Source organism: Dyadobacter crusticola DSM 16708 (assembly GCF_000701505.1).
Lineage (GTDB): Bacteria > Bacteroidota > Bacteroidia > Cytophagales > Spirosomataceae > Dyadobacter > Dyadobacter crusticola.
Genome location: NZ_KL370788.1, coordinates 1 through 86,238, shown reverse-complemented (window position 1 = coordinate 86,238; position 86,238 = coordinate 1). Strand labels below are relative to the sequence as shown.

Below are 86,238 nucleotides of genomic sequence, written 5' to 3'. Positions count from 1 at the left end.
GAACGGCACCGGCCGCCCGGCCCAAACCTCCTGATCCGTAGTCATTCTGTTAGTAAATAAAAAAGCACCTGATTTCTCAGATGCTTTTGACCTTCAAGTGGTCTCGTAGGGATTCGAACCCCAAACCTCCTGATCCGTAGTCAGGTGCTCTATCCAATTGAGCTACGAAACCCTTCCGTAATCGGACTGCAAAGATAGGTATGACGTGTTATTATACAAGCATATTTATAAATAAAATCTTGCATTAAAATCTGTAAGAGGCTATTTGCCCTGAAAATCAGGCTTTCTTTTCTGCAAGAAAGCTGTAATTCCTTCGCGGCAATCTGCACTTTGGAATAAGATCTCCTGGTTAACTCTTTCAAGTTCCTGCATGCGCGCCAGATCCGAATGGGAAGATTCGTTTAAGACTTTCTTCATTGTGCCGATCGCGAGGGTAGGAGCTGTGGCGTAAAAGAGGGCCAGCTTGTCTACTTCTTCATCAAGCGCAACAGCTGGTACCGCCTTATTGATCAAGCCGAGTGCAACTGCTTCCTTCGCCGGCACTTTCCTGCCAGTTGACGCCAGTTCAAAGGTTCTCGCCATTCCGATTAGTCTTGGTAAGAAGAATGTGAGGCCTGCGTCGGGCATTAAGCCGATTTGTACAAATGCGAGGCTCAGGTAGGCTTCTTCATTGGCTATCACGATGTCACAAGCCAACGCCAAAGAGCAACCCGCGCCCACAGCAAGCCCATTTAACCTGCATATTACAGGCTTGGGAAGTTCGCGTACCGCATTGATCATTGGTTCGTAATGGTCTTTCAGCAGCTGTTCTGCCGTGTTACCGGCTTCCAGGGTTTCTTTCAGATCTGCGCCCGAGCAAAATGCCTTGTCGCCTTCCGCGGTAATGATTAATACGCGGATCCGGTCGTCTGATGCTACTTTGGTGATAGCCGCTGCTATTTCCTGCATGAGCCGCGGGTTCAGGGCGTGGTATACCTCAGGCCGGTTAAGGCTCAGTCGCGCAATGCCATTTTCTTCGGTAAAGAGGATGTTTTCGTACATGGGACCAAGACTTTTGGATCAGAAGTAAAAATAGACAGTCAGGCTGCTCACCAGTACGCCGCATAGAAATCCCGCGAAAACCTGTCCGGGACTGTGTGCATTCAGTTGCAAACGGGCACTTAGCAGTAGGCCTGCGAGCAAGATCGCGATAAGCAATGGATTGAGCAAAGCCGCCTCGTCGAAGCGGATCATTAATCCCGCCAGCAGGGCGATCATACCGCCAATTCCTGTTGCATGCGCACTGATTTTCCAGAAGTAGCTTACACAGGTAACGATCACCAGCGACAAGGTTACGCTGGCAAGTATCACGGATATCTGGGGCGCCATTTCTCCAACCGGCTGCAATTGCCAGCCAAACAGGTAAGTGGCCAGTCCATAAATGATAACCGTCGCCAGATAAGGCAACCGCCGCTCATTCACGTCGTCGACATACAAATTTGTAATCACCCCCATTTTCATAAAGTAGTAGGTAACTACCGCTGGTGCAACGAAGGTGTTCAAGAACAAAAGTGTCAGTAAGCTGACCAGCGCAGGAAATTCAAATGCGCTGACGCCAACGAGGTCCGGGGAAAGCAGGAATAATAAAGCAAACAGGTAAGTAGTGAGGATCAGTGGGTGAAACAGCACCGATAATACGATAGCGAGTCGGTTATTCAAGTGGAAGAGCTTTAATCTGAATTTTAGTAAACAAAATTAACCTGAAAACCACACTGTACAAAAACTGTCCCAGGCACGCGGCATGGGAATTTAACGTGAGCTTTTCAAACCTGAGAACATGGCCGGGAAAAAGAAACATAATACAAAAAAGAACAAGCTCGGAGTGAAAAACTCGCTTGTTAACAACATCAATGCACGAAAAAAGAAAGGTATAGCGCGGTCAAAAAGCAAAAAGACGGTTAGCAAAAAATCCTATTCGGCCATGAAAAACAAGTGGGGGAAAAAGAAGAAGAAGTCCGGCAAATCGAAAAAGGCAAGGAAGACCAAAAAGAAGTAGCTCAGGAAACTACATTCTTTGATTCACCGCTCTGAAAGCCCCGTAAATTCTCCGCAGTTAACTGCATCAACCTTTGCCGCGCCTCGAACGTAGCCCAGGCCACATGCGGTGTGATCACACAATTTGACGCCGATAACAATGGATTAGTGCTTTTGGGCGGCTCTTCCGAAAGCACATCGAGACCGGCTCCGGCGATAATCCCGTTTGTCAACGCTTCGGCCAGGTCAGATTCATTGATCAGCGGGCCGCGGCCGGTATTGAGGATCAGCGCGCTGTTTTTCATCAATGCCAAACTGTTTTTGTTGACAATCTCTCTGGTCTCCTCAGTCAGGGGGCAATGCAGGCTTACTACATCGCTACTTTCAAAAAGCGTTTCCAGTGAAACCATTTCAATTCCTTCTACCGGCTGTGGGTGCTTTCTGTAAGCGATAACCCGCATACCCAAAGCAAGTGCGATTCTGGCCACATTCGAACCAATATCTCCTAAGCCGATCAGTCCCATTGTTTTACCAGCCAGTTCAATAAGCGGCGATTTGGAGTAGCTGAAATCCTGTGACGACGCCCATTCTCCTGCAAAAACGCTTTGGCTGTGCGTTTCAACCCGGTTGACGAGCGCGAGTAGCAATGCAAAAGTTTGCTGGGCAACCGACGCGGAACTGTATGCTTTTACATTGGTGACAACAATACCCTGCTTTTTAGCCGCCTCCATATCGATATTATTATACCCGGTGGCAGTAACGCCAATGTACTTCAACCTGGGTAATTGGGATAGCGTGGCAGCTGATAATACTACCTTATTTACCAGAATCGCATCTGCATCGCTGGCCCGCTCCACAATCTCTTCCTGCCTGGAACGGTCGTATATTTCAACATTGCCCAACTCCAAAATAGGCGCCCAATCCAGATCGCCTGGGTTCAATGTATATCCGTCAAGTATTACGATGTTCATGGTTTCGGTTTCAGTTAAATGTTGCGCCAGCCCAGCACGGAATAGTCTGTTCTTTTCTGATCTTGATCTCCGCCGTAGATAAGCGTTTTAGTACCCGCAAGGCCGTTACTTACCTCATTGAAGAAATTCATTCCTTTGAAATGTTCGGTCAGTAACATCCCTTTCTACGTAGGTTTGGTTAGAAGACATCAATTTATATTTACTTGAATGTCAGTCCCTAATCTAATCAAACTTTGAAATTACATAACTTCTATTTTGAAATTACATAGATCAAACTTTGAAATTACATAGAATGAATTTTGAAATTGCATAAAAAAAGTCCGCTCTGGCGAAGTGGCCGGAACGGACTTTTATGTGGATAAAAAACTAAGCTTACTTCTTCGGATCCGTGCTGACTTTTCCGGCTCCGACACCTTCCATTTGCATCGGGTTAGGTGTTTTTCTGCTCTGCTGTTTGTAGATCTGGAAGCGGGTTGGCTTGGAAACGCGCGGGAATGAGTTGTTCTCGGTATCGATATCCGCAATCTGCTGGTAAGGATCGAGCGTCCATTGAACCACCTTCTTTTTGGTAGAGATTACCTTGTTGATCTGCTGGTCGTTGAAACGCCAGATTTCCGCTGGGAATACTGCAACCGAGTCAGTGCCATCTTCAAAGCCCATTTTAACAATTACAGGCATCGGTAACCCACCTTTGTTTTTTACCGAAAGTGTATAAAAATTGGTATTCTGCTGGATCAATGCTCGCTCACTTTCCGAAAGCGAAGCCAGGTACTGCTCATATCTTTGCTTGTCAGCCGCCGTTACCTTGAATGGATCGTAACGGTTATAGAAATCTGCCATGCTTGAATCCTGGGCTACCACAGTTTCGCCTTTGGCTTTTGCATCCTGGATTTTGCTTATTGTATTTTGCTTGCGCGCAAATTCCTGGCGGGCGAGTTCTTTTTCGATATCCGGATTTTGAGTATCAATGCTGAACCAATCCACACTCACCAAATCCTGGTCAACAGCCTCGGTTCCATAAAACCAGCCTTTCCAGAACCAGTCGAGGTCAACTCCCGATGCGTCTTCCATGGTGCGGAAAAAGTCAGCCGGTGTAGGGCTTTTGAAGCGCCAGCGGTTGGCGTATTCCTTGAATGCGTGATCGAAAAGCTCGCGGCCCATTACCGTTTCACGCAGGATATTCAATGCAGTTGCAGGTTTTCCGTAAGCATTCGGTCCCAGTCCGATCACATTCTCCGCAGAAGCCATAATCGGGGTTAGTACCGATTTGTCCGACGACATATAATCTGTAATCTGATTAGGCTCGCCGCGGCGGGTCGGGAAGTTGTAATCCCATTCTTTTTCAGCCAGGTATTGGCAGAAGGTATTCAAACCTTCGTCCATCCACGCCCATTGACGCTCGTCGGAATTGACGATCATAGGGAAAAAGTTGTGGCCCACTTCGTGAATGATCACGCCGATCATCCCATACTTCACCGCTTCGCTGTAAGTCCCGTCTTCTTCGGGCCGACCACCATTAAAGCTAATCATCGGATATTCCATTCCACCGCCTGCCACTGAGTGACACGAGATCGCAACAGGGTAGGGGTATTCAAATGTGCGTGCTCCATAAGATTTCAAAGTGTGCTCCACTGCCCGCGTAGAATACTGTTCCCAAAGCGGATTTCCTTCTTTCGGGTAAATGGACATACACCAGATCTTGCGGCCGCTTTTATACACGTCGCTTTGCATTGCATCCCAGATAAACTTCCGGCTGCTTGCGAAGGCGAAATCGCGCACATTATCAGCTTTGTAAATCCAGGTTTTCTTGCCCGGATTTTTGTTTTCCCGCTTTTCCGCCTTTTCTGCTTCGGCCTGGGTTACGATCAAAACCGGGGTCTTCGATGTTTCGGCTTTTTTAAGACGCTGCTTTTGTGTCGCTGTCAATACCTGAGCATAGTTCTGGCATTCGCCGCTAGCTGCTACTACGTGGTCGGCGGGTACTGTAATGGCGACTTTATAGTTACCGAAGATCAATGCAAATTCTCCCTGGCCGAGGAACTGTTTGTGGTTCCAGCCATTTACATCGTCATAGGGAGCAAGGCGCGGAAACCAATGCGCGATGAAGTAGTTGGCATTTCCGTCTTTTGGGAAAAACTCATATCCGCTGCGACCGTAGTACTCAGTAATGTTGTAATTCCAATCTACCCCAAAAACGAAGTTGGTACCCGGCTTCATTACCGCCGGAAGGTCAATGCGCATCATAGTGCCATTGATTTTGTACGGAAGCGCCTTACCTGCTTTGTCTTTCACAGCAGTAATGTTGTAGCCATACTCAACTTCCGGATCCAGCGAAGAGCCTCTTCCATTGTTAAGATTGGCCAGCTGGCCGGTTGTCATTCCCTTCTCATTGATCGCACCTGTGCGTGACATTGCTGCAATACCGTCTTTTTTGAAAAGGTTCTGGTCCAGTTGCAGCCAGATATATTTCAGGTCGTCGGGAGAATTGTTGTAAAAGGTAATTGTTTCCGAACCGATAATGCGGCGTTTGTCGTCGTCGAGTTCAGCCTTGATATCGTAGTCGGCGCGTTGTTGCCAGTACTCGCGGCCCGGCGCACCGGAAGCTGCACGCGTCGAGTTCGGAGTCGGCAGCATTGGTCCGAGCTGTTCGAAGCGGTCGTTGTACTGGTAGTTGGCGGAACTTGGCAGCTGCTGACTATAGGAGGTCACAGAAACCAGCAGGAAAAGTAACGGGAGCAGGAGTTTTCTCATAATTGGTTATTCAGATGTAATAAATTCTCATTATTCGGTGCCGCTGCCTGTGAGGCTGACAAAGAGCTCATTGTTCAGAATAAGCGAAAAGGCCATTCCCACAATAATCCCTGAAAGAATGTGGATCCAGCTCAGCCGCTGCGCACGCAAAATTTCAATGACCACGAAAGCAATGGAGAGGATCACAAAAACGATGATCAGCTGACCCAGTTCAAGTCCGACATTGAACCCAAGCAGCGGGCTAAAAATGGAGGCTTCCTTGCCGAGCAATGCACGGAGGTAGTTTGAAAAACCCAACCCGTGAATTAGACCGAAAAACAGTGCAAGTCCGTACCTCGCCGTGGAGTTCTCTTCCTTTTTGCCGAAAGAGCCCTTTGGGATTTTGTAAAAGAAATTCAGGACGCCGGTGATCACAATAGTAACGGGGATCAGGAGCTCTATCCAGGCGGGATCAATGTTGACAAGCCCCAGCGTAGCCAGAGCCAGCGTCACGGAATGTCCGATCGTGAAAGCAGTGACGAGGATAATTACCTTTTTCCAGTCAATTAAGGTGTAGATAGTGCAAAGCGCCATGATGAACAAAATGTGATCGTAGCCGTTGGCATCTGTAATGTGTTCAAAACCTAATTGCAGGTAAGCTTGGAATTCGGACATTCAGTAGGATTAAGATTAGTAAATCATGACATTTAATTGTCAAGACAAAGTAAATCATTTCGAATGATATTGTATTCGTAACATGAAACCAATTTATCTTCCCAAAAGAACTACGCTAATGTTATTATTTAAACTTGTTTTCAAGTAACTACCAAATATTGTTTTCATTATCATATAGTTGCGAATTTTTACTGTTAACAATTACATAACATTGGAGAAATCTGGGAGTAATGTAGCCGGGGTAGTTTTGTGCTGGAAAAATATTCTGACACAACATGACATCAAAATTTTTATCGTTTCTCCTCCTTCTTCTCTCGGCCTCTGCGGCCTTCGCACAGACAGGTTCCATTAAAGGAACAATCGTTGACGCACAATCCAAAGAACCGGTTATCGGTGCAAGTGTAGTTTTGAAAGGCAGTACCCCGCCAGTCGGTGCTTCGTCTGACATGGACGGCAAGTTTGATCTGCCAAATATTCCTACTGGAAAGCAGACAGTGGTTTTGACCTACGTTTCTTACAAAGCAAAAGAAATTGAGGTTACAGTTTATCCAAACCAGACGGTTTTAATCAACACTACACTAGAAGAAGATGTTGCTAACCTGACGGAAGTAAAGATCGTAGGACAGCGTCAGACTTTCACAGACGTTTCGGTGATCACCGAGATCAAACAAGCAGAACAGATCGCGGTTGGTATTTCTGCTCAACAGATCCAGCGGTCGCAGGACAGGGACGCTTCACAGGTAATCCGTCGTGTGCCTGGTGTTTCTATTCAGGACGATAGGTTTGTAATCATCCGCGGTTTGAACGAGCGTTATAATACAGTAATGCTCAATGACGCGATCACGCCTTCAACAGAAGTTGACGTAAAGTCTTTCTCATTTGATCTGATCCCAAGTGCCGCTATCGACAGAATGCTGATCTTTAAATCAGGCGCGCCCGAGCTTCCAGGCGAGTTTGCGGGTGGGGTTATCAAGATTTATACCAAAACAATCCCTGACGCAAATGGCTTTACAGTAGCAATCTCTCCTGGTTTCAGGGTAGGAACTACTTTTCGTAATGTTTTGGATCACAGAGGATCGTCGCTGGACTGGATCGGTTTTGGCGCAGGTGACCGCAGATTGCCTTCGGTATTTCCGACTGCAAGATCCACCAATGCTACTCAGCCCACAGAGGCAACATTCAATGCATTCCGCAATCTGCCAACATTTGTAGATACGTATACCAAAAGCGTAGCGCCTGATTTGCGTGTGTCGCTGGGTTATAACAACAGCATGGATCTGGGAAGGCTCCGCCTGACGACATTTAATAACGTCAGCTACACGAGTGCAAACCAGTCGACGCCAATGAGTCAGTACCGCTACCTTGCATTCAACACGAACACGCAGGATTCGCAGATCGAGACGAGCTATAACGATCAATATTATGCGCAAAATGTGCGTTTGGGTGTAATGTCAAACTGGGGCCTGATATTCAACCCGCAGCATAAGATTGAGTTCAGGAATTTGTTCAACCAGTTGAGTAGTAAAGAAACGACGTTCCGTCAGGGCTTTAGTCGCGATAATGAGCGGGATGTGCAGAATTACGCGTTCCGGTATGAATCTAAAAGCATTTATACAGGCCAGCTGAGCGGAACCCACGAATTGTCTGAAGCAAATACATTGAAATGGACCGGCGCTTTTGGTTATACTAACCGCGACGAACCTGATTTCAGACGTTTTGTAACAAGCCGCAACATCGGAACCAATGATCCATTTACAGTGGAGGTGGTACCCGGCAGCAATGCGAGCTTGACACGTGGTGCACGTTTTTATTCCTCATTAAAAGAACTTGCATCTTCTTTCCGGGTCGACGGCGAGCACCGCATTGAGCGTAGCAGATACGAAGGCGAGGAAAACATGCAGATCAAGCTTCGCGCCGGAATTTTTGGAGAATATAAAGACAGATCTTTTGATGCGCGCTGGTTTAATGTCAATAATCCGGGTGGCATTCCTGCTGAGATCATGAGATTGCCGGCAGCGCAGTTGTTCAGCCCGGAAAACATTCGGGCGGACAGGCTTCATTATGGGGAAAGAACGAATACGGATGACAGATATAACGCACAGAATACGCTTCTAGCTGGTTATATCGGATCTTACTTCCCTTTTACACCGAAATTTAACGGTTCATTCGGATTGCGTGCCGAACATAACCGCCAGCAACTGCAAAGCCAGCTCAGAGGAAATGGAGCGCGTGTGGATGTAAATAATCCGATCCTTCGCTTTTTGCCTTCGGCGAACTTTGCTTACAATTTTACCGAGAAATCGTTGCTGCGTGTAGCTTACACCATGTCACTCAACAGACCTGAATTCCGCGAGCTGGCTCCGTTTACCTACTATGACTTTGCATTTGACGTGTCCCGCGTAGGTAACCCCAACCTGAAAACGCCAACGATCCAGAACGCAGATCTTCGCTACGAGTTCTATCCAAGTGAAGGAGAAGTGATTTCGGTAGCCGGGTTTTACAAGCATTTTAAGGATCCTATTGAGTCAAGGATCCGCTATTCAGGCTCAGGCGTAACATTCTCCGTTGATAATGCGGAAGAAGCTTATGCAGTAGGAGGGGAAATAGAAGTAAGAAAATCACTGAAAAACCTGACTACTTCTTCGCTTGTAGACAATATTACATTGGTTCTCAATGCTTCTGTAATCAAAAGTGATGTATTAACAGGCTTCGCAGGTCAGGAAGAAAACCGCCAGCTGCAGGGGCAGTCGCCTTACCTTATCAACACAGGGCTTTATTATAATGATGTGAACCGCGGATGGCAGGTGAACCTGCTTTACAATGTGGTGGGAAGAAGGATATTCCTGGTAGGTGATAATGAAGTGCAGCCCACGGTTTATGAACAGCCACGCAACGTGCTCGACTTTAACATCATCAAGGCACTAGGTCCTCACCTCGAATTTAAAGCGGGAATTCAGGACATTCTGAATCAAAGGTTCAGACTTACCCAGGATAGCAACCTCGACGGAAAAATAACAGACATCGATGATCCTTACCAGTCTTTCCGTCGCGGATCTTATACTACCGTCGGCATTTCTTACAAATTCTAGTCACCATAGCAACCAATTAAGTCAATCAAATCAATTCATTTTATGAAAAAGTTAGGTAAATTATTGAATATCCTCATGATAGGATTATTAGTCACTGGGTTCTCAGCCTGTAACGACGATGATCCGGATCCGATAATAGAAGTTCCTGGTGCAACTGAAATGGTTACAGTTAAAGGAAGTATCACAGCAAATACCAATTGGACTTCTGACAAGCAATATCTGATCACAGGATTTGTATATGTAGAAGACGGCGCAACGCTTAATATTCAGCCTGGAACAATCATTAAAGGTGATAAAGAATCAAAAGGAGCACTTTTTATAAAAAGAGGCGCAAAGATCGTAGCGGTTGGAACTGCAACGCAGCCTATCGTTTTCACATCCAATGAAGCAGCTGGTTCAAGAAGAGCTGGTGACTGGGGTGGATTGGTAATCCTTGGAAAAGCACCGGTAAACAAAACTCCGGCTGTGGTTGAAGGAGAAGAACTTACTGAGTTTGGAGGCACCGAGGTTGCGGATAATTCTGGTGAGCTGAAATATGTTCGTATCGAATTCGCTGGTATTGCTTATGCTTCCAACAAGGAGATCAACAGCCTTACAATGGGTGGTGTTGGTTCAGGAACAAAGATCGAATATGTACAATGCTCATTCGGTGGCGATGATTCATTCGAGTGGTTCGGTGGCAGTGTGAATGCAAAGCACCTGATCTCTTACCGTGGTCTTGACGATGATTTTGATACTGACAATGGTTTCAGCGGAATGGTACAATACGGTCTGATCATCCGTGACCCGGCTATTGCTGACCAGGCTGGTGATTCAAACGCATTTGAATCAGATAACGATGCAAATGGAACAAATGCTACACCTCAGACTACCGGCAAATTTGCAAACGTTACAGTAGCAATGGCACCTGGTGCAGTTGACGGTAAATTCGCTTCTGGTGCTAGGATTCGTCGTAACTCTGCAATCTCTATTTACAACAGTGTATTCACTGGCGAATGGCCTCGTTCAGGTGTTCGCGTTGAAGCTCCTTCTTTGCCAAACTTTACAGGCGGTCTGTTGAAACTGGAAGGTGTACATGTGGCTTTGAGCGGTACACAATCAAATGGCGCGGTGGAAGGACTTACTTCGGCTGAATTCAATTCAGGTGCTAAGAACAGCGTTTCAACTGTTGCAAGCTTATTGTTGCCAGCGGGTTTCAATTCGATTTCGGCGAAACCAGCTGTATTGCCACAGGCAGGTTCTCCTCTTCTGACTGGCGGAACTACATTGCCTGCTGGATTCGAAGCGACTACTTACGCAGGTGCATTCAGTACAACTGACTGGACTGAGGGATGGGCAAACTTCGATCCTCAGAATACTGATTACTCTTTGAAGAAATAATAGTCTTATATAATTGGTGTCAGAATTTAAAAAGGCCGGAAACGTATGTCTCCGGTCTTTTTTGTTATAAATCAGTGTGTCATTCCACAATTCCCTGTCCCTTCTCTACACCGAAATTGTCAAGATCATGAACAAACCCATTGATTACGGCGTACCTTACTTTACCGCCTTTTTTGAGTATGAAAGTCGCAGTATTTCCAAGGCCGGGCGTTCCTGAAGGTATAGGCTGACCGCTGCGGAGAATATGTAGCGGGGTTGTGGTGAAATAGAGGCCAGCTGCGCGCGTGGTCGCATCCGGGGCGAGTCGCACATACGTATATCCTTCGCGAAGCAGGTTTAATGCATTCAGCTTGCTGATCTCGCTCACGTTTTTGTAGGCAGTAGGGTATACTTTGCCTTTTTCAATTGTATATCCTTTCGCATCCAGTTCCTGACTGCCGTATTGCGGATGCAGGTCGCCGAAATCTTCTATTTTACTGTAATAAAAAAACTTGGTCGCATTCGAGTAGCTTACCTCATTGCGGTTAATCCCTAAATCGGCTGTGAAAGATTTCCCGGACTGGCGCACTGTCGCATTTCTCACCACGAGATCATACACCCAGCGACCGTTTTCAGGTATTTTGTAATAATCTTCCCGGTTCTCTTTGGTGAGTGAGTTGTCAGCGATTTTTCCCAATGCAGACAATATCGCCATGAAGTTCAGCTTCCGGATAAACTGTTTCTCAGGATCGCCCACATAACCTCCCGACTCGATAAGCACGAGCGTAGTTCCCCATTTTTGTACATTATCACCAAACCCGCGCGGTTCGTGATCATCAGAGTACCGTGCTACCTGGCCCGGAATGTACTTCTGTAAGATCTTATTCATTCCAACAATCAGCTGCATGGAACGCTGGCGCACGTCGTTGATAGATAGTTCGTAGTCGTAAGATGTCGCCAGAAATGAAATCGTAGCCACTTTCGGACTTCTGCCTGCCGAGTAGCGCGGGCTCTGGTCGTGGAGATTGAAACCATAATCGGGTTTCAGCTTATCTACCAAACCTTTCAATATTGCAGCTTCGGGAGTTTGTCGGGCGGCAGCGTCGCGGTTCATATCAATGCCCTGGACAGTGCGGCGCTGGTATCTCTCGGCGCCATCGGGGTTTAGCATTGGTACGAAGTACAAAGTGGTTTTTTCGAGGAGTTCTTTCCGGAAGCTGTCAAACCCGTCGTTTTTGCCTTCGAGAAAGTTAAATATATCAAAACTCGCCATCGTGGCAGTAGGCTCGTCTCCGTGCATTTGCGTCCAGAGCAGTACCTTTTTTTTGCCGGTACCTACTTTGATCATCTGGATCGTGCGGCCTTCGAAGGATTCTCCGACCTTTTCAATCACGTACATATTATTACCCTGCCGCTTTGAAATCAAAGGAAGGATATCTTTTTGTTTAAACCTTCGTTGTGTCAGCGCTGCTTCGCGGTAGGTAGGGTGTGCTTTGAAAAGCTTACCGGCCAGATCGTCAGACTGTGCCATGGCGTGTGAAGTGGTCAATGTAAACAGAATGAAAAAGAGACGTGAAATGAATAGTTTCATGATGGTAAAATGCCATTTTCGATCGCAAGGTACGAAGAATTCTCTAAGCAAATTTTAATGCAATTTTTACGTAGAGCGGCAACATCAATAACATTTTTCCTTACATTTGTGACATGATAATCGCTGAAACATATCATCATTTTCATCATAGCCATCTGGCTTTCGGTCGTCTTGGGTGATATGTTTTTGCAAGTAGTGTTGTAATAAGGTTGAATACATAGTATCCCCGGAAGCCCGATTTTCTAATCGGGCTTTTTTTATTCTTTTCCAACAGTATAACCGGATGAAAACCGTAATTATTAAATACAATGCAGGAAATGTGCAGTCGGTGATGTACGCACTCGACCGGCTCGGTGCAGATTACATTTACACCGATGAGGTTGACGAAATCACCACAGCGGACAAGGTTATTTTCCCGGGCGTAGGGGAGGCGAGCACCACCATGAACTATCTCCGGCAGACCGGTCTGGACAAGCTTATTCCTACATTGAAGCAGCCAGTTTTCGGTACCTGTGTAGGAATGCAGCTGATGTGCCGGCATTCGGAAGAAAACGACACTACCTGTATGGGGATTTTTGATGTGGATGTAAAAAGGTTTCCAACTACTGCCGGTATGAAAGTGCCGCACATGGGCTGGAACAATATATCTGATTACAAAACCCCGCTGACCAACGCCATTCCCGACAATGCATTTATGTACTTTGTGCACAGCTACGCAGCGCCGGTTTGCGAGTATACGGTAGCCACCTGCGATTATGCTTTTCCATTCAGCGCAATGCTGCACAAGGATAACTTTTTCGCTGCGCAGTTCCATTGCGAGATCAGCGGCAATGCAGGTCAGCAGATCATCGAAAACTTCCTGAAACTCTAATCATAACCACTCCGAGCATGATTGAAATTATACCCGCCATTGATCTGATAGAAGGTAAATGCGTGCGCCTCACGCAGGGTGATTACGGGCAAAAGAAAATCTACAACGAGAATCCACTCGAAGTTGCATTGCAGTTTGAGGATGCGGGATTAAAGCGGCTGCATTTGGTGGATCTCGACGGTGCAAAAGCTAAAAAAGTCGTCAATTGGAAAGTACTTGAAACCATAGCATCCAAAACCAGTCTGCACATCGACTTTGGTGGCGGTGTACAATCCGATGCTGATCTTCGGGTTGTTTTCGAAAGCGGGGCAAAGCAGGTAACAGGCGGCAGTATCGCAGTGAAGAAACCTGAGGTCTTTGAAGATTGGTTAAAAACTTATGGCGGTGATAAGATCATCTTGGGAGCTGATGCAAAGAATGAAAAAGTTGCTGTAAGCGGCTGGGAAGAAGGTACTGCGATCTGGGTTTACGATTTCGTAGAAGAGTATGTTGAAAAAGGAGTGAAGTATACGATCAGTACCGATGTGGCGAAAGATGGTTTGCTGCAAGGACCTTCGTTTGACCTTTATAAAAATCTTCAGGATAAATGTCCCGGTCTTCACATCATCGCGAGCGGAGGGATCAGCGGCATTGAAGATGTTGAAAAATTAGCTGAAATGAACATTTACGGCGTAATTATCGGAAAGGCGATCTATGAAAACAGGATCAGTCTCGCCGAACTAATGCGCTTCTCCGCCTGATACGATATGTTAACTAAACGGATTATCCCCTGCCTGGATGTAAAAGACGGCAGAACTGTAAAAGGAGTCAATTTTGTAAATCTGCGTGATGCGGGCGATGCAGTCGAACTCGGTGCATTGTATGCAGCTCAGGGTGCCGATGAACTGGTTTACCTGGATATCACTGCCACGATTGATGGGCGCTCCACATTCATTGAGCTGGTGAAACGCGTTGCGCAAACCATTAATATACCTTTTACAGTTGGAGGCGGAATTTCGTCGATTGCAGATGTATCCGCATTGCTGCACGCAGGAGCTGATAAGGTTTCAATCAATTCCGCAGCAGTACGTAATCCGGACCTGATCAATGAACTTTCGCTTGAATTTGGCAGTCAATGCATTGTAGTAGCGATTGATACACGTTATATAGACACTGAAAACGGCAAGGAACACATTGTCCACACACACGGAGGCCGCAAGCCGACCGAGCTGAGGACAATTCCCTGGGCGAAAGAAGTGGAAGACCGGGGAGCTGGCGAGCTTCTGCTGACCTCTATGGATACCGATGGTACCAAGAATGGTTTTGCACTTAAACTAACTGCTACGATTTCAGGTAACGCGAACATTCCGGTGATCGCCTCCGGCGGAGCAGGAGATATGGCGCATTTCTACGATGTATTTACCACAGGCAAGGCCGACGCCGGGCTCGCGGCAAGTATTTTTCATTTCAGGGAAATTGATATTCCCGATCTGAAAGCCTATTTGAGCGATAGGCAACTTCCTATTAGATTGACAAGATAAACCAGACGAAATGAACGATAACTTTTCTACCATCGACTTTGATAAGTCACCCGACGGGCTGGTACCCGTGATCATCCAGGATGTTCATACAGACAAGGTGCTGATGCTTGGCTACATGAACAAGGAAGCGCTTGAAAAAACAAAAGCGGAAGGTACCGTCACGTTCTTCAGTCGCAGCAAGCAGCGTTTATGGACGAAGGGTGAAACGTCTGGAAATTTCCTTTTTATCAACGAGATCATAGCGGATTGTGATGGCGATACATTGCTGATTAAAGCCACTCCGGCAGGTCCAACATGCCACACAGGCGCAGATACCTGTTTTGGGGAAAAAAATAGTCAGGATGCCCGAATAGGGGAGGCGTTTTTTCTCAACTACCTTCAAAAGAAAGTAATCAGGGAGCGAAAAAATAATCCCTCTGAAGAGTCTTACACCAGCAGCCTTTTTAAGCGTGGGATCAACAAGATCGCACAGAAAGTAGGCGAAGAAGCAGTCGAAGTTGTGATCGAAGCCAAAGACGATGATGTGGATCTTTTCAAAAATGAAGTGTCCGATTTGCTCTTTCACCTGCTGGTTCTTCTGGAGGAAAAAAACATTGACTTAGATGAGGTAATTGACGTACTTCGTAGCCGTCACCAATAATAGCATACCGAATGAAATTACTCCTACGACTTGTAATCAGTACTTTGGCAGTGCTCGTCGGTGCCAATTTAATTCCCGGGGTTTTGGTTGAAAGTTTTACAACTGCTGTTATCGTAGCGATCGTCCTTGGAATCCTTAATACATTCCTGAGGCCAATCCTGCAGATACTCGCGCTCCCCATTACCATTCTTACCCTGGGACTGTTCTATTTTGTCGTTAACGTGTTCATTATTTATCTCGCCAGCGTTCTGGTAGACGGATTTGTCGTGAGCGGCTTCATCTCTGCTCTTTTCTTTGGGCTGGTAGTTTCACTGGTTTCCTCGATTCTTGGTATGTTTTTGGATTAGTGTATGAACGACCTGCAAATCAGGTCGTAAATGGATACACATGATTTGAAAACTACTGATTATGCTAAGTCAACTAGAGGAGATTAAAGACACGCTTTTTAAGTATTTCGAGACACGTATCGATTTATTTAAAATTGAAACCAGGGATAAGATCGAGCGGGCCGCTGTAATGGCGGTATATGGTGCGCTGATTCTTTGCATTGCATTGACGATCCTGATACTAATCGTTATTTTGCTGGGTACCTTCCTGAACAGGTGGTTGGACAGTGATTACCTGGGATACCTGATTTTGCTTGGCGTATTTGTTATCAAACTGATTATCTGGATTGTATGGAGAGAAAAGTTTGTTCAAATGATCCGCTCGGTTCTCGTTCGTTTCATGGGCGACAAAGAGTGACCAAGCTTTTAGCCACATATTAGCTGATAAATAATCTTGAATTGCTATTTTTGGATTCCTTTTGAATCCCTGAGCACCATTAAACAGTAATGAGATGAGTACTCCAATAGATTCTTCGGTAAAAGTCAAACCTTTTTCGTCAGACACTGACAAAACCAAGCATGATCTTCTGCTTGACGCAGAGATCTACCGTGATAAGCTGGAAAGCCAGTGGAGCGATCTTAAAACAGATGCTACTGCATACGGCAAACAGGCGCTGGTAATTGGTGGAGTACTGGCTACTACATTCGTCGTGATGAATGCTTTTTTGCCAAAAACCAAAAAAGACAAAGAAAGGGAGCTCGAAAAAGCCAGGCAAAAGGAAAGAGACAACGAACTGCTCCTGATCAGCCATAAGAAGCTGAAAAAGGAAACCAAACAGTCGCAGGTTGTACAAGCCGTTCAAAGTTTGGCCTGGACACTGGCGATTGGTTGGGCCCGGCATAAGCTGAAGCATTTAATTGAAGACGAACGAAGAACTGAATGAAAACAGCGAAGCATCAAATCGCAGACCTCCTTTCGACACGTAAAGCAGAAAAAAGGAAATCGTTTGCTGTTCTCTTAGACCCAGATAAAGTTAATCTTTCTACATTTCCGAAATTCCTTGAATATGCGGCTGGTCATGGTGTTGACTTCTTTTTCGTGGGAGGCAGCCTGATCACCAATTACGCCATTGATAAGCTGATCTCAGCAATTCACGAATACACCGATATTCCGGCTATTCTCTTTCCGGGAAGCAGCCTGCACATTGATCCGTCTGCCGACGCGATACTTTTACTTTCCCTTATTTCGGGCCGCAATGCAGATTTGCTCATCGGGCAACATGTTATCGCGGCGCCGCTGTTAAAACGCAGCAACATTGAAGTGCTTCCGACGGGCTATATGCTTGTGGAAAGCGGCAGGCTCACAACTGTTTCTTATATCAGCGGAACTACACCGCTACCCCGCGACAAGCCGGGCATCGTTGCCTGTACAGCAATGGCGGGAGAGTACCTCGGACTCAAAAACATATTTCTTGATGCAGGAAGCGGCGCTCAATTCCCCGTTCCCGGTGAAATCATTGCTGCAGTCCGCGAGGCAGTAGATACACCCATTATAGTTGGAGGCGGAATTAATTCTTACGAGAAAGCAGATATCGCATTAGGTTCGGGTGCTGATGTCATTGTAGTTGGAAACGGAATTGAACAAAACCCAGAACTACTTCCCGAAATAGCTGCCTGCGTGCATGCCTATAACACCAAGCCCGAGCAGGTTTAATAATTACCCAGGAAAATATTGGACTTACTAAAGAGATTGAAGTTTTTTCTAAGGAATTTTTAAGTTCTTGGAAAAATACAATCTCAAAATTTAGGAATATTCAATGCATTCCTGTTACCTTTGCATCGAACCTTAATTACACCCAAGAAATGAAAAAATTCTTTGCATTTGCGTTTGTTGCCGGGATGGTAGCTTTCGCTTCTTGTACTAGCAAGCCAGCTGACGAGTCTGCTGACACTACTGCTGTAACTGTTGAAACTCCTGCTATGGATACAACTGCTGTTGATACAATGGCTACTGATTCAACTGCTGCTGACTCAGTTAGGTAATTAGACGTACAAGTCGAAATTTTGGAAAAGCCCTATGAAAATAGGGCTTTTCTTTTTTTATTTAAGGATGAAAAATATATCGTTTGGCCTGCATGTTCCCCCGGCCGCCAGCGGCTATTGTGCCGAACTATTTCATAACCACAAGTTTGCTTTTTCACTATCAAGGCCACGTCGTACAAGGCTGGGTGATTTTACAGTCAAGCCCGGATTAATCCCAAAAATAACTGTTAATGCCAACCTGAATCCGTATAGTTTCCTGGTTACTTACCTGCACGAGGTTGCGCATTGCGTAGTTCATTATAAATATAAAACGAAGTTCAGGAAGCGGGTTGCGCCGCACGGCCCTGAATGGAAGTACGAATTCGGCGTGTTGCTTCAACCTGTACTAACCGAAAATATCTTCCCCGAAGACATTCTGGTGCATCTGGTACGTTATGCTAAAAACCCTGCTGCTTCTACCGGTGGAGACCAGCTGCTTTTTAATGCACTCCGGAGTTATGATGAGCAGGCAGCAGATACCGGCAGGATAGCACTTGCGCAACTTCACGAGGGTACCAGCTTCGTTTTTCAGAACAGGACTTTTACGCGGGGTACGATGAGGAGAACACGGGTACTTTGCACTGATAAAGCTTCACAGCGTCTATATACAATACCGGCCCATGCATTGGTGGAAGCGTGCTGATCATTTGAAATTCTTACTGTTCACGGTTTCTATTTACCTGGGCATTTCGCCTGGTATGTCGCTCTTTGCGCAATCTGTGCTGGCGAGCGGCGAATGGTACAAGCTTGCTGTTACGCAAACAGGTATTCACAAGATTGATTTCACAATGTTGCGTCAAATGGGCATTGAGCCAGCAACGATAATCCCTTCGCAGATCCGGGTTTTCGGCACAAGCGGCGAGATGCTATCCCAATCAAACGAAACCCCAATATCCGGACTCACCGAAAGTGCGATCCTTGTTCAGGGAGAGGAAGACGGCAGGTTCGACAATGGCGATGTAGTTTACTTCTACGCAGAAGGGCCGCACCTTATTTCCTACGATTCTGTAAGAGCGGAGTTGCGGCATCAGCTGAATTACTATTCAGATACTACTTTCTATTTTCTGAATATTGGACAAAAGGCGGGGTTGCGAATCAGAAATGCAAATCTGGTAGCAGCTTCTGGAAAGGTGATCAACTTTTTTGATGATTACTGGTACCACGAACAGGAGACGAACAATCTATTGAAATCGGGAAGAGAGTGGTGGGGCGAATACCTGAGCAGTGCGCCGGTAAGTTTGGAGGCTGATATACCCGGCGTAGTTCCTGCATCTGAAATCAAGTTCAGGGGCTCTGCAATCGCAGCTGCGCAGGTAAATACCCGTTTTGCCTGGCAGTTGAATGGTGAAACTATTGGAGAAACAGCTGTGGGAACTGTGGGCGCAGGAACTTACGACGTAAAAGCACTGCGGTCCGACTTTGTGGGTACATTGTCTGCATCTTCGAACCCGACCAGCCCTTTTCGTCTGACAGTAACCCATAATAAGAATGGGCAGGCTGCTGCACAAGGTTACCTCAATTACTTCGCATTGCAGGTGAAAAGGCAGCTTCGCTTTTACGATAAACAACAGATCTACCACTTTTTACCCCAATCCACAGACACGGCTACCTACCAGTTCGCTGACCCGGCAACCGGATGGACTCTTTGGGAAATCAGCAACGCAGCCCGTCCGGCTTCTGTTTTGAATCAAAACGCGTCGGGTCCATTTACATTTAACAGAAACAACAGCCGTAAACCTGCCCACTACATTGGCTTCAGGGGAGATCAGGCTTTTTTCCCCGTATCCTGGCAGCGTGTTTCAAATCAGGATATTGTATCTGCTGACACACCCGAGTTGCTGATCATTACACCGGCAGCCTGGGAGGGAGAAGCCAAAAGACTGGCCGCTTTTCGCAGCAGCCGCAACAGTCTTGAAACGCTGGTGGTAACAACCCGGCAAGTGTACCACGAAATTTCAGGCGGCAAGCCTGATGTGACTGCAATTAGAAATTACGTGCGGCATTTGTACTCGAAATCGCCGGGTAAGCTCAGGTACCTGCTTCTTTTCGGTGACGCCAGTTTTGATTATAAGAATTTAACAAAAGGTCAGACCGCTGCTCAAACTGCCAATTTGATCCCTGTTTATGAAAGCAGAGAGTCGCTGAACCCGGTTTATACATATTCTTCCGACGATTATTTCGGGTTTATGGAGCCAAATGAGGGAGAATGGATCGAGCATGCGTCTGGTGACCACACATTAGAAATAGGCGTAGGCAGGCTGCCCGTGAAGTCGGTCGCAGAGGCGAAGGTCATAGTAGACAAATTGATCCGTTACGAAACGATCGGTTCGGAGGGGAGTTGGAAGAATGTGGTTCGCTTCATCGCTGACGATGGTGACGGGAACATTCACCAGCGCCACGCTGACCAGCTCGCAGGCATGATTGAAAATGATTTTTTTTCAAAACGTATTTTCATTGATCAATACCCACAAATCACCACGCCCGAGGGCCAGAAAGCTCCCGAGGTAAACAGGCAGATCAGAAATGCAATTGACGATGGAACACTGATTATCAACTACACAGGCCACGGGGGAGTGGGCGGCTGGGCCGAAGAGCAGGTGTTGACCTTGTCTGATATGCTGAGTGCCAGGGGATTGAACAATTTGCCGCTGCTGTTTACAGCCACTTGCGACTTCGGCAGGTATGATGATCCGGGAACAGTCTCCGGCGCCGAGACAATGGTGCTAAGTCCGAAAGGTGCTGCGATAGGCGCAATCAGTACTACCCGACCCGTTTTTTCAAGTACAAACTTTACCCTGAGTAAAGCTTTTTACGAAGCGCTTATCAAGAAAGGCGAAGGCAGGTTAATGGGAGATTTTGTCCGGGAAACCAAAAACAAAGCCCTCGTAGGCAGTCTTAACAGGAACTTTACACTTCTCGGCGATCCTTCAATGCGGCTGGGAAGCGGGCAGAAGGGAATCCGCTGGACGCAGGTACCTGACACTTTACGTGCATTGCAGAAGGTGAGGCTGAACGGGGAGATCTTCGATAAGACTAGTAGTCAGCGTGATACGCAGTTCAACGGGAAAGCACGTGTAATTATCTATGACAAACAGATTCAGTTTGGAACCCTGGGAAATGAGGGAAATCCTGAAAGTTATTCTGAGTTTCGCAGCAGGTTGTTTGATGGCACTGTGACAGTGAAAAACGGTGTATTTACCTGTGAATTTATAATGCCGAAAAATATTGATTACAAGGCTGGACCTGGTAGGGCCAATGTGTACGCAGTCCGGGCAGACAGTACTGTCGATGCGGCGGCCCAGCTCACATTGATGATAGGCGGCAGTGCTGCGTTGCTTGTTGATAACACGCCGCCAGTTATATCAGCCTACATAGATAAATCATCGTTCCGGAGCGGGGATAGGGTTGGTACTTCGCCCGTGTTGATCGCGCGTGTCACTGATGAAAATGGCGTGAGCCTTTCTGTAAGCGGAATTGGCCATGATATTACATTGACTGTAAACGACACATTAACTATTATACTAAACGAATACTTCACAGCAGATCTGAATAGTTATCAATCGGGGACGATCCGGTATCCATTTGATAATTTGCCAGCCGGTGAATATAATGTCCGGCTAAAAGTGTGGGATACGTATACTAACTCTTCTGAAATAGCGTTCGGATTTCAGGTGGCGAAGCCAGGGGGTATTCAGCTCAATACGGCGAAGTTTTTCCCTAATCCCTTTATCAACGATCTGACATTTGAGTTAACCCATGATCGTGCGAACGAAGATGTCGAATTAATTTTGAATATATTGCTTGTCAGCGGGCAGCGTCTGGGTACTTTCAAGTGGTCATATTATAACAGCGAAGCTACTCTATCAGAAACGGTGGGCGTTCAGCAACTTGGCAGCTGGGTTCCATTTAATGTTCCATTGGTTTACCAGTTGTTGATACGATCATTAAAAGATAGTACCTTCGACCAAAAATCAGGGAAGTTGATACGCTCTCAATAATGTAATAAAACTTAGCAAATCTTTAGTAATAACTATCTTTCATTGTATTTTTGACCTTTTAAAAGAAGCTGATACAAAGGACTTCCTATCGCAAATCCATTCTATATGAAAATTTTTTTTGGCGCATTTTCTTCACTTTTTATCCTCACTTTGGGCACTGTTTCTGCTCAGGACACACTAAGAATCCCCGCTTCACCGCTTACGTTTTTAACATTTGCTCCTGACGCAAGAAGCGCAGCAATGGGGGAAGCAGGCGTTGCTTCTAGCCCGGATGCAAATGCAACTTACTGGAATGCGGCAAAGCTTCCATACAACACTAAGGATTTCGGTATTTCAGCTTCTTACACACCCTGGTTAAGAAGTTTCGTTGACGATATGTGGCTTGGGTATTTGTCAGCTTATAAAAAACTGGGCGACAATCAGGCAGTTGCATTATCGGTTAACTACTTTAATAATGGTGAACTGGATTTACGCGACGCGATAGGAACGCAGTTAGGCACCTTCAACTCGCGCGAAGTAGCAATCAATGGTACTTACTCCCGTCAGCTTGGAAGAAACTTTTCAATGGGTTTAACATTGAAATACATCTCGTCTAACCTTGCAGGTGACGCCGTGATCAAGGGTGTTTCATTGAGCCCGGCGCGTGTTGCAGCAGGTGATATCAGCGCATATTATAGAAAGCAGATTAGAAACGAAGATACCGGCAGCGAACTGACCTGGTCTTTGGGTGCTGTACTTTCCAACCTGGGAGGTAAAATCAACTACGGCGCAGGTACAGATACTGAAAACTTTATCCCAACCAACCTGAGACTTGGCGCCGGACTTTCATTTACTGGCGACGGACGGAACAAGTTCAATTTCGTTGTGGATGCTTTCAAGCTGATGGTACCAACGCCAGACGGTACAGATTACAATGCAAAACCTGTGCTGAAAGGTGTGTTTGGCTCATTTTCTGACGCGCCAGACGGTTTCAAAGAAGAAATGCAGGAAGTGGCAATTTCAGCGGGTGTAGAATACTGGTATAACAATATTTTTGCACTAAGAGGTGGTTACCACGGAGAAAACAAATATAAGTCAGGTAATAAATTCTTCACTGCTGGTGCCGGAATCCATTTTATGGACAGGTATTCAGTAGACTTTGCCTACCTTTTTCCTGTTTCTCAGGGAAGTCCACTTGCCAATACACTCCGTATCACACTTTCACTTGGCTTGAATAAGGCGGAGAAACTGGATGTGAGCGACACGGATAACTAAGAATCGTATATTTTAATTTTTTCGAAACGAATGGCGTTATTGCAATGTCATTCGTTTTTTTATTTGATCCTCATTATAATGCTACTCGACCGCACCATCGCTCCTGACTTTAAATTAATCAACTCCATTCATTTGCCTGCGGCACAAACCCACACACTGGACAATGGTGTGCCGCTGCATGTGATCAACATTGGTGAGCAGCCGGTGATTCGGATTGAATGTATTTTTGAGGCAGGTAACTGGTATGAAAAAGAAATCGGGGCTTCCTATTTTGCAATCAAGATGCTTCCGGAAGGTACTGCTAGATTGAGCTCAGGAGAGATCAGCGAAGCATTCGACCGGCTAGGTGCATTCACCGAGCTGACGCACACATCGGATCGTATAGGAGTGGTCGTCTATTGTGTTTCTCGCTTTTTACCCGAGGTGCTTCCATTGATCAGTCAATTGATCCACGAAGCGAGTTTCCCCGAGCACGAGTTACAGGAACTCAGAAACATTACGCTGCAAAACCTGAAAGTGAACAAAGAAAAGAATGCATACCTGGCAACAACGGAATTCCGGGCGCGGCTGTTTGGTACCGATCATCCCTATGGGCAGAGCCAGGAAGAAACCAACATTGAGCGACTGACGCACGAGGCCATTCTTGACCACTATAATCATTTTATTAAAAACGGGAAATTCACAGTTGTTCTGGCTGGCCAGGTGAGTGAAAGCCATGTAGAGCTGGTTAACCAAACTTTGGGAAAAGATCCAGTTGAAGCTGGTCAGGCTAAGCCGGCATTTTTGATTTCAACAGCTTATCAAGGCGAAGAAAAGGTAATAGAAAAAGCAGATAGCGTACAATCTTCCATTCGAATGGGGCGCGAGCTTTTTAACAGGCACCATGAGGATTATTTCAGAATGCTTGTTACCAATGAGCTGCTGGGCGGCTACTTCGGATCCAGGCTGATGAAAAACATACGGGAAGAAAAAGGGCTTACTTATGGGATTTCCTCTCACGTGGTTACCCTTCGTAATGCAGGCTATTTCATGATTGGAACTGATGTTAAAAAAGAATTCACGCAACTTACTATTGATGAAATTAAAAAGGAAATCAATCGCTTGCAGACAGAACCTGTGGGTCCGGAAGAACTCGCAACTGTCAAGAATTTCATGGCAGGTGAATTTGCCGGATCCCTCAACACCGCCTTCGAAGTAGCAGATCGCCAGAAAATTCTGTTGCTGGACGGACTGCCGGGCCACTTTTTTAATCACTATATCGATAAGATCCAGGCGGTAACGAGCGAGGATGTTATTTCTATGGCGAATGCATATCTCCGGCCGGAAGATATGATTGTGGTCATTGCCGGCGGTAAATAACTACCTCGCATTGCCAAGCGCCTTTTTGTAAGCTTCGAGGCATCTTTCCCGGGCCATTTTGTGGTCGACCATTGGCTCGGGATACGCTGCTGTTCCTATTTCAGGTACCCACTTTTTGATATATTCTCCTTTTGGATCAAAGCGTTGGGCCTGTGCAGCCGGATTGAAAATGCGGAAGTAAGGCGCCGCGTCAGTGCCTGATCCTGCTGCCCATTGCCAGCCCCCATTATTGGCCGCCAGATCATAATCAAGCAGTTTTTCGGCGAAGTAAGCTTCTCCCAACCGCCAGTCAATTAATAAATGTTTGGATAAAAAGCTGGCAGTTACCATTCTGACGCGGTTATGCATGAAGCCGATCGCATTCAGTTGCCGCATTCCTGCGTCCACCAGCGGGTAGCCCGTTTTTCCCTCACACCATTTCTTAAAATCATCTTTATCATAGCGCCAGTTTATTTGATCGTACGCGCTTCTGAATGCCTTTCCTTTACCTACTTCGGGGAAATTAGATAGTATTTGCTGATAGAAATCCCGCCAGATCAGTTCACTCAGATAAACAGCGCTGTGCTCATTTGCTTTTCGCGCCAGCTTTCGGATACTTACTGTGCCAAAACGAAGGTGTATACCAATCCGGCTGGTTGCCTGCTCCGCGGGGAAATCGCGCTTCTCTGCATAATCCTGCAAAAGCGTTTCACTTACTTCTTCGTCCGGGAAATCATAATCAGAGACTTCAAAGCCCATTTCCTGTACGGTAGGAGTTTCGGAGCCACTCCACCTTTGAAGATTTTTCAGGTACTTCTTGGTGGGGTAGGATGAAAGGTAGAAGTCATTCAGTTTCTCTTTCCACGCGCGACTATAAGGTGTGAATACAGTGTAAGGCGTATTCTGGCCAGACAGGATCTCTCGCTTTTCGAAGATTACCTGGTCCTTCACCGTTTTAAAAACCGTCTTCTTTTCCCTCAAAATATTGAAAACCTCCCGGTCCCTTTCGAGCGCGTAAGGTTCATAATCTGTATTGGTGTATACTTCGGCAATATCGAACTCTTCACTAAGCCGCTTCCATACTTTCAATGGATAGTCGTAATAGACCAGCATATCTGAACCGTACTGTTTCAGCTCTTTCCTTATCTTTTCGATTGCGTCGTAAATAAATGTAATGCGGGGGTCTTTTTTGTCGACATCATCAAGAATGTTCCTGTCGAAGATAAATAGCGGTATAACGGGATATTGCGACTTCAACGCATAATAGAGGCCGGCATTATCATCCAGACGTAAGTCGCGGCGAAACCAGAATAGTGTGATCTTCTCTTTTTTTGTCAGGCTCATGAAATCTTCTAACGTAATGAATTTGGCAGGAGACGAATAAAAACGAAGTAACTATATTTACCCGGCAATGCGGTGAAATGTTTAGTTTATATGCATAAAAACCTGGCCAAAACTCTTAAAACTATTTACCAGATGAAAGTACAATTAACCATGCTTTTCAGCCTGATCTGGCTGAGTGTATCTGCGCAAAAGAATGCCGACAAGCAGGAATGGAAGCAGCTTTTTAATGGAAAGAACCTCGACGGGTGGGATATCAAAATCCGTGGGTATGAGTTAAACGACAATTACAACAACACTTTCAGGGTTGAGGATGGGAAAATGGTAGTGCGGTATGACAAGTATGATGATTTCAAACAAAAATACGGTCATATCTTTTACAAAGGGGATTTTTCGTATTACCGCATTTCAGTAGAGTACCGCTTTGTAGGCGAGCAAGCGCCAAAAGGCGAAGGCTGGGCGTGGCGAAACAGTGGAATCATGGTACACGGGCAGCCCGCAGCAACAATGGGCAAAGACCAGGATTTTCCTGCCTCCATTGAGGTGCAGCTGCTGGGCGGCAACGATAAGGTACGTACTACCTGCAACCTTTGTACGCCGGGAACCAACGTGGTAATGGACGGAAAGCTGATCACCCAACATTGCATTAATTCTAAATCGAAGACTTACAATGGGGATCAATGGGTAAAAGCGGAGGTGCTTGTACTCGGCGATTCACTCATTCAGCACTTTGCAAATGGCGAAATGGTACTGGAATACAACAAGCCACAGCTTGGCGGAGGAAACGTAAGCGGAAATGATCCTTCCCTGATGATCGCGGGTAAATTACTCGATCACGGTTCAATCTCCCTGCAAAGCGAAAGCCACCCTGTAGAGTTCAGGAAAGTAGAAATCCTGGATCTGAAAGGCTGCATGGATCCGAAAGCGAGTAATTACAAGACTTATTTCGTGAAGGCGGATAATAGTAAGTGTAGTTATAAGAGGAAGTAGCTTCTTAACTTAGACGGCGAACAGAAGTTTTGTATTATGCATTCAGCTAGAAAGCCGTAAAACATAGCATTAAAAATTAGTCCTGGGAAAAATAGGATTTCAGAAAGATGGCTCACCCATTCTTCATTGAAAAAAGACAAGATGTATCCTAGAAGTGGATGTGAAGGGAACCGAAGTATAAGATAAGTTTTAGAAATAAAATCGGTAACCCAGGAATTATCTTGATCTCTCTGAGCCTCTGTCCATATTTTGTAAAGTGCAAACAGAGTTACTAAAAAGACAAAGATCGTAATTGCTGCAAATCTTTTTAGGTTAATTTTCTTGGGAGCCATTTATGTACCTAGAAGAGAGATATTGTTAGAGCTGACAATTACGAAGTACTAATTTCGTTCGTAAATACGCTTACTTTTTACGAATTACTCGGGAAAGTAATATTTCAATTATTACGGTATAAACAGCAACATTGACGACAAGTCCTAATAGGAAGGCACCTCCATCCTGACTTTCAAGGCGATCTAATAAGAGCGTGTGTACTGGAAAACGAAAGATTGAAAAAGAGTCAGCAAAGAAATTTGAAAGTGTGCTGTTATCAGAAGTACCTTCCTCTCTCTTCCAAGCACTTATAAAAGTGAATGCAGAGGCAGATGTTAGCAAAGAAAAAATTATCACAAATCTGGTACGACGAAAATCTTTTGCCATAGAGAACTATAAAACAATAGCAATAAACAAGAGATCCTTCAACGGACAACCTTGTTTATTGCTATAATTCTCTAACGGTATTGTGCCACTTATCGATCGGAACGATATAAACGCAGACTGCGCTTAAACTGTCAGGGCTAACAGCTAATGGCCAACAGCTAAAAGCTTACAATCTCACAATCTCCGCACCGATCGCATTCAACCTTGTATCGATGTTCTGGTAGCCGCGGTCGATTTGTTCGATGTTGTCGATGATACTCACCCCTTTTGCAGACATTGCTGCGATCAGCAATGCAACTCCGGCGCGGATATCAGGGGAGGTCATGCGGATTCCTCTTAGCTGTGTCTCGCGGTTGTGCCCTATTACCGTAGCACGGTGAGGATCGCAAAGAATGATCTGCGCACCCATTTCGATCAGCTTATCTACAAAGAACAACCGGCTTTCAAACATTTTCTGGTGAACCAGCACGGTGCCTTGGGCCTGGGTAGCTGTTACCAGGATAATACTCAGCAAGTCGGGCGTAAAGCCAGGCCAGGGCGCGTCAGCGACAGACAATGTCGATCCGTCCAGGTAATTCTCAATGCGGTAATGTTCCTGCGCAGGAATGAAAATGTCATCTCCGCGAAATTCCATTTTGATACCTAATCTTTGAAAAACATCAGGTATAATGCCCAGCTGAGGAATTTGGCAATTTTTTATCGTTATTTCTGACTGCGTCATGGCAGCAAGACCAATAAAGCTGCCAATCTCGATCATATCGGGCAACATCGTATGTTCAGTGCCTTTCAGTTCACTTACACCTTCCACTACAAGCAAGTTGGAAGCGATACCTGAGATTTTTGCGCCCATTCTGTTCAGCATTTTACAAAGCTGCTGCAGGTAAGGCTCGCAGGCTGCATTGTAGATGGTCGTAGTTCCTTCCGCCATTACTGCCGCCATTAACACATTCGCTGTTCCGGTCACCGAGGCTTCGTCCAGCAGCATATACGTTCCTTTCAGGTTCGCTGCATCGACTTTGTAGAAACCCCCGTCCTCTTCGTCGTAACTGAATTCTGCTCCTAATTTTTCGAAGCCTAGAAAGTGGGTGTCCAGCCGGCGGCGACCAATTTTATCTCCTCCCGGCCGTGGAATTCTTCCTTTCCGGAAGCGGGCCAGCATCGGGCCAAGAAGCATAACGGAGCCTCTTAATGCGGCCGCTTTCTGGCGAAACGAGTCAGATTCGAGGTAATCGAGATTAATCTCACTCGCTTCAAACCGGATCGAGCTGTCACTCAGCCTGGTGCGGCGCACGCCGAGATCGCCGAGCAGGTTGATCAGCTGATTGACGTCCCGGATATCGGGAATGTTATGGATTGTTACTGGTTCTTCGGTCAGGAGTACGGCGCAGATAATTTGAAGCGCTTCGTTTTTTGCTCCCTGCGGTACGATTTCACCCTTGAGACGTCTATCCCCGGTTATTTTAAATGAAGCCATGATTGGTTTGGGCAGTTGAAGAAATACAATGCACCGGAATTTACATTCCGGATTTTTTGCGGTTATTACGGTTGTTGTTACCGTTGCGGCCGGCAAATTTGTTCGGCCTGTTTCTGTTGGGATTACCCTGGGTATTTCCACCCTGGCGTTCCGAATTGTGATTGGCCTGCGCTTTGAAGCCTCCGCCGGCGTGGTTACCGCGGTTTCTTTCCTGTCCCCCGCCATTATTGTTGCGGTCTTTTGGAGCAGCATCAACTGGCCCATTTTGACGAATGTACTCGATTTCTTCTGTCAAAGCGCCTTTACTCAGTTGTTCAAGTTGGCCCAGTAACACGCTATCCTCGGGATTGTCTTTGTTCCAGGCATTAAAAAACGAGCGCATCAACCGGAATATGTAGGAAACAAAAGCAAGTCTGTCCTCTTTGTTTTCAGTTTGGATTGCCTTTTCTAGCAGTAGCTCGATATTTTTGCCGTAGTGACGATAAGTCAGGTTTTGCTGATTGTAGCCTACTTTAAGAGGCTTTTTACCAAGTGCCTCCGGTGAAGGCGGCGGGAATGGGCTGTCGACGTCGAGCTCAAAGCCGGAAATAATGTACAGGTCATCCCACAATTTATTAGTGTAATCCTGATTATCCCTCATGTTGGGATGGATCTGCCGCATTAATTCGATCAGGATGTGTGCGTAAAGATTGCGTTTTGCCTTATCCTCCATTTTAACAATGTGGTCGGCAAGCTTTTGTACGTTACTACCGTATTCTTTCAAAACTTTGGATTATTTATGTAATGGACAAAAATAAGAAGTTTTTGCCGAAAGAAATCTTTAAGGAAACCATAATAATCTGCCGCTCACCTTGCTTTCCGCCGCCGGTGAAAATGTAGGTAGACGCTCGCTGAAAGAGATGATGTAGATATATACACCCGCTGCAAGGTTCTTGGGCTCCCAAAACCACTCATTTCGTCCGATATGCGGACTCAGTTGCATGGTCGATATTGTTCGTCCGGAAAGGTCAGTAATCATCAATGCTGCCTTGTCTGGCGCTTTCGGACCAGAGATTGTCACTTTGAATGTAAACGCTTTTGTAGCCGGGTTAGGTGTAAGTTCAATGCGGCTGATCGCAGGTTTTTCAGAAATATTAAAGATAATCTGGTAATCGGGAGCAAAATTACCATCCAAATCCCTCGCGCGGACTGTCAAAAGGTATCTTCCGGGAGCGAGGTTAGCTGGTAGTTTTGTAGTTAAATAAAAATGCGCGGGGTCTGCGTTCCGCCAGGTAGCGCCATTTAAATACAATCTGTACTCCTCGCAGCTGTCGCATAAAGGTTTGATCCACATCACAATGCCGGCAGTATCTTCTCTGGCTGCGATGGCATGGAGATCTGTTAAGGAGAGTTCGATTTCAGCTTCCCTGGAAATCAGGTCTTCATTTTCAATAAACCTTCCATCAAGCTTCACGAGTAGCACCGGCGGGCTTTTGTCGGGTTGGGTAGCACTGTTTTTCAGCTCAACAATGCGGACAGCATACCGGTTATTTCCCTCATTCTCTTCGACCAGCAACCGGCCTTCGTCAACCTCGAATTCCAGCAAATCGGTATCATTTAACCGCAAGTGATTAGGAACAGAAATTTGCAGCGTATCTGATACTGGTGCAGCCTCTCGCTCGAATTTATATTCAGCAAGAACGGCGGAGTCACGGAGCAGGCGGAAGGAGAAACTATATCGCTCTTGTCGGTACCTTCCGTTGTTTTGAACAGCCAGTTGAACAAACATACTGTCACTTTCTGCATTGAAATCCCCGCCAGCACCATCTGAAATGAACAGAGAAGTGGAGTCGATGCTATAATCCGGAAGCTGAGCGGGAAAGATGCGGATTGCGGGATCACCGTGGAGGTTCATTTGCTGGGTGGTGATCGTATCGTAAATATTTGCGTCGCTTGCCAGGTTTCTCCTGATTGCCTCTTGCTGGATTATTCCAAATGGAAGACTGACGAACGAAGCATCGGCCAGGACTTCATAGAAAAGATCAGTGTAGCGTTTTAATGCAGTAGAAACACCATTGAAAGTATGCGCCAAAAAGAGAACTGCTCCATTGTCAGGTGAAAATATCCAGTCGCTACTGAGGGTTTTGGGTGAAAAAAAGATGCTGCCGGAAGCACAGCCATTTACAATAATCGCTGGGAAAAATGGCTTGTTGTGATACTGCTGAGCCGGGTCGCTTGCAAAACCGATATCAATATCCGTGACGTCCGGTCCGGAATGTCCGAAAACAGTAAGCAATGCGGCTCCTTTATTCAGCTTAGTGTGAAATGGTACTTTTTCAACAGGATCGTCGGTTTCCTTCGAAAGGGTTTGTACAGCCGCGCCAAGCGATGAGCCCAAAATTTTTTGCTCAAAACCTTTTACATAATCTTTAAAAACAGATAACTCCTGCCGCGACCTGCCGCCGCTCAAATGCAGCATCTTCTTTCGCCACGAAGCCGCTGCCGGCTCTGCTTCCATTGCCTTTACTTTTTGCAAATAATCCCAAACCTGTTGTGAAGTTGACGCATTGATCCGCCCCACGGGAACCAAAGGAACAGGAGACTGTTCACCAACAGCAAGCAAAAGGTCTGAACCCGGCCAGCCCGCATTGGGCACCATGTCCACCTCCCTCGCATTTGCGATTTTTCGTACTTTTTGCGGGTCCACAGACCTACCGATCAGCAGCACGAACTTTAAGCCAGGCGCCAGTTTGGCAATCAGGTTTTTCAACCCGACTGGTCCGGGTAACCCGTAGTTGAACCGGTCAAAGATCTCGCTTGTGTGAATAATGAGCGGCTTGTAATTACCGCCCGCCGGCGATGCCCGGTATTTCGCATAGGCTGCTACGGGATCTTCACCCTGCACCGGAATGCGCATGGACGGATGTGTGATGATCAAATAGTCAGCTTTCCCAGCGTTCATTTTGTGGAAATGCATCTGGGTAAGTCCGGTAAGTTGCTCGTAAACAATTTTATCGCCCCAGTTAGGCTTCTGCGGGTAAATGAGCTTAAAATACGAAACCGAAAGGTGGCCGCCTGCGCCAGCGGGGACCAGAGCAGCATGGAACATACCAGCCGTATCCAGATCTGCCGGGCCGATGGTCAATCGGATTAGGTGCGTATTGTAGTCTTCAAACTGAACATCAGCCAGTTTCCTTGACAAGCTACCTCCCTTTTTTGACCAAAACTTAAACAAATGCGTCCCGGCCGACCAACCGGCAAGAAGCATTTCAAATGCAATAGAATCTGGCCTGTCGAAATCCGCGTTTTCAGTAGGAATTTTTACCCTGAAATGTTCATCTTCCTTCAGTTTAGGTCCCGTCCAGCCTTCGCCGGTGTCATAGCCGGAAAGGACAGAGCCGGTTTCAAATCCGCTGCCTTTCGGGTAAAATGTGCCGGGCAGGTAATGTGAATTGTATAGTTGCAGTATTTCTTTGAATTTCTGTGAAACTGAGTCGCTGACTGCCAATTTGGTTCTTTTTCCGGTTGTACCGTTCATTTTCCAGGTCAAATAGTAGAATGCGGTATCCGAATACAGACTGTAATATGAATGCGGCATCAATGCGGGAGGAATGTAGAGCGAAGTATCGTTTGCGCCGTCATTTCCTTTTCCTTGAAAGCGAATGTAGCCGTTATCTGAAAGCGGCTCGTCGTTATTTTGTGAAAGTTCAATGGGGATTTCTCTCCCGCCTGTAAAAATCTGAAATGCTTTGGATGGAATAGCAGAGACAGGTATTCCTGCATTCACAAGCTGTAAAGTGCTAAGCTCGTAAAAACCTGTTTTTGTGATCGGGACCTTATAATAATTCTGTTGATCGTTGATCCATTCGTCGCCGGCAGCTTGCTGGGCGAATGTTGGAGCGCTCAGGACCAGGAACAGAAGGATAGTGTGTAAAAGCTTTTTGCGCATTTGTTTGAGAAAATCCGGCAGGTCAGTCCGCCGTTTTTCTCACATATAAATTCATCGAAAACGAATAGGAATGCGCTTCATCTGCTCCGTGGTACTCGGAATTAGTCAGCTCCCACTCATTCGGATTGATTACCGGGAAAAACGCGTCGCCTTCCAGCTGGGCGTGAACAATGGTCAGATATAGTCTGTCGGCAAGCGGCAGCATCTGTGTGAATACATGCCCGCCTCCTAATACAAATACTTCCGTTTCGCCGGAAAGTAACGCAAGTGCCTGCGGAATATCTTTCGCGTACACAGTTCCCGGAGTTTGCGGCTGATCAGTTTTGGAAGACAGGATTACATTCAGCCGGGAAGAATGCAATGCGTCAGGCGCCTCAAAGCTGGTGCGTCCCATGATAAATGCCTTATCGGCGGTCACTTCCTTGAAATGTTTCCATTCGTCGGGCAGGTGCCAGGGCAGGTGATTTTCTTTCCCGATTACTCTGTTTTCACTCATGGCTGCGATGATGTAAAGTGCCGGGCGGGGTAGTTCCTGGTTGGTTTCAGAAGGTTGTTCAGTCATGATCATTGTTTTTTACCGGTCATCAAACAAAAATACCATTCCTCACAAGCACTCAATCTTTTTCACATGGTACCTTGCATCACAAAGTACCTGTGTATACCTTTGTAGTGTTAGAATGAATTTCTATCTATTAGCCATGAACTTATTCATTTAATTAACACATGAAACCACATGAATATTGAAAATGCCCAAGTGCAGATGCGGAAGGGAATTTTGGAATTCTGCATTCTGCACATCATATCCCGGGGCGAGGTTTACGCCTCGGATATGTTGGATGAACTTACATCTGCTCACATCATGGTGGTGGAAGGCACGTTGTACCCCCTCTTGACAAGGTTGAAAAATTCGGGCTGGCTCGACTACAAATGGGTGGAATCCTCTTCGGGGCCACCACGGAAATATTATGTTTTGACGGAAGAGGGGAAGGTATTTCTGGATGCAATGCAGGCGACCTGGTTTGAACTCGCAGAATCGGTTACAACTGTTATTCGGCGTACAGAGGAATTGAGCAAAACAGCTCCTGGCAATCTTCCTGACCCTAACTGATCATACAAGACATTCGATTATTCCAACCATGAAAAAGACAATCAGTATAAATATCGGCGGTATTATCTTCCATATCGAGGAAGATGGATACGAGAAATTAAAAGGCTACCTTAATTCGATACAGCGATACTTTTCTTCATTTGCAGACAGCAAGGAGATCGTTTCGGACATCGAAGGCCGCGTCGCAGAACGGTTTATCAACAAGCAGAAAGCAGAAGCCAAACAGGTAATCTCACTCTCGGATGTGGACGAGCTGATCGCTGCAATGGGTACGGTAGCCGATTTTGAAGCCATTGAACAAGCGGAAGATATCCTTGCAGATCCGCTGGAAACAGCCGGCAGAACTGCTGTGCCGGTGCAGGAAACAACTTCTTCTTCGTACTCATCCAATGCGGGTCCTTCGTTTGAAGGGAATTCTTCTTCCTACATTCCGCCGGTTACGGAACCCGCAAAGCCAGCTGGTCCGCGCAAGCTGTACCGTGACTTGCGCCGTAAGTTGATAGGTGGCGTAGCGGCAGGTCTGGCGCATCATTTTACCATTGATCCCATCTGGGTAAGACTTGCATTCCTGTTTGCTGTGATTGGCTTGCCTGCCGGCTCAGGTATGATGAACCTGGACATGGAAGATGAATTTGGCCCCTTCGCCGGATTCATGGTGCTGGTGTACATCGCAATGTGGGTGGCATTCCCTGGTTCTTCCACTTTGGAAGAGGATACCCGGATCAAAAAGTTCTATCGTGATCCGGATAGAAAAGTAGTCGGTGGCGTAGCAGCGGGTGTCGCTTCTTACTTCGGGGTTGATTTAGGTGTTGTGCGTTTTTTGTGGGTGTTGTCCATTCTTCTTTTCGGTACCGGTGTCATCATATATATCGTATTATGGGTAATCGCACCAGTAGCGAATACCCTTACCGAGAAAATGGAAATGCAGGGAGAGCCGATCACGCTTTCCAACATTGAATCCAATATCAAACAAAGTCTTAACCTGGAAGAAAAAGGCGGTGAGGAGCAAGGCTTGACCAAATTTCTCCTTTTCCCTTTTCGTGCGATCGCATTGATTATTGCTGCGCTTGGAAAGTTGCTTAAAGGCTTGGGACCCATTCTCAGAGTTGCTATCGGCGCATTCCTGATCGCCATGTCGGTACTTGGTTTGTTTTGTTTGATCGTAGGCTTAGGAGTAGCTTTCGGGCTGACCAACGAGGTTGTTTTTGATGATCTGCCGGTCCCATTCCGCATTTTCCAGGAGCTTCCTGGTACGCTTGTTCTGTCGGGAATGCTGGTAGCGGCTATTCCGCTGGCGACCTTTCTGATCCTCGGTCTTACACTTTTGTCAAATAAAAGAATTGTAGGCGGTACCGTCTGGCTGACTATGCTGGGGCTTTGGATCGTAGGTATCATCGGGTCTACAATCGGCGGGATTTCGTTTCAGAGAAATTTTGCAAAACGCGGAGAGGTTGTTCAATCGGTATTTTATCCTGTACCTAATGGTACTTTGACACTCAACTATAATCCAAATTATGACGAGGAGAATGTAGACATAAATCTCAGGCTGGCCGGATTCAATGCCACAGACAGCATTGAACTCGTAAAGACACTTCATGCCCGGGGCCGCACGAGAGAAGATGCGCAGAACAATGCGGAGATGCTCGAATACAATGTGGATGTGAAAGATTCTGTCTTCGTGTTTAGTGACGGCCCTGCATTATCCAATCGCCTTTTCCGCGACCAGCGCATTGATCTCACCCTTAATGTGCCTTATAACAAACCTTTCATTATGTCGCGTGATTTTTACTATTCGATTAATGAATGGGAATCAGGCACGCGGAAAATGGACCGGTATAATCTGGACGATGAGGAGGTAAAATGGGATAACCTGATCTGGGTTGTAAAGCGTGATTCGGGACTGATCTGTACTAATATACCTGCCCGTTTTCTGAGAAGTGACGAGGAAAATGAGAACTCAAACTATTCTTTCGAGCAAGATTACAACAGTGATCTCGATCTGGGAGAAAGAGGTAATTATATCAAACAGTTTCCGGTGAGCAATTTTACCAAGATCGATATCGGAGGCGCATACTCGATCGTAATCCGTCAGGGAAGTGAGTTCAACGTAACCGCCGACTCGGAGGGACAAGAAGAGATTGACGACCTGAAAGTAACTGTTGAGGACGGTACGTTGCGCGTCAAACGCTCTGCCGAGTTCAGCCTTTTCGGAAACGATTGGAAAAGAATCGGTTTGGTAATTACAATGCCGACGGTTGAATCCGTGAATTTGTCAGGAGCAAACAAAACGCTGGTATCGGGCTTCAAAGGATTACCTAAGTTGAACGTTGAAGTTTCCGGCGCTTCCAAATCGGAGTTCAATGTAGAGGCCGACCAGCTGACACTGAGCTTATCGGGCGCTTCAAAAGCCACATTGAGGGGATCTGCTAAGTCTGCGTCGTTTGATGTACACGGAGCTTGTAAGCTGACAGCCAATGAAATGAATATTCAGAATGCGGATGTAGACGCTTCGGGTGCCTCTAAAGTAGAACTGGGCAGGATCCCGAACCTGGACCGACATGCCAGCGGGGCGAGCAAAATTAATATCCAGGAGTAAATGCATTCGTGCAACTTTCAGTCAAACGAAATCATCTTTCGAAAAAACTAACAGAACAATACCATGAAAAAGGCACTTGTATTTCAAATTTCCCTGCTCGCGTTCATCGTAGTCTCACTGAGCTCAATGGCGCAGACAACCAGAAAATTCAACGTTTCGAACTTCAACAGACTGGCAATGGGCAGTGCATTTAAAATTGATGTGAAACAAGGCAGCAATTACAGTGTAACCGCAACAGGCCGGGAAGAAGATCTCGAAGATATCGAAGCCAATATTTCTGGCGGAGAACTGAAACTGGGCTACAAGGGAAATGGCTGGAACAAAAACCGCAAAACGGTCAACGTGAGTATTACAATGCCGAATTTGCAGGGTGTTGATTTCTCCGGTGCCAGCAATGCGCAGGTAGCCAGATTTTCGGGAGTCAAAAACATGGAAATTGAAGTAAGTGGCGCTTCCAAGGTAAATATGGACCTGGCCGCAACAAAAGTAACAATGGAATTGTCAGGCGCTTCGTCGCTTACATTGAATGGAAATTGTGATGTTCTGGACGGAGAAGTTTCAGGAGCCTCTTCATTCCGCGGAAGCAATTTTCAAACCAAAGAAGTTAACATAGATGCCTCAGGCGCAAGCAGTGCGGCAGTATTTGCCAGCAATGCAGTACGTGCGGAAGCATCCGGCGCCAGCAGTGTCCGCTACTCCGGAGGCGCAAAAGATATTCATTCCAGTACTTCCGGAGCAAGCTCCGTGAAGAGAGGGGAATGATCATTTGAATTCACCATGGATAAGAAGGCCGGCTTAGTCCGGCTTTTTTGTTTTCTGTCAAAAACCAAAAAGCAACATATTAATGCAAGAGTAATATATTTACGCACTTTAACCCTCCCTCTATTCCTGAAACTATTAGTAATTACAAACTATTCGGATAAGCCTTTATTCCAATAAGTATTTAAATTTTTGAGGGATGAGAATCAAGTCTACCCAAACGTTCCGGCTGGTTGCGGCAATCACTTTGATCCTGATTTTTGGAGCATTTTTAAACAGTAGTGCACAAGGCAGATCGAAGTTTGGAGGACGGTATGTAAATCCGTTTGGGGATCTGAGCTTAACGGCGGGTGCGGGTGTCGCATATTACATGGGCGACTTGCGTGACGGTGTCAGCATGAAGCATTTGGGACTGGGGCCCGCGATTTCAATTGGCGCATTGTACCGGCTTACAGAGCATCTCAGCGCACGAGGAGAGCTCCGGTTTTATGGCGTTGCAGCAGATCAGCAATACTCGAAGAATTTTCAGAATAACCTTTCATTCAAAACATTCAATCCCGATCTCAACATCGGCATCAAGGCGGATCTGTTTTCTTTTAACCGGCAGGCGCGGGTTAACCCGTATCTTCTGGGCGGCATTGGTTTCACATTGCTGAACCCGAAAGCAGAGATCGACGGTACGTGGCAAAAGCTGGCGCCACTTAGGACGGAAGGTGTGAAGTACACCAGGCTCCCGCTCGTTTTTACGGCGGGTATCGGCGTATCTTTCAGAGTAGCCGAGCGGTTTGACCTGGGCTTGGAAATTTGCAATAATTTCGTCAATTCTGATTACCTCGATGATGTAAGTACCGTTTATCCCAATCCCGACCTACTTCCCAGCGACCTCGCGCGCCGACTTTCCGACCGGGCACCCGAGATCGGTCAGCCCGCCCGGCAGCCGGGATTCAACCGTGGAAATCCGGACAGCAAAGACAGCTATTTATTCCTGCAGGCAAAAGCAGCTTACCGGATCGGGAATCGGATGCAGGCAAAGGAAAGAAAGAAAACCCGCTGCCCTAAATTTTAGTTAATCCAAAAACAATATGCTGAAACCAAAGCACCCGCACCAGTCGGAAGTAACAATGACCGAAATGGTACTTCCGAACGATACCAATACATTGAACAATCTGATGGGTGGGCGGCTGCTGCATTGGATGGATATTTGCGCTGCTATTTCAGCGCAAAAGCACTCCAACCGCATTGTGGTGACAGCCTCTGTTGACAATGTGTCCTTTTCTGAACCTATCCGTCTTGGTAATATCGTAACCATGCGCGCCAAGGTTACGCGTGCATTCAATTCTTCCATGGAAGTGTTTCTGGAAGTTTGGGCGGAGGATATCCCGGCAGGCGAGCGTGTGAGTACCAATCGCGCATTTTATACTTTCGTGGCCGTGGACCAAAATGGCCGGCCCATTGAAGTGCCACCGCTGGAACCTGAAACTGCGGACGAACACGAGCTGTATCTCAGCGCACTCAGAAGGCGCCAGCTGCGCCTGGTACTCGCCAACAGAATGAGCCCCGGAGATGCTACTGAACTGAAAGCGCTTTTTCAGGCAGGCTAACGCCATCTGCATCCATTATTTGGTAATTTTACGGTTCAACTCTTTATTACTTATGCCAAAGGAAATTATATTCTCAGATAAGGCGCCGGCGCCTATTGGCCCTTACAGCCAGGCTGTGAAAGTGAATGGAATCCTCTATGTTTCCGGCCAAATTGCTGCCGAAGCTGCCACGTCAGGTGATATCAAAGCGGAAGCCGGTTTGGTAATGCAGAACATCGGTCACATTCTGGGTGCTGCAAAGCTTGGATTCCAGCACGTGGTGAAAGCCAGTATATTTTTGAAGGATATGAACGATTTTGCTGCTGTTAATGAAATCTACGGCAGCTTTTTCACCCAGGAGCCTCCCGCGCGTGAAACAGTACAGGTAGCTAAACTGCCAAAGGATGTGAATGTGGAAATATCAGTTGTGGCGGTGGAATAAAGGGGTTGCCTTTGGCCATTTATTGTCATTAGTTGTCAGTTATAGTAATTTGTAGTTTTTGTCAAGAGCAATGACAATCAATGACCACCAATGGCCATTAATGACAATTCCGACAACCAATGACAATTGCTGACCACCAATAACAACTAATGACTATTAATAACAGTAAAAGATAAATGAATAATCAACCCGTTCGAGTAAGATTTGCGCCTAGCCCTACGGGGCCGCTGCATGCCGGTGGAGTTCGTACCGCCTTGTATAACTACCTTTTTGCGCGGCAGCAAGGTGGGCAAATGTTGCTCCGTATTGAAGATACCGATCAGAACCGGTTCGTTCCCGGCGCTGAGAACTATATATTAGAAGCACTTGCCTGGCTTGGAATTGAAATTGATGAAGGTCCCCGGCAGGGTGGCCCGCATGCACCTTACAAGCAATCGGAACGAAAAGAGATTTACCGCGAATATGCAGAGCGACTGGTTTCGGAGGGAAAAGCTTACTATGCTTTTGATACTCCCGAGCAACTCGACGAAATGCGGAAGCGACTGGAAGCAGCCAAAGTAGCAGCCGCGCAGTACAATGCGATCACACGCATGGAAATGACCAATTCACTTACGTTATCTGTCGGTGAAACCAAGGCGCGGATCGAAAGCGGAGATCCTTATGTAATCCGCATGAAGATCAGTCCAAAGGAAGAAGTCCGGTTCAATGACCTGGTACGCGGCTGGGTAGTGGTGCATTCGTCGCAAATCGATGATAAGGTGCTGCTGAAATCCGACGGGATGCCGACTTACCATTTGGCCAATATCGTGGACGACCACTTAATGGGAATTACCCACGTGATCCGCGGGGAAGAGTGGCTTCCATCGGCTCCGCTGCACGTTTTGTTATACAGATACCTGGGTTGGGAAAGTACGATGCCGCAGTTTGCACACTTGCCGCTTTTGCTTAAACCAGACGGCAATGGAAAGCTCTCCAAACGTGATGCAGACCTGGGCGGTTTCCCGATTTTTCCGCTGGAATGGACCGATCCTAATACTGGTGATAAAGCAAAAGGATTCCGTGAAGAAGGTTACCTGCCCGAAGCTACCGCAAACTTCCTTGCACTGCTCGGCTGGAATGCGGGTACCGAGCAGGAAATGTTCAGTATGGAAGAACTGATCCAATCTTTTAGTCTCGAAAGAGTGCATAAAGCAGGTGCAAGATTTGATATCCAGAAAGCCAACTGGTTCAATCAGCAATATCTGAAACAGCTGAGCGACGAAGTTGTAATAGATCAACTTAAACCGCTTTACGCTTCCCAGGGAATAGAAGTTACCAGCGGCCAGCTTACCCAAATCGTGCATTTGCTGAAAGAGCGGGTCCATTTTGTTAAAGACATCGTAAGCGAGTCGCTTTTCCTTTTCAGCGCACCTGAGGCTTACGATCCGGAAGTAGCATTGAAAAAATGGAATGAAGAGGCAGTTACTGCAATTGGCGGCCTGAAAGATGCTTTGGCAGCATACAACGGGGATTTTACAGCCCATGAGATCAAGGAGGTGATTTCGTTAACAATGGAAAAGCTGGGGATCAAAATGGGAAAAGTAATGCAGGCACTTCGCCTGGCAGTGACCGGAGCCGGAGCCGGCCCCGACCTGATGATCATCATGGAAATCCTAGGAAAGCAGGAAGTGGTGCAACGGCTTGAAAATGCATTAAACCGTTTGTCACAGCAAATACGACTGGCATAGCATTTATATAACCGAACAATCAATTTCTGTTGGTTGCAGGTAGACAATATCTATTTTCGTAAACATTGAAACCCAGGTTACGCGAGTAATTCTGTTGCTTTTTAAACAAAATGGCTAAAAAGAAACAAACCGATTCTTCCAAACCGGCTTCGGAGAAACCGAGGGTGCACAAAGACCTGGACGGTTTTGACATTCAGATCAATTCATTCGGAGAAATTACGACCAGCTTCGATATGGATAAGATCAACGAATTCCTGAACAAGAATGTGGATGACAAAAAGCTGCGCGACCGCGAGGATATTCCGGGAAGAAAAACGCGTAAGTCCAAGAAGAAAACATCCGAAGAAGAAGAGGAGGAGGAGTAAAGGGATGAAGGGGAGGAAGGAGGGGTTAATTCAATGTAGTGATTGATATTTTACTTATAACCTTTACGAAAATGATCTCACACGAAATTGATTACAAGATTATCGGCGACGATATTCAGGTTGTAGAAATCGAGCTTGACCCTAATGAAACCGTTATTGCAGAGGCTGGGGCAATGCTTTTTATGGAAGACGGAATTCAGTTTGAAACCAAAATGGGCGACGGATCCGAGGCGAACCAAAGCATTATGGGCAAGATATTCCAGGCAGGTACCCGCTTACTGACCGGAGAATCGCTCTTTATGACGCATTTTACCAACCGCGGAATAGGCAAGAAAAAAGTTGCATTTGCAGCACCTTACCCGGGAACTGTAATGCCGATCGACCTGTCGAAAATATATGGAAGTGAGCTGATCGTTCAAAAAGACGGTTTTTTGTGTGCCGCGATGGGTACCAGCATGAAAATCCATTTCAACCAGCGTTTTGGTTCAGGGTTGTTTGGCGGAGAGGGTTTTATCCTTCAAAAGCTAAGAGGTGATGGAATGGCATTTGTGCACGCCGGTGGGGTAGTAATGGAGAAGCAGCTCAACAATGAAACGCTGCGGGTCGATACAGGCTGCGTGGTGGCATTTGAGCAATCACTGAGCTTTGACATTCAACGTTCTGGTGGGTTGAAATCGATGGTATTTGGCGGGGAAGGGATGTTCCTGGCTACATTGAGAGGTACAGGTCGCTGCTGGATCCAGTCGATGCCGATATCCAAGTTGATACAGCGCCTTTCTGTTGGCGGCCCCAACGCGAGAAAAGAAGGCGGCTCGGTGATCGGCGGATTAGGAAGCCTCTTTGAAGATTAATTGATTTTCAAATAGATATTGTGAGGCAGGGAGTCACTTCTCTGCCTCTTTTCATTTTATCAACACCCGTCGCGAAACAACTGCATTCTCAGTTGTGATTTTCAAAATGTAAATGCCTGTCGGAAGCATTTCAACGGGCCGCACTGTAATTACGCCGATTGTCTCACGATCTGAAAAAGAAATGCTGTGCTTTCGGCCAGCTGCGTCAAACAGCTCACATATCAGGAACTTTTCATCAGAGGTAATCAGGTAAAACATGCCGCGGTCGACAGGGTTAGGGAATACCGTAAAGTCTGGCGGGCCGCCGTTGCGGAAGAATGTGACAACTCTTGAAAATGATTCCTCGCCGCTGCTAGTATGCATTTTCAACCTGTAAAAAATCGCATTCGATTCTGCATCAGCATCACGGTAGCCAAATACCTGTGATTGCGTCTGTGACGAATTGAAAGTTTGAAGGTCGGAGTAATCAACCCCGTCAGTTGTTTTCTGCAAGGTGATTTCGGGCAGCTGGGGATCGGCGGCCAGCAGCCAGGAGATGTATATTGCGGCTCCAACCGGCCTCACCGAAATCCTGTTTACAGCATCAATCTTGGAATAGCTCCGGTCCACATAAAACAAATCGGAGATACTGCCGGGAAGCGTAGGATTGGTACCCACCAGTCTGATCCGGTAAGTTCCGTTGGCCAGGTCAGCCGGTAGCCGGATCTGTATCGGGTTTGTTGTTCCGACGCTTAATGTATCCAGGAAATTACCTTCCTGATTAAGCAGCTCCGCCTGAACTATCACGCTTTCTGCATTCCCATTCAGGGTATAAGGAAGAGAGAAGGCAGCGCCTGGGAAGAGCAATGCGGGTACGACACCCGTGTGAATGGAGTACGCAGGCTGTACCGGCGGAAGATTATTCATAAGCGAATCGCTCAGCGTGCGATTCCAGGCAGTTGCCGCCAAGGTAAGTCCCGGCACTCCGCCGGGCAGACTTTCGAAATGGCCGGAAGCTGGGCGCGGGATCTGGATCGTGTCGAGGTAAGGTCCTTTAAATACATTAAAACCCGGCAATTCTGTTAATCTGTTTTGCGCTTCCAAGACGGGGAGATAGGGATTGGGCAGCAGCTGGCTTGCTGAATTCCGCGCGATTAACCAGGGAATAGTGTAGCCAGCATCCCGCCGGCTGTTTTCTATCAGTGTCCGTATCGAATTGAAATAATCGTTTCCCGTAAACCCCAGCTGGGCATCATTTTCGCCGTGTGAGAAAAGGACAGCCCGCACACCCGACGACGCAGTCAGGTATTTGATTGTATTGATGATATTGCTATAAGGCTGGCGGTTTGGCCAATATTTACCTACATACAGATTGTAAGCATCTTTGCCGCTCGCTGCATCCCGGTAATTTTCTGAGTTAGCCGCCGCCCAGGCAGCATTGAAAAACAGAACGGGACATTTCCATCGCTCCGAAAGCATTCCGCCCAATTCGCCCCAGTACCAGGCAGTTTCGCCAGTTGGGAACACATAATTGTCTTTCTTTAATATCTCAAAAGCGGGTGCCGGCATGGGCGCATTCGGCGCTACTGTGATATTTTCGTTATTGAGGATCTTGTTGGTTTTGTTAAAAGAAATCACATGATCCGAAGCATCCTTCGCACCAAGCCCGGGCAGGCCCATTGCATTGGAGTTGCCGGTGATCAGAAATACTTCCCCCACGCCGACTCTCGGTATAGTAACCGAATCAATGGTACCGTAGTCAGTCTGGCCGACAATTTTGAGCTGGTACCAGCCACTTTCTGCAATGAAATCAAAGCTGAGAAATCCCTGGCTGATCTGCTCGGCTGGGATCGTGAATTCTTTCGCGTTATTGGGATTGCCTTCAACCGGAATGAGCGACGCTTTGATGGCGGAATAGGGGAAGTAAGCGTACGCCGTGACCGGAACACGCGCCCGTCCACTACTATCCCGCTGCATTACCTGGTTATTGACCGGGGAAAAGACGGCTATCTGCGCATTTGAAGTTTGAAATGCAAGGATAAATAAGAGCCATAAAGTACACTTCCAGATTTTCATACGATGATCTTCTTGCCGTAATCTATATAACGCTTTTACACGTTCAAGATTGATCCTGCCAATATAGCTTAAAACAAAAAAAGCCGGTCCCAAATGGAACCGGCTCCTGCAAAACTTTCTGAACTATCCGTCGTAACCTGGGTTCTGAGTCAGCTTCGGGCTGTTTCTGATTTCCGGAATTGGAATAGGGAACAACAGGTGTCTTTCCAGCAATGGAGCGCCACCACTCACATTCAGGTTGCGGTGACCTACAAAGTTGTCAAAACCTTTGGTGGTTTCGTTGAACACCTTGCGAAGACGTACCATATCAAACCAGGTAATTCCTTCGTAAGCGAATTCCCACCAGCGCTCACGCCAGATAGCTTCCTGGAACGATGCTTTGGTGAAGGTGCCAAGCGCAGGTGTTTTCAGCTGTGCACGATCGCGGATACGCTTGTAGGCTTCGTATGCTTCTGCATTCGGGCCACCTACTTCGTTCTGAGCTTCCGCGTAGATCAACAATACTTCTGCATAGCGGATCAGGTTTACGTTTAGGTTGTTAAGCCTTGTTGGTGTAATACCCGGACCGCCCAGCGCAGCAACGTTGAAATATTTGAATACATAAGGTGCGCCCAGTTCAAATTTAGCACCTGTACCATTTTCATAGTAAGAGGTATAGAACCAGCCCTCCTGATCTTTGGTGCGAAGGTCGCCCGTTTCATAAGAATTATAGAATGAACGCGTAGGCACTGTGCTTCCTGTTCCGCTTGGACCAGCAAAGGTTACCGCTTTGAAGTTCGGGAAGAAGTCGTTCAACGGGAAAGGAGCAACAACAGTGTTGTACTGAATCTGGAAGATATGCTCTACCCTGTTTTTCAGGTTTTCCTGGCGCAGTTCCTTGTAGGTAGGAAACAAATTCAAAACAGAAGGATTTGCCTTTGAGAAGTTGATTACTTCCAGAGCTTTGTCCGCAGCCAGCTTGTAATGGGATGCTCCTTTGCTCAAAGGAAATCCTGCCATTGTCAGATACACTTTTGCCATTAATGACTTTACTGCCATTTTAGAAGCACGTCCATTTGTATTGAAATCAGCAAGCCCGGCAGCTTCCGCGGCAGCAAGATCTTCCACGATCAGATTATAAATTTCTTCCTGAGGTGCTCTCGTAGGAAAGAAATCTTCTGAACTGGCAGTCTGAGGTTTTGTGATCAAAGGTGCATCACCCCAAAGTCTCACCACATAGAAATACGCCCATGCACGCAAGAATCTTGCTTCGCCGATCAAACGTGTTTTCTGTGCTTCGTTTGCAGCCGGGAATGGAATACCAGGGATTTTATCAATTGCAAGGTTTGCATTCGCAATAACGCGGTACAGACCATTCCAGAAATTCGCAATGTGACCTGTATTACCATCGTAGATCAATGCATACAAGTTGTTCAGATCGGAGTTCTGTCCCGTTTCGGTCGTCGCTGTTCCTGTTACAGCTTCCAGCATTTGCCAGTTGGCAGAGAAAATACCGGCACCATCTCCGTAGAAGCGCATATCAGCGTAAGTGGCTGCAACAGCGGCCTCCGCGTGATCAGGAATTGTATAGAATGTATCCGGTTGAAGGTTCGACGGGTCTTGCTCGTCCAGGAACTCGGAGCAGCTTGTCGGGCCCAGGAGGATCGCTCCGCAAAGCAGTAGCTTGGAAATGTTTTTATTATATAGTTTCATACTGAATGTCATTTTTGATAATCCCAATAATCTGGTGGTTAAAACGATACCTGTATACCTCCCATATAAGTGGTTGGTCTTGGATAGCTGTGCCAGATCATCCCTTGCGAGAATACGTTGTCTGCATCTCCACCACGGATCGGTGTTTGTTCTGGGTCGCCGTGTGGGTATTTGCTAAGCAGGAAGAAGTTCTGAGCTGATACGTAAAGTCTTAGTCTGCTCATTTTCATTTTGCTTGCAATTTCCGACGGGAAGTTATAACCGAACAACAAGTTACGGCCACGGATAAATGAACCGTCGAAGATCCAGCGCGTATCCACGTTAGTTACATAACCCGCTTTTGTATCACGGATCTGAGCTACCATCGTGTTTTGATTTTCAGGTGTCCATGCATCCAGTACAGTTGCGTAGCTGTTGGCAAGAGCCTGACGATCTTCACTCGCGTGGAGGTTCATGTCCATCAAGTCGTTTCCGTAAGAGAATTGCAGGTCAAGTGTCATATCAAAGTTTCCGAAACGCACAGAGTTCGAAAGTGTTCCCCAGCCTTTTGGACTACCGTTTCCGATAATTGAACGGTCAGCATCAGTGATTTTGTAGTCTCCGTTCAGATCTTTGTATTTCACGTCACCTGGCAGCATTTGAAGGTTACCACGGTAGCTGGTGAATTTCGCAGCTTCGTCTGCCTCAGCTTCGCTCCATGTACCAAGACGGGTAAGTCCCCAGAATGCACCAACTGGCTCTCCAACACGCAGGATGCTTGTTTGGTTAGTGATTGACGGACCACCCACTCCGAAGATATCAGCCGGTGTAGCCAGCGACAACACTTTGTTTCTATTGAACGAGATATTGAAGTTCGTATTCCACGAGAAATTAGCTCTCTCGAAGTTTACCGTGTTCAAAGCAAACTCGAAACCTTTGTTTTCCATAGAACCGATGTTCTTTCTGATCACAGCGTAACCGCTTGTACGTGGAACAGGTGCATCGAGAAGCATGTCGGTTGTTTTGCGGTAGTAGTAGTCAGCTTCTAATGAGATTCTTCCTTTCAGGAAGCTGATTTCCAAACCTCCGTCAGTCTGTGCTGTTTTTTCCCATCTCAAATCGCTGTTCGCCAACCTGTTGATACCAGTTCCACCGATACGTGTGTCACCATAAATCGCTGCATAGTTAGATCTCAGCAAAGGAAGTGACGAGTAAGGAGGAATCTCCGAGTTACCTGTCAAACCGTAGCTGGTGCGGAGTTTCAAGCTTGAAATCAACGTATTGCCTTTCAGGAATTCTTCATCAGATACTTTCCATGCAAATGCAGCAGAAGGGAAGAACGCAAATTTGTTGTCATCTCCGAATTTAGAAGAACCATCTGCACGGCCCGTTACTGTGAAAAGGTATTTTTCAAGTAAGGTATAGTTTGCACGACCGAAGTAAGAGTTGAATGCAAAACGTGAAGCCCCAGAAACATAAGGGTTAGAAGATGGCAAAACTGCACCAGCGCCAATGTTATTGAAGCCGAAGTAATCAGTTGAGAAGTTCTGCGAGCCTATGCCGGTTGTTGCGATATTGGTTTCCTGCCATGAAATACCTCCAAGTAGGTTAATAGAGTGAATTCCGAAGGTTTTGTTGTAGGTCAACAAGTTTTCCCACGACCAGAAAGTCTCTTTTCTGGTTTCTTTTCTAGCAGTACCCAGTTCGTTAGGAGTCAAAGTACGGGTCTGTGACTGGTTCACTTCCTGGTTGATGATGTTAATACCAAGAACGGAGCGGAATTCAAGGCCAGGGGCCAGGGTAACGTTTCCGTAAAGGCTACCCAATGTAGTCTGGGTATTCAGATTGTATCTGCGACCGTTCAAACGGTGTACTGAGCTGAAAGCACCTTCTGCACCCGGGTAATCACGGTTGTTTGCAAATGTTCCGTCAGGATATCTTACCGGAAGGAAAGGGAAATCTTCCACCATCTGACGAGGTACAGCATCGTTGATGTCGACCAGGTTCTCAGCTTGATTGTTGTAGCTCAATGTACCTCCAATGCGAAGCCATTTTTTCACCTGGTCATCAATGCTGAAACGGGTTGCATAACGTTTCAGGTAAGATGTTTTGATCAGACCCTGATCGTCGCGGTAGTTAAGTGACAGCGAGTAGGTGGTTTTGTTGTTACCTCCGCTGAAACCCAATTGATGGTTTTGAGAAACACGGTGCTGGGTAGACTCGTCGAACCAGTTGGTGTCGTAGTTAGGAGCATATTTTTTTGTACCGTCAGGGTTCGTGGTTACTGTAAAAACGTCAGGATGGTCTGCTGCCAGCTTTGCACGGCGAACCTGCGGATTATGCGTTAAATACTTGCCAGCGTCCCAACCAGCCTTGTCAAACTTTTCCATGTTCCTGTAAGCAAGATCTTCAACGTCCAAATACTGCTGGGCATTCAGAACTTTCGCTCTTTTAGGGCCGGCAGTAGGTACGCTCAGGTCAAGACCGTATGTGATAACGCCTTCGCCGGCTTTACCTCTTCTGGTCGTGATCATGATCACACCATTAGCACCTCTTGCACCATAAATGGCTGTGGAAGATGCATCTTTCAAAACCTCAACAGATACGATATCATTCGGGTTGATATAATCGATCGCCTGGCTTTGCTGGTTTTGGTTACCCTGCGGCAGCATTACTCCATCCACCACATACAATGGGTTGTTGGAAGAGTTGATCGAGCTGAAACCACGGATACGCACGTTGGAACGACCACCCGGGCGTCCGGAGTTTACGTTCACCTGCACACCTGAGATTTTACCCTGCAATGCCTGGTTCAATGAAGGAGCTGGTCTTTCTTTCAGCTGCTCTTCTTTTACAGATCCCACAGAACCTGTCAAATCTGATTTTTTAGCAGTACCATAACCAATTACAACAACTTCGCTAAGCGCCTTGGCATCAGATTCCATCGCAAGGTCAATTGTAGTGCGATTGCCTATTTCAGCTTCCTGGCCAACATAACCTACAAAACTGAATACAAGTGTTCCGCCGTTATCGGGTACCGACAGTGTATAATTTCCTGTACCGTCAGTTGTAGTTCCGGTGCTGGTACCTTTCAGTACTACGTTCACGCCGGGCAGCCCCTCGCCATTTTCTTTATCTGTTACTTTTCCTTTGATCGTTTTATCAATTCGGATCACGGTTGACGCCCCTGCGTCAGCTGCTACTCCTGCAAAAGCAGCTACGGAACACGAAAGTGCCGGCAGGAGTACTAATGAATTCCGGATGCCCCGCATGCGGAGCAACCATTGTTTGGTATCGGTATTTTTCATTTAAAGGTTAGTTAAACGTTTCTCATAAATTAGGTTTTGTAGCTTGGGTCATTTTTTAGTCATAGAAGGATGGTTGGTTAAATTGAGTACAGGACGATGAGAGTTATATTAAATGTGATTTTATTCCTATTCAAATTTGGCCAGAATAATCCGCTTGGTTGTATTCAGGATTTTCAAATTATTCCGTCAAGTTCTTTCAATTAATCACGGGGTACGGGTGATGATACGCCTTTTCTGACCATGGGTGCGAGGTTTAGCAGATTACTAACAGCCCCTAAGTGTTCTCAAAATTGATGGTGTCAGCTTGTAATTATTATAAACTATTAAAAAGGAGTTACAATATTATAACATAGTTTCATTATTACGATAGGGAAAACACAAATAATTGTGCAAACGTTTGCATAATTTTAACCTAATATCGCGAGTAAGTTTTTGGCATTCAGCTTGTTACTTCCCTGTTTCACCAGAAAAGCCACTTCGCAATATGTTGCGAAGTGGCTTTTCCATTTACTTTCTGGGTTAGCTGAAAATTAGCTCAGCTTGCCTCTTGTGGTAATCAAACAAGATCCACAGTCCGTCCTGTTCTTACCGACTCATCACACGCAAATGCGATCTGCAAGCTTCTTACTGCATCTTCCAAATGCTCTGACATGTCTAGATCCTCTGTAATCGCTTTCAGGAAATACAGCTGCTCGCGGTTGCAGAGCTCCTGGTGATCGGGTTCGTCTTCCAGGTTAATCCAGGTATCTTCCTGTGTAAATTCGTCTTTGTCGTTCAGGTCTGCATGGTGAATACGGATCGACTCGGTTTTGGTATGTGCTTCCACGGAGGAAGATTTACCCGCACCGCCTGCATCTTTGGCAACAATGGAAGCAGAGCCTTTTGGTCCGATCACGTCCTTGACAAAAAACGCCGTTTCGCTGATCATCGGGCCCCAGCCAGCTTCGTACCAACCCACGGATCCATCTTCAAACCAGATCTGCAACTGACCGTAGTTGTAATTGCCGGCAGGTATATCTTCTGTCAGCCTCGCACCGATCGCATTCACGCGAAGTGGCGTGGAGCGGGTCATTTGGCACATGACATCAATATAGTGTACGCCGCAGTCTACGATAGGGCTCAGGCTTTTCATAAGGTTCCGGTGCACACCCCACATATATCCGTGGCTTTGCTGATTGAGGTTCATACGCATTACCAGCGGCTTGCCGAGATTCTGTGCTTCTGTTACAAACCGTGCCCACGACGGATGTACCCGCAGAATGTAGCCTACCACCACCTTCTTGCCAGCTTCAATAGCAGCAGATACGACACGCTTGGCTCCTTCAACACTATCAGCCAGAGGCTTTTCGATAAACACGTGTGCACCCGCTTTCAATGCTTTGATCGCGAAATCCTCGTGCGTGTCCGGGTAAGTGGAAATACAAACTGCATCAGGCTTTGTTTCCTGCAATGCAGTTTCGTAATCGCTGTAAAGGCTGTAACCGCCGCCAAGCTTTTCATTTAAAACCTCTTTGCTTTTGCCGGTAGAAACGATCCCGCAGATTTCGAAACCATCCAACAGCTGATAGGCAAATGCATGCGAAGCGCCCATGTTACCGCAACCTACAACCAGTACACGGATTGCGCCTTTGTTTTCAAAAGATGACATAGTAAATGATAATGTTAAGTCTTCGGGTTAGAAGGAATATAGAAACAGTAAATTACAGGGATAACAGGATTTACCTGCTTTGAGTGTCAAAAATAGGGATAAAATCTGTTTTTGCCGGACCTCGATCCCGAATGCAGAAAAATCCGTAGTAGGTGTTGGTTTACATCGTTCATGGTAACTTAAAAGCGCTGATTTGAGCAGTTGTAAATAAACCCTATTTTCAAGATTCGAGTATGGGCCTTAAGTGAACGCAATTTCTTTGATCAATTAACCCCATTTTCCTGTAGTTGATGGGTTTGCATAATCTAAAATGAGCATATATCACGATCTATCACTTGTCTCGGTCGAGTTTTCAGCAGACAGACGAGAACTAATAATGCAAGGAAATGGGCTTCAAACAAAAGCTAGCCTCATCTTTCGAAACGTGGCAACATGGGCTCTTTCTCCCTTTGAAACTCAAAATGTAATTTTCGATGTAGTTAGATATGATGCAGCAACTGGTTCGAAGGAATTATTTGAAGATTATGATGTTCCTGACTATCATAGAGAGATGGTCCTACGAGAGCAATTCTTCCTATTTGAATTGCAAGCTTCCGTTGGTATGGGGGGCTATATTATTGCCAAAGAATTAATTGTACAACAACATACTTAATCTTGCTGATGATCCAAATTCATCGATGATCTAATCACAGCGGTATTTAAATAGACGGGTGTTCCACGAAAACTGGTAATCACGTAGGTAAAATCCGGATTAGAGGATACTAAGAGGCTCATGTAGACATCTGAAAAAGTTCAGTCATCAATATTGAAGGCTGACTTAATATCCAGGTTAAAATCGGTAAATAATTGATTAAAACATGAGAAAGAGGCGTGGTTACATTCGTTTACCTTTGAAATAAATTCATCACTCGAATTTTCAACATCACTTATTGATATGAACAAAGAATCCTGGTATGGCATTTTTCCTGCGTTGTTAACTCCATTCAAAGCAGATGACACAATTGATTTTGATCTTTTTGGTAAAAATCTTGAAGCTCAGATAGAGGCTGGTATCAACGGTGCTATCGTGGCGGGATCGCTGGGAGAAGCCAGTACGCTAACCAGAGCTGAGAAAATGGAGCTGGTAAAATATGCCAAGAATGTGGTTCCTGAAAACATGCCGATCGTGCTGTGTATCGCTGAACAAGCGACAGCCGAGGCAGTAAGCATTGCCAGGGAAGCTGAGACAATCGGTGCGGATGGTTTGATGGTGCTGCCCCCAATGCGCTACAAAGCCGATGATGAGGAAACAGTAACCTACTTCAAAACCATTGCGCAGAGCACGCGATTGCCTTTGATGATCTACAACAATCCGGTTGATTACAAGATCGAGGTGACGCTTGAAATGTTTGAGGAGCTTGCAAAAGAGCCGAATGTGGTTGCGATTAAAGAATCTACCCGCGACGTAAGCAATGTAACCCGCCTGTTCAACCGTTTCGGCGATCGTTTCCGTATTTTCTGCGGCGTAGATACGCTGATTATGGAAGAAGTGATGTTGGGCGCTGACGGTGTTGTAGGTGGTTTGGTAGACGCATTCCCGAAAGAAACTGTCGCGATTTTTAATCTGGTAAAAGCAGGTTATTACAAAGAAGCATTGGCGGTATACCGCTGGTATCTGCCGCTTCTCGAACTTGATATTCACCCAAAACTCGTTCAGAATATTAAACTGGCTGCCGAGAGAGCAGGTATCGGTTCAGAGTACGTACGTGCTCCCCGCATGGTGCTGAAAGGTGCAGAAAGAGAAAGTGTATTGGCAATCATTGATAAGGCAATAGAAACACAGCCAGCACTGCCCGACTATCTGAACCTGACAGCTGATACTGCGCTGGCTTAATAAAATATTATGATGAAGGCTCCTACGGGGCCTTTTCTTAGTTTCGGCATCGCATTGCCGGTGAAGGTCGGTTCCGTACTTTACGGGAATTGTACCAGGTCTTACTGCAAAAATGATTTAATTTGATTGCGACTCCGGTGGAGTCACCTGATCCTTATAGTATGACTACATCCACAAACAACCTGGAAAAGATACTGGCAAATACCCAGGCTGCATTTGTCACAATCAACAATTATCCAATCTCAAAGCGCGTAGCATTAATGCGTACGATCGCTGACGAAATTGAGGCACTTGGCCCTGAGCTGATTCAAACTGCCCGCGAAGAGTCGAATTTACCCGATGCAAGGCTGACAGGCGAGAAAGCCAGGACCATTTTCCAATGGAGAAGCTACGCCGAAGCGCTCGAAAAAGGGTACAGCCTCGACGCGAGCATTGATACTGCCAATCCCGACAGAACCCCGCCCAAACCTGATATTAGGAAAACCAATGTGGCGCTCGGCCCGGTAGCTGTTTTCGGAGCGAGCAATTTCCCGTTTGCATTCTCAACTGCTGGCGGGGATACTGCCAGCGCAATCGCTGCCGGTTGCCCGGTTGTTGTAAAAGCACATCCCGGTCACCCGAGAACATCGCAGATGATGGCAGACGCTATCTCGCGCGCCGTTGAAAAAAGCGGATTTCCCGTGGGTACCTTTTCACATATTTTCTGCGAAACCAATGAGGAGGCGCAGGCGCTGGTTACCCACCCGGTGATTAAAGCAGTTGGTTTTACAGGTTCTAACCGCGGAGGTCTGGCATTGGTGGAAGCGGCGAGCAAACGTGCGGAGCCGATTCCCGTTTTTGCCGAAATGGGAAGTATCAATCCTGTTTTTCTGTTTTCAGGGAAATTGCAAACAGCCGCTGCAGAGCTTGCAAAACAATATGCAGGTTCACTAACGCTCGGTGTTGGTCAGTTTTGTACCAATCCCGGACTGGTTATCGCGGAGCAAGGCGCGGATTTGGATCAGTTTGTGGAGAGTTTGAATGAAGAAATATTAAAAGCTTTACCCGCTCCGATGCTCAATGCCAGCATTGCCAAGGGGTATACTACCAATCGCGAAAAAGTGATCGGGCTGAATGGCGTGCAGATACTTTCAGCTGCTACCGCCGAAGCCGAAGAAGGTTACGGCGCCGCGACTGTCGCTACCGTTTCCGGTGTTGACTTCTTGATCAATGAAGATTTACAAACCGAAGTTTTTGGTCCGTTCGCATTGATCGTCCAATGCAAAGACGCAGGCGAAGTACTGGCAGTAGCCGAAAAGCTGCACGGTCAGCTGACTGCAACCTTACTGGCAACGAATGAAGATCTCGCACAAAACCCGGAACTGATCCGTGTGATCCGGAATAAATGCGGAAGGATCATATTTAATAATTTTCCAACGGGTGTGGAAGTATGCAAATCCATGCACCACGGCGGCCCGTTCCCTTCTTCCAGCAACAGTCAATTCACTTCCGTAGGGCCGGACGCTATCAAGCGTTTTACAAAACCATTGAGCTACCAAAACTGGCCGGACGAATTGCTGCCGGAAGAATTACAGAATGCCAATCCCCTGGGCATTTGGCGGACAGTGAATAATGAGGTGACGAGGGAGGCGGTTGGCTTTTAGCTTTTAGCCCTTAGCCTTTGGAGGATGGAGGAAGGACGAAAGGAGGAAGTAAAAAGCCCATTGAAGCAAAAATCTATGACTCTGGATATCAATCCAAGGTTCGAGTAAAAAATCTAAAACAGCTAACCGTTATTAGCCAACAGCTAAAAGCTAATAGCCAAGCCAAAAACAATGCGCAAAACCTTTTTTTGTATTGATGCCCATACTTGTGGCAATCCGGTTCGGGTGGTAGCAGGTGGTGGTCCATTGTTGAATGGAAATAGTATGATGGAGCGCAGGCTTCATTTTTTGAAAGAATTTGACTGGATCCGCAAAGGCTTAATGTTCGAGCCGCGTGGCCATGATATGATGAGCGGGAGCATTCTGTATCCGCCGGTTGATCCTGCGAACGACATCGGTGTGCTTTATATCGAAACCAGCGGCTGCCTGCCTATGTGCGGTCACGGTACGATTGGGACAGTTACCATTGCCATTCAGGAAGGGTTGGTAACGCCCAAAATACCAGGCAAGCTGCGCCTCGAAACACCTGCCGGATTGGTTTTGGTGGAATATAAGCAAGAGGGGAAAAGAGTAACTTCCGTCAAACTGGTTAATATCAAATCGTTCCTCGCAGCCGAAAACCTGACAGTGGAATGCCCCGACCTGGGTACATTGAAAATGGATGTTTCTTACGGAGGTAACTTCTACGGAATTATCGATCCGCAAGAGAATTTCGCTGGTTTAGAAAATTACACAGCTGATCAATTGATCAGTTGGAGCAGGGTACTGCGCAAGCGGATGAATGAACAATACACTTTCGTGCACCCCGAGAACGAGCACATCAACGGACTCAGCCACATTCTCTGGGCAGGCGCGGTTATTGATCCAACTTCAACGGCCAGGAATGCGGTGTTCTACGGCGACAAAGCAATTGACCGCTCACCTTGCGGCACAGGTACCTCCGCGAGAATGGCCCAATGGCACGCCAAAGGCAAGCTGAAAAAAGGCGACCAGTTCATTCACGAAAGTATCATCGGTTCCAAATTCACCGGAACAGTAGAAGACGAAGTAACAATAGGCAACAAACCCGCCATCATCCCCGGAATCGAAGGCTGGGCAGTAGTAACAGGCTACAACAATATCTTCATCGACGACGAAGAAGATCCGTATGCGTATGGTTTTCAGGTTATATGATGACTGTCAAGCCTTTACTTCGGCTGTCGGCTTTCGGTAGCCGGCTTTTTGATTTAGTATAATAATATGGATAGCATGTCAACTTCCTCAACACAAACTATAATACCGGCAAGCACCAACGAAAGGCCGACGGCTGATAGCCGACAGCCGACAGCCAAAAAAGGAACCACCACCATCATTGGTGGGGGAATTATGGGGCTGGCTTCGGCTTATTATTTGCTGAAAAGCGGCTGGAATGTGACTTTGCTGGATAAAGGCGATCTGAGCGATAATTGCTCGCATGGAAATGCGGGTATGATCGTGCCTAGCCACTTTATTCCGCTGGCTGCACCCGGAATGGTCGCCAAGGGGATCAAATGGATGTTTGATAGCCGCAGTCCTTTTTACGTAAAACCTTCCCTCGATTTTTCATTGATTTCTTGGGGGTTGAAGTTTATGAAAAGCGCAACTCCTGCTAACGTGGAGCGGGCTGCGCCTTACCTGCGCGATTACCATTTGCTCAGCAAGAAATTGTATGAAGAGCTGGCGCAGGAAGAAGGGTTTGATTTCGGTCTTGAGGAAAAAGGCATCTTAATGCTTTACAAAACTGAAAAGGCAGGCGAAGAGGAAATCCACGTTGGCAAAGATGCGCAGAAGCTCGGGCTCGATGTGGAAATGCTATCCAAAGAGCAGGTGCAAGCCATTGAGCCAGGCTTAACGCTAGATGTTGCAGGTGCAGTGCATTACCACTGCGATGCGCATTTGTACCCGACTGCATTGTTCAACCAGCTTCTGAAATTCATCAAAGCAAAAGGCGCTAAGGTGGTTTCCAATGCAGAGGTAACCGGATACTCCATTCAAAATGGCGAAGTAAAAGCCGTTGAAACTACGCGGGGTAAATACGAAAGTGATCTTGTGATCATGACGGGAGGTACCTGGCTGCCGCAGCTCGCCAAACTGGCCGGACTTTCCATTCCGGTAATGCCCGGCAAGGGATATTCGTTTATGCAGCCCAATGCAGCACACCCGATCGTACATCCCGCTTTATTGATCGAAGCCCGTGTAGCAGTAACCCCGATGAACGGACAAGTTCGCTTCGGCGGCACCATGGAGCTCGCAGCTGTGAACGACAAGATCAATATGAACCGGGTAGAAGGTATCGTGAATGCAATTCCGAAATACTATCCCGAACTCAATGCGGCTGTCCCTGCCAGAGAAAAAATCTGGTACGGTTTCCGCCCATGCTCGCCAGACGGACTTCCTTATCTGGGATATAGTAAAAAACTGAAAAACCTGATCGTAGCAGGCGGCCATGGCATGATGGGGATCAGTCTCGGCCCGGCAACAGGCAAGATAGTGGCGGAACTGGCCGATCGGAGTACTACTTCGGTAAGTACCGTCCTATACGATCCGGAGCGGTATAACTGAGCGTTGTCGCCTGCCCTTCGACTCCGCTCAGGGTGACAAAGCATGTGTAAGAGCTTGGTACTTGGCAAACACCTTGTCATGCTGAGCGGAGTCGAAGCAAATGCACAAATGCGACTCGTACGCAGAACACCAGTCGAAGCAAAGGCATCACTTCACTGCGCAATACCCATAATTCCTAACCTTTAAACATACTCCACCTTTGAAAAAGCACTGCTACTCCCTGCTTTTTAGTCTTGCGTTTGCCTGCATTGCCGCCAGCAGTTCTTTCGCTCAAAACCCCAAATTCAACCTCTACGAACAAACGAGTGAAACAGCCGGGCTGGTGATGCAGTATGATGCGGATATTCAGGCGGTGCGGTCGTTTTATTCTCCGATGCTCACTCGCGGGCGTGGATTTGCGGCGCCTTCGTACGTACTGAACTCGCCCGAGCAGCGAAAAAGGCTGACCGAGGTAGACAAGGATTATCTCGCCAGGTTGTCGAAAGTGGATTTTGATGCAATGAGCATTTACGGGAAAGTGGATTATATTCTATTAAAAAGAAATATCGACGACCATCTGTTAAGCCTTGCGCAGGAAGAAAAGGAATACAACCTCATTACGAAGTACATTCCATTTGCGGACAAAATTTATGCATTGGAAAAACAACGCAGGCGCGGAGATACCATTGATGGTCAGAAAGTAGCGGGCGGACTTAATGGTATTTTGAAAGAAGTAAATGCCGCTTCCGAATCCCTGAAAAAGGTCGACAACATAGATATGCCGCTCGCTACCCGCGCAGAAGACGCGATCAAGGGAATGGGGGAGCGGTTGAAAGGCGTTTACGATTTTTACAATGGCTACGATCCGATGTTTACCTGGTGGGTACCCAAACCTTATCAGGCTTTGGACAGTGCATTAACTGTTTATGCCAGATCCATCAAGAGCAAAGGCAAGCTCAACACCACTCAAAAAGAAGATAAGAGCGGCATCAAAGGAGTACCGATCGGTCGCGACGAGCTGATCCGACAGTTGGGGGTGGAAATGATCAGCTACACGCCGGAAGAACTGATTGAGTTGGCTAACAGGGAATTCGCGTGGTGCGACAAGGAATTGCTGAAAGCTTCGCAGGAAATGGGCTTCGGAAACGAGTGGCAAAAGGCGCAGGAAAAAGTCAAAAATAGCTTTGTACCCGAAGGTCAGCAGCCTGCATTGATCATGAAGCTCTACAACGATGCCAAGGATTTTATAACCAAAAACAACCTGTACCAATACCCGGAAATCGCAGACGAAACCTGGGGAATGCAGATGATGACGCCGGAGCGCCAGCTGATCAATCCTTTTTTTCTCGGCGGCCGCGACATTATCATTTCCTATCCGACGAATACTATGAACCATGAGGATAAGCTCATGAGTATGCGTGGTAACAATCCTTATTTTTCACGCTCCACGGTTCACCACGAGCTGGTACCCGGTCACCATTTGCAATATTATATGCGGAGCAGGTATAAGTCCTACCGCCAGGAATTCGGGACTCCATTCTGGACCGAAGGCTGGGCTTTGTACTGGGAGCTGCTGCTGTACGACAAAGGTTTTGCCAAAACACCCGAAGAGCGGATCGGGATGCTGTTCTGGCGCATGCACCGTTGCGCGCGCATTATCTTTTCGCTGAATTATCATTTGGGTAAATGGACACCGCAGGAATGCATTGACTTTCTGGTGGACAGGGTAGGGCACGAGCGGGCAAATGCGGAAGGTGAAGTGCGTCGCTCTTTTCAGGGAAATTACAGTCCATTGTACCAGATCGCCTATCTCATCGGCGGATTGCAAATATTCAGCCTCAAAAAGGAATTGGTCGACAGTGGTAAAATGACCTACCAGCAATTTCACGACGCCGTGATGAAGGAGAATAATATGCCGATAGAAATGCTCCGGGCGACGCTGACCAACCAGGCATTGAAGCGCGACTTCAAAACGCAATGGAAGTTTTATAGTTTCAAATAATATTGTAGCTTACAATTTGTAACAAACCGCCCTTTAAAATCTTTTTCCTATATGTTGCCGGAAACTCCTGCTGAAGAAAAAACCTCGTTTAAACCGTCGCTGGGACTCATGGACGCCACCATGCTGGTGGCCGGCAGCATGATCGGATCAGGGATATTCATTGTAAGTGCGGATATTACCCGGAATACGGGCAGCGTGGGCTGGCTGATGTTTGTGTGGCTGATTACCGGGTTTATGACGCTTACTGCCGCATTGAGTTACGGGGAGTTGAGCGCGATGTTCCCGAAAGCAGGCGGGCAATATGTTTATCTGAAAGAAGCATATAATTCACTGATCGGGTTTTTGTACGGTTGGAGCTTTTTTACGGTGATTCAAACCGCCACTATTGCGGCGGTAGCGGTTGCATTTGCGAAGTTTACGGCGTATTTGCTTCCGATGTTCAGTGAAGATCTGGTCGCATTTGACCTTGGTTTTATCAAGATTTCACCCGCGCAGCTACTCTCGCTGGTGCTCATTGTGTTGCTGACGTTTATTAATACACGTGGTGTAAATGGCGGGAAAATCATCCAGACTACATTCACATTGACCAAGCTGCTGAGCTTGCTCGGACTGATCGTTTTCGGGCTGCTTTTCATGAAACCTGAGATCTGGGCAGCCAACTGGGAGTCGGCGACGATGTGGGATTTACACAAGCTAAATATCGACGGCAGCATTGAATCCTACACAACCATAGCCGCTTTCGGCGCAATAGCAGCCTCAATGGTAGGCTCAATTTTCAGCAGTGATTCGTGGAATAATGTAACATTTATAGCTGGCGAGATCAAGAACCCGCAGCGTAATATCGGACTGAGTCTCGCATTGGGTACTATCATCGTCACTGTTATTTATGTAATGACAAACGTGATGTACACCGGCGTTTTGTCCTTGCAGGAAATTGCATCTTCCGATAAAGACAGGGTTGCGGTAACTGCCTCTCACGTAATTTTCGGCAACGCGGGAACGATCATTATCGCGGTTATGATCATGATTTCGACTTTCGGGTGCAATAATGGACTGATTATGTCCGGAGCCCGGGTATATTATTCGATGGCGAAAGATGGAATGTTTTTCAAAAAAGTGGGGACTTTGAACAAGAACTCGGTGCCTGAATTCGGCCTTTGGATCCAATGCCTGATCGCCTGCCTGTGGAGCCTGAGCGGCAAATATGGTAACCTGCTCGATATGATTTCATTCGTGGTGGTGGTGTTCTATATGCTTACCATTATCGGAATATTTATATTAAGAAAGAAAATGCCGGATGTGCCTCGTCCGTACAAAGCATTTGGTTACCCCTTCCTGCCTATCATTTACATTTTGATGGGCGTGGCGTTTTGCGTACTTCTCATTATTTACAAACCTGAATATACCTGGCCGGGGCTGATCATTGTTTTGCTGGGTATTCCGGTCTACTATTTTATCGGTAAAAAAGATCTTATGAATACAGATATTGCATGATGCACATGAAATCCACTTTTTATTCACTTCTGCTGTTCTTCCCAGGGCTTGCAATCGCTCAGGAAATGGACCAGGCAGCTATTGCCAAGATCCGTAAAGAAGGTCTTGAAAACTCAAAGGTCGCGGAGATAGCCCACCAGCTTACAGACGTTTCAGGTCCGAGACTCACGAATTCTCCCGGTTTCCAACGCGCAGCAGACTGGTCGGTAAGCGAGTTGAAAAAATGGGGATTACAGAATGCGAGACTCGAAGAATGGGGTGAATTTGGAAAAGGCTGGCAGGTTGAAAAAAGCTACCTGGCGATGACCAAACCTTATTATATGCCTTTCATAGCAATTCCAAAAGCATGGACTTCAGGTACTTCCGGACTGATCAGCGGCGAGGTGGTTGTGGTAGATATCCAGAATGAAGAGGACCTGAAAAAGTATGCCGACGGGAAGCTCGACGGCAAAATCGTGTTGACAAAAGGAAATGCCAGCACAGATCCGAGTTTTACTCCCGATGCCAAGCGCTATACAGCCGAGGAACTCGACAAAATGACTAATTCTGTTCCATTTGGACAGAGCAATTTTACACCTGAGCAGGTAGAGCGAATGCAGGCAATGCGCTCTTTCAGAAGCCGGGTGGACAGTACATTAAAGTCACAAAAGGTGAAGCTGGAACTTGCTGGCCGCATGGGCAAGCATGGTACGTTTTTCACAAGCAATGGAGCTTCTTTCAGGGGCAATGCGCCTTTGGCCGGACCGGCATTTGAGCTTGCACCGGAGCATGCGGGGCTTGTTGCGCGGCTGGTGGAAGATGGTATCCCCGTAACCCTGGAAGCAGAATCGGCAACTGCCTTTTTTGACAAAAAATTAACAACAGGTAATGTGATCGCCGAAATACCGGGTACTGATCCCAAGCTGAAAGACGAAATCGTCATGCTCGGCGGCCACCTCGATTCCTGGCATAGTGCAACCGGGGCGACGGATAATGCGGCAGGTTGTACAGTGATGATGGAGGCTGTCAGGATATTGCAGACTGCCGGTTTGAAGCCACGCAGAACGATCAGAATTGCACTTTGGTCTGGCGAAGAGCAGGGTTTGTACGGATCGCGTTTTTATGTGAAAAATACATTCGGCGATATGGAAACCATGAAGCTGCTACCGGCGCACGAGAAGTTATCTGCTTACTACAACATCGATAACGGTACCGGCCGCATCCGGGGAATTTACCTGCAGGGCAATGAAGGCGTGCGCCCGATCTTTGAAAAATGGCTGAATGGGTTTTCTGACATCATTGACCACCCGACTGTTACTTCACGAATCACCGGCGGGACCGATCACCTGGCATTTGATGCGCTGGGGCTGCCTGGCTTCCAGTTTATCCAGGATGGAATTGAATATGGTACCCGCACGCACCACACCAATGCAGATACTTACGAGCGCCTGGTAATGGACGATTTGAAACAAATGGCGGTGGTAGTCGCTGCATTTGTGTACAACACCGCCCAAATGGACCAGAAGCTGCCAAGAAAGCCCATGCCCGCGCCGCGGCCGCAGCCTGGAAGCAAGCGATAATGCACAACTTTACTTGTGAAGGAGCTACCGGAAGCAATGGACTAGGCGGCAATCAATCGTTGAAAACGCTTTTACAATAATACCAATGGAGAATCTTCGGCGCGGTAAAAGACGATTTTGCAGGGTGGAGTAGGGTAGAGGGAAAGGAGAAGGGTAAATGATAATGTTATAGATCAGCAGAATCTGTAATAGTTTGCTCGAAGTTAAATTTCAACTCCGCAAGTGTTATCTCTGATATGTAGCAATGCTCCTCGGCTAAGTCATCGAACTTAGCTTGCAGATTGAACTTGCCCTTTATATAGTAGATGGCAATGTTCGTATCGATGAGAAATTCCTTCAAAATGATGCAATTTCCCGATTCGAAACTCTGCTCCCCCTGATTTCATCAATAATCTCATCAGCAGTTTTCTCTGAATCAAATGCGCCAAAAGCTACTCGGAATGCACTTTTCTTGTCCACGACATTCTGTTTTGCAGAGGCGCTCAACCTAGATATCAGGTCAAGTTTTTCTTCCAGGCTCAGGCTATCTAAACGCCCGATGTAGCCATTTACCAGCTTTGCTGTTCATGTTCTGTATCTTATCTACAATCAAATTTAACCAAATGTATTGGATTTTAGTCTTTTAAGGAGTAAGCTGCTATCACCGCAATGCCTCCACTTCCGCCACTTCTTTCGGCAAATGCTTTCCTAAAATCCGGTTCCCCTTTTCGGTGATCAGAATATTATCTTCAATGCGGATTCCTGTAAAATCACGCAGGGTTTCGAGCTTGTTGTAATCCACAAAATCGGCCAGCTTGTTCTCGGCTTTCCAGCGGTCGATTAAGGTTGGGATCAGGTAAAGTCCGGGTTCGACTGTTACTACAAAGCCGGGTTCGAGCGCGCGGCCCAGGCGCAGCGATTTCCAGCCGAATGCGGTTCCTTTTACCAGGTCATCTGTATAACCCACATACTGCTCGCCCAGGTTTTCCATATCATGCACGTCGAGCCCCATCATGTGGCCCAGCCCGCATTGGAAAAACAAGGTATGCACATCATTTGCAATTGCTTCTTCCACGTCGCCTTTTACTACGCCAAGTAATTTCAGTCCTTCCAGCAGCTTTGTCGCGGCGAGTTTGTGTACATCTTTAAATAAAATACCTGGCTTGCAAGCGTCAATAGCAGATTTCTGTGCATTCAATACAATCTGGTACATCTCCTTTTGGAGGGATGTGAATTGCTTGCCCATCGGAATGGTACGCGTCAGGTCGCCGCAGTAGCGCATGGCCGTTTCGGCACCGGCGTCGCACAAGCCCATTTGTCCTTCCTGCATTACCAGGTCGCGGGTGTGGGTGTGGAGGATTTCGCCATTTACGGTCAATATAATTGGGTAGGAGATGTCGCCACCTGCGCCTATCGCAATGCTTTGCAGCTTGCCCGCCACTTCTTTTTCCGTCATGCCCGGACGTGTGCTGCGCATAAATTCAAGATGCATATCCACCGATGTATTCACCGCTTTTTCCAGCTCGGCTACTTCCTCATCTGTTTTGTAAGACCGCATTGCAACGACCGCCTTGATCAACGTCACAGAAGCTTTTTGCGCAGCCTCGGCAGGCGATATATGCAACCAATCCTGCAACTGCAGGTAGTGATCGCCCCGGTACGGCGGGAGGAAATGAATGACCTGCTTTCTTTCTGCAGCACTTTTCAGGTAACCAGCAATCGCAGAAAGTGGCTTTACCTGTGCAATGCCGGCTTTTGCTGCTTTTTCGGTAAGTGGCTCTTTTGGGCCGGTCCAGACGATATCGTCGATCGTGAGCTCGTTTCCGAAAAGAATTTCCTGATCATTGTCAATATCAATAACCGCATGAATGGAGGCGAAATCCAGTCCGAAATAGTATAGAAAAGTGCTGTCCTGGCGAAACGGATAAACATTGTCGCGGTAGTTCATCCCAGATTCTTCATTGCCAAGTAAAAGGATCAGCCCGCTTCCTACTTTCGATTTAAGCTGTTGGCGTCGTTGTATGTAGGTTTCTTTTGAGAACATGGTTTTTTGAGCACTAAAAATTCACTGTAAATATCGGGTTGTCAGATTAGGATAAAATCGCTTAGTTTGGCTTCAATTTAACACACTATAATTTTAACATCATGAAAACAGTACAAGTGCCTCTGCTTAGTCAACATCGTTTTCTTGATGAGGCTGGTGATGCCGCTTTTTACGGTAAAGGTAACACTCCAATTGTCGGGAACGCTGGCGTTTCAAAATGCTTCATCCTCGGAATGTTAAAGATCAACGAACCGCTCAATATAATTAGGAAAAAAATCATTGATTTACAGATTCAAGTGGGCAATGACTCTTACTTTACATGCATTCCTAGCATTCAGAAAAGAATCAACACAAAGAATTTTTATTTTCACGCGAAAGACGACATCCCAGAAGTTAGAAAACTAGCATTTGATTTTATAAAGAGTGTAGATTGCAGTTTTGAAGCAGTTGTGGCCAGGAAGATATATAGTGTTTATCAAAACAAACACAATGGTAAGGAAGCAGAATTCTATGCCGACTTATTGTCTCATTTACTTAAAAACAAACTGAACAAGTACCAAAATCTCGTCCTTAATATTGCACACCGATCACAATGCACTACGCATGTCAATTTGCAGAAAGGACTAGATAAATCAATTGAACGATCAAAAACAAAATTTCCTGACAAATTAAGTGATTGCCGAGTTGTTTTCAATGTGCAGCATCCTACAACTGAACCGCTACTCAACATTGCGGATTATTTCTGCTGGGCTGTTCAGCGTGTTTTCGAAAAAGGCGAGACACGCTATTACGACTACATTAGCGACCAAATTGGCATGGTGATAGACTTATATGATTTTGCAAAATACCGGCTTGAAGACGGCAAAGCAGGCAATTACTATGGTCGGAAAAATAAGCTCACGAAACTGAATTTTATCTCATAAAAAAAGCCCGTAAGTGCACTAAGAAGGATACCCCTCAACGGCGTGGAGCCGACCTTCATGCATAACAGGCTGATACAAAGGTGTAAAATATAAGCAGAGAATACAAAAAAATCTTGCTCTTAAACATGAACTGTTTTCGAGCAAGATTAAAACTACTAACCTAATCAGAATGTATTATCAGTAGCCCGGATTTTGTTTCAGATTCGGGTTTTTGTCTATTTCGTTCTGCGGGATCGGGAACAATGCCCGCTGCTGGGCCTGTGGACGGTGGTTAAACCATTTTTTAGTTTCATAAATCCCGAAACGGATCAGGTCCTGGCGGCGGTGCGCTTCTGCTGCAAACTCCCAGCCCAGCTCATCCAAAAAGCGGCCGAATTTCACATCATCACCACCCTGGCGTTCTGTAATGGTGCCGTCGGGAGCCTGGTAGCCGTAGTTGTATTTACTGCCTTTCATCAGGTCCGCGCCGGTAACCGTGGCTTTCGCAGGGTTCGCTTTGAATGCGCGTGCCCGCACCTGGCTCACCAATGCAGCCGCTTCGTCCGCTTTTCCAGTACGCAACAATGCTTCCGCTTTGATCATCAGCACATCCGCGTAGCGCAGGAATGGAAAATCGTTGTCGAGACTGCCCGTTGCATTGGGTTTGATCTTGTACTTGCCAATGCGGTATCCGTCGCTTGAAGCCGTTTTGTCCATTCCTGGAACGGATTTGGAATAGGTGATCACCACCGCTCCGGTAGTCGCATTCTTCTGCGGACCCATGATCCAGGTATCGGCGAGACGTGCGTCTTCGGCGTCGTAAGTGTCAATAAATTGAGGTACCGCGCAGTTGCCGCCCCACGGACCGGCATTCATCGGGTACACCGAGCGGCTCAGCGGGTCAAGCGTTTTCATGTGGATCTGGTTGCCGGTTCCATAAATCTCATCGTAAGGGATTGCGAAAATGATCTCTTTTGAATTGAAGTTGGTCCAGGTGAAAACGTCCGAATAGTTTGCATCCAGCACGTATTTTCCACTTTTAATCACCTCGTCAGCCTGCTCAATCGCCTTCGCCCATTCCGCCGTGCCGGTGTATACCTGTGCATTGAGGTATATTTTGGCTAAAAGCGTTTTCGCGCCCCAGCGGTTCATCTGACCGTACGTGGTAGTCGCATTGTCGCTCAGGTTCGGCATTACTTCCGTTAATTCTTTTACAACAAAATCATAAACCTCCTTGCGCGTGCTCTGTTTCGGCAGGTTAATGTCTTTGAAATCAGTCACGATCGGTACATTACCGTGGTTGTCGAGCAGCAGATAGTATGCAAATGCGCGCACAGCCCGCAGCTCAGCCTGAATTTGTTCTTTACCCGTTGTCAATGGAATTTCGCCGTCTTCAATCTGCGACAAAACCCTGTTGGCAGTGGTAATGCTGCGGAATGAGCTCTGCCACGCGTTTTCAGGCTGCCATTGCAGCGAAGTCCACGTGTGCTGGTGCATCCGGCGGTAGGTACCTCCATCGTCCCAGCCATTTGGACGTACCGGCGTAATGATCGCGTCAGCTGCTTCTTCCTGCAAGTCAAAGTAACCCTGCCAGCCCAGCATCAGGCCGCGTAAAGACGAGTAAACAGGCGCCACAATCGCAGGCAGGTCTTTTTCAGTAGGCTGGTAAGTGCTTGCCAAAACTTCCGAATACACTTCCTCATTCAAATCGGTACACGAAAGCGTAGCCGCACCGAGCATGGAAGCTAAAATGATATATCTGGTGGATTTATTTTTCATTGTTTTCAAGATTTTTGGGATCAGAAGTTTACGCTAAGTCCAGCTGTGAAAGTGCGCGTCGTAGGATACTTGTCGCGCTGGTCGCTGCCAGGGAAGAAGCCCGTCATCGACACACCTTCCGGGTCGATTCCCGAGTATTTGGTTATGGTAGCCAGGTTAAGTCCGGATACGAATACGCGGGCGTTTTTCATTCCTTTGACCAGGTTCACTGGTAAAGTATAGCCCAGTGTCACGTTGTCAATTTTCCAGTAATCACCTTTTTCAATGTAATTTGAAACATAAACAAGGTCACTGTTCAGCACTTTTCCGTCGATCGGATCGTAGGCAGTTTTGAGCATATTGTAAGCTTTGTTTCTTGGGTTATTATAAAACATGCTCTGGAAGTTCAGGATGTCATAGCCGAATGCGCCACGCATATTCACAGCCAGGTCAAAGCTCTTGAAACGTACCGAGTTGTTCCAGCCCACAATGTGTTTTGGAATTCCATTTCCGTAATACTGACGGTCTTCGGGAGTTGCATTTGCGATCGGGATAATCTCCCCGTCCTTGTTCTCGATCAGCCACGCGCCTTTATCGTCCACACCTACCGATTTCCACACAAAGAACCTTCCGATCGGCTCGCCTACTTTCACCCGGTGCGTACTCACCTGGATTGGCTCGCCCGTATAACCCGCGTCGAAAAAGTCGTTTGCAGCTTCAAACTGGTCGTTTGAAAGACTTACCAGCTTGCTCCTGTTCGTTGAATAAGTGAAGCCCGTGTTCCATTGCAGGTTTGCAGTTTGCACCGGTACCAGGTTCAGCAGGATCTCCATTCCATCGTTTTTCATTGTACCTGCATTGATCAGCATCGAGCTGGTCAGATAAGGCGGAACAGGCACTGGGAAGTTATAAAGCAGATCTTTCACCTTGCGGCTGTAAAAATCCACCGAACCATTGATCCTGTTTTTCATAAAACCAAAATCAATACCCGCGTTCACCTCTTCTTTCTTCTCCCAGCGCAGGTCCGGGTTGAAGTTACGCGCAGGGACAAATCCCGGTACCCATTTTCCGCCGATGTAAGCACCTTGGTTCCGGTCAAAATTATAGCTGATCTGCGACAGGTAAGGCGCACTTGCGATCGTTCCCGTCACCCCGATACCAGCACGCAGCTTAATTTCATTCACACCCGAAAGTCCGGCCATGAAACGCTCCTTACTGATCCGCCAGCCCACAGAGGCCGCCGGGAATGTACCCCATTGATTATTGATTCCGAAGCGGGAAGATCCCTCGCGGCGCACACTCGCCATAAACAGGTATTTTTCATCCAGACTGTAAGTCAAGCGGCCGAAGAAACCTGCTAGCTGCCATTTGTTTTTGGTACTTCCCATTCCAGCCTGACCTTTCTGCAATGCGCCACCTGCGCCGAGGTTGTTCCAGTCGTAAGCGTCCGTTGGGAAATCCCAGTTGCTCGCATTGAAAGCTTCGTAGGTCGCATCCTGCCAGCTATAACCTCCCAGCAATGTAAAACGGTGTTTGCCGAACGATTTGGCATAGTTACCGGTCAACTCGAGCAGGTTTTCGTTGTTCGCGTAAGTGCTGCGGTATGCTGTTCCATTCTGGTTGCTCAATCGCGTTGCGGTGTGGTTGAATGTCGTCGAGCCGCCTTCCAGGTTGCTGTTTTGTACATTGGAAACCAATAATTTGAAATTCAGATCTGCAACAGGCGCATAGTCCAGACTGCCGCTCATTCGCATTTCTTTGAATTTGGCACCGTAGTTTGATTCGTTAATAAGGGAAACGGGGTTTTCATAAAAGTAACCGTCACGCTCCTGCCACCCGCCTGCTTCCGTTCTCACACGGTCGGTTGGATTACGGATAATCGCCTGCCGGTAAATGTATCCGTACGCCGCTTCATTGTCGGCCGGACTCACCGCGCCGCTCGTGTTGGTAATGCGATTGATGATCTGAATATTGGTTTTCAGTTTATTGTCAAACATCGCGTGGTTGAGGTCTGCGCGGCCGGTAAACCGGTTTTGTCCCGATCTCAAAAAGATACCTTCCCAGTTCCGGTAGTTGACAGAACCTGTAAAGTTGGTGGTACTGTTTCCGCCGAAGAATGTCAGGTTATGGTTGTGGCTGACGGGTTTTTGCATGATCTCGTCAAGCCAGTCGGTATTGCCGCCGTAATCGGTATAAGCAATGCCTTCGCTGATTTTCTGACGGTAATCGTCGCCCGTCAGCAGCTCAGGCCGGCGCGCGATCGTCTGGATATTCACATAATTGGAATACTCCACGGTAGCACGTGAATTTGCCCGATTTTTGCGTGTTGTAATCAGGATCACGCCGCCGGTAGCGCGCGTTCCATAAATCGCAGCCGCCGATCCGTCTTTCAAAACGTCCACAGACTCAATATCCTCAGGCGCAACCGTATTCAGTCCGCCCGGAATACCGTCGATCAAAACCAATGGATCTGAATTCCCATTGATCGAGTTGATACCTCTTAAATTGATCTGCGTGTTGGAAGAGGGTGAGCCGCTGGGCGTGGTAATGCGTAATCCGGCCACTTTTCCCTGCACCAGCTGCGCCGCGTCGCGCACAGTACCCTGGATAAAATCTTCACGTTTGATACTCGCAACGGAGCTGGTCACATCGCCTTTTTTCTGCGTTCCGTAACCAATCACGACCACTTCCGAAAGCTGCTTCTGATCAGGCGCCATTTCAATGCTCAGCTCGCTCTGGCTGCCTACTACCACTTCCTGGCTTACGTAACCAATGTAGCTGAGGATCAAAGTTGCCTCATCAGGAATGGTAAGTTTGAATTTTCCTTCGGTGTCAGTGGCTGTTCCAATGGTATTGTTTCCTTTCACAATAATAGTCACACCCGGTAAAGGGTTTTTATCCTCGGCGGATACGATCTTGCCCGAAATCTCACGTTCGGCAGCCAGCAGCTGGCCGGATAATAGGCATACCAATGCGAGACTGCAAAGCAGCCGGCGCGGTATTTCCTGGATCAAGTTGGATAATAGTCTAGACATGTTCTTTGAGTTGGATGGTGGTAGAATTTTCAGAGATGGTCTTCTTTTTCATAGGCTCATAGTTTTGGGTTGTTCGCGACTACTTTCATCGTCCCGTTCATGATCCGCCAATGTCCCGGAACGGTGCAGAGGTAGGGGTAATCACCCGGCTTCTCGGGTGCGATGAATACGAGAGTTGCATTGCCTTCCGGGCTCACCAGCTCGGTTGAATGCAAAATCTCAGGCATTTTCGGTACGTAATGCATGGCGATCGCATTGGATTCTCGCGCGAGCAGGTCAGCTGCCGCGCCTACTTTTTCCAGGCTGCCCGGACTTGCTACCAGCAGGTTATGCTGCATAAAATCAGGGTTAGTGAACTGGATTGTCACTTTCTGGCCTGCTTTTACGGTGAAATTCTTTTTGTCAAATTTCATTTCATGCTCAATGGTTTTCAGCCTGATCGTCGTCGGCTCACCAATTCCTTTTCCTATTTCTTTCGGCTTTTGCTCCGTCAACGCAGCGACCTTTTTCTCTCCTTTATCCTTGACAACCTGGTTCAGCTGCAAAGTGCTTTTGATATCCAGCCAGCCTCTCAGCCTGAAATTTTCGCTATATCCTCCTACGCGATTTTCATCCCTCAAATCACGTCCGAGACGGATTTCGTCAGGTGTAAATGGTTTGGTAAAAAGCCCGCCCGCCTTTCCTTTCACCGGCGTCTCGTCTTCGATCGCCAATGTCATTTCTCCGTTTTCTGAAAGCGTTGCAAATGCATTGAAACGTTCGTCGGGCAGTTTTTTAGTGGATGTGATCTGGTAAGGCTTGCCATTTTGTTTTACCAAAAAATGAAGCTTTCCATTTTCCATGAACAGGCTGTACCCATTCTCTTTATTTCCCTGCGAAACCACCACACCCGCCAGTTCTTCCTGTGCTTTGGTAATGATTGCTTTAATCTGCAATTCCTTATTGGCCACATCCGGCGGGAAAATAGGCGGCGCCCAGAAGTTGAGCACATAAGTTTCCTGCACCAGCCCACGCTCGATCCGCGCAGTTAACGTGGAATCTTTGAGCTTTGCGGCCGCATCTTTGAAACCAGCTTCATGTTTGATCACGCCTGAAAAAATCGCCTGAGCGAGGTATTCGTCGGCTGCATTTTGAGAATCCTGACCAGCCAGGTAAAGCATTTTGCCGATCTCCTCGGAGGCTGGTAAGTCGGTTAATGCGTGGATAGTTGCGAGGCGAACTTTTAAGTCCGGATCTTCCAGAGATCGCGTCCATTTCAATGCAGAAAGCGTCTTCTCATTTCTTGGCAAAAGCTTTACTGCATTCTTGCGAACACCAGCCGCAGGGTGGCGAACTGCTCGTACCAATGCGTGATAGGCAGGGGAATCGGGCGTGAATGCATTCAGTCCATCCAAAGTCCACAATGCATGTACGGCGGGACTGTTCAGGCCAATTTCATCCACAGACTGATCATTCACGATCTTCAACAGCTCGGGAATCAATGTAGTATGCTTGCCTTCCACAATCAGCCGCTGGGCAGTTGTGCGCCAGAACATGTTGTCATTTTTCAATGCAGCAACGAGACTGGCAGGATCATTCTTATCCAGTTTTACCGGTAAATAAGGTTTTGCTTTCTTATAAACGACCCTATATATACGTCCATGCTTGTTGTCGCGCAGCGGATTGATGTACGCATTCCCTTTCCCATTCTCAAACCCGCGGGGGGTAGGATTGTGCTGGATGATAAAGCTGTACCAATCAGCCACCCAAACTGCACCGTCGGGCCCTACCTCAGCGTGAACCGGCGAAAACCATTCGTCTGAGCTGGCGAGCAGATTGAATCCATTTTTTTCTTTGTAGCTAGCGCCTTTCGGGTTCAGCTTTGCCTGGTATAATAGTCGGCCGGTCGGTTCGCAGACGAATGCAGTATTGTTCCAATACGATTTCGGAAAATTGCGTGCGGTGTATAAATTGTGGCCGGCCGCAGCTGTGAATCCGCCGTGAAAATCCACCTGGCGTAATGCAGGCGTGAGGTAATTCATATCATAATGCGAATCCAGCTTGTAAACCGTATTGCCGGATCCGTCGGCCACGGAGCGCTTTACGTATTCAAGCGGCATCGCGAAATGCCCGCTGTAATTACCATTTGCGGTGGAGATAAAAACCTCGAAATCCTCTGAAAAGCCAAGTCCCCAGGTATTGTTAGAAGTGCGGCCAATGTATTCCAGATTTTTTCCATTAATGTCAAAACGATAAATACCCTGACTGAAATTAGTCGCTTTTCCATTCACATCGCCTCTGTAACCCGCATACCCTAAAACGCCCCAGATCTTATTATCAAGGCCATACTTCAAGTTTGACGGACCTGCGTGCGTATCGCTTTTGCCCCAGCCGCTGATGATATTTTCGCGGACATCGGCCTTGTCGTCACCATTGGTATCTTTAAAAAAGATGAAGTGCGGCGCCTGTGCAACGATCACGCCTCCATTTGCGAAAGTCAGACTGGTAGGGATATTCAGCCCGTCCGCGAAAACGGTAAACTTGTCTGCCTTTCCGTCGCCGTCGGTATCCTCACAAATTTTGATACGGTCTTTGCCGGTACCTTCTTCATTGCGGATTTCGTTAGGATAATCTTCGGTTTCAATGATCCATAACCTGCCTTTCTCATCCCACGCCATCGCGATAGGCTTAATAATATCGGGCTCAGCAGCAAATAGTTGTAAATCAAAATCAACGGGTACCTGGATCAGTTTTTGGGATTCGGCAGGTGAAAGCGGCAGCTGGAATTTTGGAGCAGGATCACGTTTCTCATAGTTGGGAACATCGGCATCTTTGAACTGTAACGCCGGCAATTTCAGCTGCGCCAGCTTTTCTTTCGCCTGGTCATTTACCGCCCATAAAACACCATTCGCTACCAAATCGTGAAAGCCTTTCTGCTTCCAGGTACGCTCATCGTGACCGTAGGCGGTGTAAAAAACGCGCCCATTTCCCTGCGTGCGCACCCAGGTCCACGGTTCGTGATGCTCGCCTTCAACGCGCTCCTGCAACACCTGAATGTCCGGGTTGATCTTGTGATGAACATAAGTCTCATCCCACGTTTCAAACGGCTTCAGCCCAGTCATCACCGGATGCTCCGGCTTAGTGATCGGCGCAGTGAACGTTCCATACTTATGTGTATTAAACTGCGCACCGACAGCTTTGATATACCAATCCGAATTCTGAAAACAGAAAGAAGCCGCATGCAAAGGGATCAACGCCTTGCCACCTTCTACAAAATCCTTCATAGCAGCTTCCTGCGCATTTGTAATCGTATTATGATTGGCATAAATCATCAAACCATCGTACTGGCTCAACGTTTCAGGATTCAGGTCATTGAGGTCGGAAGTGTAAGTGAGATTAATGCCTTTCTGAAAAAGCGGCAACGAAAGCATCGGAAAGAACTTCTCCGAGAAATGGTGACGGCTGTCGTGACCAAGGAATAGGACTTCGATCCGGCGACCTTCCATTGCCGAGGTTACAGGCATATTACCAGACCCCGACTTCTTGGCACAGCCGTCGAGGATCAGGAAGCAAATGAGAATGAGTAAGAGGTTTTTCATCTGTAGTGATTTTAGTATTAATGAGGGTGTACCGCTCCTTGTCACCCGATTGCCCCTTTCTGTCACCCTGAGCGCACCGGGGCCGCCGGGCAGTCGAAGGGACGTGTAGGAAGCTAACATCAAGCGTACTTTGTAGCGCGGTCGCCTTTTGCTTCGACTGCGCTCAGCATGACAAGGCTGGTGAGCGCAGTTTTGTCACCCTGAGCCACCGGGCCGCCGGGCGGTCGAAGGGCAGGCACAATGCTAACTTCAAGGGCTTACTGCGTCACCGCAACTCTGTTCCGCCCTGGCGGATCCACTTCTAATAGTTTTTTCACAAAAAAGTCCCGCTTCTTTCTTCTTCCATAAGTACCGCCGTCGCTGTGGCCCATTCCCGGGATTGTCAACAATTCGAAATCTTTGTTGGCTTTGATCAATGCATCTGCAACGCGGTAAGTCGATTCTGGGGGTACGTTGGTGTCGGCCTCGCCTACGATCAGGAGCAGGTCTCCCTGCAATTTGGCTGCGTTGGTTACATTGGATTGTTCGTCGTAGTGCTTGCCTACCGGGTAGCCCATCCATTGTTCGTTCCACCATTGCTTGTCCACGCGGTTGTCGTGGCAGCCGCAGGCTGAAACTGCGGCGTCGTAAAATCCGGGGTGGAAGAGTAATGCGCCGAGTGAATTCTGGCCCCCCGCCGAGGTGCCGTAAACGCCCACTTTCGTGGAGTCAATGTAGGGATACTTGACGGCCAGCGCCTTCATCCAGGCAATGCGATCGGGGAAACCGGCGTCGGCCAGGTTTTTCCAGCATACGTCGTGAAATGCCTTTGATCGGTTTGCAGTGCCCATTCCGTCCATTTGAACTACGATGAAACCCAGCTCGGCCATACTCTGCATTTCACCGTAATGTCTGAACGCTTTGGGAACAAACGAATCATGCGGACCGGCATAAATGTTTTCGATGATCGGATATTTTTTCTTGGGATCAAATGTGCTTGGCCTGTATACAATTCCCCAGATATCCGTTTTTCCGTCGCGCCCTTTTGCACTGAAAATCTCGGGTAACTCAAAGCCGAGCGAGAGATATTGCGAAATATCAGCCTGTTCCAGTTTCATTACCAGCGACGCGTCGGAAGTTCTGTGCAGCTCCATGACGGGCGGGCTCGTCATGGTAGAGTAAGTGTCAATGTAATAGCTGCGATCCGGCGAGAAGGTAAGCTGGTGGTGGGCTTTTGCCTGATTTGTAAGCTTCACCAAACCTGTTCCGTCGAACTTAACGCGGTAATAGTGCATGTGATAAGGATCTTCATCCGCGTTCATCCCATTGGCCCTGAACCACACTTCGCGCTTTTGCGTGTCGATGCTGTCAATATCTCGCACCACCCAGTCACCTTTTGTAATCTGGTTTTTGATCTTGCCTGTTTTTTCGTCAACCAGATATAAATGCCGCCAGCCGTCTTTTTCGGAAGACCAGATGATCTCGTGTTCTTTGGGCAGGTAATGCGTATAGATAAGGTTTTGGTAAATGAAGGTATCGGTCTTTTCGTCGATAATATTCCTGGTATCGCCATTCGCCGCATTCACTTCGATCACCCGGAAACGCTGGTGCCCACGGTCTACTTTTTCGTATGTAAAATGCTGCGGATCGCCCTCCCGCCAGCGGATCACCGGTGCATTGAAGAAATCAATCTTTTCCGATTTTACCTTCACCAGCTCCCTGCTTTTCGCATTGATCACGAACATTTCATAACTCGTGAATTCATCGCCCGGCTGCGCGTATCCTCTTGTCCTTACTTCGCCGCGGGTGGTGTTAGGAAGCGAAGAGAGCACGTAGCTTAATTTTCTTTCCTCTTGTTCATCAATGCGATAGCAAACGATGTACTGTCCGTCGGGCGACCAGCTTAACTCACCAAACGGCCTCAGCGGGTTACCTTCGAAAGTAAGCTGCTTTAAATCTTTTCCGCTGGTGGTACCCAGGTAAATGTTGCCATTCCGGATAAATGCTTTTTGTTTTTTGTCAGGAGAAGTACTGTCTGCGCGGAAAGGCCGCCACCGGCTCGATTGTCTTGTCCACCCGATCTCAGTTGGCTTGTCTATACCAGGTTTGTCTACTTTCCTGGCTGTGTTTTGTTTGGTGTCAAATGCATACCATTTGTCTTTTGCCTGTATGAAAATGGTGTTTTTTGTCAGATCAAAGCGAAGGTCCCGTAACATCAGTTTTGGCGCGGCGAAGACTGTATCTGCCGCCTTCGACAAAGCTTTTGCCACTACCTCATTATCGAAAGCCCTGGTCTTTTTCGCTGTAATCGGATTGACATATATGTACTCGGTCAGGCTGTCTTTGAGGATATTTCTGTACCAAAATGATTTCCCATCGGCTTGCCAGCCGGGCTGAATACTTGCTTTCAGTACTGAACCTTTTGTGAGAGAATCCATCAATTCCATGCGCTTATAAGCCTCCGAAATCTCCGCTCTGGAAGGTTGGTAAGCAGGCAGCTGGGCGGCAACGATATTGGAGAGCAGGGAAAGCGCAGCCCAGCACTTTAATGCATTTTTATTAAGCGAAAACAGGTTCATTGTCAAGGTTTAGTGGGGTTTTCTCAATAGTTGGGGCAATGGAAAGCCTGTCTGCTTTTTCGTGCAGAAATTGGCTATTCACAACTTAAAATATTATTATCCCTCTATTAACTATTTGTAAAATTAGCCGTAACCCAAGTCATAAACTTGGTAGAAATTAGCGGCTTTTTGACCAATATTAACTTAAATCAAGCAGGGCTTTGGTTTTAGAAGCAATTTGAAAGATTATATTTGGTGATTTTCCAGGGTTGGAGAATTAAAGAGGGGGAGCCTCATTCAAGTTGCAAAGGCTGGTTTATTGCAACTTGCAATTTCCGATAGTTCTTTTCTTTATTGAAATTCTCGCATTCTTTGGGATAGGATAACTAATCTTTTCAATTCCCAGGTTGGTTATTTCTATGGTGTCACTTGTTAACTGGCCATAAACTAAATTGTCACACTGAGCGCAGTCGAAGTGCATATGCACTTCGACTGCGCTCAGTGTGACAAAAACATCGAAAAAACTGCGACTTAATAAACCTTCGCCAGCAAATGCGGGCGCTCTTTTTCCAGCTTCAACATCAGCTCCCCGAACAACGTATTCACCCAGGCAAACCAGCTTCTCGTGAATTTCGCCGCGTCATCTTTGTCGAAAGATTCGTGCATGAAACCGGTGTGGTTATGCGTTGTTTTCAGGAGTTTCAGCTGCGCTTCGATTTCTTTTTCGTCGGTGGAAGTGATCGCGCGGGCGATGATGCCCATGGGCCAGATCTGGTTCACCAGCGTATGCGGACTGCCTAGCCCTTCGCCGGCTTTTCCTTTGAAGAAATAGGGATTAGAGTCGCTCAGGACAAATTTCCTGGTATTAATGTAAATCGGATCTTTCACGGACATGGCGCCCAGATAGGGCATACTGATCAGTCCGGGAATGCCGGCATCGTCCATTAACAGGTAGTTACCAAATCCATCAACTTCGAATGCATATATTTTTCCAAATTCCGGGTGTGGGTATACTGCAAACTTCCTCAATGCAGTTTCTACTTCGCTTGCCAGTGCCTTGAAATCAGCAGCTAGCCTGGCATTGCCGCCGCCCAGCTTTTCCAGTATCTCAGCGATCTCTCTGAAAGAAACGACAGCAAAGAAATTGGAAGGGACAAGAAACGGATAAATCGTTGCATCGTCCGACGGACGAAATGTATTTGCGATCAGTCCATTTGGCTTGATTGGGTTACCGTAACCATTTCCGGGAACAGTGTCGGTAGACCATGCAGTTGTCCGGCCGAATTTATAAGGTCCCGGTCCGTCTTTGCGCTGCTGCTCTTTGCAGGTTTTCAGGATTAAACCTGCCGCTTTTACCCAATCCGCATCAAATGGCGTGGTATCACCTGTGATTTTCCAATAGTTGTAAGCCAGGCGAATCGTGTAGCAAAGCGAATCCAGCTCCCACTTGCGCTCGTGCAGCATCGGCTTCATTTCAGTATGGTCTTTCGTCCACTCGCTTTCCTTCGGCCGGTCGTAAAATGCATTCGCATAAGGATCGATGATAATGCATTTGGTCTGACGGTTGATCAGCCCGGCTACCATATCTTTCAACTTTTGGTCTTCCTTCAACAGCGGCAAATACGGCCAAACCTGCGCTGTACTGTCACGGAGCCACATGGCGTCGATATCCCCCGTGATCACAAAAGTATCCGGCTTGCCTTTTTCCATTTTGAAATGTACTGTGGTATCAATCGTATTCGGAAAGCAGTTTTCGAACATCCACGCCAGCTCGGGGTCTTTGATCACTTTTTTCATGCGTGTGATCGTCGCTTCCACCGCCGGACTGGTAAAACTGCGCTTCTCAACAGGTATTCTGACCACCGGGAAGTCAGCAGCATTCTTCGCGAATGACCATTTCGGGAGTGAAGCGCCTGCCACAGCCAATGCGCCGGCTTTGATAAATGTTCTCCGTTGCAACATTATATAGGTATAGGTTGGAGTTTTTAAAATATTTTAAAGAAGCAATTTAGGTAAAAAACTGTGGGCGTGAGTGGATGTGAGTTGTTGTTTTTGGCAACTGGGTCAGTTATGGTCATTCTTTGTCATTGGTTGTTGGTCAAGAACCATGTGATGGTATCGGTGGCCCATGAAACCTTTTTCACCTATAACTCTAAAACCCAGGTTTTCATACAATCGCTTCGCGGCCGGGTTGACCTGATCTACGATGAGACCAACCCGCTGGTGACCTAGTAAAGCGGCTTTTTCACAAAAGGCTTTGATCAGTTTTTTACCAATTCCCTTTCCCTGATGGTCGGGATGCACGTTTACGCAATCCATATAGAACTCGCCTGCTTCGGTTTCGTCGGAGGGATTGAAATCGGGCTGGGCTTCTCGCAAAAGATCCAGGACAGGTTTTCGAAGCTGGTGCAATTGAGCTCCGTCGTAGCCCGTGATTGATCCGATGACGCCATTCTCATCTTCAAAAACGAGTGTATTATCATAACCATATTGATTATGTCCGGCTTCAAAAAAGCGCTCGAAGAACGGGATAGCGTCTGCATAGTTATCTGATCCCGCAAAAATCCCGGCTATGTGGTCCATTGCAAGTATCAGTAACGGAGCTACTGCCCGGGCATCCTGCGGAGTGGCTGGTCTTATCATTCGTAGTTAAAAAAGGGGGATTAACTTTTGATTGTGTGTCGGTTTTTTGCTTAAAATTTATTTTTTAACCAAATGGTGGTCAAAATAGAGTCAGTACTAATCAAAAGACGTAAAGTTTTTAGCATTATTTTGGTTTAAAATTGTATTGTCAATCACCTTCATTTTTCATTTAATATCACACACTTATCTGTCTCATTCCCAGGTAAGCTTGCTATTACGTCGACTCTCTTTGAAGTATCGATAAAACACTGAACAATTAACCAATTTTTGAACCAGTATGTCTCAGAAAATTAACGTTGCAATCGTCGGACTAGGTTTTGGAGCCGAATTTATCCCCATTTATCAGAAACACCCGAATGCAAATATGTACGCGATCTGCCAGCGTACCGAATCTAAGTTGAATGAAATTGGCGACCAGTACGGAATCGATGTTCGTTACACAAGCTATGATGAGCTGCTGGCTGATCCGAATGTCGACGCAGTGCACATTAACTCTCCGATCCCCAACCACGCAGAGCAGACTTTAAAAGCATTGCGAGCGGGAAAACACGTGGCTTGCACCGTTCCGATGGCTACCAGCGTAGAAGATTGCATCGAGATCGTAAAGGCGACGAAAGAATCGGGCAAGAAATACATGATGATGGAAACCGTGGTTTATGCACGTGAATTCCTGTTTGTGAAAGAGCTTTATGAAAAGGGCGAGCTTGGAAAAGTACAGTTTCTGAAAGCCAGTCACCAGCAGGATATGGAAGGCTGGCCTGACTACTGGCCTGGCTTGCCTCCCATGCATTATGCGACGCACTGCGTAGGACCTGTGGCAGGTTTGCTGAAACTGGAAGCGGAATATGTTTCCTGCTTCGGATCGGGTACGATCAGCGAAGATCTGGCGAAAATCCACAACTCTCCTTTCGCAGTGGAATCGGCGCATATTAAATTTAAGGACAGCGATTTATCAGCTTATGTATATCGTTCGTTGTTTGACGTGGCGCGTCAGTACCGCGAGAGTTTTGAGGTTTACGGAAGCAAAAAATCATTCGAATGGCCGCTGATCGAAGGCGAAGATCCTGTGATCCATACTGCGAAAAAGCCCGAGCACGAGATCGCTGAAAGGGTGAAAACGCCTGATTACGCACATTACCTGCCTGAGGAAATCCGCTCGTTTACCGGTCACGGCGTGTACAACCTCGACGATAATGCACATTTATCCTTTGTACAGGGCGGCGGCCACGGTGGTTCGCACCCGCATTTGGCGCACGAGTTTATCAGCGCATTGATCGAAGACCGTGAACCGTTCCCGAATGCATGGCAGTCGGCGAACTGGACCAGCGTAGGGATTTTGGCCCACGAATCAGCATTACAAGGCGGCGCGTTGATCCAGTTGCCTGATTTTAAGGAGCTGGCGTAATCGCACGTCCCTTCGACTGCGCTCAGGGTGACAAGCGCTTTTTTCGTCACCCTGAGCGCAGTCGAAGGGCAACCACAGTCAAAAAGCTACTTGACAAAAAAAAGGTGCAGCGCACCAAAACATTGGTAAAAGGTGCAGAGCACCACAACATCGGTATGAAAACTAAAGCGTTATCCTTTATCCTTGGTATAGTCCTGCTGGGCTGTGCCTCTCAGCCTTCCTCTCAGAACGCGTCGGTTAAAAGCGCGTCTTCGAAAGGAGAGGCTTCCAAGGCGCGACGGCTGGAAATTCTGTTTCTGGGCGACAACGGGCACCATAAGCCTGCCGAGCGCGTGCCGCAAATCATGGCGGCATTGGGACCGAAAGGTTTCAATTTTACTTACACCGACGACCTGAACGATCTGAATCCGGAGACGCTCAACAAGTATGACGCGCTCATGCTGTATGCGAACCACGATTCGATTGCGCCGCAGCAGGCGAAAGCATTGCTTGACTATGTCGCGAGCGGAAAAGGTTTTATCCCTATTCACTGCGCGTCGTATTGTTTCCGCAATAATCCGGAAGTTGTAAAACTGATCGGCGGACAGTTCTGGCGTCACACTTTTGACACCATTCAGCCCGTTTGGACGCAGCCTGACCACCCGGCGATTGCAGGCGTGAAACCCTTTAAAACGATCGATGAGACTTACCTGCACAATCAATTGCAGCCAGACAACATCGTTTTGACGGAGCGTACAATTCAGCAAGACCAGGCAAAAGACAAACCAGGTGTTCAGAAAGAGCCTTATACCTGGGTGAGAACGCACGGAAAAGGCCGCATTTTCTACACGGCATACGGACACGACGAGCGTACCTGGGCAGTTCCTGGATTTCAGGATCTGATCGAAAAAGGTATCCTGTGGGCTGTTAACGATGATGCAAGAAATGCATTGACTGCATTGGCACCAAAGCCATTTGAATACCGCGAAGCACAATTGCCGAACTATGAGCAACGCCCTGGTCCGCAGTTGCAGCAGCTACCGCTTTCGCCGGAAGAATCTGTAAAGCACATTCAAATTCCAGTTGATTTCACATTGGATGTTTTCGCGCACGAACCCGACGTGATGCACCCGATCGCGATGACCTGGGATGAGCGCGGCAGGTTGTTTGTTTTGATCACCAAAGATTATCCTAATGAAAGAAAAGATACGGGCGGAAGTGACTATATCCTCATCTGCGAAGACACAAACAAAGATGGTAAGGCTGACAAATTCACGAAGTTTTCAGACGATTTAAGTATCCCTACCGGACTTGTATTTGCAAATGGCGGTCTGATCGTTTCGCAGGCGCCGCATATGCTGTTTTTACAGGATACTAACGGCGACGATAAAGCGGACGTGAAGAAAATCCTTTTCTCAGGTTTTGGAACAGGAGATACCCACGCGGGACCTTCGAATTTGCATTACGGTTTTGATAACTGGGTTTATGGATCAGTAGGTTATTCAGGATTTAAAGGTAAAGTGGGACAAAGCGATTCACTGAACTTCGGACAAGCGCTTTTCCGCTTTAAGCCCGATGGTTCTGATATGGAAATTGTGACCAAAACCTCAAATAATACGTGGGGATTAGGTTTCAATGAGAGCGGCGACCTGTTCGGTTCCACTGCCAACAACTCTCACGGCTGGTACTCAGCAATCCCGAACCGTTATTTTGGAGAGAGCAAAGTAGATAATGGCGGACGGAGCACGGATACGCATAAAGATATGCAGCCGATCACCCCGAAAGTGCGTCAGGTGGACGTTTTTGGAGGATTTACAGCAGCAGCGGGACATAATTTTTACACTGCCCGCGCCTATCCCAAGAAGTATTGGAACAAAGTTGCATTCGTTTCTGAACCGACGGGGCACATTCTGCACCAGAATTTCATGGACAAAAAAGGTACCGATTTCGAGGACAAGCTAGGTTTTAACCTGCTGGCTGGTGCGGATGAATGGGTAGCACCTGTATTTGCAGAAGTTGGTCCGGATGGAGCAGTTTGGGTAGCTGACTGGTATAGCTACATTATCCAGCACAATCCAACTCCGAAAGGATCTGAAAACGGTAAAGGAAATGCATACGAAACGCCTCTGCGTGATTATACGCACGGTCGTTTGTATAGAATCGCCTGGAAAAATGCACCGAAATATACGCCCATCACATTGAGCAAAGACCGTCCTGACGAGCTCGTTGCTACATTGAAAAACACGAATATGTTATGGCGCCGGCATGCGCAGCGCCTGTTGGTGGAGCGTGGTAACAAGGATGTTGTTTCGAAACTGGTTGCATTGGTAAAAGACAAATCAGTAGATGAAATCGGATTGAATGTAGCTGCTATTCACGCTTTGTGGACTTTGCATGGTTTGAATGCGATTGAAGATCCGCAGGTTTTGGCAGCAGTAAATGAAGCATTGAAACACCCTGCTGCGGATGTTCGCAAAACGGCTGTTCAAGTTCTGCCTTCGACGCCAGCTACTGCGCAAACGCTACTCGCAGCCGACGCTTTGCATGATAAGGATGCATTGGTTGCTATGAATTCGCTGCTTCGCTTTGCGGATATTCCTTTGACACCCGAAGTGGAAACTGCGGTATTGACATTGCTTGACACTTACGCGCAAGCCGACGATCGCTGGATGCCCGATGCATTTGCGGCAGTATTAAACTCGCACGACGGTGCATTGCGTAAAAAGTACCTGGCACAGCGTGCAGGAAAAGCAGGCTCTGCGACTGCAACTGCTCAAAAAGCAGAAGCTGCCAAGCCAATGGACCACTCAACAATGAACCACGATAACCACGGCGCAAGCAAAGTAACTACACAAGGTTCGGCTGAACTGGCGATTACGAATATCACGATTGAGCCAACAACACCTTACGTTCGGGAATATGCCAGAGTGGTGATTGAAATTACAAACCAGGGCAGCGTAGCAGTTCCGAAAGAATTGGTGCCAGTAGTGAATGTGGGTGTAAGAAGCCGCTCGCTGAACAGTAATTATGTGAGCCGCCAGCTTAATAATGGTATCGCTCCGGGCGAAACTGTGAAACTCACCGAAGGAAATAACGGTCCGTGGCGCTCAGGTTTTGGCTTTACTTCTGACGAAGCGGGTAAGGTGACGATCACTGCTACTGTGGACGTGGACAATGTAGTTCCTGAAAAAGACGAGAACAAGAACAATACCATGAGCAAAACCTTCGAGGTACGCAGATTGGATCGTTTGTCTGACTTCGCATTGGAACGCGCAGCGCGTGGCTATGTTTCTTATGCAAGCGGAAATGAGGTTCTGGATCTGCTCAAAACAGCGCAGACACTCGATCAGCAGGGCCGCAATGCAGTTTTCAAAGGGGTGTTAGGTTCATGGAACCCGAAACGCAAAGAGACTGCAAATGACGAAGGCAAGAAATTGCTGGCAGCTCTGAAAACCGGAGTTACCGACGACCTGAGCAGCAAATTGACCCCGTTCCTGGAATCTTACGGAATCAAGGAAGAGACTACTACTGATCCGAATGTGCAGGTTGTACAGATCAAGGCGATCCGCGAGGAGATGAAATTTACATTGACCGAATTCACTGCCATGGCTGGTAAAACGGTTGAGCTGGTCTTTGAAAATCCTGATGCCATGCAGCATAACGTCGTGATCGGAAAGCCAAAATCATTGGAAATCATCGGAACCGCTGCTGATAAAATGATCACGGCGAAAGATGGTGCTGAGAAGAACTATGTTCCGAACATCCCGCAGGTACTAGCTGCTACACCGCTCGTGAACCCAGGACAGACTTTCCGCCTGAAGTTCCAGGTGCCAAACGAAACTGGTGACTATCCGTTCGTTTGTACGTTTCCTGGTCACTGGAGACTGATGAAGGGAGTCATGAAAGTGGTTAAAGAGCAGGCCGTGTTAAGTAAATAATCCAATCAATGAAGCACATCGCTTTTCTGATACTAATCCTGGGCGCTAAAATATCGTGCGCCCAGGATTCTTTGTTTAAGAACATCCCCGCGCACGATCCTGTGATGATCCGGCAGGATGGAACTTACTATGCTTTCACCACCGGACGTGGAATAACGGTCTGGTCGTCAAAGGATATGGAGCATTGGAAGAAAGAGAAGCCCGTCTTCGAATCCCCACCCGAATGGGCCGTAAAAGCGGTACCGGGATTTAAAGGACATATTTGGGCACCTGACATTTCGTTTCACAATGGCCTGTATTATCTCTATTATTCCATTTCTACTTTTGGCAAAAACCGCTCCTGCATTGGATTAGCCACGAATAAAACCCTGGATCCAAAAAGCCCGGATTATCACTGGACCGATCACCAGCAAGTTGTGGAGTCCGTGAGCGGAAGAGATGAATGGAATGCAATCGATCCAAATCTAATACTGGACGAAAGTAAGCAGCCCTGGCTGTCGTTCGGGTCATTCTGGAATGGCATTAAGCTTGTCAAACTTACTCCGGATGCCAAAGCGATTGCAACTGATCCACAGGAATGGTATACCCTGGCGAGTGTTCCAAAAACCGCTTCCAAATCGGAAGCCGGTAATGGAGCCATTGAAGCCCCTTTTATTTTCAGGAAAGGAGATTTCTATTACCTGTTTGCCTCTTACGATTATTGCTGCCGCGGAGAAAAAAGCACTTACAAAATGCGTGTGGGCCGCTCAGAAAAGCTGACGGGACCTTACATAGATAAGGCCGGAACACCCATGAGAGACGGCGGCGGAACATTGCTGCTGGAGGGCGACCAAGACTGGCACGGCGTAGGCCATAATGCAGTTTACAATTTCGACGGCACCGACTACCTGATATTTCACGGTTACGATGCCAAAGATAAAGGCCGCTCGAAGCTGCGGATTGAGAAGTTGCGTTGGGAAGATGGCTGGCCGTTGCTTTAAACGTATTTAAACTTCAATGAAAGTCGTCCAGTTCACCATACCGGTTCCAAAGGAAAGTACCATTGTGGTGCAGGAAAGCATTTTACCGCATTACTACAACCACCTGCACCGGCACCGCGAAGTACAGATCGAGTGGGTAGTGGAAGGTTCGGGGATTTTGATTGCGGGAAATTATATGCAGCGGTTTGAGGCGGGCGAAGTGTACATCATTGGTGCCAATCAATCGCATATTTTCAAGAGCGACGAGTCGTATTTCAATGCAGCCGAGCCGAAGCAGGTGCATTCCGTTTCCATTTTTTTTGACCCGATCCACCTTTCACAAAACATATTAAGCCTGCCCGAAATGACAGGAATCCGCAAGTTTGTAAGCGGCTTGCACAATGGATTTCAGATCCCGATCTCGGACAATGCGCATATTAAAGACACGATCAAAGAAGTAATGCAGCAAAAGGAAAGTCAGCGGGTGGCTGCATTCATTTCGCTGCTTCACCACTTTTCTACAACAAAGGAATTAAAGCCGCTGGCCACAAGTAACAGTGAGCATCGTATTTCAGAAGTGGAAGGGATCCGGATGGACCGGATATTCCAGTACCTCGTTGGCCACTACAAAAGTCACATTTCCCTGGCCGAGATTTCAGAAGTTGCCAACCTTACCCCACAGGCTTTTTGCAGGTATTTCAAGAAACATACCGACAAAACTTTCGTCAGCTTCCTCAACGAAGTCCGCATCAACGAAGCCTGCAAAATCATAGTTTCTGGCAAATTCGACGGATTTTCTGACGTCAGCTATCAAACCGGCTTCGACAATGTGACGAATTTCAACAGGGTTTTTAAGAAAACAATCGGTCTGTCCCCGAGGGAGTATCAGAGGGGTTTTTTGGAGAGGGTTGGTTAAACTGCAACCGGCTTCATTCCTATTTCGATACCGTACTGCATAACTTCAAATGCTACTGGATTTGACACGTTAAAATCTTCCCGAAGAAACGGATGTGGTTCAATGCGAAGATCTATCGAACGTCGCAGTTTCATCATTGAGATCTGAGCATCAAGTATGTCATCGGAACGGTCCAAAATCAATGCGATATCAATGTCACTGTCCTCGTGATTTCTGCCTTTTGCAAATGAGCCAAAAAGAAAAGCCCTACTCACCGGGAAAAATTCTCCAACAAGCCTGACATATTCTTGTGCAATCATGAGTGCTGCTTCTTTATCCATTCACGCAACTTTTTGATTTTGTTGAAATACTCCCGTTTCACTGGACAGCCAGCGGTTACAATTAAGTTTAATTAGGATGCTCTGGCGTTGGTTTCAAAAAATAGATCATTTGGAAT

At 47.1% G+C, this 86,238-nt stretch carries 64 protein-coding genes and 1 tRNA gene; 39 read left to right on the top strand and 26 right to left on the bottom strand.

Annotation, left to right across the window (positions count from 1 at the left end; all coding sequences use genetic code 11):
* Positions 1-98: 98 nt before the first annotated feature.
* From Q369_RS0127085 to Q369_RS0127075, 3 genes are all read right to left on the bottom strand, one after another.
* Positions 99-172: transfer RNA gene (locus Q369_RS0127085), tRNA-Arg, on the bottom strand.
* Positions 173-261: 89 nt separating this feature from the next.
* Positions 262-1,041, bottom strand: coding sequence for an enoyl-CoA hydratase/isomerase family protein (locus Q369_RS0127080; protein ID WP_031530841.1), 780 nt, complete (start codon positions 1,039-1,041; stop codon positions 262-264).
* A gap of 18 nt (positions 1,042-1,059) precedes the next feature.
* On the bottom strand, positions 1,060-1,698 hold the full coding sequence (locus Q369_RS0127075) for a hypothetical protein (protein WP_031530840.1): 639 nt from the start codon (positions 1,696-1,698) through the stop codon (positions 1,060-1,062).
* Positions 1,699-1,816: 118 nt separating this feature from the next.
* Here Q369_RS0127075 and Q369_RS28140 point away from each other — a divergent pair, with 118 nt between their 5' ends.
* A complete protein-coding gene (locus Q369_RS28140) occupies positions 1,817-2,035 on the top strand; it encodes a hypothetical protein (protein WP_035333855.1) in 219 nt (72 codons plus the stop codon).
* Between the two features lies 1 nt (position 2,036).
* On the opposite strand, the gene Q369_RS0127065 is transcribed toward Q369_RS28140, so the two are convergent.
* From Q369_RS0127065 to Q369_RS0127050, 4 genes are all read right to left on the bottom strand, one after another.
* Positions 2,037-2,984, bottom strand: a complete 948-nt coding sequence (locus Q369_RS0127065; RefSeq protein ID WP_031530839.1) for a D-2-hydroxyacid dehydrogenase — start codon at positions 2,982-2,984, stop codon at positions 2,037-2,039.
* A 14-nt stretch (positions 2,985-2,998) separates the two neighbouring features.
* Positions 2,999-3,142, bottom strand: coding sequence for a hypothetical protein (locus Q369_RS29220; protein ID WP_157488333.1), 144 nt, complete (start codon positions 3,140-3,142; stop codon positions 2,999-3,001).
* A gap of 214 nt (positions 3,143-3,356) precedes the next feature.
* Complete coding sequence (locus Q369_RS0127055) at positions 3,357-5,735, bottom strand: M1 family metallopeptidase (RefSeq protein ID WP_031530838.1); 2,379 nt, start codon at positions 5,733-5,735, stop codon at positions 3,357-3,359.
* A gap of 30 nt (positions 5,736-5,765) precedes the next feature.
* Complete coding sequence (locus Q369_RS0127050) at positions 5,766-6,389, bottom strand: HupE/UreJ family protein (protein ID WP_031530837.1); 624 nt, start codon at positions 6,387-6,389, stop codon at positions 5,766-5,768.
* A gap of 275 nt (positions 6,390-6,664) precedes the next feature.
* Between Q369_RS0127050 and Q369_RS0127045 the strand changes: the two genes are divergently transcribed.
* Positions 6,665-9,478, top strand: coding sequence for a TonB-dependent receptor (locus Q369_RS0127045; RefSeq protein WP_031530836.1), 2,814 nt, complete (start codon positions 6,665-6,667; stop codon positions 9,476-9,478).
* A gap of 42 nt (positions 9,479-9,520) precedes the next feature.
* The gene (locus tag Q369_RS0127040) at positions 9,521-10,858 is read left to right on the top strand and encodes a beta-helix domain-containing protein (protein ID WP_031530835.1); all 1,338 of its coding nucleotides are present in this window, start codon (positions 9,521-9,523) and stop codon (positions 10,856-10,858) included.
* Between the two features lie 79 nt (positions 10,859-10,937).
* On the opposite strand, the gene Q369_RS0127035 is transcribed toward Q369_RS0127040, so the two are convergent.
* A complete protein-coding gene (locus Q369_RS0127035; RefSeq protein ID WP_031530834.1) occupies positions 10,938-12,428 on the bottom strand; it encodes a M14 family zinc carboxypeptidase in 1,491 nt (496 codons plus the stop codon).
* 283 nt (positions 12,429-12,711) lie between these two features.
* Between Q369_RS0127035 and hisH the strand changes: the two genes are divergently transcribed.
* The 13 genes from hisH to Q369_RS0126970 all read left to right on the top strand — a co-directional run bounded on the left by hisH (position 12,712) and on the right by Q369_RS0126970 (position 24,478).
* Complete coding sequence (gene hisH / locus Q369_RS0127030; RefSeq protein ID WP_031530833.1) at positions 12,712-13,299, top strand: imidazole glycerol phosphate synthase subunit HisH; 588 nt, start codon at positions 12,712-12,714, stop codon at positions 13,297-13,299.
* Positions 13,300-13,316: 17 nt separating this feature from the next.
* Positions 13,317-14,039 (top strand): 1-(5-phosphoribosyl)-5-[(5-phosphoribosylamino)methylideneamino]imidazole-4-carboxamide isomerase, encoded by a 723-nt coding sequence (gene hisA, locus Q369_RS0127025; protein ID WP_031530832.1) that lies wholly within the window; start codon positions 13,317-13,319, stop codon positions 14,037-14,039.
* A gap of 6 nt (positions 14,040-14,045) precedes the next feature.
* Positions 14,046-14,819 carry an imidazole glycerol phosphate synthase subunit HisF gene (gene hisF, locus Q369_RS0127020; RefSeq protein WP_031530831.1) on the top strand — a complete coding sequence of 258 codons (774 nt, stop codon included), beginning with the start codon at positions 14,046-14,048 and terminating at the stop codon, positions 14,817-14,819.
* A 10-nt stretch (positions 14,820-14,829) separates the two neighbouring features.
* Positions 14,830-15,459 (top strand): bifunctional phosphoribosyl-AMP cyclohydrolase/phosphoribosyl-ATP diphosphatase HisIE, encoded by a 630-nt coding sequence (gene hisIE / locus Q369_RS0127015; RefSeq protein ID WP_031530830.1) that lies wholly within the window; start codon positions 14,830-14,832, stop codon positions 15,457-15,459.
* Between the two features lie 11 nt (positions 15,460-15,470).
* Positions 15,471-15,806, top strand: a complete 336-nt coding sequence (locus Q369_RS0127010) for a phage holin family protein (RefSeq protein WP_031530829.1) — start codon at positions 15,471-15,473, stop codon at positions 15,804-15,806.
* A 61-nt stretch (positions 15,807-15,867) separates the two neighbouring features.
* Complete coding sequence (locus Q369_RS0127005) at positions 15,868-16,203, top strand: phage holin family protein (RefSeq protein ID WP_031530828.1); 336 nt, start codon at positions 15,868-15,870, stop codon at positions 16,201-16,203.
* Positions 16,204-16,297: 94 nt separating this feature from the next.
* Positions 16,298-16,729 carry a hypothetical protein gene (locus Q369_RS0127000; RefSeq protein ID WP_031530827.1) on the top strand — a complete coding sequence of 144 codons (432 nt, stop codon included), beginning with the start codon at positions 16,298-16,300 and terminating at the stop codon, positions 16,727-16,729.
* Positions 16,726-17,499 carry a phosphoglycerol geranylgeranyltransferase gene (locus tag Q369_RS0126995; protein WP_031530826.1) on the top strand — a complete coding sequence of 258 codons (774 nt, stop codon included), beginning with the start codon at positions 16,726-16,728 and terminating at the stop codon, positions 17,497-17,499. Before Q369_RS0127000 ends, Q369_RS0126995 begins: the two co-directional genes overlap by 4 nt.
* Positions 17,500-17,648: 149 nt before the next feature.
* On the top strand, positions 17,649-17,828 hold the full coding sequence (locus Q369_RS0126990; protein WP_031530825.1) for a hypothetical protein: 180 nt from the start codon (positions 17,649-17,651) through the stop codon (positions 17,826-17,828).
* Positions 17,829-17,895: 67 nt separating this feature from the next.
* Complete coding sequence (locus Q369_RS0126985; protein ID WP_031530824.1) at positions 17,896-18,510, top strand: SprT family zinc-dependent metalloprotease; 615 nt, start codon at positions 17,896-17,898, stop codon at positions 18,508-18,510.
* On the top strand, positions 18,488-21,865 hold the full coding sequence (gene porU, locus Q369_RS0126980) for a type IX secretion system sortase PorU (protein WP_031530823.1): 3,378 nt from the start codon (positions 18,488-18,490) through the stop codon (positions 21,863-21,865). The genes Q369_RS0126985 and porU overlap by 23 nt, the downstream gene beginning before the upstream one ends.
* Before the next feature lie 105 nt (positions 21,866-21,970).
* A complete protein-coding gene (gene porV / locus Q369_RS0126975) occupies positions 21,971-23,119 on the top strand; it encodes a type IX secretion system outer membrane channel protein PorV (RefSeq protein ID WP_031530822.1) in 1,149 nt (382 codons plus the stop codon).
* Positions 23,120-23,182: 63 nt separating this feature from the next.
* The gene (locus Q369_RS0126970; RefSeq protein WP_310589042.1) at positions 23,183-24,478 is read left to right on the top strand and encodes a M16 family metallopeptidase; all 1,296 of its coding nucleotides are present in this window, start codon (positions 23,183-23,185) and stop codon (positions 24,476-24,478) included.
* Here the strand turns inward: Q369_RS0126970 and Q369_RS0126965 are convergent, their stop codons facing one another.
* Positions 24,479-25,801: a cryptochrome/photolyase family protein gene (locus tag Q369_RS0126965; protein ID WP_031530820.1), complete on the bottom strand. Its 1,323-nt coding sequence runs from the start codon at positions 25,799-25,801 to the stop codon at positions 24,479-24,481.
* A 132-nt stretch (positions 25,802-25,933) separates the two neighbouring features.
* On the opposite strand from Q369_RS0126965, the gene Q369_RS0126960 reads away from it, so the two are divergent.
* Entirely contained in the window at positions 25,934-26,788 is an 855-nt protein-coding gene (locus Q369_RS0126960) for a 3-keto-disaccharide hydrolase (RefSeq protein WP_031530819.1), read from the top strand.
* Positions 26,789-27,190: 402 nt separating this feature from the next.
* Here the strand turns inward: Q369_RS0126960 and Q369_RS0126950 are convergent, their stop codons facing one another.
* The 5 genes from Q369_RS0126950 to Q369_RS0126930 all read right to left on the bottom strand — a co-directional run bounded on the left by Q369_RS0126950 (position 27,191) and on the right by Q369_RS0126930 (position 33,451).
* Positions 27,191-27,487, bottom strand: coding sequence for a hypothetical protein (locus tag Q369_RS0126950; protein WP_031530817.1), 297 nt, complete (start codon positions 27,485-27,487; stop codon positions 27,191-27,193).
* A gap of 166 nt (positions 27,488-27,653) precedes the next feature.
* Positions 27,654-28,961 (bottom strand): UDP-N-acetylglucosamine 1-carboxyvinyltransferase, encoded by a 1,308-nt coding sequence (gene murA / locus Q369_RS0126945; protein ID WP_031530816.1) that lies wholly within the window; start codon positions 28,959-28,961, stop codon positions 27,654-27,656.
* Positions 28,962-29,001: 40 nt separating this feature from the next.
* Entirely contained in the window at positions 29,002-29,724 is a 723-nt protein-coding gene (locus Q369_RS0126940) for a DUF4290 domain-containing protein (RefSeq protein WP_031530815.1), read from the bottom strand.
* A 57-nt stretch (positions 29,725-29,781) separates the two neighbouring features.
* Complete coding sequence (gene porU2 / locus Q369_RS0126935) at positions 29,782-32,889, bottom strand: putative type IX secretion system sortase PorU2 (RefSeq protein WP_051664311.1); 3,108 nt, start codon at positions 32,887-32,889, stop codon at positions 29,782-29,784.
* A 22-nt stretch (positions 32,890-32,911) separates the two neighbouring features.
* Entirely contained in the window at positions 32,912-33,451 is a 540-nt protein-coding gene (locus Q369_RS0126930; protein WP_084165871.1) for a dihydrofolate reductase, read from the bottom strand.
* Positions 33,452-33,622: 171 nt separating this feature from the next.
* Between Q369_RS0126930 and Q369_RS0126925 the strand changes: the two genes are divergently transcribed.
* From Q369_RS0126925 to Q369_RS0126885, 9 genes are all read left to right on the top strand, one after another.
* Complete coding sequence (locus Q369_RS0126925; RefSeq protein ID WP_031530812.1) at positions 33,623-33,997, top strand: PadR family transcriptional regulator; 375 nt, start codon at positions 33,623-33,625, stop codon at positions 33,995-33,997.
* Between the two features lie 28 nt (positions 33,998-34,025).
* Positions 34,026-36,593, top strand: a complete 2,568-nt coding sequence (locus tag Q369_RS0126920; protein ID WP_031530811.1) for a PspC domain-containing protein — start codon at positions 34,026-34,028, stop codon at positions 36,591-36,593.
* Positions 36,594-36,656: 63 nt separating this feature from the next.
* Entirely contained in the window at positions 36,657-37,355 is a 699-nt protein-coding gene (locus Q369_RS0126915) for a head GIN domain-containing protein (RefSeq protein WP_031530810.1), read from the top strand.
* 196 nt (positions 37,356-37,551) lie between these two features.
* Positions 37,552-38,418 carry an outer membrane beta-barrel protein gene (locus Q369_RS0126910; RefSeq protein WP_031530809.1) on the top strand — a complete coding sequence of 289 codons (867 nt, stop codon included), beginning with the start codon at positions 37,552-37,554 and terminating at the stop codon, positions 38,416-38,418.
* Positions 38,419-38,434: 16 nt separating this feature from the next.
* Positions 38,435-38,953: an acyl-CoA thioesterase gene (locus Q369_RS0126905; RefSeq protein ID WP_031530808.1), complete on the top strand. Its 519-nt coding sequence runs from the start codon at positions 38,435-38,437 to the stop codon at positions 38,951-38,953.
* A 52-nt stretch (positions 38,954-39,005) separates the two neighbouring features.
* Entirely contained in the window at positions 39,006-39,374 is a 369-nt protein-coding gene (locus Q369_RS0126900) for a Rid family detoxifying hydrolase (RefSeq protein ID WP_031530807.1), read from the top strand.
* Positions 39,375-39,550: 176 nt separating this feature from the next.
* A complete protein-coding gene (gene gltX / locus Q369_RS0126895; RefSeq protein WP_031530806.1) occupies positions 39,551-41,101 on the top strand; it encodes a glutamate--tRNA ligase in 1,551 nt (516 codons plus the stop codon).
* A 110-nt stretch (positions 41,102-41,211) separates the two neighbouring features.
* A complete protein-coding gene (locus Q369_RS0126890) occupies positions 41,212-41,466 on the top strand; it encodes a hypothetical protein (RefSeq protein ID WP_031530805.1) in 255 nt (84 codons plus the stop codon).
* Positions 41,467-41,537: 71 nt separating this feature from the next.
* A complete protein-coding gene (locus tag Q369_RS0126885) occupies positions 41,538-42,317 on the top strand; it encodes a TIGR00266 family protein (RefSeq protein ID WP_031530804.1) in 780 nt (259 codons plus the stop codon).
* Between the two features lie 51 nt (positions 42,318-42,368).
* On the opposite strand, the gene Q369_RS0126880 is transcribed toward Q369_RS0126885, so the two are convergent.
* From Q369_RS0126880 to Q369_RS0126865, 4 genes are all read right to left on the bottom strand, one after another.
* Positions 42,369-44,372 (bottom strand): T9SS type A sorting domain-containing protein, encoded by a 2,004-nt coding sequence (locus Q369_RS0126880; protein WP_051664310.1) that lies wholly within the window; start codon positions 44,370-44,372, stop codon positions 42,369-42,371.
* A gap of 123 nt (positions 44,373-44,495) precedes the next feature.
* Entirely contained in the window at positions 44,496-46,064 is a 1,569-nt protein-coding gene (locus tag Q369_RS0126875) for a RagB/SusD family nutrient uptake outer membrane protein (protein WP_031530802.1), read from the bottom strand.
* Positions 46,065-46,102: 38 nt separating this feature from the next.
* Positions 46,103-49,351 carry a SusC/RagA family TonB-linked outer membrane protein gene (locus Q369_RS0126870; protein ID WP_031530801.1) on the bottom strand — a complete coding sequence of 1,083 codons (3,249 nt, stop codon included), beginning with the start codon at positions 49,349-49,351 and terminating at the stop codon, positions 46,103-46,105.
* A gap of 556 nt (positions 49,352-49,907) precedes the next feature.
* Positions 49,908-50,999, bottom strand: coding sequence for a Gfo/Idh/MocA family protein (locus Q369_RS0126865; protein ID WP_031530800.1), 1,092 nt, complete (start codon positions 50,997-50,999; stop codon positions 49,908-49,910).
* 310 nt (positions 51,000-51,309) lie between these two features.
* Between Q369_RS0126865 and Q369_RS0126860 the strand changes: the two genes are divergently transcribed.
* The 8 genes from Q369_RS0126860 (at position 51,310) to Q369_RS0126820 (ending at position 62,129) form a co-directional block, all read left to right on the top strand.
* Positions 51,310-51,651, top strand: coding sequence for a hypothetical protein (locus Q369_RS0126860; protein ID WP_031530799.1), 342 nt, complete (start codon positions 51,310-51,312; stop codon positions 51,649-51,651).
* A gap of 282 nt (positions 51,652-51,933) precedes the next feature.
* The gene (locus Q369_RS0126855) at positions 51,934-52,872 is read left to right on the top strand and encodes a dihydrodipicolinate synthase family protein (RefSeq protein WP_031530798.1); all 939 of its coding nucleotides are present in this window, start codon (positions 51,934-51,936) and stop codon (positions 52,870-52,872) included.
* A 161-nt stretch (positions 52,873-53,033) separates the two neighbouring features.
* Positions 53,034-54,515: an aldehyde dehydrogenase (NADP(+)) gene (locus tag Q369_RS0126850; protein WP_031530797.1), complete on the top strand. Its 1,482-nt coding sequence runs from the start codon at positions 53,034-53,036 to the stop codon at positions 54,513-54,515.
* A gap of 171 nt (positions 54,516-54,686) precedes the next feature.
* On the top strand, positions 54,687-55,688 hold the full coding sequence (locus Q369_RS0126840; RefSeq protein ID WP_031530795.1) for a 4-hydroxyproline epimerase: 1,002 nt from the start codon (positions 54,687-54,689) through the stop codon (positions 55,686-55,688).
* A 75-nt stretch (positions 55,689-55,763) separates the two neighbouring features.
* On the top strand, positions 55,764-57,095 hold the full coding sequence (locus tag Q369_RS0126835; RefSeq protein ID WP_084165865.1) for an NAD(P)/FAD-dependent oxidoreductase: 1,332 nt from the start codon (positions 55,764-55,766) through the stop codon (positions 57,093-57,095).
* A gap of 325 nt (positions 57,096-57,420) precedes the next feature.
* On the top strand, positions 57,421-59,076 hold the full coding sequence (locus Q369_RS0126830; protein WP_157488338.1) for a DUF885 family protein: 1,656 nt from the start codon (positions 57,421-57,423) through the stop codon (positions 59,074-59,076).
* A gap of 108 nt (positions 59,077-59,184) precedes the next feature.
* On the top strand, positions 59,185-60,570 hold the full coding sequence (locus Q369_RS0126825) for an APC family permease (RefSeq protein WP_084165870.1): 1,386 nt from the start codon (positions 59,185-59,187) through the stop codon (positions 60,568-60,570).
* Between the two features lie 5 nt (positions 60,571-60,575).
* Positions 60,576-62,129: a M20/M25/M40 family metallo-hydrolase gene (locus Q369_RS0126820; protein ID WP_031530791.1), complete on the top strand. Its 1,554-nt coding sequence runs from the start codon at positions 60,576-60,578 to the stop codon at positions 62,127-62,129.
* Positions 62,130-62,769: 640 nt separating this feature from the next.
* Here the strand turns inward: Q369_RS0126820 and Q369_RS0126805 are convergent.
* A complete protein-coding gene (locus Q369_RS0126805; RefSeq protein ID WP_031530789.1) occupies positions 62,770-64,152 on the bottom strand; it encodes an aminopeptidase P family protein in 1,383 nt (460 codons plus the stop codon).
* Positions 64,153-64,253: 101 nt separating this feature from the next.
* Here Q369_RS0126805 and Q369_RS0126800 point away from each other — a divergent pair, with 101 nt between their 5' ends.
* Positions 64,254-65,075 (top strand): DUF3800 domain-containing protein, encoded by an 822-nt coding sequence (locus Q369_RS0126800; protein WP_031530788.1) that lies wholly within the window; start codon positions 64,254-64,256, stop codon positions 65,073-65,075.
* A 177-nt stretch (positions 65,076-65,252) separates the two neighbouring features.
* Here Q369_RS0126800 and Q369_RS0126795 read toward each other — a convergent pair whose 3' ends face one another.
* The 6 genes from Q369_RS0126795 to Q369_RS0126765 all read right to left on the bottom strand — a co-directional run bounded on the left by Q369_RS0126795 (position 65,253) and on the right by Q369_RS0126765 (position 78,605).
* Positions 65,253-66,833 (bottom strand): RagB/SusD family nutrient uptake outer membrane protein, encoded by a 1,581-nt coding sequence (locus tag Q369_RS0126795; RefSeq protein WP_031530787.1) that lies wholly within the window; start codon positions 66,831-66,833, stop codon positions 65,253-65,255.
* A gap of 20 nt (positions 66,834-66,853) precedes the next feature.
* Complete coding sequence (locus Q369_RS0126790; protein WP_031530786.1) at positions 66,854-69,847, bottom strand: SusC/RagA family TonB-linked outer membrane protein; 2,994 nt, start codon at positions 69,845-69,847, stop codon at positions 66,854-66,856.
* A gap of 56 nt (positions 69,848-69,903) precedes the next feature.
* Complete coding sequence (locus Q369_RS0126785; protein WP_031530785.1) at positions 69,904-73,425, bottom strand: PVC-type heme-binding CxxCH protein; 3,522 nt, start codon at positions 73,423-73,425, stop codon at positions 69,904-69,906.
* Between the two features lie 257 nt (positions 73,426-73,682).
* Positions 73,683-75,983, bottom strand: a complete 2,301-nt coding sequence (locus Q369_RS0126775; RefSeq protein ID WP_051664309.1) for a S9 family peptidase — start codon at positions 75,981-75,983, stop codon at positions 73,683-73,685.
* Positions 75,984-76,493: 510 nt separating this feature from the next.
* Positions 76,494-77,924 carry a glycoside hydrolase family 125 protein gene (locus Q369_RS0126770; protein WP_031530783.1) on the bottom strand — a complete coding sequence of 477 codons (1,431 nt, stop codon included), beginning with the start codon at positions 77,922-77,924 and terminating at the stop codon, positions 76,494-76,496.
* 102 nt (positions 77,925-78,026) lie between these two features.
* Positions 78,027-78,605 carry a GNAT family N-acetyltransferase gene (locus Q369_RS0126765; protein WP_031530782.1) on the bottom strand — a complete coding sequence of 193 codons (579 nt, stop codon included), beginning with the start codon at positions 78,603-78,605 and terminating at the stop codon, positions 78,027-78,029.
* Between the two features lie 277 nt (positions 78,606-78,882).
* On the opposite strand from Q369_RS0126765, the gene Q369_RS0126760 reads away from it, so the two are divergent.
* The 4 genes from Q369_RS0126760 (at position 78,883) to Q369_RS0126745 (ending at position 85,802) form a co-directional block, all read left to right on the top strand.
* Complete coding sequence (locus Q369_RS0126760; protein ID WP_031530781.1) at positions 78,883-80,010, top strand: Gfo/Idh/MocA family protein; 1,128 nt, start codon at positions 78,883-78,885, stop codon at positions 80,008-80,010.
* 155 nt (positions 80,011-80,165) lie between these two features.
* A complete protein-coding gene (locus Q369_RS0126755) occupies positions 80,166-83,927 on the top strand; it encodes a PVC-type heme-binding CxxCH protein (RefSeq protein WP_031530780.1) in 3,762 nt (1,253 codons plus the stop codon).
* 8 nt (positions 83,928-83,935) lie between these two features.
* Positions 83,936-84,907, top strand: coding sequence for an arabinan endo-1,5-alpha-L-arabinosidase (locus Q369_RS0126750; RefSeq protein WP_031530779.1), 972 nt, complete (start codon positions 83,936-83,938; stop codon positions 84,905-84,907).
* A gap of 16 nt (positions 84,908-84,923) precedes the next feature.
* Entirely contained in the window at positions 84,924-85,802 is an 879-nt protein-coding gene (locus Q369_RS0126745) for a helix-turn-helix domain-containing protein (protein WP_031530778.1), read from the top strand.
* Here Q369_RS0126745 and Q369_RS0126740 read toward each other — a convergent pair.
* The gene (locus tag Q369_RS0126740; protein ID WP_031530777.1) at positions 85,799-86,122 is read right to left on the bottom strand and encodes a nucleotidyltransferase domain-containing protein; all 324 of its coding nucleotides are present in this window, start codon (positions 86,120-86,122) and stop codon (positions 85,799-85,801) included. The genes Q369_RS0126745 and Q369_RS0126740 overlap by 4 nt on opposite strands.
* Positions 86,123-86,238 lie beyond the last annotated feature (116 nt).

Bases quoted from the DNA above. Each gene is read 5' to 3' on its own strand.
- Q369_RS0126960 (WP_031530819.1), top strand. From the start codon at position 25,934: ATGAAAGTACAATTAACCATGCTTTTCAGCCTGATCTGGCTGAGTGTA.
- Q369_RS0126900 (WP_031530807.1), top strand. From the start codon at position 39,006: ATGCCAAAGGAAATTATATTCTCAGATAAGGCGCCGGCGCCTATTGGC.
- Q369_RS0126860 (WP_031530799.1), top strand. From the start codon at position 51,310: ATGAGCATATATCACGATCTATCACTTGTCTCGGTCGAGTTTTCAGCA.
- Q369_RS0126740 (WP_031530777.1), bottom strand. From the start codon at position 86,122: ATGGATAAAGAAGCAGCACTCATGATTGCACAAGAATATGTCAGGCTT.
- Q369_RS0126770 (WP_031530783.1), bottom strand. From the start codon at position 77,924: ATGTTGCAACGGAGAACATTTATCAAAGCCGGCGCATTGGCTGTGGCA.
- Q369_RS0126995 (WP_031530826.1), top strand. From the start codon at position 16,726: ATGAAAACAGCGAAGCATCAAATCGCAGACCTCCTTTCGACACGTAAA.
- Q369_RS0126755 (WP_031530780.1), top strand. From the start codon at position 80,166: ATGAAAACTAAAGCGTTATCCTTTATCCTTGGTATAGTCCTGCTGGGC.
- Q369_RS0126820 (WP_031530791.1), top strand. From the start codon at position 60,576: ATGAAATCCACTTTTTATTCACTTCTGCTGTTCTTCCCAGGGCTTGCA.
- Q369_RS0126920 (WP_031530811.1), top strand. From the start codon at position 34,026: ATGAAAAAGACAATCAGTATAAATATCGGCGGTATTATCTTCCATATC.
- Q369_RS0126870 (WP_031530801.1), bottom strand. From the start codon at position 49,351: ATGAAAAATACCGATACCAAACAATGGTTGCTCCGCATGCGGGGCATC.
- gltX (WP_031530806.1), top strand. From the start codon at position 39,551: ATGAATAATCAACCCGTTCGAGTAAGATTTGCGCCTAGCCCTACGGGG.
- Q369_RS0126930 (WP_084165871.1), bottom strand. From the start codon at position 33,451: ATGACTGAACAACCTTCTGAAACCAACCAGGAACTACCCCGCCCGGCA.
- Q369_RS0126800 (WP_031530788.1), top strand. From the start codon at position 64,254: ATGAAAACAGTACAAGTGCCTCTGCTTAGTCAACATCGTTTTCTTGAT.
- Q369_RS29220 (WP_157488333.1), bottom strand. From the start codon at position 3,142: ATGTTACTGACCGAACATTTCAAAGGAATGAATTTCTTCAATGAGGTA.
- Q369_RS0127065 (WP_031530839.1), bottom strand. From the start codon at position 2,984: ATGAACATCGTAATACTTGACGGATATACATTGAACCCAGGCGATCTG.
- Q369_RS0126905 (WP_031530808.1), top strand. From the start codon at position 38,435: ATGCTGAAACCAAAGCACCCGCACCAGTCGGAAGTAACAATGACCGAA.
- Q369_RS0126830 (WP_157488338.1), top strand. From the start codon at position 57,421: ATGCAGTATGATGCGGATATTCAGGCGGTGCGGTCGTTTTATTCTCCG.
- Q369_RS0127035 (WP_031530834.1), bottom strand. From the start codon at position 12,428: ATGAAACTATTCATTTCACGTCTCTTTTTCATTCTGTTTACATTGACC.
- Q369_RS0127000 (WP_031530827.1), top strand. From the start codon at position 16,298: ATGAGTACTCCAATAGATTCTTCGGTAAAAGTCAAACCTTTTTCGTCA.
- Q369_RS0126950 (WP_031530817.1), bottom strand. From the start codon at position 27,487: ATGGCAAAAGATTTTCGTCGTACCAGATTTGTGATAATTTTTTCTTTG.
- porU2 (WP_051664311.1), bottom strand. From the start codon at position 32,889: ATGCGCAAAAAGCTTTTACACACTATCCTTCTGTTCCTGGTCCTGAGC.
- Q369_RS0126965 (WP_031530820.1), bottom strand. From the start codon at position 25,801: ATGAGCCTGACAAAAAAAGAGAAGATCACACTATTCTGGTTTCGCCGC.
- Q369_RS0126875 (WP_031530802.1), bottom strand. From the start codon at position 46,064: ATGAAACTATATAATAAAAACATTTCCAAGCTACTGCTTTGCGGAGCG.
- Q369_RS0126765 (WP_031530782.1), bottom strand. From the start codon at position 78,605: ATGATAAGACCAGCCACTCCGCAGGATGCCCGGGCAGTAGCTCCGTTA.
- Q369_RS0126850 (WP_031530797.1), top strand. From the start codon at position 53,034: ATGACTACATCCACAAACAACCTGGAAAAGATACTGGCAAATACCCAG.
- Q369_RS0126840 (WP_031530795.1), top strand. From the start codon at position 54,687: ATGCGCAAAACCTTTTTTTGTATTGATGCCCATACTTGTGGCAATCCG.
- Q369_RS0126775 (WP_051664309.1), bottom strand. From the start codon at position 75,983: ATGAACCTGTTTTCGCTTAATAAAAATGCATTAAAGTGCTGGGCTGCG.
- Q369_RS0126760 (WP_031530781.1), top strand. From the start codon at position 78,883: ATGTCTCAGAAAATTAACGTTGCAATCGTCGGACTAGGTTTTGGAGCC.
- Q369_RS0127050 (WP_031530837.1), bottom strand. From the start codon at position 6,389: ATGTCCGAATTCCAAGCTTACCTGCAATTAGGTTTTGAACACATTACA.
- Q369_RS0127010 (WP_031530829.1), top strand. From the start codon at position 15,471: ATGAAATTACTCCTACGACTTGTAATCAGTACTTTGGCAGTGCTCGTC.
- Q369_RS0126745 (WP_031530778.1), top strand. From the start codon at position 84,924: ATGAAAGTCGTCCAGTTCACCATACCGGTTCCAAAGGAAAGTACCATT.
- Q369_RS0126910 (WP_031530809.1), top strand. From the start codon at position 37,552: ATGAGAATCAAGTCTACCCAAACGTTCCGGCTGGTTGCGGCAATCACT.
- Q369_RS0126835 (WP_084165865.1), top strand. From the start codon at position 55,764: ATGTCAACTTCCTCAACACAAACTATAATACCGGCAAGCACCAACGAA.
- hisA (WP_031530832.1), top strand. From the start codon at position 13,317: ATGATTGAAATTATACCCGCCATTGATCTGATAGAAGGTAAATGCGTG.
- Q369_RS0126825 (WP_084165870.1), top strand. From the start codon at position 59,185: ATGGACGCCACCATGCTGGTGGCCGGCAGCATGATCGGATCAGGGATA.
- Q369_RS0126855 (WP_031530798.1), top strand. From the start codon at position 51,934: ATGAACAAAGAATCCTGGTATGGCATTTTTCCTGCGTTGTTAACTCCA.
- Q369_RS0126785 (WP_031530785.1), bottom strand. From the start codon at position 73,425: ATGAAAAACCTCTTACTCATTCTCATTTGCTTCCTGATCCTCGACGGC.
- hisH (WP_031530833.1), top strand. From the start codon at position 12,712: ATGAAAACCGTAATTATTAAATACAATGCAGGAAATGTGCAGTCGGTG.
- Q369_RS28140 (WP_035333855.1), top strand. From the start codon at position 1,817: ATGGCCGGGAAAAAGAAACATAATACAAAAAAGAACAAGCTCGGAGTG.
- hisF (WP_031530831.1), top strand. From the start codon at position 14,046: ATGTTAACTAAACGGATTATCCCCTGCCTGGATGTAAAAGACGGCAGA.
- Q369_RS0126990 (WP_031530825.1), top strand. From the start codon at position 17,649: ATGAAAAAATTCTTTGCATTTGCGTTTGTTGCCGGGATGGTAGCTTTC.
- Q369_RS0127045 (WP_031530836.1), top strand. From the start codon at position 6,665: ATGACATCAAAATTTTTATCGTTTCTCCTCCTTCTTCTCTCGGCCTCT.
- Q369_RS0126985 (WP_031530824.1), top strand. From the start codon at position 17,896: ATGAAAAATATATCGTTTGGCCTGCATGTTCCCCCGGCCGCCAGCGGC.
- Q369_RS0126795 (WP_031530787.1), bottom strand. From the start codon at position 66,833: ATGAAAAATAAATCCACCAGATATATCATTTTAGCTTCCATGCTCGGT.
- Q369_RS0127055 (WP_031530838.1), bottom strand. From the start codon at position 5,735: ATGAGAAAACTCCTGCTCCCGTTACTTTTCCTGCTGGTTTCTGTGACC.
- Q369_RS0126915 (WP_031530810.1), top strand. From the start codon at position 36,657: ATGAAAAAGGCACTTGTATTTCAAATTTCCCTGCTCGCGTTCATCGTA.
- Q369_RS0127005 (WP_031530828.1), top strand. From the start codon at position 15,868: ATGCTAAGTCAACTAGAGGAGATTAAAGACACGCTTTTTAAGTATTTC.
- Q369_RS0127080 (WP_031530841.1), bottom strand. From the start codon at position 1,041: ATGTACGAAAACATCCTCTTTACCGAAGAAAATGGCATTGCGCGACTG.
- Q369_RS0126925 (WP_031530812.1), top strand. From the start codon at position 33,623: ATGAATATTGAAAATGCCCAAGTGCAGATGCGGAAGGGAATTTTGGAA.
- hisIE (WP_031530830.1), top strand. From the start codon at position 14,830: ATGAACGATAACTTTTCTACCATCGACTTTGATAAGTCACCCGACGGG.
- Q369_RS0126750 (WP_031530779.1), top strand. From the start codon at position 83,936: ATGAAGCACATCGCTTTTCTGATACTAATCCTGGGCGCTAAAATATCG.
- Q369_RS0126805 (WP_031530789.1), bottom strand. From the start codon at position 64,152: ATGTTCTCAAAAGAAACCTACATACAACGACGCCAACAGCTTAAATCG.
- Q369_RS0126865 (WP_031530800.1), bottom strand. From the start codon at position 50,999: ATGTCATCTTTTGAAAACAAAGGCGCAATCCGTGTACTGGTTGTAGGT.
- porV (WP_031530822.1), top strand. From the start codon at position 21,971: ATGAAAATTTTTTTTGGCGCATTTTCTTCACTTTTTATCCTCACTTTG.
- Q369_RS0127040 (WP_031530835.1), top strand. From the start codon at position 9,521: ATGAAAAAGTTAGGTAAATTATTGAATATCCTCATGATAGGATTATTA.
- Q369_RS0126790 (WP_031530786.1), bottom strand. From the start codon at position 69,847: ATGTCTAGACTATTATCCAACTTGATCCAGGAAATACCGCGCCGGCTG.
- Q369_RS0126885 (WP_031530804.1), top strand. From the start codon at position 41,538: ATGATCTCACACGAAATTGATTACAAGATTATCGGCGACGATATTCAG.
- Q369_RS0126890 (WP_031530805.1), top strand. From the start codon at position 41,212: ATGGCTAAAAAGAAACAAACCGATTCTTCCAAACCGGCTTCGGAGAAA.
- Q369_RS0126880 (WP_051664310.1), bottom strand. From the start codon at position 44,372: ATGAAAATCTGGAAGTGTACTTTATGGCTCTTATTTATCCTTGCATTT.
- porU (WP_031530823.1), top strand. From the start codon at position 18,488: ATGCATTGGTGGAAGCGTGCTGATCATTTGAAATTCTTACTGTTCACG.
- murA (WP_031530816.1), bottom strand. From the start codon at position 28,961: ATGGCTTCATTTAAAATAACCGGGGATAGACGTCTCAAGGGTGAAATC.